This window comes from Desulfosporosinus lacus DSM 15449, from assembly GCF_900129935.1.
GTDB classification, from domain to species: domain Bacteria; phylum Bacillota; class Desulfitobacteriia; order Desulfitobacteriales; family Desulfitobacteriaceae; genus Desulfosporosinus; species Desulfosporosinus lacus.
The window spans coordinates 1-115,343 of sequence record NZ_FQXJ01000008.1; the positions used below are offsets into that span (position 1 = coordinate 1).

A 115,343-nucleotide genomic window follows, 5' to 3' on the forward strand; every position below is an offset into this window, starting at 1 on the left:
AGAAACTGTAACCATAGTTGGACCTAAAGGAAGTTTAGAGAAGGTCCGTGTCTTAGGACCTGTGAGAAAAAACACGCAAGTGGAAATCAGCGTCACGGATTGTTTTAAATTAGGCATCAAGCCAGTCATCCGAGATTCGGGGCAACATGAAGGAACTCCCGGGCTTCAGATCGCAGGTCCAGTCGGTAAGGTCGACCTTAAAGCAGGGGTCATGGTAGCAAGCAGACACATCCACCTGCACAGCAACGATGCTAAAGAGTGGTCCCTAAAGGATGGAGACCGTGTGTGTGTAAAAGTCGAGAGTCAGCGTCCCATGGTCTATGAAGATGTGTTGATTCGGGTAAGTGACCAATACCGTAAAGAAATGCACCTGGATCTGGATGAAGCCAATGCGGCGCTTATCAACGCAACGAGCCAGGGCAAACTCATGGGGGTATGACCATGAATGAAGAATTGATCAACCAAATCGTGCGCCGTATCCTGTCAGAGCCTTCCTTGCAAGGGTTACTCCAAGGAAAGGGTGGCCAGGAAGGGAATCAGACCGTTAGATCCGAAGCCTTAGTCCTCTTGAACTATGTCTCGGATTTTCCGCGGGTCTTAACTGCAGTTCAACGACAGTGGGGAGCCAACTATAAGCTTAGCATCTTTCCAAGTGACCAGGTTTTCACAGCTAAGCCGGTACTGCCTGCAGGCATGACCTGGACCACGGTTCAAGACGCTCTGGGCAAGTCCGACTGGCAAAAACTAATCCTGCCAACCTGTTCCCCAAATACCTTGGCTAAAGCCGCCTTAGGGATACGAGATAACCCTATCTGTGAGATGATTGGGCGAGGGATAAGTAAAGGATGTGCCATCGAGCTTGTGACGGAGTATCTTGGCTTAACGGCAGAAACTCCTCAAGCCTACAGAGACCTTTATGAAGGATATCTCAAAAAAGTACAGACTTACGGTTTCATTCTCAGGGAGACCCTAGAGGAAGATTACACTTTCGCTTCAGATAATAGGACAGTTCCTGCCTCACAAAGCACAAGCGTAGGAAGAACAGTCCAACAACAAATAATTCATCCTGAGCAGACATCATGGAGTTGTGAGCAGAAGCAAACGGCCTCATATGCAGAGAGTATTTCCACGCAGAGAGGGATCTGCTTCGAGAAAAAATTCTTGGGTGATAAACAGGCCTATTCGTTTCCTGAAGACTCAAAGATCTTCGTGAAACAGGGAACCGTCATTTCACCACTGGCCCGAGATACTCTAAAGCTTCGCCGAATTGAGTTGTGTATAGAGAAGGAGGCAGGGCGACAATGATTTTAGCCCGTGTCATAGGGAATGTATGGTCAACCCGTAAAGAAGAATCTTTACGCGGTCTGAAGTTTCTTGTCGTTCAACCCGTTACTCTCACTTACGATGAAGCGGGATTACCCAAGCTTATGGAATTTGGAAATTCCCTCGTAGCCGCGGACCAAATTGGAGCAGGAGAAGATGAGATAGTCATGGTTGCCAGCGGCTCCTCGGCCCGGCAAGGGTTAAGCAATCATAATATCCCTGTTGATGCAACCATCGTAGGAATTATTGACAAAGAAACCTTTGGAGCGTGAGCTAGAGTAGGTGAAAGAAAGAGATATGATAGAAGAAATCAAGAACGTCAGTTTTAATGGCTTAAGTATAAACGAGATAAGCGCAGATCAGCTTAGCCTGCACGTAAGGAATGCTGGCGTAGTCGGAGCTGGGGGGGCTGGCTTTCCGACTCATGTCAAATTATCAGCTAAGGCTGAGATCGTCATTGTAAACGCTGCTGAATGTGAGCCCCTGCTCAAAACTGACCAGCAACTTGCCGCGCGCTATCCAGAGCAAGTCGTTAAAGGTCTAAGTATAGCCATGAAAGCAACCGGAGCCCAACAAGGAATTATCGCTTTAAAAGCAAAATATCATGAAGCGATAGCAGCCTTAGAGCCCCACCTAAGCGCTAACATGCAATTATCGATCATGCCGGATATTTATCCTGCTGGAGATGAAGTCATCACTATCTGGCTAACAACTGGACGTCGAGTGCCTCCTGGGGGCATACCATTAAATATCGGAGTCGTTGTAAATAATGTTCAAACCCTAATTAATGTGGCTTATGCAGTAGAAGGAAAACCTGTCACCACTCGGACCCTCACGCTAACTGGGGCGGTTAAAAAGCCGATCACAGTCACTGTTCCGATAGGGACCTCCTTGCGCGATGTACTCGAACTGGCAGGCGGTGTTGATAAGGAACTTACATATATTAACGGCGGCCCTATGATGGGGACCCTGATTCCTGATCTTTCGGCACCTGTCACAAAAACCACGGGCGGATTGATCGGTCTGCCCAAAGACCATCCGCTCATCAAACGAAAAACCATGAGCGTAGAAGCCGTCTTACGGATCGCCAAGACCGTCTGCGAGCAGTGCAATTTCTGTACCGAGCTTTGCCCCAGACACATGATCGGACACGAACTCTCTCCCCATAAACTCATCCGAGCGGTGAACTACAAAAGCATCGGAGATCCGTTGTTGATAACCAGTGCCTTAACTTGTTCCGAGTGTGGTGTGTGTGAAGCCTATGCTTGTCCCGTGGGAATCTCACCGCTTAGAGTGAATGTCGCTTTAAAAGCAGAGCTTAGAGCCCAGGGTATTAAATATCAGGGAGAACTCGGGAAAGAAGATCCGATGGCCAAACATCGCTTAATCCCATCCTCACGTTTAATGGATCGCTTGAGACTTCGGCCCTGGTATAAAGAAGCCCCTTTATCGTTAGAGGGGTATGAACCTGATGAAGTTAACCTAAAACTTCAACAGCACATTGGCGCACCCGCAGTCTCTGTTGTCAAAGTCGGAGACGTTGTTCGAAGTGGACAACTCATCGGAGAAATTCCAGCAGGTGCCCTAGGAGCAAAAGTCCACGCCAGTATAGACGGGACCGTGACGCAAATCACCCCCCAAGCCATTACGATACGGAAAGGTGGTGCTACCAAATGATCCATGCCATAGGGCTGGTCGAATTAACAAGCATAGCACAAGGCATTGAATGTGCCGATATCATGGTCAAAACAGCCGACGTGACCATTTTGGCAGCTAAAACTATCTGTCCGGGAAAATATATCGTTTTGGTCAGCGGAGATGTATCGGGAGTTCAGCAGTCCGTGAACGCCGGCATTGACTTAGGAGCGGAAACAGTGGTGGATTCCTTCGTCATCCCCAATGTCCATCCCTCCATATTGCCAGCCATTGGGCGCGCCAACACACTTAAGGATATCAAAGCCTTAGGGATTATCGAAACCTATAGTGTGGCATCCTTAATTGAAGCTGCAGATGCAGCCGTAAAAGCAGGGGACGTTGAGCCTTTACTTATCCATCTGGCCTTTGGAATCGGCGGCAAGAGCTATACCCTGCTTACTGGAGAAGTAGCCTCCGTCAAAGCAGCCGTCGAAGAAGGAAGCGCTTTAGCGAGTGAGAAAGGTTTGCTTATCCGCCAGGTTGTCATACCACGCCCCGCGAAGCAATTAATTGAAAGCTTATTATAAGCATAGAGCGAAGCTCGATGTTCAGTGTCCAAAGTCTGATCTCCGGCTTCTGACTTCTGACATCTAATTTTAGGAGGTGTACTATGGGACGATTTATCTCGGCTAACGTTTTACGAGATATGGCCAAATTAGACAAAAATATTGTTTTGGAAGAGGATAGTGTACTGACTCCCTCCGCTAAAGATTTAGCCAAAGAGTTAGGGATTACGATAAGCAAAGGGAGACAAGAAATCATCAGTCATACTGTTGTAGGGCAATCGGTCGGACAACTAGTGAATTTACAATCTAGTGTTAAAGAAGTCCCAGTTTCCTCTGGAACCGTCACAGACGCAGAAAACCAAAGGCATGACCTAAAAAAAGCAGTACAAAAAATCCTGGGTGAGGTTCTCAAACCTGCTTGTGAGAACCCGACAGCGACTCATGTCAAAGGGGAAACCGTGGTAATCCAGCCCTTCCTGGAAGCTCCTCCGGGGCAAAAGGTGGGACTCGTCGACGTGATTGACTCACGGGTAGGAAATCTGGCTTCGGGTTTCATGACCTTTGATCATTCTAAGTTGCCATGGCTTCTAAACTATGATGAGGTTGATTATGTCATAGAGGGAGAGTTCGTTCTAGAAGTTGAGGGGCAAGTCTTCCACGCTAAAGCGGGCGATGTGCTTTATATTCCAAAAGGAAGTCAAGTGGTCTTTTCTTCTCCGACGTTTTGTAAAATATTCTATGCAACCTATCCTGCGAACTGGGCAGATCTTTGCGATTAAGGACATTAAGATAATCTAGGGCTATAATTACTCTTCCTGAAAAGGAAGAGTTTTTTATGCCGACAGACAGTTTTTTTATTTAAAGGCTCATGGTAGCAAGGCGTGTTGAATATATTTAGTTCCATGGTTAGAAAATAATTTTATGTTACAATTAGGTAATAATTAGTTGACCACTTAAATAATAATTAGTATAATATTAAATAACACTAAAAGGTTTAAATACATATATTTTAGGAACATAGATTTAGTGATATTCAAAGCAAGGACAAAAGAGACAAAAGAGACAGAAGGGAGGAGAATGATCAAAATCACAACATAAACGCCAAACCCTAAATGCTGATGAATTGGAGGTGTAACGATGACTGAACTTATTTTATCCAGATTACAATTTGCGGTAATTACGTCATATCATTTCTTGTTCGTGCCGTTGACATTAGGACTAGGGGTCCTCGTTGCTATGATGGAGACTTGGTATGTTAAAACAGGAAATGAAACCTATAAAAAAATGACCAAGTTCTGGGGGAAATTATTCTTAATCAATTTTGCCATGGGTGTCGTTACTGGCATAGTTCAAGAGTTCCAATTTGGTATGAACTGGTCGGAATATTCACGTTTTGTTGGGGATATTTTTGGTGCGCCTTTAGCCATTGAGGCTTTAGTTGCGTTTTTTCTGGAGTCTACCTTTTTAGGATTATGGGTTTTTGGCTGGGATAAATTATCTAAGAAGGTTCATTTAATAACTATCTGGATTGTGGCAATTTCTTCAAACATATCGGCGTTCTTTATTCTAGTTGCTAATTCGTTTATGCAAGAACCGGTTGGCTATATTTTACGTAATGGGCGCGCCGAGATGACCGATTTTCTGGCTGTGATTACAAATCCTCACGTGATATATCAATTTCCTCATACCGTACTTAGCGGATTTGTCACGGCTGGGTTCTTTGTCATGGGCGTTAGTGCATACCACCTTTTGAAAAGGAGTCATCTTGATGTTTTTCGGCGTTCGTTTCATATGGCTGTGATCTTTGCCTTTATCAGTACCTTGGGAGTTGCCGGAGTAGGGCATATACAAGGAATGCACCTTGTTGAATCACAACCTATGAAGATGGCTGCTGCTGAGGCACATTGGGAAACAGAAAATCCTGCAGGTTTATCGTTATATGCCTCAATCGATGAGCAAGGACAGAAGAATAACTTTGAAATCAAGATTCCCGGGATGTTAAGCTTCCTTTCGTATAACAGTTTTACAGGCGAGGTTAAGGGAATTCATGAACTTCAGAACTCCGCAGTTCAAGAATATGGGCCAGGAAATTATGTTCCGCCGGTAGCGTCTTTATTCTGGAGTTTCCGAATTATGTTGACCGCAGGTATGTGGTTAGTGTTGATGGCTTTGCTAGGACTTTATTTCTATAAAACGAAAGTCTATGAACAAAATACTTTGTTCTTGAAACTTTTGCTCTGGACGATCCCAGTTCCCTATATAGCTAATATTGCGGGGTGGTTTTTAGCAGAAGTCGGACGTCAACCTTGGATTGTTTATGGGCTACAAAGAGTTGAACATGGTGTGTCAACCTCAGTTTCAATGTTTTCCATGTTGATTGCCTTTGTGGGCTTTATGCTGGTATATGCAGCCTTGGCGGCAGCGGATCTTTACCTGATGGTTAAGTTTATTAAGAAAGGTCCGGAAGAGGCTAATGTGGATGAACACCTGAATAGTGAAGTTAAGGGGGCGTCATTATGGACTTAAATATCCTCTGGTTCATACTCATTACCGTTCTGTTTGCAGGCTTCTTTTTTCTGGAAGGGTTTGATTTTGGAGTAGGAATTTTACTTCCTTTCCTGGGTAAAAACGATCAAGAGCGTCGAGTCCTCATTAATACCATCGGACCGCACTGGGATGGAAATGAAGTTTGGTTGATTACGGCCGGTGGAGCCATGTTTGCAGCATTTCCAAATTGGTACTCCACCTTGTTTAGTGGCTTCTTTCTCGCCTTGTTTCTAGTGTTAGTTTCCTTAATAGTTCGTGGTGTTGCCTTCGAATTTCGCAGCAGTGATTCCAATCCGCTTTGGCGAAGTACGTGGGACTGGATGATTTTCACAGGAAGCTTCTTGTCAGCTCTTCTTTGGGGCGTTGCAATGACAAATCTGGTTAGAGGAGTACCGATTGATGCGAAAATGCAATATGTTGGAACCTTCTTTGATCTTCTCTCTCCGTATGCTATAGTTGGCGGTTTAACCACGCTGCTCGTTTTCATGTTTCATGGTGCCTTGTTCCTGAGCCTAAAGACCACTGGTGAGATGGCTGAGCGGGCTATGAAAGCGGCCCAAAGTATTGCAATAGCAGCAATTCCGGTAGTTATACTGTTGGCTGGTCTAAGCTATTTCCAGACGGATCTCTTTGCAAGTTTAGGTGCGAGTATTACCTTAATTGGTTCCGGAGCAGCCCTTATCTTAGCCTTAATTTTGATACGTTCTCGTAAAGCAGGCTGGGCGTTTATCCTGAATGGTCTAACCATTCTGTTGTTCACCGTATCCTTATTCTGGGGGCTTTTCCCTCGCGTGATGGTTTCTAGTCTCAACATGCAGTGGAGTCTAACCATTTATAATGCATCGTCAAGCCCATACACACTGAAAATAATGACGATCATAGCTTTGGTTATGGTACCCATTGTGCTTCTGTATCAAGGATGGACTTATTGGGTCTTCCGCAATCGCGTCACAGAAAAAAACCTTCACTATTAAGAAGGTTTTCATATAGAATAAGGGGCAAGATATATCTTGCCCCTTATTTTTAAAGACCTCAAAATAGCTCAAGAACCGTCTTCATATCCTACCCATACTAAGCCCAGCTGACCAGGATTTAAGGGGCAATTGCAAATTGAACACTTTCAATAACTTCAGCATCCAACAAGAGAGTGAATGGGAACGGTGTGAACGTGCAATGCCCCCTTGCCTTCAAAGCCCCAACTTGTGCTAGGAGATGACAATATGTTTAATAAACGGTTAATCCGGGAGGGGAAGTCTGTTTGGGGATTTCTGTCGCTCACGGTTGGCCTCAATATAGGGATTGCATTACTCGCAGTCCTTCAGGCTTGGTTTTTCTCCAGCATTGTTGCAAGGGTCTTCTTGGAGGGGGCGTCTCTTAAAGCAGTCTGGAATTCTCTGATAATGATTCTCGGAATCTTTGGTATAAGAGCAGTTTTTCAATGGTGCAGCGAGATATGTGCTTTTGAAGCATCCTCCCGTATCAGGATAAGTTTACGGGAACGTTTGCTGAACCATATCATGTCCTTAGGACCAATGTATGCTCGAGGAGAACGATCAGGAGAGTTAATCACAACTGTGGTGGATGGAATAGAAGCACTTGAGGATTATTTCTCCAAATCCCTGCCTCAAATGGTTCTGGCGGCAGGGATACCGCTCTTAATTCTAATATTTGTGTTCCCCCTGGATTGGAAGTCCGGCTTAATTCTACTTTTGACGGGTCCGCTCATTCCAATCTTTATGATGTTGATTGGAAAAATGGCAGAAAAAAAGTCACTTCAGCAGTGGCAAAGCTTAAGTTGGATGAGTGCTCATTTTTTAGATGTATTACAGGGTTTAACGACACTTAAAGCTTTTGGCCGCGCAAAAGATCAGATACATGTAATCGAAAGAGTTAGTGATTCTTTTCGAAAAACAACACTCAGTGTCTTGAGAGTAGCTTTCTTATCTGCGCTGGTCCTAGAGTTTCTAGCCACAATTAGCACAGCCTTGGTTGCAGTTACTATAGGATTGAGGTTGGTCAATGGAACCCTCTCTTACTCATCGGGGTTGTTTCTCTTACTGCTTGCTCCTGAATTCTATACCCCGCTAAGAAACCTCGGCTTAAATTTTCATGCTGGCTTATCTGGGATAAACGCTGCTGTTCGTATCTTTGAAATATTAGATCTCCCTTTAATGAATGAGATCAAACAGCAAACAGTCAATGATGATTTCGTTGCAAAGCGTCAAGATCAGGTGTTACTATCGAATTTTAATATTTCTTTTAAACAAGTTGGCTTAACTTATCAAGCCGGAGAGACTCCCACTCTAAAAGGGATCAATTTTTCCATAAATTCTGGAGAAAAGATAGCTCTCGTCGGTCCAAGCGGAGCAGGTAAAACATCCATTGCTCAACTGCTGCTTCGTTTTATTCCCCCTGCTTCAGGACAAGTTTTCGTCAATGAAACTTTGCTCGATACAATTTCCGTGGAAAAATGGCGGGATCAGATCGCTTATGTTCCCCAAAATCCACATTTATTTGCGGGCAGCATAGCGGAAAATATTCGCTTTGGCAGGTCTTCTGCAACCTTGGAAGAGGTTGTCAGAGCAGCTCAGGAGGCCTCAGCCAATGAATTTATTATGAATCTTCCGGATGGATACCAAACTCACCTGGGAGAAGGAGGCACTCGCTTAAGCGGAGGACAGGCCCAAAGGATTGCACTTGCCAGGGCATTTTTAAAAGATGCCCCGCTTCTTATTTTGGATGAAGCAACTTCAAACTTGGACTTAGAGAGTGAGTACTTTGTTCAGGAGGCCTTGCAACGCTTATTAAGAGGAAGGACTGCCTTAATCATTGCCCACCGGCTGGATACGGTTTTCCAAGCAAGTCGCATCCTGGTAATGGATCAGGGGCAGATCATAGAAGAGGGTACTCATGAGGAATTGATGGAAGTGCAGGGGCTTTATTTTCGCATGGTGAAAGAATATCGAGGTGAATTACCATGAAGAGCACAACCTGGCTAATTCATTTGATATTACCTTATTGGCGGCGAATCCTGCTTGCTTTAATATTGAGTGCCCTGACAATTACGAGTCATATTGGCTTAATGGCAACGTCTGCCTATCTTTTAGCCCGTGCTGCTCTTCATCCGCCAGTTCTTGATTTAATGGTAACCATTGTCGGTGTTCGTTTCTTTGGGCTCTCCCGCGCGGTCTTTCGCTATTTAGAACGTTATGTTTCTCATGATGTGACATTCCGAGTGTTAAGCCGAATACGAGTGAAGTTTTATCAAGGACTAGAACCATTGGCTCCGGCCCTATTGTTAAATTTTCGCAGTGCAGACCTTCTTAGACGGATTGTTGCAGATGTTGAAACTCAACAAAATCTATTTCTAAAGGTTTTGTCACCGCCTATTGTAGCCGTACTGGTTCTCTGTGGATATGGTTTTTTTCTCGCTCGTTATGATATGAGGTTTACCGTTATTTTGGCGGCTAGTTTTCTTATGGCAGGGCTTGTGATTCCATGGCTAATTAAAAGTCTGAGTAAAAAGGCAGGGCATCACTTAGTTACGTTAAGAGCAGAGTTGAATTCGCAGGTTGGCGACAGCCTTTTAGGAATTACTGAATTAGCAGCTTACGGTCAAGTCCAATCGCACTTAGAGAAAATTCGAAATACTAACCAGAAATTGACCAATCATCAACGACGAGTCGCTTGGCTGTCAGCCTTTTCCTTAGCTTTAACAGGGATGCTCGCTAATCTTAGCATGTGGATGATCCTCGTTCTGGGAATAATCCTCGTAGAAAAAGGAAAATTGAGTGGGGTTAACCTAGGAATGTTAGCCCTTGGAACTTTGAGCAGCTTTGAAGCGCTCTTTCCCTTAGCGCTTGTTCCCCATCATTTGGAACAAAACCGTGCTGCGGCGGACCGCTTGCTTGAGTTGATTGAGGCTGAACCTGCCATTAAAGATCATGAAGCAGTGTTTGCTAAACCTCAAGAAATGAGTCTCACCTTCCATGAGGTAAGTTTTAAGTATGGGGAAAGAGAACCTTGGGCTTTGAAGCAATTATCATTGCAAATTGCCGAGAAGGGCAAAGTAGCAATTGTTGGAGCGAGCGGGGCAGGTAAGACTAGTATAGTAAATCTTCTCCTGCGTTTTTGGGAATACAATGAGGGTCGCATCGAATTGGGAGGGCATTCTCTTCAGCAGTATACCCAAGAAGAGGTTCGAGATTTTGTAGGGGTTGTGACGCAACGAACCCACATCTTCAATGCAACAATTCGGGAAAATCTTCTTTTAGCAAAACCTGGGGCAAGTGAAGAGGAACTAATCCTAGCATCACAGAGAGCGAAGCTTCATGATTTTGTCCGATCATTGCCTAAAGGATATGACAGCTTGGTCGGAGAAGGCGGTTTTAAACTTTCTGGGGGACAGAGGCAGCGGTTAGCAATCGCCCGAGTCTTACTAAAAAACGCTCCGATTTTAATCCTGGATGAAGCTATGGAAGGCCTTGATCCGATTACAGAACGCGATGTTTTGGAGGAGGTGTACAAACTTATGGACGGACGTACCACTCTAGTAATAACACATCACATATCTGGGTTAGAGAGAATGGATGAGATCCTGGTTCTTGACCAAGGTCAAGTTGTCGAGCGTGGTAGACACTGTGAGCTTCTTCAAAAGAAAGGCTATTATCGTAAGCTGTGGGATAGAAGAGAAGTAACACCGTCAAATATATAGTATAGTATAGAACAAATGAGACAGAAGTTGCTGTAAATCTCCTTTAGTAAGGGTATCTACAGCAACTTTTTCACTCTAAAGAATAAGTTACTCTTCGTGCTCTGTCCCATTGTCCAGCATTAATTCTGCTTCAGTGGCAGGAAGAGTCTGGACATCCTTAAGCTTGCGAGCAATTGTACGGCTCTTTCTGGTTGCAGTATCAATGGTATTGCTGGCTTCCTGAAGTTTCTTCTGAGTTTTTTCCAGGATCTCAACAAATTTCCCGAATTCAGTTTTAACGGCGCTAAGTAAATTCCAAACTTCACTGGAACGTTTCTCAATAGCCAACGTCTTGAAACCCATTTGCAGGCTATTGAGGAGGGCTGCCAGTGTGGTTGGTCCTGTTATGATAACCCTATACTCTCGTTGGAGAAGTTCACAAAGACCAGGCCGACGCAGTACTTCAGCATATAACCCTTCAACAGGTAAGAAGAGAATGCCAAAATCGGTGGTGTTGGGCGGATCGATGTATTTATCTCTGATCGTTTTCCCCTCTAGCTTAATACGGTTTTCAAGAGATTTGCCGAGCTCTTCGATGCGCGGTAGATTGGCTTGATCTTGTGCTTCGATTAACCGTTCGTAATCCTCAATAGGAAATTTGGCATCGATAGGAAGCCAAATAATATTGTCCTGTCCGTCTCGGGCAGGCAGCTTAATTGCAAATTCTACTCGATCGTTACTCCCAACTTTAGTAGTTATATTGGAGGCATATTGTTCCGGAGTAAGGATCTGCTCCAACAAATTGCCCAGCTGTATTTCCCCCCAAATCCCTCGTGTTTTAACATTGGTCAAGACTTTTTTCAAGTCACCAACGCCAGAAGCCAGGGTCTGCATTTCTCCAAGTCCTTTGTGTACTGCTTCTAATCGCTCACTGACTAATTTGAAGGATTCCCCTAAGCGTTGCTCAAGGGTGGCGCTGAGTTTTTCATCCACGGTTGCGCGCATCTGGTCTAATCTTTGGCCATTATCTTGCTGGAGTAGGAGAAGACGTTCTTCCACGGTTTTGCGCATTTGTTCTAATTTAAGATCATTAGTTTTCGTAAGCGAGCCTAATTGAGTGGCGAAAATATCTAATTGGTTGCGTTGAAGGTTAGCGATTTCCGCCATACGGGCCAGTACGGAATCATTAAACGAACGGACGGATTGATTTAATTCCTCGCGGACCTGTCTTGCGTTATTATTAGATTCTTCACGATTCTTGGATATTTCTCCATTGACAAGTCGTTCGTTACGTTCGAGATTTTTCTCTAGAGAATTAAATTGATTCTCGAGTTTTCCATAGGGATTCCGTGTCGAACGGATAATTAAGATTATAAGTAAAATAATGGTGATGAGGACAAGGATGATTAATCCTATCAGTAACTGTTCTGGCATAGCGGCCTCCTGTTGTTATGTATTGTATTTCGCTTAATACTTTATCATAACTGGGAGACAAACTGGTGTTTTTCAATAGATATTAGCTTGATAAAATAAAGGTTCTTTGAATTAGGATCTATTTCCAATTTTGAGGAAATAGATCGAAGTTTGTATAAATAAACAAGAATATAAATTATATTGTAGACAAAAGTATTTTTTTGCAGGATAATATAAATTATAGCTAGAACTAATTAGTTAAGTTTGAAGAAATAGATTACCTTAATATATTTCTTGCTGGATAATTATGGGGGTAAGAATGAAAAATTTAAAGATAAATGTCACTCGTCTTATTATTGCGGCTTTGATCTTTGGCTTAGGCGGCTTATCCTTTTTAATTTACATCAGAACAAGAGATGTTCTAAATACTAATTTAGAAACCCAAATATCTTCGCTGACTCTATCTTCTAGTGCAGAAGTTGGCCTGTGGTTATTTGCTCACAAAAAGGAATTGGAAGTTATGGCGAATACCCCACTTATTAAAAGTGGGGACAGAGAAGTTATTATTTCCTATATAAACAAAGAAAAAGAGCGTACTAAAGACTATGAACAATTTTTTGTTGCGAACAGTATTGGAGAAGCTTTTTCGGATGAAAATCAGAGTGTAAGTGCTGCTGACCGAGATTATTTTAAGAAGGTCATGTCAACTGGTCAGTCAATAATATCCGATCCCATGATTTCCAGGGGAAGCAACAACCCGATTATTGTAATCGCTGCTCCAATTATCAAAGATAATAAGGTGATTGGTCTGGTAGGTGGAAATATTAGGCTGATGGATCTTAACAGAATTGTTACGTCAAAAATTGTCGGAGAGATAGGCAACGCCCATTTAGTTCAGCAAGACGGATTAATAATTACTCATCCAAATCCTAAATTAATGCTGACCTACAATCCACTTAATGATAACGATGCAGCACCGGACTTAAAAATAGCAGTTCGAAAAATGACTCAAGGGGAAACGGGATTCACCAGATTTTCCGTTAATAATGAAGCTCAATATTTAGCTTATGTCCCTGTGCCCGGTGTCCAATGGTCTATGGGGGTAACGGTTCCGGCAACTTATGTTACCAATCAACTTCGTTACCTGCCGATCAGTTTTATTGCAGTAACTGTATTTTTTGGTTTCATTTTAGCATTTTTCTTAAATCGTTGGTTGGTCAAGCCCCTAACTGAGCTAGAAAAGTATTCTACAGAACTTAATGCCAATTTGTACAAAAAAGCGGATTATTATCAACTTAACAGCCCGGTAATTGAAGTAAAATCTTTAGAAACTAACTTTCGGAAGATGGTTGTTGCTCTTCAAGAAACATTTGAAGAAATAGAAAATTCGAAGTCCAACCTAAAGAACGAAATTAAAGAAAAAACTATGATTCAAGAAGATTTAAAGAAAAGTTATGAAGAACTTTGGGCATCGGAGGAAGAACTGAGGTGCAATTTCGAAAAACTTCAATCAAAGGAAAAATCGTTGATAGAATCGGAACGTCGATTTCGTTCCTTACTTGAAAACGTTAAACTTGTTACCGGTATTTTAGATAAAAGTGGCCGTTTGATTTTTGTTAACGATTTTGCCTTAGGGTTAATGGGGTATGAGAAAGAAGAGGTCATCGGACAAAGTTTTATTAATATTTTTATTCCTGATGCGCTAAGAGGTAATGCGATCAGGTGGTTTAAAGAGTGCTTAAATAACAAACTAATTACTGTCAAAGATTATGAACCGATACAAACTAAAAACGGAGAAATACGATATGTTGCTTGGAATCATACCCTCCTATATGATTCTGAGGGGAATGTCACGGGTGTTGCCAGTATTGGAAAAGATATTACAGAGTTTAAGATATTTCAAGAGAAGCTCGAACATATGAGCTTTCATGACTCTTTAACCGACCTGTATAATCGAACTTATTTTGAAGAAAAAATGCGTCTTCTCGAAAGAGGAGACAGTACCCCGGTTGGGATAATTGTTTGTGATGTTAATGGGCTAAAACTAGTCAATGATTCCCTTGGACATTGTGCTGGCGATAAACTCCTTAGACTCACAGCCAGCCTTATCAAAAAGAGTTTTAGAGAAGAAGACCTTATATTTAGAATTGGCGGAGATGAGTTTGCCATAATCTTACCTAAAAGCGAATTACTTGTGGTCGAACATGCCTGTAATAGAATTCGAAAATCAGTCGAAAGGTATAATTTAGAAAACGAGGAATTTCCTCTAAGCTTGTCTATGGGTTTTGCGGTGAGTGAAAAAACGAATGTCAATCTTGACGAGGTGTTTAAAGAAGCGGACGATGGCATGTACCGCCAAAAACTGCATCGCAGCAAGAGTGCCCGCAGTGCAATAGTATATGCGATGATGAAAGCGCTTGAGGCTAGAGATTTTATCACGGAAGGACATGCAGATCGTTTGCAAAATCTTGTGGTTTCACTGGGAGGAGCAATGTCTTTATCCCAACGAACTCTCGCAGATTTACGCCTCTTGGCAAAATTCCATGACATCGGGAAAGTAGGTATTCCTGATCGCATTCTTTTCAAGCCAGGACGTCTGACTGAGGAGGAGTTCAAGGAAATGCAACGGCATAGTGATATCGGACATCGAATTGCGCAATCGGCTCCCGACCTGTTGCCCATCGCTGACTTCATATTGAGACATCACGAATGGTGGAATGGTCAGGGTTATCCTTTGGGGCTCAAAGAAGAGGAGATTCCCTTAGAGTGTCGTATTTTGGCAATAGCAGATGCTTATGATGCTATGACAAACAATCGCCCTTATCGGAAAGCTATGACCCAAAAGCAAGCTTTTCAAGAATTAAACGACAAAAAGGGAATTCAGTTTGATCCCACTCTTGTACCAATATTTATTCGAGTTATTATGGGAACTAATTATCATCTGTACGGAACATGAACGTTAACTAAAAAATAGGGTCTGACCATTGACTTTATACTTCTTCCATGTTAGTTTTATATCAAATAAATTATGTTATGGGCAGGGGAGCTGGAAAGGCCGGCTGAGATTTAGACCCTAAAAAGTCTAAGACCCTTTTAACCTGATCTGGATAATGCCAGCGTAGGTAAGCAGTTTACTCTTTTGTGAAAATGAAAGAGCACAAATCTTATTCTGGAGATTTGTGCTCTTTTTTTGTACTGCCAGAAAGAATACCCTAATAAGGGGTACCGAACCGTCACCATCGCCTGAATGCTTGGCGTTAGCCAAGTTTTCTATATCAAAGAGATTTATAACGAAATGCAGGAGGTATGATATGAAAAAGGTACTTACCGTAGCCGGTTCAGATTGCAGTGGAGGAGCGGGGATTCAAGCCGATCTTAAAACCTTCTCTGCCCATGGGGTATTTGGAATGAGCGTAATAACGGCAGTTACAGCTCAAAATACCCAAGGAGTGTTTGCTGTACAAGATATCACCAGAGACGTTATCGGGAAACAAATAGAGGCGATTTTTGACGATATTGAAGTCGACGGAGTGAAAATTGGTATGGTTTCCCAAGTTCAGACGATCGAAGTTATCGCAGAACAGTTGAGTAACTATGCACCTCAGATCATTGTTCTAGACCCGGTTATGGTGTCTAAAAGCGGTTACCACTTGTTAAATCCAGAGGCGGAAGCAACTTTGATTAAGGAATTGTTGCCAATGGCGATGATCGTTACCCCTAATATTCCAGAGGCTGAGGTTATGACAAATAGTTCCATCCAAACGCTTAAACAAATGGAAGAGGCTGCCAAGGCTATATATCAGATGGGGGCTAAGAATGTACTGCTCAAAGGGGGGCATTTAGAGGAAGATTCTATCGATATTCTTTTTGACGGTCAGGAGTTTAGTTATTTTTCCTCATCTAGAATTGCAACTAAGAATACGCATGGAACGGGATGTACACTTTCGTCTGCCATCACCGCAAACCTGGCTTTGGGGTACACCCTTAATAAAGCTGTTTCACTGGCTAAGGAGTATATCACAATTGCTATTCAGAATTCTTTATCAATTGGAAAAGGTGTAGGCCCGACGCATCACTTTTATACACTTTACAAAAAGGCAGGATTAATTTAGTGAATTCAACAAAAAATAATTTGAGTATGTTTAATTTTGCCACTCTCTGGTTTGGCGCTTCTATTTCGGTTGCAGAAATATTAACTGGTGGTATGTTAGCCTCCTTGGGATTTAAAATGGGGGTTTTGGCTATTATTCTTGGACACTTGGCTGGAACAACTATTTTAGTACTGGGAGGAATCATCGGGACGGAGGAGAGAATTCCTGCTCTAGTGTCAACTCGTATTTCCTTTGGACAATACGGTTCGTACCTCTTCTCCATTTTGAATGTTTTGCAGCTGCTGGGGTGGACAGCTGTGATGATAATTGTTGGAGCTCGGTCCGTAAACCATATCACTAAAACTTTATGGACTTTTGACAATCTAACAGTTTGGAGCCTATTGATTGGTATCTTAATAATGTTTTGGTTATGGCTTGGTAAGGATAGCGGCTGGAAGAAGGCAAACAACATTGCCGTTGTACTGTTGTTCTTTTTGACTATTATTTTGAGTATTATCATTTTTGGCAATCATGAGCTGTTTACTCGGGAGGGTACAGGAGGTATTTCCTTTGGGAATGCGATAGAATTTGCAGTGGTTATGCCGTTATCATGGTTGCCGCTGATCTCGGACTATACACGATTTGCTAAGACAAAGCGAGGCAGTGCATGGGGCAGCTGGCTTGGATATTTCATTGGCAGCAGCTGGATGTATATTATTGGCCTAGGAGCAGCGATCATTGCATCAGATGCTGATCCGTCCGCTATGCTATTAGCTGCTAATCTTGGAATTGTCGCCTTGGGAATTATCGTCCTGGCAACGGTAACAACTACCTTTCTAGATGCTTATTCGGCGGGGGTCTCATTTTTAAATATATTTCCTAAATTAAAAGAAAAAACGGTTGTCCTAGTTATGACTGGTATAGGAACAGGACTTGCAATCGTTGTGAATATTGAGCAATATGAAGTTTTCCTCTATGCCATTGGATCAGTTTTTGCGCCTTTGTTTGCCATCCTGTTAACGGATTACTTCCTATTAAAAAGAAAGAAAATCCATCCAGAGCTTTTAGTTAATTGGGGTACGCTTCTTCTCTGTGCATTGGGTACAGCATTATACTATCAGTTTATAAAGTTTGATTTTGTGATGGGTTCCACGATTCCTGTGATGCTGATAATTAGCATCTTACATTCTATAACATGGAGGTTAATAGGCAAATGGAAATACGTGAAAAAATCTGTACAGGCTTAAAACTAATTAAAGAAAAGAGTCCGTTGATTCACCATATAACTAATTATGTTACTGTCAATGATTGTGCTAATATAGTACTAGCTATCGGAGGTTCCCCTGTAATGGCGGATGACTCGGCAGAAGTAACAGAAATGGTTGGCTTTGCTTCGGCTTTAGTTCTTAATATTGGCACTCTTAATACCAGAACAATTGAAAGCATGCTGATAGCCGGGTTAAAGGCTAAGGAGTTAGGTGTCCCTGTAATTCTTGACCCTGTAGGTGTAGGAGCCACAAAATTAAGAACGGATACCGCAGATAAACTTATTAGGGAACTAAAACCTGAAGTTATTCGGGGTAATATGTCTGAAATCAAAGTCCTGGCTGGCCTGGAAGCAGCCATAAAGGGAGTGGATTCTCTCGCAGATGAACATGGCAGTTCTGTGGTTGCTAAAAAGCTTGCCATTGAACTAGGTTCAATTATTGCCATTACCGGAAAAACAGATGTTGTTTCCGATGGAAGTCAAGTGTGTCTGATTGATAACGGACATCGAATTTTAGGGGATGTCACGGGCACAGGGTGTATGACGACCTCCCTTGTGGGTACTTTTTGTGGTGCGACTAAAGATTACTATACGGCTGCGGTGGCTGGAATAATAAGCATGGGTCTCGCGGGAGAGATTGCTCACGCTTCGTTGCGTCATGGAGAGGGAATAGGAACGTTTAGAGCCAGGTTATTCGATAGTATCTATAATCTCACTCCTGAAATTCTAGCTAAAGAAGGTAAGCTTAATTATGAGTAAAGTCAAGATTGACTATAGTCTTTATTTAGTAACAGATCGAAAACTTCTCGGAGAGCGGGATTTAGCTCCGAGCATTGAGCTAGCCATACAGGGCGGAGTTTCCTTGGTTCAGCTTCGGGAAAAATCAATTTCTACCAAAGAGTTTCTGAATTTAGCTTTGAGAGTGAAAGAGATAACATCTAAGTATGAAATTCCCCTGATTATTAATGACCGTCTTGACATTGCCCTTGCAGTTGATGCCGAAGGATTACATGTCGGACAGGATGATCTGCCTATGCTAAAAGCGAGGGAACTTTTGGGTCCCGATAAGATTATTGGAGTCTCTGCCAGAACCTTGGAGGAAGCGCTTCTTGCCGAAAAGCAAGGTGCTGACTATTTGGGAGTAGGGGCGGTCTTTAGAACATCGACTAAGTCTGATGCTAAGGAAGTAAGTCTTGAGCAACTGGAATATATAAAGAAATCAGTCTCGATACCCGTTGTAGCAATAGGGGGAATCAATTATGGGAACATACAACAAGTTAAGGCAACAGGTATCGATGGCATCTCAGTTGTATCGGCTATTTTAGTTCAAGAAGATATTTTTATGGCTGCAAAGCAATTAAAAGCAATTATTGGTTAAATTAGCTACGGTAGATCTTCTAAAAAGGTATACCTATTCTAAAAACAGCAATACAATAATTTCTAACTGTTTATTAATAAATAGAACTATTCAGCTTGAGCTGAATAGTTCTATTTAGCTTGGTCTAGAAAAGCGAATAATAATTAGTATATAATGTTAAATTAGTGCAAAACAAACAAATGGAGGAGAAAAGTGTCTCAGACGATCAATCATCTAATAAAGCAAATCGAAGAATTACGATTAAATTTGATTAAGATTAAAGAAGGCAGATCTTATACAGATCCGGAAGTAGTAGCGGCAAGTCAAGCATTAGACGAAGTATTGGATAAATATCAGGAATTATTGCTAAAGAACAGAAGGGAAATGTAAGAATGCTTATCTTATTCTAAGCAGGTGCAATTTTCAAGGATATTGTTCACACTAAATATCCTTGTCCCAGATTGGCCTGTGAGTTATACTAGATAGCATTAGGACTAATTATAATCCTATGTGAGGGAGGAGCAGAAGAATTGAAAAATAAAACTGCACTGATTACTGGGGGCGGCACAGGAATTGGAAGGGCCATCGCCTTGTTATTAGCCAAGTCGGGAGTTAATATAGCTTTGAACTATTCTCGTTCGAAAGAGGATGCCTTAAAGACTTGTCAAGAGATAGAGAGCCTTGGAGTTCGCAGTTTAGCCTATCAAGCAGATGTATCTCGGGATGCTGAGGTTAGGTCAATGGTTAATCAAGTAGTGGCTGATTTTGGAACTTTAGATATTCTTGTTAACAATGCGGGAATAACTCATTTCGTAGATCACTCTGATCTTGAGGGCATGAAAGAAGAGTATTGGGATGATATTTTGGGCGTCAATGTTAAGGGTATGTTCTTCTGCTGTCGGGCAGCAGCCGATGAACTTAAGAAAAGCAAAGGGTGCATAATAAATATTACATCGATAGCAGGATTAACTGGATTAGGCAGTTCTATAGCATATTCAGCTTCTAAAGCTGCAGCCATAAGTGTTACAAAATCGCTGGCTCGAGTTTTGGCTCCCGAGGTAAGAGTTAATTCTGTAGCCCCAGGAATTGTACAAACTCGTTGGGTAGAGGGAAAAGAAGATCATATCGCCCATCTTGCTGCCGGTACACCGCTTGGCCGAATTGCTGGTCCGGAGGATATAGCCGAAGTAGTCTATTCATTGATTGCTCATGCAAGTTTTGTGACTGGGCAAACGATCGTTGTCGACGGGGGGAACTTCATTTAATTTTCCCAACCCCCCACTTTTGCAAGTGGGGGGTCCTCGGGATATTTTTTGTTATATCTAAATTTTACTCTTGACAATATAGCAAATTTAGATATAATTTAATCATAAGAAGTCAATAAAAAATAATTCAGTTCATCAAAAGTTGTTGGTCGCGTGCTAGGCAAAGTTTTCGATTCATCGAAAGTAGGCATTGCAATCAGTTCAAAGTTAGTAATGCTGAATTTCGAGAATTGGAACCACCTAGAGAGGTGGTTTTTGAGTTTCTATTAAAGAAAGATTTCCCGCAAAGTTCCTCCCAGTCAGCCAGTCGGTCAGAGTAAAATTGTTTTCGGTGCTCTATCAAACGAACTAGGAAACTGTGAAAGAATTTGGGTGATTGAAAGCTTAAGTTTGTCTCAGGTGAATAGGTGTTAGAAGATTGACCGCAGTTAGATCAAAGTTAACAGATAGTGGAAGATTTGTCCAGATTAGTTTCCCCTACGTTACCAAAAAATGTATATTGGTTGGTTTGTTTTCAAGTAGACAATGTCGCTACCCCTTACTAGATGAAATTCCGGAAGAATTATGTTGGCTAGTTGTAAAGTGTGTTTGTGTAGGCCTATAGTCTGGTTAATAAATATTGGTAAAGTTTAGTTGAAGATTAATCTTGAGCCGTGTATCCATTAGTTGTGGAGGAACTTTGCGGGATCATTTAGATTTGGGCCACTCATTTGAGTGGCCTTTTTATTGTGAAATTTTAATAATTAGGAATTAAACTATCTATGACCCTGCGTGGTTATAGTAAGGGTTTAGAACACCCTTTATACTGGAGGGGTAACGTGGTATTATGTAAGATAATAGAATAAAAAGTAATTATTTTAGAGATGATGAAGCAGGAGGCAAAAAACTCATAATGAAATTAGAGAAATTCTTTGAAAGCAGTTTGTTTAAGAAGGGACTATCGTTACTGCTGTTATTAGGAATAATAATAGGCATTAGACCTATGATGAACTTACTGCTGCTAACCTTTATGTTTTCTTTTATACTGTATGGTATCCAGAATTACATTTTCTTGAAGATTGTTAAATTAATCCCTATAAACAGGACCGGTGTAACGGTCGTAGTTTTTTCCTTAGTAGCTTCATCAATTGTCTTTATAATCTATAGATATATTCCAATTTTAACAAAGCAGTTAATGTTTATAGGTATACAGCTTAGTAACTTTGATATCAATAATTATGAGGATGCTATTAATCCACAAATAAGGGAAGCTATCAGCACAAGTATCCAGTCTTATGTCGTTGAAGGTGGGACATATTTAATTCATTCAGTAACGAATATTTGGGAATTTAGCTTGAATATTTTCATTGCCTTGATCCTGAGTTTATTTCTTATCTTGGAAAAGGATAAGACCATAAGATTCTTGAATAGGTTTGAGCACAGTAAAGCCAGCTTTGTATATAAGTATTATAAAAAATTAGGTAAGAATTTTGTGAATTCCTTTGCTAAGGTTATGGAAACGCAAATTGTAATATCCTTTATAAATTCTATTTTATCAGCGGTCGCATTGAGTATCATGGGATTTCATCAAGTAATAGGATTAGGATTTATGATCTTCATTCTCGGGCTAATACCCGTTGCCGGTGTTTTGATCTCATTAATTCCATTGTCAATCATTGCTTTTAAGCTGGGTGGAATAATTAAGATACTTTATGTGCTGGGGATGATTGTTGTATTGCATGGTATCGAAGCTTATTTTCTAAATCCCAAACTTATGTCCATCAAAACGAAACTACCTGTTTTTTTTACCTTCGTAGTATTATTACTAGCTGAGCATTTTCTGGGGGTATGGGGACTTTTGTTTGGAATACCACTGTTTCTATTTATGCTGGATATACTTGATGTAGGAGAATCAGATTATAGCTAACGGACGTAAAAGTCACTAGAAGCTTTCTCATGTTATGTGAGACAGCTTCTAGTGACTTTGCTTGTATTTTAAGTATCAATATAAGTAAATATAGTTCTAAAGTTAATATATAAAGGTATATTAAGGTGGGTATCCCTAAGCATAATCAGTTTAAGAGAGTGAGAAGACTTCGAAACATTAGTTAATGACATTAATCTTACGACCTGTTGGAAGATAAATCATCTGTGAAATAGCAGCATTGGGGATAGCGTTGTCTAATGCTTCCAATTTATTGTTATCTGAATCGCAGCCATCGAAAGTATTGGTTCCTTGATCATTGCTAGTAGTTTCTTCAAGTAATTCAACTTCGCTAAGCTCATTTTCTTTTCCAGAGGATCCAATTTGAAGTTTTTCACCATTCTGATAGAACACGATGATTTTCTCAATTGTGCTATCATTTGTCAGTGCTTCATTGAGTGTTTCTAGAAGTTCTTCTTTGTACATGTTTTTGCATCCTTCCTAAAACAAATTTGACCGGAACAGAGTAGGGCAACACTCCTACTTTGCAGAGAGCCTCACGATTGGATGAAAGTCCCTTTAAGCAGGTCAATAAAAGTCTTGTGTATTATATGAAAACTTTTATAAATAGGTACCGCAGGAATGAAGAATCCCTGGAAGTATTTGATGGAGGGCGGAGTGTTTGAAACTAAAGGTTGAAGAAAGAGAAGAATCATGTTCAATTGTAAGTAAAATTGTAAAGTTGAAGATTTACCGCAGGGTAATAGAAAGTACCGTCCTTCAAGAGGGGGAAATCGTTAGTTACGATTGTGGCTCATCAAGTTCAAATTGTGAGACAAGATGTCATTATCGTCTCTTAATGGATGACTATTAATCTTGTAGTCCTTCGAAATTTTGACAGCCAGGAAACCCCAGTAAAACATCTTTTAAGGGTGGATGGACAAAGAAGCTCACTTCTTACATATTTGTAAGTTTACCGGCATTTGTTTTAAGAACTTTACCATTGGCGAGTACGATTTGCCCGTTGATTAATGTATAGTTAATCCCTAAGGGATCCAGGGATGGTTTATTATAGTTTTCTGGGGCATTAATTATTTCGGGGTCAAAAATTACTAAATCCGCTATATACCCAGTTTTTATAAAGCCTCTGTTTCTTAAGTTTAACCTTTGCGCTGGATCCCCTGTAATTCTCTTAACTCCTTCTTCCCAAGTCATTGTATTCTTATCGCGAACGTATTCTCCCAAAAACTTAGGGTATGTGCCGAATAAACGGGGATGCGGTTTACCAGTCGGAATACCATCAGAGCCGATTTGACATAGTGGGTGTTTGAGCAAAGCGATAATATCTTCTTCAGCAAAAAGATTCTGTAACACCATTGAACAACGACAGTCCTCGCTAATTAAGAGATCGGCAATTGAATCAATGATTTCGCTGACAAGCCTGGAATGTTCCAAGCCGGTTTTTGAAACTATTTGAGGTGCGGTTTGACCTTCCGCCCATTTATTTTTGGGGTTACTGACAGAGCTAATCATGATATTTGGCCATCCCACCATGCCCACAAAGTTATCCCATCCCGGATAATCCGGTCCCTGATCGCTGAGGTCTTTTTTTAGTTTAGCACGAAGTTGCGGGTCCTTTAATCTGCGTACGATTTCACTACTGCCGCCTTCTTTGGCCCAAGGGGGAAGAATCTGAGACAAGAGTGTACTGCCAGCTGTATAGGGGTGTTCATCAAAGGTTACATCAACCCCTTCGCTTCTCGAATTTTCGATCATCGTAATTAATTCTTCAGCAGTTATACCATAATCTCGATTTGCGTAAGAACGCATATGGGAAATCTGCAACTTCACTCCAGATTCCTTCGCTACAGTCAGAGCTTCTGCCATTCCTTCACGAACTTGGCGAGAGTGGCTGCGTATATGAATCATCATGATGCCTTGATAGGCTGCGACGACAGAACTAAGGGCAATAAGTTCTTGTTTAGATGCAAACATCCCTGGTAAATATGCTAGTCCATAGGATATCCCTAAAGCTCCATGAGACATAGCATCCTCAACAATTTTGCTCATACCAGAGATTTCATTTTCTGTAGGTAAGACATTGTTCAAACCTAAAACTTGTGCTCGAACTGCTCCATGACCGATCAAAGCTGCTGTGTTGTTAGGTTTTTCTGCTCGATCCAGTTCACGTAAAAACATAGAAAAATCTGGCCAATTCCAAGTCAATGGCCCTGAGCCTAAGATAGGGGTCAGATAACTGCGCCAATCTGACATCCTTTCGAGATGTGGAGCTGAACCCAAACCGCACTGTCCAATAATTTCTGTGGTTACGCCTTGTCTAATCCTGCTTTCTCGTACTGAACCGGACATGAATGGGAGTAAGTCGCAATGGCTATGGACATCGATAAACCCTGGAGTTACCATTTTGTTAGTTGCATCTATAACAATATTGGCTTCTTCGGACAGTTCCGGTGCTATTTCCACAATCCTTGCATCAATAATACCAATATTGCTTAGACGAGGAGGGGCGCCAGTTCCATCAACAACCAAACCGCCTTTGATGACTGTATCAAACATCTTAACAGACCCTTTCGCTATTATTTAAGACAGGGTTTTTAATTTCCATCTCTGCTTCCGGAATCACACCCGCCGTAATCACCTGCAGAATAATCACTTTCAGTATAGTTAAGTCCATCAGATGATACATGAAAATTGGAATGTGAGCTTGATCTATGAAAATTGTCTAGGAAATTACTAAATCCCATTTGTTAAAGCACTGACTAGAAAAACCCCCTTACATAAGACACAGAAAATGAACCAATATGTGGTTCTTTTTTGAGTCTGCTGCAAGGGGATTAACTGTATTGACGGGTTTTTTTAAATAAATGATCAATTACTACTCGGCCTTTTTAAAAATCGACCAAGGTGTATCAACGGCTTTACCATCTTCCAACATTTTTTGAACAGTTCCGGGAGTATAGAAACCAGCTTTTTCTGTTTTGAATAGGCACTCTTCTAAGGATATTTCTTCCCAAGTATCTTCGCCTTTTAATTGAGTTAAAAATTTCATATAACTAATCCTCCGTTTATGAATTTTAAAGACAACCCTAATTATAGCAGGAAATAGCTCTCAAGTGAACTACTCCCCTTACACTTCGTGAGTAAAGATAACACTGCCATCGCGGAAGGATGTGGGTTTCCGGTAAGCCCACAATGTATGTAACATTGCATCTCATTGGAGTTACTGAAAATTAAAATGGTTATCCAATGATTTTAAGCAGGATAAGGGTTGCAGATACGGAATTTGTTATAGAACTTAAAATTAGTTAGATTTTAAAAAAATCATTAACAAAAGGAGGTTTCTGCCAGTGAGAAAGTTACAAGTAACAATCTTGGTAGAAAACACAGTGGGAGTTTCGGTGGGGATCTTAGCCGAGTGGGGGTTGTCTATGCTCTTGGATTTTGGGGATGAGAAGATTTTATTCGATGCCGGGGAGCAAGGCAATCTTATCAATAACGCCCAGATTCTGGGATATGATCTGCGACATATTGAGCGCATAATCCTAAGCCATGGACATTATGATCACACGGGCGGACTTTTTAAACTCCTGCAATATAGAGGGGCAATCCCAGTCTATGCTCATCCGGATTTGTTTGCAGGACACTTTGGCAAGGGAGGGGAAGGGCAAGCAAATAGATATATTGGTGTACCCCACTGTCTTAAACTGCTAGAGAGTGCAGGAGCCGAGTTTCACTGGCACAGAAAACCGTTTGAATTGAGGCCGGGACTTTGGCTAAGTGGGGAAATCCCGCGAGAAACACCCTTCGAACATATAGAGGATCAGTTGATTGAGATAAAGGGAGAGAATGCAGTTCATGATAGAATTAAGGATGATCTAAGTCTTTTTTATGTAACAGACAGAGGGTTAATCATACTGCTCGGTTGTGCTCACTCTGGATTAGTAAATATCGTAGAACATGCGAAGAGGGTAACTAATGAGAACAAAGTAAGAGCAATTATCGGCGGGACTCATCTTGGCCGGGCTTCTCTCGATCAACAGCTAAAAACGATAGACTATCTTCGAGGACTTGATTTAGAGTGTTTAGCGCCTAATCACTGTACAGGATTAGGCGTTTTAAGTAAGCTGGTGACAGAATTTCCTAGCGCTTTCAAATGGGCCATGGCAGGCAGTACGTTGGATTTTAAATAGAGGTAAGTGTCTGTCTTCACTAATAAGGAACTGAGGTGTGTTGTACTTCTAAGTGAGACGCTCTCGTTAATTTGGGGGCTCATGGGATGACGATGATCTGTCTTGGATAAATTAAATTGGGATTAGACATTGAGGATTAGTTGAGAGAAATGACATTAATTTTATCCCTTTTGAAGTTTTGTGCGCTCATTTGGGCATAACTAGACAAATTCGGCTAAGTTGATAAGGAGTTTTTTTACATGCAGTTAGCAATTAAGGCTTCAGGGGAAGGGGCCAAAGCCTTATCGTTTCTCCTGGCAAAGAACCCACAGAATTTATATGATAGGACTGAAAAAGGCTATCGTGTTCGTTTAACCTATACGGTTTTCGCGGCAACAGAAGTGGAAGTGGTCTTGTTTGTTACACCTGATCCGGTTGAACTGGTTAAAAACAGTCCGGACGCTTTCAAGATCACGCAATATATAAACGACCGGGAATTTGTTGTGAGCAGTTTGTTTTGTTCGTATGTCCGTTCGGCTTTAGGGACAGCCCTTAATGGACGGACTTTAGAGGAATATCTCCCTTGGGTAAACCATCCTTTTAAACTTAATTTATGTTTTGGACCGCTTGCTTCAGATATGTCGGATTCCGTCGTAAGAAGGCTTTTCGAGCCGTTAGCTTACGATGTCAATATTGAATATGGACAAACGGGTTATCAATTTAAACTGAAAGATAAAAGTTCTGCGAGATTTCTTAACCTTCAGGGTGAAGTCACTCTTCAAAATGCTTTAAAGCATTTGTATGTACTTATTCCGGCACTGGACAATTATAAGCATTATTTCATGGATGAACGGGAAATAGAGAAACTTCAACGCTATGGAGAAGGGTGGTTGGCGGAACATCCGCTCAACGAAGTGATTATCAAGCGTTCGTTGAGGTTTAGAGAACTCATTGATAAAGTGCCTCCTGAATTAAAGAGCAAAACTTCTGAGTATTTTAACTCAGACACTATATATGAAACCCTAGCACAGGGTTCCAATGAATCTGTAGAATCATTACAAGAACAAGAACAAGAACCACAGAGGGAAGAACAAAATCCGGAAATATCATGGAAACCAGAGGAGCCCCAAATAAATGATGCAAAACCTGTAGTAACTCTGAACGAACAGCGTTACCAAGCTATAGTAAAGATTATTGAAAGATTACCTTCGAAAGAGACAATCGTTGATTTCGGTGCGGGAGAAGGAAAATTATCCGTGCGTTTGGGTAATATTCCGCAGGTTCAGGAAATTCTGGCAGTGGAGCCAACGGAAAAATTACTGCTCAGAGCCATTAAGCGTTTTGCTCAAGCAAGTCTCCAGGATGGTTATGTTTCTCCCATCCCGCTCTGGGGTTCCTTTTATTATTATGATGAGAGAATGCGGAATAAAGATGTCATGATTCTGGGGGAGGTAATCGAACATATAGACGAGTATCGGTTACCCAGGGTCATGGAAACGATTTTTGGAAGTTATCAGCCTAAGACTCTGATTATGACGACTCCTAATGTTGAATATAACCGAATTTACGAAATGCAAGAAGAGGTGCGCCATAAAGATCATCGATTTGAATGGACCCGGGCTGAATTTGCACAGTGGAGTAACAAGTGGGCAAGCCAATACTATTATATGGTTGACATTGATGGAATTGGGCTAGAAGTCGAGGGAGTGGGTCATCCAACTCAGATCGCTATTTTCACTAGACAGGTGGGGTTAGAAAAATGAGTCAACAGATTGCACTTCCCCATGCAGGAATTGTCTTGCTGGTGGGACCGTCAAATAGCGGGAAAACAACATTGCTAAATCAACTCGTAGAACGAGAAGTATTATTGCGGTCGGAAATAGTGAGCTCGGATCAGTTCCGGGTTTTAGTTTCAGACACGGATTATATAGATTTAAAAAAACATTCTAAGGATGAACAGGAAGTACTTTATGCAAAGTATCAACAGATTTCTCAGAGTGCCTTTGAAGCAATGAGTGCGCTTATCAATACTCGCTGTGCCTTAGGTAAACTAACAGTGGTTGATGCTACTCATCTCTGGCCTGAAGATCGAAAAAACTATATTATTTTAGCCTCTAAGAATCACGTATCGGCTATGGCTATTGTCTTAGATTTACCGGAAAAGATACTCTTGGACCGGGATGATCAGCGAGAGCTCCCCAGAGGACGAAATCGGATTAAACAGCAGGTCCGGAATTTTAAAAATAACCTTCGTTCCTTAAAAACGGAGGGCTTCTCAACCGTAAATATTTTAAATGAGCGCCAACTTGAACAAAGTACTTTTATACGCCTCTCAAACCCTTTAGTAAAAGAGGCAGGAGCGGGTCTTGATTTTATTGGAGACATTCACGGTTGTTATGATGAGTTTTTGGAGTTGCTGGATAAGCTCGGCTATAACCAAAATGAAGAGGGTATGTATGTTCATCCCGAAGGTCGTAAACTTGTTTCTGTAGGAGATGTTTTAGGACGAGGACCGAAGAGTATTGATTGTATAAATTTTTTTCGGAATCATGTGGAGCAGGATCTTGCTTACATGGTGGATAGCAATCATGGTTGGAAGATTGCACGTTGGCTTTCGGGTCGTAAGGTCGAACTGACTCATGGGGACGAAAAGGTCGCAGCGGAATTTGAACAGTATGAACATAATCAGGGAAAAGAGGCAACAGATCGTTTCAAAGAACAGGTCAAGAATTTCCTCCTCGCTGCCCCCTCCAATCTCGTGTTTAGCAAAAATGGAGTCGAGGGGATTGTAGCCACCCATGCTGGGATTAGGGATACATATATCGGAAAGCAATCAAATGCAATTAGTGATTTTTGCCGCTATGGAGATACTGATGGGGTGCATGAGGATGGCAAGCCGATTCGTAAGGACTGGTTTGCTGAACATCAATCAGGAGAGATAATTATTTGGGGGCATGATCCAAACCCTCAACCGCTGGTTGTTAATAACACGATCAATATTGATCAAGGTGTCGTTTTTGGCGGCAGATTAACCGCCTATCGCTATCCGAAAAAGGCATTTGTGTGGGTAGATGCACACAAGGATTACGCAGAAGACCCGGAGAGTCTTTTGCAGAAATGGAAAAAAGAACGCTTTAGTCCTCCGAATATCCAGAGTTTTCTCAGCGGATACTCCGTTAACACTGAGGACTATGGAGAAATAAGAATTAAGGAAGAATATGTTAAATCCTCGATTGAAGAAGTATCCCACTATACAGTACCGATAGAAGAACTAGTCTATATTCCCCCGACCATGAGCCCGGCACCAGAACCTTCACCGCTTGAGGATTATCTGGAACATCCTAAAGAAGCTTTTGAGTATTACCGAAATCAAAATGTAACCAAAATGATCGTAGAGAAGAAGCATATGGGAAGTCGGGCAATCCTTCTCCTATTTAAGGATGAAGAATCTGCAGTGAATTATGTGGGAAGTCCTACTCTTGGAACCATCTATACAAGGACTGGCAGACCATTTTTTGATCAGGCTATGACCCGGATGATTGTGAGGCAACTTAACGATGATTTAACAAGCGCTGAGTACTTTGCTAAGCATAAAACAGATTTTATTTTGCTCGATGCGGAAGTTTTGCCTTGGAATTTAAAGGCTAAAGAACTAATCAGTGCTCAGTACGCTCATGTATCTGAAGTTGCGTTAATGGATCGCAGAAAAATCTTGGAAAAACTGGAGCAAGCTCAAGAAAAAGGTTGGGATGTAGGTTCGTGGATAGAAGAATTTAAGCTTAAATTGGGAAATGCTAAAGTTTTTAGAGAAGTGTTTCAAAAGTACTGTTGGGATACTCAGGGGATTGAAGGAATAAAAATTGCGCCGTTTCATATTCTCGCCCAAAGTGAACAAACGTTTTTTGACCAATCTCATATTTGGCATATGGAAGAGACCAGAGAACTCGCCAGGCTGTCTGATTTATTCATAGAAACGGAGTTTAAAGTTGTTACGGATGAGGCCTCTGAGCAAGAGGCTATTCGTTGGTGGCAGGAAATTACAGAAGATGGCCATGAAGGATTTGTGGTTAAGCCTGAGACTTATATTACTAGAAATAACAAAGGTCGAATAATTCAACCTGCCATTAAGGTCAGAGGGAGAAAATACCTCCATATTATTTATGGTATGGATTACTTGGAACCTGAGAATCTGACCCGTTTAAAAAACCGTAATGTTAGCCGCAAGCAACGCCATGCCTTAATGGAATTTGCCTTGGGAATTGAAGGGGTCAAGCGTTTTGTCAGAACAGAGTCGGCAGCCCGAATACATGAATGCGTTTTAGCAACATTAGCCTTAGAGGCTGAACCAGTGGACCCCAGGTTATAGATGCCTGCGATTTTTGGGATATAAAAAAGTTACAACTCATTTTGTTGGTTTTAATTGATTATTTAGAGAGGTTTATGTATAATTTGCATTGTTGTAAAAGTGATTGGAGGGTGCTGAAAAATGGGAAAAGCTTTAATTATCGGTGCTGGAGGAGTTGCCAGTGTTGCTATTCATAAATGTTGCCAGAATCCGGATGTTTTTGAAGAGATTTGCATCGCCAGCAGAACTGTCGAAAAATGTGAAGCGATCAAAAACAAATTGGCAGGAAGCCGCACAATAATACATACAGCTCAGCTCGATGCGGATAGTACGGATATGGTCATAGATTTGATTAAGAGTTTTAAACCTGATATTGTCATGAACCTTGCGCTCCCCTATCAGGATTTGACAATTATGGATGCTTGCTTGGCTACAGGTGTGGATTATCTAGATACGGCGAATTATGAGCCGCCTGATATCGCTAAGTTTGAATACAAATGGCAGTGGGCTTATCGTGAAAAATTTGCTCAAGCAGGGGTAACTGCTTTGCTGGGAAGCGGATTTGACCCTGGGGTTACCGGCATCTTCTGCGCCTATGCCCAAAAGCATTATTTTGATGAAATCCATTCCATTGATATTGTTGATGCCAACGCAGGGGATCATGGATATCCCTTCGCTACAAATTTTAACCCTGAAATTAATATTCGAGAAATAACTGCCAACGGAAGGTACTATGAAAATGGTTCATGGGTTGAAACTGACCCTCTTTCTATGAAGAAGGTTTATGATCTCCCAGAGATTGGGCCAAAGAGCATTTATCTAATGTATCATGAAGAATTAGAGTCCTTAGCTCTTAATATAAAGGGAATTAAGCGGATAAGATTTTGGATGACTTTTTCGGACAATTATCTCAACCATTTACGTGTCCTAGAAAATGTTGGAATGACCTCAATTGAGCCCATCGATTTTGAGGGGCAACAGATTATTCCTTTACAGTTTTTAAAGGCTGTTCTTCCAGATCCAGCATCCCTCGGTCCTAGAACTAAGGGGAAAACTAATATCGGTTGCATTATACAAGGGATTAAAGATGGCAAACCTAGAACTTATTACGTTTATAATGTTTGTGATCATCAAGAGTGTTATGCTGAGGTTGGATCCCAGGCCATTTCGTATACAACAGGGGTTCCGGCCATGATTGGAGCAATGTTAATGCTCAAAGGCATATGGAAGAAACCTGGTGTATTCAATGTCGAAGAATTTGATCCCGATCCATTTATGGAAGCGTTAAATAAGTGCGGTCTGCCGTGGCAGGAAAATTTCTCGCCAACTCTGCTAGATTGAGGTGGATTAATTGGACATTGACATCACTGAGTTACCGACACCGTGTTATCTTGTGGATGAGAGACTTTTTTTAAAGAATCTAGAAATACTGAATTCTATCCAACAACGTACGGGATGCAAGGTTCTTCTTGCCTTAAAAGGATTTTCGATGTATTCGATATTTCCTCTTGTAAGCAAATATCTTAAAGGTGTAACCGCTAGCTCCTTATTTGAGGCTAGACTGGGTTATGAAGAGATGGGGAAAGAAGTTCATATTTATGCGCCAGCCTATATTGAAGAAGAATTCGATAAAATTCTCAACTATTGTGATCATATTACCTTTAATTCTTTTGATCAATGGAATAGATTTAAAGAGAAGGTTAAAAGTATTAAATCTAAGACAATTAGCTGTGGGATTCGCATCAACCCAGAATATTCAGAGATAGCTACCCCTATTTATGACCCTTGCTATCAGTATTCAAGGCTTGGTGTGACTTTAGCAAATTTCCGACCCGAAGAATTGGAAGGGGTCGAAGGACTTCATTTCCATACAATGTGTGAGCAGAACTCAGATACCCTTGAACGCACAATTCGTGTGGTCGATGAAAAGTTCGGAGAATATATTAAAAAAATGAAATGGCTTAATTTTGGTGGAGGGCATCATATCACCAGACCCGATTACGATATTGAAACCTTAGTGCGTTCAATAAAGTATTTTCAGGACAAATATGGGGTGGATATCTACTTGGAACCAGGTGAAGCTGTTGCTTTAAATACCGGATATTTAGTGGCTAAAGTCCTAGATATAGTGGATAATGCTATGAAAATTGCCATTTTGGATACTTCCGCAGCTTGTCATATGCCCGATGTACTTGAAATGCCTTACAGGCCTAATATCATCGAGAGCGGCAAGGCAGGTGAGTATGCTCACACCTATAGGCTTGGGGGGCTTACTTGTCTTGCTGGAGATATTATTGGTGATTATTCCTTCAGAGAGCCTTTAAAACCAGGTGACAGGCTTGTATTTTGTGACATGGCCCACTATACTATGGTGAAGAATAATATGTTCAATGGAGTGAATCTCCCGTCTATTGCACTTTTTAACAAAGAAGAAGGCATTAAAGTCATTAGACAATTTGGCTATGAAGATTTTAAAACCCGTCTTTCCTAAGGAATAGGTTGCTATAATATTCAACCTGCTGGTGAGGTATTGTATGAATGAATTAGCTGATTATAAAAGGACAAGTATTAAAAAGAAATATGGGCAGGATTTTCCAGAAGGGATTTTAGATGTAATTGAGACGGATTATCCAGAAAGATATTCTTTAATGTTAGAAGGCCGAACCAGTATAACAACTTTATTTTCCTCGGAAGAATGGATAAATATATTCGCAAAGTCGAGAAATTCTTTCAGAAGTCATATCCAACGAATTAATTTAACTAGAAAATATTCGTGACAAGGAAATCAAGTTGAAATCGGTTAATCAGATTCTTCATTCATAGTTTAATGCCATCATAGTTTCATCAGCAATTATTAGCTTTAGTTGACTGCGTTCTTTTCTAGGTTCAGGCTGTGTTCAGGCACAGTCTGAATTTTTGTCTAATAGGTTCCGTGGAATCTGCTTATAAAGGAAAATTGCCGGGGCCAAGGCTTTAAAAGTATTGCGAGAAGAGACAAAGAGATTAAGCATACTTCGGACCAGTAAAAAATGGTCCTTTAAAAAGCAAAAATTCCGTTTTTAAAGCAGGAATTTGTCTGTCTGTACAGAATTATATAATGTTGTATACTTGCATATTTAGAGGAGGTTAACCATGAGTTTCCGCGTAGCAATTACAGGTTTTGGTCGAATTGGTCGACTTACACTTCGTGCCGCCCTAAACCAGTCTCTGCCCTTCGAAGTGGTGGCAATTAATGATATGGGAAGTCCCGATATGTTAGCCCATTTGCTCAAGTATGATTCAGTTCACGGAACTCTTCCGAATAAAGTGGAAGTTGATGGAAGTGCACTGGTTATTGATGGAAAGCGAATTGAGATTGTTGCTGACAGAAATCCTCTGAATTTACCTTGGAGTAAACTCGGAGTAGACATCGTGATTGAGTGTACCGGTAAATTCAAGAAACGTGATGACGCAGCCCAACATATTACCGCTGGAGCTAAAAAGGTTCTTATCTCCTCTCCGGCCAAAGACGAAGATATTACGATTGTCATGGGGGTTAATGATAATAAATATGATCCCTTAAAGCACCATGTAATTTCAAATGGGTCCTGTACAACCAACTGTCTGGCACCTGTTGCTAAAGTCCTAGTTGATTCGTTTGGGATTGAACTAGGAATGATGACTACAATCCATTCAGTTACCAATGATCAACGGACTGTGGACGTAAAGCATAAAGATTGGCGCCGGTCCAGGGCCGCTTATCAATCTATGATTCCGACAACCACGGGAGCTGCCAAAGCAGTTACTCTTGTTATACCGGAATTAACAGGGAAAATGAATGGACTTTCGGTTCGAGTTCCTACTCCGAATGTGTCCTTAGTCGATTTCGTGGCCACTTTAACAAACCCTGCCACCAAAGAAGAAGTCAATAATGCTTTGCGCGATGCGGCAAACGGTTCGATGAATGGATATCTCGAATACACAGAATTACCCCTTGTTTCACATGACTTTAACGGTAATCAGGCCAGCTCAATCGTAGATGGTTTATCAACTATGATGCTGGGAGATCGCATGGTTAAAGTGTTGGCTTGGTACGACAATGAATGGGGCTACTCCTGTCGTATTGTCGATTTAGTGAAGCTTATTGCTACAGCAGGGGTGTAAGTTAGGAGGAAACGTACCATGAGAAGGACAAAAATTGTCTGTACTATCGGTCCGGCAAGTGAGTCCAGGGAAAAGGTTCAAGCTCTTCTAGCTGCAGGCATGGACGTTGCGCGTCTCAATTTTTCACACGGAACCCACGAAGAACATGGCCACAGAATAGCAATTCTTAAAGAGGAAGCTGTAAAAGCAGGAAAACATTTGGGTATTCTGCTTGATACCAAAGGACCAGAAATACGTACGGGAAAGGTTCCTGAGGACGGTGTAATTCTTGAGAATGGGTCAGAGTTTATTCTGGATACAGATCTAGGCAGACTTGGTAATCAGCAACGAGTTGGAATAACTTATCTTGACTTGTGGCGTAAAGTTAACCCAGGCAGTCGTATTCTCATTGATGATGGTCAAATTGAGTTAGAAGTTACTGCTGTGAATAAGGAAATTATTAATACTATTATTCTCAATGGTGGAATTCTAAAGTCTCAAAAAGGGGTAAATATTCCAAGCGCGCTAATTGATTTACCAGCTGTCACAGAAAGAGATATAGAAGATATTCGCTTTGGTATCTCCCAAGGAATTGATTTTATTGCCGCATCGTTTACACGTAAGGCCTTGAATGTTTTAGATGTGCGCAGAGTTGTGGAAGAAATGGGTGCGGATGTACATATTATAGCCAAGATTGAAAGCCGAGAAGGGCTGGATAACTTGGACTCAATTCTTGAAGTTGCTGATGGTCTCATGGTAGCACGCGGCGACCTTGGGGTGGAAATCCCTGTAGAGGAAGTCCCTATTAGGCAAAAGGAAATGATTCTTAAGTGCAATCTATTGGGGAAGCCTGTCATTGTGGCAACTCAGATGTTAGATTCAATGATACGCCAGCCAAGACCCACACGAGCAGAGGCCAGTGATGTTGCCAATGCCATCCTGGATGGTACGGATGCCATTATGTTATCTGGCGAAACAGCAGCGGGTCTATATCCCATAGAATCAGTTCAAATGATGGACAGAATATCTAAGCGCACTGAACTGACTTGTTTGGACAATCAAGCCTCTCGCCATCCCCAAGTCAACGTAGCTGAGGCTATTAGTTTTGCAAGTTTTACCATAGCAAAAGACTTACAAGCTACTGCCATTCTTACACCGACCCATTCAGGATTAACAGCACGCATGATTTCGAAGTATCGCCCCATTTCCTTGATTGTGGCAGCTACTCCATTTCCTGCAACCGCAAGAAAATTAGCTTTGCAATGGGGTGTCCTGCCTATCGTTGTCCCTCAGAGTTCAGGGACGGATGAGATGGTTTCAGTGGCCGTGAATACATCTTTAAATAAAAGCTACATTAAGTCTGGTGATGTAGTGGTCATTACAGCAGGTGTTCCAATTGGTAAGGTTGGCTCCACGAATATGATCAAAGTTCAAATTATGGGAAATATTTTATCTAAGGGTATCGGAATTGGGCGCAAGTCCTATTCAGGCTTCGCGCGAAGAGTCCAAATGCCGGGCAAGGATTCTTTTAACGATGGTGATATTCTTATCGCAGAGTCAACCGATGCTAGTTTTGTACCCTTAATTGCTCGCGCTGGAGCATTAGTCGTAGAAGAAGGCGGTTTGACATCACATGCAGCGATAGTAGCAGTACAGTTCGGTATTCCAACGATTGTTGGTGCGGTAGATGCTTTCTCCAAGGTATTTGATGGCCAGTCTTTAACGGTTGATGCCCTGACAGGCTTAATGTATGAGGGTTCCGTGAGTATATTATAGAGACATAGAGACATGGGATTGTGAAAATAGAAGGGTAGCAGAGCTATCCTTCTATTTTGTTAATGGGTTATCGTATCAGACATTGAATCAAAACCGATCCTAAATTCTTACAATTGTAGCTGTGATTTAGTAGATATGATATAATTTACGATATGATACGCTCGTAGACAAATTCCAAAAAATTAAATGCCAGAGACTTGATCAAAATGTTAAAGGCTCTGGCATTGTTATACAAGGTTTAAGAGAGGTTAACAATGAAAATTGAATCCATTTATGGATTGACATTAGAACAACTGATTGAATGGCTTAAGGAATATGGTCATAAGAAGTCTCGCGCTTTAAAAGTCTGGGATTGGCTTTATAGGAAGCGGGTAACCAATTTTTCTGCGATGACAGATATCAATCAAGAGTGCCTGCAATTATTAGCTGATCATTTTGTCTTTAGATCATTAAGTGAACATGTAAAACAAGAATCAATGGATGGAACGATTAAGTTTTTGTTTAAATTAGAGGATGATAATCTGATTGAAACAGTTTTAATGAGACATAAATTTGGTTTATCCGTTTGTGTCACAACTCAGGTAGGGTGTAACATTGGATGCAGTTTTTGTGCAAGTGGTTTATTGATGAAACAACGGGATTTATCCAGTGGTGAAATCGTCGAACAAATTATGAAAGTTCAACAATATTTGGATAGTGTTAATAAAGGCGGAACGGTGAGTCACGTTGTGGTGATGGGGATTGGCGAGCCTTTTGATAATTATGTAAATCTAGTTGACGCTATACGTATTATTATAGATCACAAAGGATTAGCTGTTCCGGGCAGACATATCACAGTATCGACCAGCGGCTTGGCAGACAAGATATATGATTTTGCCGATAGCGATTTGAAGGTAAACCTTGCGATTTCGTTACACGCACCAACAAACGAATTGCGGACACAGATCATGAAAATCAATCGTGTCTTTCCCATCGAAAAAGTAATTCAGGCGGTTGAATACTATCTAAAAAAGACGAAGCGCAGAATTACTTTGGAATATATTCTAATTAAGGATTTGAATGACCATCGAGAGCAAGCCCTAGCACTTGCATTCTTAATAGAAAATATGCGACATCTCATTAATATAAATTTAATTCCTTATAATCCAGTGGATGAACACCATCAATATCAAAGAAGCAACCATGAAACGATGTTGGCTTTTTATGATGTTTTGAAAAAACACGGCATCAACTGCAGTATTCGTCTTGAACACGGCAGAGATATCGATGCAGCTTGCGGACAGTTAAGAAGTAAACAAATCTTTGCAAGTCAAGAAAATTAGGAGTTTTCAAGGTGACCCCAAATAGCAGGCAGACTTTTTGAAGAACACAGTATTGAGTCATAGCTGGTACTTAGCAACAAATGATAAAAGGAGAATTTGCAAAATAATGTATAGTTTTAAGGACGATTATAGTGAAGGCGCACACCCAAGGATATTGAATGCTTTAATAGAAACAAACCTCTTGCAGATGAAAGGGTATGGAGAGGATGATTATACTAGACAAGCAATTGATTTGATGAAAAAAAGGATCAAGCATAACGACATTGATATCCATCTTTTCTCCGGAGGAACCCAAACAAACCTAACTGTTATTGCGGCCTTTTTAAGGCCGCATGAGGCGGTTATTGCAGCTAATACTGGTCATATCCTTGTTCATGAGACTGGAGCCATCGAAGCCACGGGGCACAAAATCCTCTCTTGCGAAGTTAGTGACGGGAAGCTTGACCCTGCTTGTATAAAATCCGTCTTGAATACCCACACTGACGAACATATGGTGAAACCAAAATTGGTTTATATCTCCAATCCCACTGAAATCGGTTCAATTTACACGAAAGCTGAACTAGAACAGTTAAGCCAGTTTTGTACGAGCAATAACCTGTTTTTATATCTGGATGGTGCGCGCTTAGGCTCAGCGTTATGTTCAGAAGAGAATGATCTAAATCTTTATGATTTGGGCACATTGGTCGATGCTTTTTACATTGGTGGAACCAAAAATGGTGCCCTGATGGGCGAGGCACTCGTGATCTGCCGAGAGTCACTAAAAGAAGATTTTCGGTTTTATATTAAGCAAAGAGGGGGACTGCTTGCCAAAGGCAGAGTTCTTGGTATACAGTTTTTAGAGCTTTTCAGAGATGACCTTTATTTCGATCTGGCGAAACACGCTAATGAAATGGCCCGGTTGCTAAAAAATGAGTTTAGTCGAGCAGGTTGCAAGTTTTTGACTCACTCAACGTCCAATCAGATTTTCCCGATCTTGCCTAATTGGTTGATCTCAAAGCTTCAGGAAAATTATTCATTTTATGTTTGGGCAGGAATTGATGACGATCACTCAGCGATCCGCCTCGTAACCTCTTGGGCCACAAGTGAAGATGCGGTTTTAACTTTTATCGGAGATATGAAGAATGCCATTAGATCATGAATATGAAATTTTATCTAGACGATAACGAACTAATATAATCGCTAATTGTGACAAATTGTAACATATAAAGATAACGGGTATATCGCAAACAAGATACATTTAGAAATCCATCTAAATGTATCTTGTTTTTTTTGTGTTAATAGAGTAAAATTACATTTAGATAGACATCTAAATGAAGGGGGGATCGACATGGGGTTTCAAGAATCCTTAAAGGCAATGTCAGATAAGACTCGACGAGAAATATTAAATTTGCTTAAGGATGGGGATATGACTGCAGGGGATATTGCTGCTCATTTTTCTATGACCCAGGCAACCGTGTCGCACCATCTTTCGGTCTTAAAGGGCGGGGGACTAGTAACGGATCGCCGGGACGGTAAATACATTTTCTACGAGTTAAACACTTCAGTCATTGAAGAGATTATGGCGTGGTTGATAGAGCTGAAAGGAGTCGATAAAAATGAAAAATGAAAAAGTCCTTATGAAATTAATGTGGGCGATTGCCTTGTTGCCTGTGCTTATTACGTTATTCGTTTTTAGTGGGTTGCCACCCGAGATTCCTATGCATTGGAACATTCATGGCGAGATTGATGCATGGTATCCAAAATTCCCCTGGGCCTTTATGCCCCCGGTTATTGGCATAGTGATCACAATTCTGGCCACTGTGTTGCCTAAAATTGATCCTAAGAAAGAAAACTACGATAGATTCAAGCGGCAATACTTTATTATTCGATTAATTCTAGTTGCGTTTTTTGCAGTCTTACAAATGGTTATCATATCCATCAGTATGGGTGCTGCTTTTATTAAAGTAGATACAATCATCAAACTCATGATAGGTATTCTTTTCATAGTCCTCGGTAATTTAATGCCAAAGTTTAAGCAGAATTATTTTGTGGGCATAAAAACGCCTTGGACGCTTAACAATGAGGCCGTATGGGCAAAAACACACCGTCATGGGGGTTTTGTGTGGTTTGTTGCAGGGTTCATTATGAGTGTCCTGGCATTTCTGCCGGGTATTGGAAGTGCTGTTGTTTATTTTACTGTGATACTAATTGCGTCAATTGAGCCAATCCTATTTTCGTGGCTTCAGTATCGAAAACAAAGGTAATCTGTCTATAAACAAAACCAAGTGGAAACAAGGGAGGCCGGTGTACGTTTCAGAGGCGTTAACACTGGCCCCCCTTGTTTGTTTCCTTTATACTCATGCTGATAAGTCTTTGTGAAGAATATGCTATAATAGGATATAGTTGAGAAATATCCTTAGGTAGAAGCAAGGGGTTTGGTTATGAAGGGTCTGTTTAATCGTATTCGCAGCGTACTCACTCTGGGCATAGCGATTATTTTTCTGGTTAATCTTTTTATTAAATCGAATTTGATTAATGATTGTAATCTCATTCTGATGCTTATTGTGGTTGGGCTGAGTTTTATAGTAGTTTCGGGTACTACTTTGATTATTGGCGGTTTGTTGTTTGGATTGAGCATAATTCTTTTTCTCTTCTATCATGCTCCTTTAAGCGTATGGCAACAAGCATTGCAAGAAAATATATACTTGGTTGTGATGTTCACTTTAGTGCCGCTATTAGGCATTCCTATTAGGCATGGAGGGTATTTTGAGGCATTACAAGGGGTATTTCGACGTTATGTTTATAGTAGCAGTCGTTTTTATTTGCTAGTAAGCTTTGTTTCTGCTTTTGTAGGTGTTTTAGTTAATTTGGCGGTGGTTCCACTCGTGCTTCAGATAAGTGAGGCCAGCAGTATAAGTTCTAATAAAAAGCTGTTAAGCTCAGCTATCCTGCGTGGATTTGCGACGTGCACTATATGGGCGCCTACGACAGCGGCGATTGCTCTGATTGTACAATTAAGCGGAGCAAGTTGGATTTTGTTTTTTCCTTACGCCATTTTATTTGGTGTTATGTCCGGTTTAGTTGGTTATTTTATGACGATGTATGAAGAAAAAAGAGCCGGTAAACCGTTTGCTTCCATTGTCGAGGAGCCTGATCTGGAATTTGACGTGGGAAAGATTGTTGAATTAAGTATTTTTAGCATAATTTTGATTTCTGCTATTGCCGTTGTATCACTGCTAACTGGGATGCATACAGTCATTGTTGTTTCTTTGGCGGCCTTAATATACCCTGTTATTTGGCTGGGAATAATAGGGCGTTTGAGGATTCTAATGAGGGACTTCAAATGCTATTTTAATGAAAGTCTGCCAAAACTGCAAAATGAAATTATTCTCTTTGTAGGTGCCGGACTATTTGCTACTAGCATTAATTACTCCCACTTAGGAAATTATATTTCAGTTATTTTATCCAAATTCGTCGGTCAAAACGCTTTATTGCTGGCTATTGTAATTATTATTGCTATTCTTATGCTGTCTGCTTTAGGTATTCACCCTATCATACCGGTGACTATTATTGGAGGGACGGTCAAAGCCGCTGCCTATGGTGTGACTCCGACTTATCTAGCCCTAATTTTGGCCATTAGTTGGGCGATGGGAATTTCGATTTCGCCTTCTTCTGCTACTGTTATTGCATTGTCAGGACTGACAGGTCAGTCGCCTATTTATGTAGGACCCCGTTGGAACGGATTATATGTCTTAATTGCCTCTGGGGTAATGCTAACCACCTTGACTATTATTCGATTAATGGGGTGGGTATAATGAACTCCTCGTATTTTAAATATTTTATAGGCTCACACCCCCTTAAAAAAGAACTTGAGTTCGTATTAATATATTAAAATGGGACTGTGAAATGAGCCCAAATACATACGCATTGGTAGCATAGTGCGGGGGGAGAAAATTGTGAAAGGTTTATTATCGGGTAATGCAAATGTAGCCATGATGAGTGACTTTGAAGAAACGAGAGAATTTTGCCTAGTTCCGTACCAGGTGACGTTCGCGTCTTTAAATAAGGTGAAATTTTATCGCGACTTTAACCTAGGCCAAAACAGTAATATTATCTCTTATTTAGAGAAGGAAGCTCAACTGACGATTTCGAAGCTTAAAGAATCTTTGCTTTTTCGCAAGGGCATTATTGAGAAGGTAACATCTGATATTAATAAATCGGACCAAATTATCTATTTTGATATCCTACTTGCTCCAGAGACGACTCGAACTTCTTTCATCGAACTCTTAGGATACTTAAATGATAATTTGTAAAACGTGGTTCTGCCATGATAACAAAAGACGGACGTTATTTAGCGTCCGTTAATCTTTGTTCTTCATAAGGCCAAAGCCAAGTACCAAAGAAAACCAAGAATCCCCAAAAAAACCTTACTGCACGCATATTTAATCCTCCTTACAACCGAATGTAGTGTGATAATTCTGATATTTATAACACTATATTCAGAATATCCCGATAAAGAGCGTTTGTCAATTTATAAAAGAAATAATGTTTACAATAGCTAAATGTAATTGCCAAGATGCAGGCAATTACATCAATTTTTAGATGATATTGTGCAATATCGAAATCTCTAGAGAGGCAGATAAAAAGGGTCAGAGTGTTGAAGTATATCACACCAAAACAATCTTACGAATCACGGTACGACATAAAAAATTGCTTTAAAAAACTAACCTTAGTCAACACGAGTTACACAAACATTTAAATAAAAATTAGGGGGAACAAAAATGAGTATGTTTTGTTATCAATGTAAAGCATATGTTTACTCATGTAAAAAATGGTAAACAGTAAACCAATAAACCCTATAATAATGCGGCTTCCCGCCGTTTATATATCAACATAAAAAAGACCCCACTATACAAGTCGCGGGGTCTTCGTCTATTGTTAGTTTTAATTTTGTTAATTTCCTCTTTTTTAGGATGTAAACAAACTAGCAATCCTAAAATCCTATCGGTATGAAAATACCAATAACGGTACTCCCGATGTAGCGTCAACTACTACATTATATTCACCTTTTTGATATCCTGCGGGTACAGAACTATCTTGTGTTTCAGATGACTTTGTACCAATGGGACTATGAACAGGGATTAGCATATTTTCGTAAGAAATAATGTAAACGGGTAAATGGTCAATCAATTTTTTTGCATTTAAAACCGGATTCTTCTCCAGAGCTTCCTGAGAAAATGCGTTAAACTTAGGGACTGTTAACACTTGATATTCTACAGTGTAATCAGTTTTGCCTTTTAACCCTGGATAAGTTACGCTTGCGTTTCTTATAGCCACATCGGGCGATATTACCGCCGGTAGGGCAGGCACATTAAATTCATAACCTATTTTACTTAAAGAAGCTAGATTTTGGCTTGTTACTGGTTTAACGCCAAGTAAATAAGTGGTATTGGCACTGCTATTTCTTGGTTTAATTAAACTAATAGTACCCACTAGGGATAGGGTAATCACGATAACAATACTAACTTTAATGAATTTTATCACATTTAAAACCTCCTTAAATTAGTTTCGGGTATCCCAATAATTAAACGATGCATTTGGATTGCCAACAATATAACTACCTTTATATAGAACACCAAATGAGGATTGTTCTGCCCAATTTAGGACTGGGCTAAGAGTCCAAACTTTTGTATCACCATTTTTATATGCAGAATAAATATTCCACATATATAATCCATTGCTGGTAGAACCGGCAAATCGTGCCAAGTCAACATTCGATACTTCACCTGAGTATTCGGTAATTGAACCCCAAAAACCTGCAGGATAACTGGCAATCGTAGTATTGTCTACAGTTCCATAGTAGGTGTTTGTTTCATCTAAGAGCTTATTATATGTGTGAGATGAACCAACTGCAGGGCCAACAGCACTGAAAACGGTGTAAGGTTGAGCGAGAGATGGGTCATTATATTGGAAAAAGTAATAAGTTCCATTTAGGGTTTGACCATAGAAAGGCCAATAGGTAATCGGATAAAAGGGAGTATTAATAGTAGCTTGTGCGTTCCAGGCTGTCGCCCCTACATTACTTGTAGCACCAGTGTGTGGGCCAGCATAGACATTACTACCTAATATGCCTATTAGCATAATAAATGATAACATTAAGATCTGTATAGTTTTTTTCATTTAATCATCTCCAGATTTAAAATTTCCAAGGATACTCCTTCTAAGTTACTCATTTACACAGCAAAGTCCACTATTTTTTCTATATGAAGTTTTTTAGCCACATTTCTCAGCCACTGTTACTAAGAAATGTATCCTTTTATACTTTAGATGTTAAGTTATTCCAAGATTGTTCGGGGCATAGGAGCGAAGGTAGAAGTTTGGACGTTCAACGAGGCAAGTCGAAAGTTATTAGTATGAACACAACAAATCAAACGAACCAAGGCGCAGGGAAATATCCAAGGCGTCAAATATAAATGAAGGAGTTGTTATATATTGTTTTCAAAAACAAGCAAACGATTAATAATACATAAAATGGTAATCGCTTACCGACAAGCCTTTCAATAATGCGGGTTTCCGCCGTTTACAATATAGACGAACAAAAGACCCCTCAACTGACGTTGGGGTCTTCGTTTATAATTGGATTACTCTCTTGTTGCTAAGATGCTTTGTAGTCGCTTGTTTAGGCGTCGAGAAATACTTAGCCGCAATTTCGTTAATACGTTTATTGAACGCCGCACAAGCCGCCGTGCTTGGTTGATTAATTTCGATAACTTTTATCGTCAAAACCTTCTTCGTCGTTGCCTTTGCCTTCTTCGCCATTACCGTCCCAAAGAACCAACGAAGAATAACCAACTAAGAAGAAGGTAAGTCATTAATCATATTGATAGAAAACTCTATTGACGAAAAGGAACGAAGGAATTCCGGCAACCCGTAGGACTTCACAAGGGGCGCTATGACGCCGCCTAAGACGTCAGAACAATTAGGCGACGAAAGTCGTCTTTTTTCTTTGCCAATTTATCACGTTGGAAATGTGACCCAAATCACACATAGGCGCAGCTTATGATGATAGGATACAAACATAACAAAGAACGAACGAACCGCAGACGTCGGCGGTATGTTGGTAAAGATTATATTTTATGGGAAAGAAAGGATGAGTAAATGATGTTTTGTTATCAATGTCAGGAAACAGCAAAAGGAACCGGTTGCACCATAAAAGGGGTATGCGGAAAAACCGAAGATGTCTCTAATTTGCAAGACCTTTTAATCTACACTTTAAAAGGAATTGCCATCTATGCGGTTCAAGCTCGGGAACGTTATCTTGTTCGCAAAGATGTTGAAAAATTCATTATGGAAAGCCTTTTTAGCACAATTACCAACGCTAACTTTGATAGAAGCCGTTTTGTAGAGCGGATTCAAGCAGGGCTGAAGCTTCGCGAAGATCTTAAGCAAGCTGTTGTCAGAGTGGGCGGGACAATTCCAGCTGACTTACACGATGCAGCCACTTGGATGGCTCCTGCTGAGGAGTTCGAAAAGAAGGCATCGTTCGTGGGAATCTTAAGCACGGAAAATGAAGATGTCCGTTCTCTCAGAGAGTTGCTCATCTATGGTCTAAAAGGGATGGCAGCCTATGCTGAGCATGCTTATACTCTTGAGCATCAAGAAAGCGGTATTTTTGCCTTCATCGAAAAGGCTTTGGTCGCGACCCTGGATGATACACTGGAAGCCGGTGATCTGGTAGCGCTTGTCTTAGAAGCAGGGAAGTACGGTGTGGATGTCATGGCCCTTTTAGATAAAGCCAACACTAGGACTTACGGAAACCCAGAACTCACCAAAGTCAACATCGGAGTCAGAAACAATCCGGCTATTCTGATCAGCGGCCATGACCTGAAAGACCTGGAGGAATTGCTCGCTCAAACCCAAGGAACAGGCGTAGATGTCTATACTCATGGAGAAATGCTCCCAGCCCATTACTACCCGGCCTTCAAGAAGTATGACAATTTTGTCGGTAACTACGGCAATGCCTGGTATAAACAAGACAAAGAATTCGACTCCTTTAACGGCCCGGTTTTCCTAACCACCAACTGCCTCGTTCCTCCGAAAGAATCCTACAAAGATCGCATCTACACAACTGGGGTAGTTGGCTTTGAAGGGGTAAAGCATATCCCTGACCGCGCAGACGGAAAGGCCAAAGATTTCTCTGCCTTGATTGCCCATGCCAAGAGCTGTCCAGCCCCAACGGAAATTGAAACTGGCGAAATCGTTGGAGGATTTGCCCACAATCAAGTCATGGCACTGGCTGATAAAGTTGTAGATGCAGTCAAATCAGGAGCGATTAAGCGTTTCTTCGTTATGGCAGGCTGTGACGGCCGCATGAAGAGCCGGGACTATTATACCGATTTTGCCAAAGCTCTGCCTCAGGACACTGTGATCCTAACGGCAGGATGTGCTAAATATAAATACAATAAACTAAACCTAGGGGACATCGGCGGTATTCCAAGAGTGCTCGATGCAGGACAATGTAATGATTCCTATTCCTTAGCCGTAATTGCCTTAAAACTAAAAGAAGTCTTCGGGCTCGATGATATTAACCAACTGCCTATCTCCTATAACATTGCCTGGTACGAGCAAAAGGCAGTTATCGTGTTACTGGCCTTGCTCCACTTAGGTGTAAAGAATATTCACTTAGGACCAACCCTTCCGGGTTTCTTGTCCCCAAATGTGGTCAAAGTCTTAATTGAGAATTTCGGCATTGCAGGCATCTCCACTGTTGAAGATGATGTCAAAATGTTCATGGCATAAAGAAAACTTGGCTAGCGCCAAGAGGACACATTTTAGGTAAAGCAAGTATACGGGACTGCCTTCCACCGTGAAGGCAGTCATTTTACTAACATGTAGGTTTCTTATACTGCTTCTGGAGAAAAGTTTCACATAACAAATTCCTGGATTTTCTATTAGAGCAAATGATGAATAGTTAAGAAGGGAAATATCAAGTGGAGGTGCCCTTAATGGAAAAAAAGAATCTAAAGCTTTCTCGCAGGCAATTTCTTAAAGTAACAGCGGCTACAGGAATCTTGGCAGGGACAGTCAGTACAGCATCATTTATTCGACAAACTGTTGCCGCGCCTAAACAAGTTGACACTAATATAAACTATGTACGTACGACATGTTCTCCAAACTGCACTGGGGCATGCGGGATGAAGGCCCTGGTAGAGGATGGCCAAATCAAGTCAATCATCCAAGCTGCAGATTATCCGGAAGCTGAGTATAATCCTCGCGGTTGTCTGAAAGGGCTTTCCATGACTAACCTGATCTACGGTCCTGATCGTTTGCAGAAACCCCTCATTTTAAACGGAAAGCCAGGCTCAGGCGATTTTAAAGAGGCTTCTTGGAATGAGACGTTGGATTATACTGCCGGACGATTAAAAGAAATAGCTGATAAATACGGACCGGAATCTATTGGAGTACTCTTCCAAGTAGGGGGAACCGGATACGTTCAAAAAGGTGCAGTGAGCCGCTTAGCTACTTTAGCAGGCTGGACTATGCATCACGCTTATGATCAAAACGGAGACTTACCGATGTTTTGGCCCATGACCTTCGGGGTTCAAAGTGAAGAACTCGAGCCACGGGAATGGAATAATTCACGTTATATTATGATTTTTGGTTCTAATATTTTGGCAACTCGGATTCCCGATGCTCACTTTCTTCTTGAAGCAAGAAATCGTGGTGCTAAGATCTTGGCATTTGACCCTAATTTCAGCCCTACTGCAGCTAAAGCAGATGAATGGATCCCGATAAAAGCAAGCAGTGATGCAGCAGTTGCATTAGGCTTAGCCCGAGTGTTGATCGAAGAAACGCTGTATGACTCTGACTTCATCAAAACCTTTACAGACCTCCCGCTCCTCGTTCGCGTCGATAATGGCAAACGACTAAAAGCGGAGGATGTCAATGGGCTGGAAAAATTGTCTGATGTTCCAGCCTATCGAGAAGCCTATGTGGCCTATAATGGCCAGTTTATCGCTGTACACCCTGAAAAACTCGATCTTCCTTTAGATGTAATGATCGAAGGTGAAGTGGATGTAACTTTAAAAACAGGCCAAATCGTCAAAGTTAAACCCGCCTTTCAACTCCTCAAAGAAAGCCTTAATCAATACACACCGGAAGAGATTGAGAAACTCACAGAAATGCCTAAGGACGATCTGGTGAGGATCGCCCGGGAAATGGCAGGTAACAAACCGCTTCACGTCATCTATGGAGCCGGTAATTATCAGTGGTATCATGGAGACCTCAAGGGTCGAGCCTTAGCCTTATTGCCGGTTCTCACCGGGAATATTGGTAAATCCGGTGCGGGAATTTCTACTTATGCAGGTCAGTATCGAATTCGTTTTAAAGTCGCAGAATGGTGGGTTCCGGAAGGTAAGAAGCAAAACTGGCTGCCTTTTCTTTATGTCTTGCATGGTCCGACCAAAACAATGAAAGCTAAATGGCCCAAAAATGGGATTAAAGCACTTGTAGTGGGTTGGGGAAATCCCTTTGACCAGCATAACATGTCAAATAAACTTCGTGAAATGGTGGAAAAAGAGAAATTGGAATTTGTCGTAACCACAGATTTTCAAATGACAACCACATGCCAGTACAGCCATGCTGTTCTTCCTGCGGTGTCCTGGTACGAAAAAACGGATCTTGTGGCTACGCCGGTGCATCCCTATCTTCAACTGCAACAGCCGGCTGTTGATCCGCTATATGAAGGGAAGCCAGAGTTTTGGATTGTGCGAGAACTGGCTAAACGGCTGAATCCGGATTTTGAAAAGTATTTTTATCCTGACCTCGAACCGAATCAGGCAGCGGAAAAGGTCATCGAGCTTTTACTCAAAACCGGAGGGCCTGAGGTCGCTGATATCACTCTGGAACAACTTAAAAAAGGCCCAGTGCGCTTAAAGTCAGAAGTTCCCGGAGGGCGTCAAATACCGTTTTATGAACAAGTCCAACATAAAAAGCCGTTTCCGCCGGTCAGCCTGCCTGCTAAACTTGAGCAAACTGCTCAGTTTGTGAAGAGTGGACGGATAGAATTTTACAAAGATGAAGATCTCATGCTTCAGGCGGGGGAGGCGCTCCCAATACATAAGCCTCCTTTTGAGGAAAGCGAGTACGCCTTAAATCCGCTTGCTAAAGAAAAGTATCAGTTTTGCTACGTTACCCGTAATGCCATTTACAGAGTACACTCTACCCATTCGAACAATGTTTGGATGAATGAACTTCAAGATGGAAAGCCGAGAGTTTGGCTTAGTCCTGAGGATGGCAAAGCAAAGGGGATCAAAGAAGGGGACGAAGTCGAGATCTTTAATGATCGGGGGACGCTTAAGGCATATGCGATTATCGATCCGGGAGTTGGTCGAAAACAGGCAGTTTTTGAGCAAGGGTGGTGGAGCAGATATTTAAAAGGAGCATCCTATAATTCCTTAACTTATCCCTTTATAAAACCAACCCATGAATTATACTTTGTTCCGGGAATGTGGTCTCCAAATACTGCTTGGAATGAATGCCTTTGTGATGTAAGAAAGGTTGGTGAGGGTTTATGAGACTTGGGATGGTGATTGACCTGGATCGTTGTATTGGTTGCCGTTCTTGTGCGGTAGCCTGTAAATCTCACAATGCGCAGCCGCCTGGAACGTGGTGGAATAGAGTATTTACCCCTGGAGCTTCCTTTCATCAAGCTGCTGTGGGTAAAGATGGGGACTTGCAAATGGAATATCTGCCCGTATCCTGTCAAATGTGCGATAATCCGGCTTGCCAGAAAGTATGTCCTTCCGGGGCCACTTATACGGATGAGCGGGGCGTGGTTTTGATAGATTATGAACGCTGTATTGGTTGTCGGTACTGTATTGCTGCCTGTCCTTATGGAGTTCGTCAATATAACTGGGAAGATTCGAAAAAAGCTAAGGAGCGGGCAGGGTATGAAAAAGGGTATGAGTATGGATATCCTGCCGATTGTCGAGATAAGGATGGCAGGTTAGTTTACACGCCTAATCGACCAGTTGGTGTCGTAGAAAAATGTACATTCTGTGCGCAATACACCTCTAGTGGAGAACAACCTGCGTGCGTTAAGGGTTGTCCTGGAAAGGTCCGAATTTTTGGAGACCTCGATGATCCAAGCTCAGAGGTTAGTAAACTGGTTCGGAAACGGCAGACGGTTCGTCTAAAAGAAGAATTGGGTACTTCACCCAAAGTTTTCTATCTGGCAGCCACGAAGCCGATACGCTAAGGAGGTGGATTAACGTGAAAAAAAGTAATATTCTCTTAGGCTTGGCAGGTAGTTTAATCCTGATTAGTTTAGTCGCTTGGGGGTACCAAATATATAATGGGTTAATCGTGACAAATATGCGAAATTCGTTTAGCTGGGGCTTATATATTGCAACCTTCGCATTTTTTGTAGGGGTTGCAGCCGGAGGATTGATTGTTTCCTCTACCGTCTACCTTTTTAATATTGAAAAACTAAAACCATTTACTCGCATTGCATCTCTTTCAGCATTTGCCAGTATTTTAGGTGCTGGGGCCATGATTTTGCCGGATATGGGCCGGGTGGATCGGATCTGGAACATCTTTGTTTATCCAAATTTCAGATCTCCCTTGGTTTGGGATGTTATCGTCATCTCGGCCTACCTGCTGATCACGTTCTTAAGCGTCTATGTTCAACTTTTACCAGATCGGAAAAAGGAAGGAAGCAGGTTCCTTAACGGATGGACAAAAGCGCATTCTCAAGAAGAGGTTGAGGCATTCTCGAAAAAATGGTCTAAACGCATTGCGCTGGTTGGCTTACCTGTGGCCATTTTAATTCATACGGTGACAGCCTTGATCTTTGCCACTCAAGCTTCCCGAGGGTGGTGGAACACGGCGGTTTTACCTCCGGACTTTGTCTCTGTGGCAGTTGCCTCTGGAACCGCTCTGGTCCTTGTAATCGCCCTTCTCGCAGTGGGAAAAGAACAGTTTGATCAGCATAAGGGCGCATTTCAAATAATGGCGCTAATTGTTGCAGGTTCTTTGGTTGTGCATTTTTTCTTCGTATCAGTGGACTTGATTATCCACGGCTGGTGGGGGAGCACGGAAGCAAAGGAAATTCTTTCTCTTATTTTCGGTCATTATAGATATCTCTATGCGACAGAGCTTTTGTTCCCTGCCTTCACCATGGTGCTCTTCTTTACAGAAAAGGGTAAAAGGAGTTACAGGGTTCTGATGATCGGAAGTGTGTTGCTCTTTATTGGAGTTTTTGCTCATCGTCTAATGTTGATGTTTCCCGCCTTTAATGCTATTCCGCTCTCTTTGTCTATTCCAGGGGCGGGAATTGAAAGTTGGGCCTATCCTGTGGCCCTTGGTCAGCTGCAAGAAGGTATGCCGGTGTTTGTAAGTTCTTGGGCCTACACGCCAACCTTAGTCGAGTATGGTGTTACACTTTTACCATTTGGCTTGGTGCTCTTTGTTGTAACGGCAGCACTAAAAATGTATAACTTTCTGCCTCAAAAGCGCTCGATGTAGGTATTTCTTTACGAACTCGAACATAATGAAAAATATAAATATTTTGTTTAAAGGAACTTGGATTTTAAGGGACTTGGAGAGGAAGGGATTGGAGAGATGGAGTACTTAACGGTACCCCTTGGGCAGCACAGGTTACCAAAATTACCTTATTCATATAATGCGCTTGAACCCGTGATTAGCACTAGAGTACTAGAAATTCATCATAGTCAACATCATAAAGCTTATGTTGAAGGTTTGAATAAAGCTGAATTAAAGCTTGCCGAAGCGCGCCAAAAGAGAGATTACAGCCTAGTTAAACACTGGGAACGAGAAATCGCATTTCATGGATCAGGTCATATTTTGCATAGCATTTATTGGACATCAATGGCTCCTGCTGGGAGAAGATGGGAAACTCCGGGAGCCCAAACCCATAAATTAATCATTGATTATTTCGGAAGCCTCATTGCTTTTCAGGAGCAGTTCAGTGAAGGCGCCATAAGTGTGGAAGGGTCTGGTTGGACATCGTTAGTATGGCAACCTGGTTGGGGACGTTTAGAAATCCTAACAATCGAGAAACATCAGGACTTCTATCAGGCAGGGAGTATCCCCTTGCTTGTAATAGATGTATGGGAGCATGCGTATTATCTGGATTACCTATCGAAACGCAAGGACTATGTCAGGTCTTGGTGGCAAATTGTTAACTGGGCTGCAGTAGAAAAAAGATTGACCCTCGCTATGTCAGGACAAATGCCGCTAGTTATCAATTAGGAGTTATCAATATACAGTCCCGGACCATGAATCCATTAAAAAAACCTGGGAATCCAAGTTTAGAAATCCTAGGTTTTTTTGATTAGCCTTTGTACAAGATAGAAAAGTATTAATTTGAGTACTTACTTATACATAGAAAAATAGTTTAACTCAAAAGCTATGGACTAAACAGATAACTGTTTTTAAAGTATATGGAGGTGTTTGCTTGTGCGCAAATGGGAAGAACTGACAAGAGATGAGAAAGAGATTATTACAACGATGAAAACCCAGGGGATAGGACCTGATGAACTGCTAGAAAGGATGCGCAACTCTGGGAGAATGAGTGAGGAAGCTATTGAAGGTTTAAGGAAAGCTCTCGATGATGTAAGGCCGTTTCTAGTTCACTAGACATCGGATGTATAAAGAAACGGGTGTCCTCTCTGGGCACCCGTTTCTTTATTATGATATGGTTTAGATTTTTTCGGCAAGTAACTCTGAACATTTCTCGGCATACCGATTAATCATTCTTTCAACAATAGATGATTCCAAGAGACCATTCATGCTTGGAGTTTTAAAGAATCTTTGAGGTAATTTAACTTGCCGTGGATCGAACCCTAATTTTTCTTTGAGGCGCAACTTCATTGAGTAAATCCGTTTGGCAATCGTTGTCAGTTCGTCATCTGTAAGAAGATAGCCTGTAGCATTGAGAGCTTTCAGTACGGTTTCCCGGGTATACAATTTTCTAGCGAAAAGGCAGATAACGAGTGAATTTAATAGACATCGTTCAAGCTCTTCGTCAAAAAGGGTGTTGACGGCTTTGTTTTCGTCGAAAGTTTTCAGGGATTGGTCAACTGCGTAACCCGCATTGCATAAATGTGAGTGCCGAGCCCCTACGGTAAGACCGACTAAGTTGGCATATCCGGTGTGGTACCCAGGGATTTCATTCCCTGCAACCTGGAGGGCAAACCCTTCGCCGCCTAACTTTGCCCCGGCAAATCGGGTTCCTTCCCCCAGAGCTTGGTAAAAGGCATTTTTTCGAGCCGATAAATATAGGATGGCCTGATAATAGTTTTCCGTATTTCCATAAGTGAGAGGAAGTAGGGTTTCTGCTTCGGTTACGATCCCCTGAATTAAGCTCTCAGTTGCCCATGCCAAAGCCACACCTGCGGAAATGGCATCCATGCCTGTTTTTTCGACCGCTTCGATAAGCTGTAATACCTCATCAGTTTTGCTTATCCCAAGTAAGGCGCCCAGAGAATAAATCAGTTCATAGTCGTAGGCAACGCTCACGGATTCATAATCATAGCCGTCGTCGAATTTTCTCCGGAATTGACCAATGTGGATACATCCAACCGGGCAACCGGTACAAGCCAACTTCCGGACGAGGTTTTCTTCCGCAAAGGCTTCCCCGCTTATCTGCTCAGCATCATCAAAATGATTATCTGTCAAATTCTTTGTGGGCAAAGCACCTAAGGCGCTGATTGACTCTACATTGATCGATGTGCCCAAGTCATGATATTTTGCCATCAAGTCAGTTTCAGTAACTGATTTGAAAATTGTTTGGTAGGCACGAAAATATTCTTTAAAGTCTTTGATTTTTGTTGTCTTATCCCCAGTAACAGTAATTGCTTTGACGAGCTTGCTTCCCATTAAGGCACCAAGGCCAAGTCGTCCAAAATGTCGATAGGTATCAACACAAACGCTTGCGAATTTGACCATCTTTTCACCGGCTGGTCCGATCCGCAAAATGCTGCGCTTGCCGCTTCCTTCTTCGGAATCTCGAAGGAACTGGCCAACAACATCCGAATCCATTCCCCAGATTGGACGGGCATCTTTAATTTCAACGTTCCCTCCGTCAATGGCGATGTAAGAAGGGCGGGACGCTTTACCGCGAATCACAACTGCATCATATCCGGCCATTGATAAAGCTAAGGCCAGTCTGCCCCCCGCGTAGCTTTCCCCTAATTCCCCTGTCAGAGGGGAAATGAACATGGCCACTGTCTTAGTTATAAGTGGGTAGATGCCAGAGATTGCGCCAATTGCAAGAACCATAGGTTGTTCAGGGGCCAGGGGAGGGAGTTCCGGGCGCATAGTTTCAGCGAGCAATTTAGATGCTAGTCCGACTCCACCTAGATAAATGGCCAAATCTGTACGCTGCTTGATCTCGATTTTACCTGTAGCTAGGTCTATGTATAAAACCTTAGTGGCTTTTTCGTATAACATTACTGACCCTCCTCTAATAACCGTAAACATCCATGCGGGCAAAAGCGTGCACAAACACCGCAATGTTTACAGACAATGGGCCGCTTTGTGTCGAGGTCAAAATAAATTGCATCAACCGTGCAGGCAGCAACGCAACGTTCGCATCCAACACATTTTTCTTTATCTAACAAAACTCCTCCTGCTTGACGTTTTACAAGTGCTCCGGTCGGACATGCTTCTGCGCAGGGCACATCATCTTTGCACGCTTGACAGACTATCGCAATAAACTTTCCCGTAAGTCCTCCGCTTGTTTTAATTCGAATGGCACTTTTCATGATGGAATGGTCTTGCTGATTGACCGCGGCACAGGTTATCATGCATGAAAAACAGCCGATACAGCGGTTCATTTCAATTGCCCTTAATACTTTCATTGTCAGCCTCCAGTATAGTTCAGGTTTAAAGTAAAGGATAACCTCCATTTATAGAAGTGGAAGTCACATGATGGGATAAAGCTCTTATAATTCAAGTATACTACAATATTCTAGGTGCTTTATAGTTAATTGTACTTATTTCAATAATTTTTCGGATTAATAGATAATCCAATAAATTGTTAATACATGGATTATCGTCTATAATTATAATGTATTAGAAAACATAAGGGGGTTCAGTACATGATTCTAACAACCACACCGTCAATTGAAGGCCATAAAATTACTGCCTATTTCGGAGTGATTACCGGGGAAGCTATTATGGGTGCTAACATCATGCGCGATATTTTTGCCAGCATTACGGATATCATCGGAGGGCGCTCCGGGGCTTATGAAGAAAAACTGCAAGAAGCGAGACATATTGCTCTTAAGGAGTTAGAGGAACGTGCTGTAAGGTTAGGTGCCAACGCAGTAGTCGGTATAGACTTAGATTATGAAGTGATTGGTCAAAGCGGCAGTATGCTAATGGTCAGTGCCTCAGGGACAGCAGTAAACATAGACTAGTTATGTGAATTGGATATTTCGAAAATCATTATACCGGTTAAGGAATGTATTTACATCTTAACCGGTATGTTACGTTATAGCAGACTTTATTATAATCACTTTCGTTAAAGGATGGATACAGTATGAAGAAAATACTGCTTATACTATGTTTTATAATTTTATCTGGACTAACGCTATTTAATAATAAACAATTCATACCGCCAGACAAAGTTGCTAATTCACAGCAATACGAAGATGATCTGACGTTTGCTGTTTTAGGAGATGTTCATGGCAATAATGACAGCCTTCATAGAGCGATTAGAGATCTTTACAGTATAAATCCTGGGTTGGACGTTCTCATACTTAATGGAGATACGGTAGATCAAGGGATTAAAAAGCAATATGATGAGATAAAGCGAACTTTGTTTAAAACTAATTCTATGTTGCCTAAAACTATTATTAAAAATATAGGAAACCATGAATTTTTCAACTATGACATAGAAGTAAACAGTCCACAAGATGTAAAGACCTTTATAAATCGATACCTCGAATTCTCTGGTGAAGAAAAAGTATATCATGACACTTGGGTTGAAGGTTATCATTTTATATCCTTGGGGTCAGAAGACGGCAATTCTGAAACCCTCGACTCTATAAGAGCTTACATTTCTAATGAACAACGAAAGTGGCTGACCGATAAACTGGCTGAAAACTATGAAAAGGGTAGGCCAATGTTTGTTTTTCTTCATCAACCTTTAAACAGTAATCCTAACAGCGGATGGGTTGGATCTGATCAAAGTGATGAACTTAAGAAAATATTATCCCAGTATCCTGAGGTCATACTATTTTCATCACATACCCATGCTGATTTAACGGAGAAGGGTATTGTACTTAATCAACCATTTACTAAAGTACATACAGGTGCAGTACACTATACCATTGTAAGAAACGTTCAAGACCAAACCAGAACGAGAGAACCATTTATTAATGGCCTATATGTTGTTGTCAATGGTAATCGTGTCGTTATTAAAGGAAGAAATCTGAAAGAGGGGACTTGGATCTTTACTCAAGAACTCTATAGTCAGAATGCGCAATAGGATAAATGGGTCTTTTAGATAATAAGATCCGGTAACAGGTTTGATTGATACCGCTGCCGACTTAAGTAGTGATTTACTAAATTAATTAATTGTATCAACGATATCCATATTAGTTAGAAAAGATGAAGGAGCATTAGAACAAGCTATGAAAATTATTGCCATAGGGGATTCAATCACGGAAGGTTTTCCTTATACCCGAGAAGAGTCTTGGGTGACCTTCTTAGGCCAAGAACTTCATTGTGAGATAATCAATAAAGGCATAAATGGAGATTTGACCCAGAACATTCATGATCGTTTCGGACGAGACGTTCTTGCGTTTAACCCGACCCACGTTATTATCCTCGGAGGGACAAATGATGCCTATGCCAAATACCCTTTAGAAATTGTAAGTCCACATTTTACAGCAATGATAAAAATGAGCCGGGAACATGGAATTATCCCCATCATAGGCTTACCAATTCCTTCCTTAGCGGCAGACGACGAGTTTTTTCTCCAACAGTATCGAAATTGGTTGATAGACTGCGCAAAAATGAATAATCTCCCACTGATTAACTTTTATGCTCCTTTTCTCAAGCGCTTAGAGGCAGGCGAGGAATCGAAGCTTTTTGTAGATGAAGTCCATCCGAGTCTTGAAGGTTATAAGTTCATGGCTGAAATAGTTGAAAATGATTTATTTGTTGCGGAAGAAGTACCTGAAGAGTGGAAGGCGCTTGGGGCAGAACGTCTTTTACTAAACACGGCGCAGAATGCATTAATCCAGGCGACCGGTGGAATTATAAGAGCAGGAAAGGTGAAAGGGGATTGAGGACTTTATGCCTGAAGTTCCTGAAATGGAGATATATAAGAACTACTTGAACCAGTGGGTTAAAGACAAGAAAATCAATTGCGCTAATGTTTATCGAGCTAAAAGCGTTAACCTGGAAAGTAAGGAATTTTGCACGACAGTTATAGGGAAACAAATTAAGGGCATTTTACGTCAAGGTAAGTATCTTATATTTCAGCTTGATGATGGTCATTTTCTTCTCACTCACATGATGCTGGATGGAAGACTCTTTCTCATGACAATTGAATCTGAAACTCCGCAAGAAAATGGGGTAAGCAAAGCCATTGCTTTACAATCTGAAATATTGCAAAGCGATGCCGAGGATTTAAAACAAAGATTCAAGGATTTGCCGGGAAAAGCAAGTGTGGTATTCGGTTTATCAGATGGGTCGGTGCTCTTTTTTTGCAATCTTACTTTGGGCTACTTGCACTACCTTGGACAGGAGCAACTTGAGACAAAATTACGCGAATTAGGTAAGGATCCGTTAGATCCAAACTTCAGTGCCCAAAATTTCGCTCAATTACTAGAGGGGAAGAGGGGGATGATCAAGCCGTGGTTAATGAATCCTAAAAATATATCTGGAGTAGGCAATGCCTATTCTAATGAAGCATTGTTTAGCGCTGGCATTTTGCCCACACGGTTGATTTCAACAATAAGTCATCTTGAAAAAGTAAATCTGTTTAATTCCTTAGTTAACTGTATCAGAGAGTCTATCCGCCTTGGTGGGGACATGGAGGAACCATTTGCTTCCTGGGACGATTTTATTGGAGGGTATAATGCATATTTCAAAGCCTATGATCGGGCGGGAAAATCATGTTTAGTATGTGGAGAAACTATCCGGAAATCTGAAGTCGGGGGAAGAAATGCATTTTTTTGTCCTCACTGTCAAAGGTAGGATTTCTTAAGTTCCTGTAAAGTGAACTCGTTCAGCTAAAACTGAACAATGAGACAATCCATCAGCCGCCTTTTCAATAGAAGTTTGAGTAACCGACAACGACAACAAACGAGACAGAAACCTTTAGGGTATCTGTCTCGTTTGAATGTCATGACCTCCCGGATAATTCGACAGCCATTGATGGCTTAGTGCCACACTTGCCATCCATTTTCCGCCCCTTTTTTTCGACATCGAGATTAGACTTCGTTTTTATCCTTAGCATCAGTTGATTTCAAGGTTGAATTCTCTTGCAGGACAGGAAGGTCGTTATTCAGACTCTGATCCTTCGGGTGGTGTTTCGGCTTAAGCTTTAGTCTCAGTTCGCGCCAGATAGCTAAGAGGAGCATTATTAAAGCTCCCGCAAATGCCGAACCCAAGATTACCAGGACTAAAGGAACATCTTTAGTAACCCATAATAGCTGAATCGTTACTAAGTTAGCATTTTGGACAGCAAAAACCGCAATAAGTAATGAACAAATAAGGGACAAGATGAGTACAAACATCTGTTAACCTCCTCTTGTTATGATTTATTCGACTGCTATCATCCAGATTCCTGCAGTTATTTTACAGAATTCAACTTTATCCACTCTATCGTTCATCCTTGCTTCTGAAGTGTTACTTTTAGGATAGCTTCGTGCTATACTTACATCAAATAACCAAGGAGGCATAACAATGAAAAAGATAATTCTCGTCATGAGCTTATTATTTACGCTTGTTGTTTTAAACGGTTGCGCAAATAAGAACGATACTAAGCCAATTACTGAGGATGTTAAACCGCAAGAGAATAGTCAACCACTTACTGTCCAGGATTATTATCCCATTAAAGAAAATACGAATTATGTGTATGAGGGCAAAGGAATTGAATATGCCTCTTACAATGTTATGGTTGATTATATCGAAGGAAACCGTGTCCAGATAAGGTCTAACAATGGTGGAACAGAGACGGTTAAAGTACTTGAGATAAATGATGGCAAACTGACGGTTTTGTTTGCGAGAGGGGAAAGTTATTACCGAGAAAATCTAATCAAAAGTCCTGGCAATACAGAAGACGTTCTGTTGAAAGAACCATTAGTTGTGGGAACCTCTTGGATTTTGGCGGATGGCAGAAAACGGTCAATAACAAATTTGGAGGCAGAGATAACCACACCTTTAGGTACGTATAAAACGTTGGAAGTTACGACTGAAGGCAAGGATGATAAAACTCAAGACTATTATGCCCCAAATATTGGTCTCGTAAAATCTCTATTTACATCATCCGATGGATTCGAAGTCTCTTCTTCATTAAGCAAACTGGAAAGTAATGTACCACTGACTCAAAACGTTAAATTCTTTTATCCAAATGTAAATGAAGATAAGATCTATTCTGTAAATAAGAAACTTTCTTTTAAGACGAATGATCTAACAAAAAGTGTTTTGGAAAAGGCGTTTAAAGAATTACCTAATGGGGATATATCTAAGGTTTTAGGTCCCAATGCTAAGATTAAAAGTTTATACCTAAATAAGGACAACGTTGCCTATATTGATTTCACAAAGGAATTTACAAGTGAAATGAACGCCGGTTCCAGTTATGAAAGCATGATTTTACAAAGTGTCACAAATACAATCGGAAACTATTACGGGGTTGACAAAGTTTATTTAACTGTCGAAGGCAGTCCATATGCATCTGGACATTATATCATGGACAAAGGTGAGTTCTTTTCTGTAGATTTAAATAATACAGTAGAACTTCGTTGAACGATTCCTTTTGCTGGGTGAGGTGAAGAAGTTATGACTTCATGTCTGCGTTTCTTACAGTGTGCGGGTTTTCGTTTTGACAGTCCTTTCTGGGATGGGCCTGAGAGTTGGACGACATTTCGAAATCAAGATTTATGGCAGTCCTTTCAAGCGGTTCTTGAACTTTGCCAATCAGAAAAAATAGAGTTTCTCTTTCTGACCGGCGATTTATTTGAACAGGAATATGTTCGTAAGGAAACTGTCGAGCGGGTAGCCAGATCGCTGGCTAAATTAGAGGGGACGAGAGTTTTCATAACCCCAGGCAGAAGGGACCCACTGATTATTTCGTCTGCCTATCGACTAACGGTCTGGCCCAGCAATGTCCATATATTTTCAAGCGGAGTTACAAGTGTCAGAATCCCCTCTCATAATGTTACTGTTTACGGAGCGGGATGGACGGCTTATCATCAGGAAAGACCTTTCCTTGATAGTTTTCAACCGGTTAATGACGGCACGCTTCAGCTTATGCTTCTTCATGCAATGGTAGATTCAAATCGGAATAATGAAGGCTTTATTCCGATTCGACATGAACAGGTTTCTTCCAGTGGTTTGGATTACTTAGCCTTAGGTTCCCTTGAAGTTTGGAGTGGAGTTCAACAAGCTGGAAAAACAAACTGGGCAGATTGTGGATCACTTGAAGCCAGAAGTTTTCAGGATAACGGTCCGCATGGCGTGCTTCTTGGGGAGATTCAGAAAGATTCTTCTCGATTTGAATTTCGAGAACTGGGCCAACGTTGGTATATTGAAAAGAATTTCACAATCCAGTCTCAATCTTCTATTGAAGGAATTGCGGAGAAAATAATAGCAGAGACGAGCTTAGAAGAACGGCAAAAGAATCTCTACAGGATCAAGTTATCAGGAAACTTATTAGACGTTGAAGAGTTGGTTCAACCTTTGCAAAATCTTCTCATGACTCAGTTTCGCTTTGTTACAGTTCTCCCTTTAGAAGAGAGAACTCAGTCTCAATTAGAATTTTCGGTGCTTTCTAGAGAGAAGAGTATGGAGGGCTTCCCTACTCTTGAGAAAGTATTCGCTAATAAACTACAAGCACGCTTGATTAATACCGATGAATCGAAAATCAGTAATTACTGGGAGATAGTACAAAAAATCGGAATAACAGCGTTGGGGCAGGGACGGACAGTTGATGAGGATTGAAAGAATTCGGATTAAGAATTATGCTAGTCTGCGGGATGGTGACTGGATATTTCCGCTAGGTCCAGTATTAATTACATTTCAAGATCTAAGCCATCAGAAGTTATTTCGTGATCTTCTGCTGACCTTATTTTATGATCAGAAGGAATCACAATTATTAGGTCAAGGACCTGACTCATTGATCGAAGTGTGGATGTCTGGAGAAAGTGCTCGCTATAATATTCGGGTTGAATATCTCAAACAGGAAAATGAATTGAAGAGATATTCGAAAGTATTTGATGAAACCGGACAGACAGTTTGCCTGCCGGAAAATATGACCCTGGGGGAATATTTATTTAATGCGCAATTACAGGCTTTTTTACAAGGCGGAATTGTGCAATGGCCAGAAAGGGACCACCAGGATGAGCTTATTTCACTCATTAGCAACTTGAGCCAGGGTGGAGATGAGAGGCTTTCGTTGAGGAAAATGAGGGCTTCTCTTGCCGGAGCTCAAAAAAGAGTGAAAGAGCAAAGAGAAAGTATGGAACTTATAAAGGCTGAATATGATGACCTCAGGCTTGAATGGGAGACCATACATCGACAGCAAGAGGATGAACGGTTACTCCAAATAGAAATTAAAAATCTTCAAGAAAAGGAAGCAATTTTAATCGAGAGTATCGCCGCGACTACAAAAATTCAAATGCGCATAGAGTTGCTTAGGCAAAACCCTGATTATCGTGAATTACGTCAACTTCGAGATGAGATAAAGCAGTTAGAAGATCGCCGGCAATGTTTAGAGGCTGAATTGAAGTCTATTTCTGGTGAGTCATCAACGGATCAGATAATCGAAACCTTTCGTGAAGAATGCATGAAGTGGGCTTGTATTCAAAAAGAAGCAGAAAGCTTAGCTGATGAGGTACAGTTGCGCTCAAAACTAATTGATGAGACCCAAAATCTTCTGCTTACATCCGGCTATCAGCGATTTAAGGAAGACGAGGATTTGCAACTAAAGCTGGTAAGAGAGGAACGGAATGTTGCACAAGATAAGCTGAATAAGCTTATTCCCATAAAACAAGAGCTCGAAAAACTTGAAATTACAGCCTTGGAGGAAAACACTCTTTTTGCTGATTTGGCCATAATGTCTGACGTCACAGAGGCTGATATTAGCAGAATCGCGAAAAAAGAAAAGAAACTAGAACAGTGGCGGGGGTCTAAGGTTTTGGGCACTTTAGATCGGCTTTTACGGAAGCGTTTAGGGATGAAAAGGTATGATGAAATCTTATCATCTTATCTTCTTAATTATTACCAAAGGTATCTTGTGTCAGACTATCAGGAATTCACGAATAAACTCAAAAAATTTCATAATCAACAAAAACGGTTTCAAATAGTCCAAAGACAGATGGAAAAATTGCAAGAAAAAGTTGATCAAGAAAGTAAATTACTCAAAATTGTAAATTCCCGTAATGAAAGCTTAAAACAAGCTTTTACTGCGGTTAATGTTGCTGATTTTTCAGAATGGTTGCTAGGTTGGGCAGACTATCAGCAGAAGAAAAAGCAACTGTCGTTAGAACTTAACCAGATGAATCTAGCAGCAGAACAGAAGTTAATTCTAGAAAAAAATTTAGAGGAATACTCGGAACGTATGATTGAAAATTTAAAGAATTGGGGAATTCCGACGACTGATCGAGAGGAAGTGCTTGAAGCAGTATTCAAAGTGGCTAGACAGCTTCAAGAGAGAGATGAAGTTAAGCTGGAAATTGCTTTTTTATCGGAGCGTTTTGAAAGAAGGCTAGGTGATCGAGATATGGAGAAGATTTCAGATATCTTGGAACCTTTAGCGGAATTGGAACGTGAAAATCTCCTTTCTAATGAAGAAAGGCAGATGGAACTGACTTCTTGGGACAAAAGGCGAGTGGAAATGCGCCAAGAAATAGAAGATCTCAATCAACGGCTTCAGGGCATGCGCCGGAAAATAACTTCTTTGTCTGTTCTTGAGAAGAACATAGAACTCAGGAAAAGTCAGTGGACAGGGTATGAAGACTTACGCCATGCTTTAGACGATGCGCAGACCTTGTTGGAATTATCTTGGCAAGAATGGCAAACTAAATACGAAAAGACACTGAGTGAAGAAAAACAGTGGATTTTTGATCACAGTTTCCCTTCAGTCCCCTTTAAAATAGAAGGGGAGAGTGCAGCGAAAAGGAACTATTTTTCTTACCGTATGGCGGTTGCACAATTAGCGCTTACGCCTAATACCGAAATACCCTTATTATTCTCAGTTGAAAAAATAACTAATGAGGATCCGATTTTTTGGGAAGATGTAATACGATATCTTTATAATTTGTCATTTTCCAGACAAGTGGTAATTAGTACCACGGATCCTAATCAGGTTGAAAAACTTTCAAGTAAAGGTTGGCACCCTCTGTGCTTTGGAGCTTGAACCAATATATTGAAGCAAAACACTGAGATTACAATGAGGGTGGGTGGGTTAGAATAGAGAACTCAGCCCTCTTTTTTTTGTAAGAGGAAATTAATAATTAATATTTTGTTCTTGGTTCAAATATAAATAGTTTAGTATTTTCCAGATTAAGTTGACAATCAAGGCAGAATAATAGAAAATAATAGGGGATTAAGTCAATTAAGAATGATTGATATTCTAAATCAAATTTACCCAAATATAATTTAAGGGGGTTCTATGAAAAAAGTTGGCGATTTACCTGTAAAGCAATACTTAGAAAATCTAAAAGCTAAGATTTTCACAATAAAGAATATACCTTGGAAATCTCCAAGAGTTATAGGCGGATCTCTTGCTCTTTTGCTCCTTATGGGGAGTGGAATAGTTTATCTGAATTCAACCACTTCAGCTGTCTTTATTGTTGTAAATGAAGAAAAGATTGGCCTTGTCGCTGATCAAGATCAAGCTGGAGAAATGATCAATCAGATTCTCACTGAAAAAGGAGAACCATTCGGCATTGCAGCTAAAACTCATGATAGTATTACTTACTCTTCAGTTCGAATAAAGAATGCAGAGTTTAGATCTCTATCTAAGTCAGACTTAGCAGAAGACATTTCTTATTATGTTGATGGAGTTATGTTAAAGGTCAATAAAGAACCAATCTTTGTTCTGGCCAATGCTGAAGACGGAGAGAAATTGCTTAAAGATTTTCAAGAGTACTACACAAAGCCGAGTGATAAAAATCAAGTATCATCTGTCTCTTTTGAAGATGAAGTAGAAACACAACCGGTAGAGGCTCCCTTGGAACAAATTGTCTCCTACGAGCAAGCCCTAGAAAAGCTTAAACAAGGCAATTTGCAAAAAGTGGAATATACTGTTCAGGAAAAGGATTCTTGGTGGCTCATAGCACGGAAAAACGATATGAAGACAAAAGAAGTTTTAGCCAGTAATCCAGGGACAAATGAAGATACCATTCTTAAACCTGGGGAAAAGATCATGTTGGACAAGATTTCGCCTTACATAACAGTCGTAAGTGAAGGAGTCCGCACGGATACTGAAACGATACCTTTTGATGTAGTCACTGAAACTGACACAAGTTTGCCGAGCGGAGAAACGAAAGTTAAGCAAGCCGGAAGTGATGGACAAAAGGAAGTTCAATATGCTTACGTCCAAAAAAATGGTCAGGTGGTTACCCAAACCGTTAAAGATGAAAAAGTACTCAAAGAAGCTGTTTCCCAAATAATTGAGAAAGGGCCGCAACGTGTTACTGTTGCCTCTTCTCGAGGTAGTGGGAGCATTGTTTCCGGGCTGTCATGGCCGCTAAGAGGACCGATAACTTCTTACTTCGGATATCGTCATTCTGAATACCATACAGGCATTGATATTGATGGTGATCAAGGCGATCCGTATACATCTGCAGGTGCTGGTAAGGTTGTAAGTGCTGGATACAGTGGCAATTATGGTTACACCATTACCATTGATCATGGCAATGGTGTTATGACACGCTATGCCCATTCTACCAAACTTTTAGTTTCCTCAGGACAGAGCGTATCTAAAGGGCAGACGATTGGTTTAGTGGGATCAACTGGCCGCTCAACTGGCTCACATCTCCATTTTGAAGTAATTGTCAATGGAGACACAGTTAATCCACTTAATTCTTTGCGTTAGCATTTTAACAAGGAATATAAGAGTCTTAGGCACATTTTAAAGTAGTGCCTAAGACTTTTTTTGTGTTATCGCCCAACTTGAAATCATGTCACCCTCTATTCTTAGCAAGCACTAATTTTGAATGTCCTGTTCGAGTCTGGACAATGCATTGTGGAAGTTTAACCTTGACACTCCGACAACTTATCTGTTATCATTGGGTTGTCAGTAAAATAATGTTTGCCTTTAAGGCTGAATTTCCCAAAAGGAAAACGAGGGAACCGCTTTTAGGGTTAGGCGCCCAAAAGTTGGGTATTTAATGCTTAGACCCCTGAGCCAATCAACTTCGTAAGCGGTTTGTATCATTTTAATGCGTTTTTTTCCTTTGGGAACCGAAAAGGGTTCTCTTTAATTTTGCCTTTGCTTGCCATACTTTGTTTATGGCAAAGAGCGGGGAATCTGAAACTTTAATTTAGTATAATTTGGAAGGAGATTGAAAAATGAAACAATTTAAAAGACTTCTCGCTGTTACGTTAGCTTTGTCCCTTTTTGGATTAGCAGGTTGTGGAGCATCGGGGACTGAGAGTAATGCTAAATCTGCCTTAGAAACCGCAAAGGAAAGAGGATATGTGGTTGTTGGATTTGCCAATGAAAAGCCTTATGCATATCAAACACCAGACGGAAAGCTTACTGGAGAAGCTGTTGAAGTTGCCAGGACAGCTCTCAAAAATATGGGTATTAATGAAATGAGAGGAGAATTAACTGAATTTGCTTCTCTGATCCCCGGACTTAATGCCAAGCGCTTTGACATGATTACTGCTGGTATGTTCATTAATCCGGAAAGAGCAAAAGAAGTAGATTTTGCTAATCCTGAGTACAGTATTGGAGAGGGGATTGCCGTTAAAAAAGGAAATCCGCTTAATATTCACAGTTACGAAGATATCGCAGCTAATCCCAAAGCAAAAATAGCCGTTCCTGGAGGAGCGATTGAGTATGATTATCTCCTAAAATCTGGAGTTCCACTGAAGCAAATTATGACTGTTCCGGATATGCCAGCTGCCTTATCCGCTCTCCAATCCGGACGTGCCGATGCCCTTACTGCCACTGGACCATCTGTCCAAGCAACGCTTGAAACTGCAAACAATCCAGATTTAGAAAGAGTCATGGACTTTAAGCAACCGATTATTGACGGCAAAGAAGTCCTAGGTTATGGTGCTACAGCCTTCCGCAAAGAAGATAAGGATTTCCGTGAGGCTTTTAACAGTGAACTTGAAAAGCTCAATAAATCCGGTGAATTACTGAAGATCATTTCTCCCTTCGGATTTACCGAACAAGAGTTGCCTGGTGATAAAACGGCTGAAGAGTTAAGCAAAGCCGCAAGCTAGTTAATTCCTAGTCAATTGCGCCAGTGAATAAACTTCTAAGAATACTGAAAAGTGCTTGCTAAAACCTTTCCGAAAGGGGTCGGTGTAAACCTATGTGGTTTGATATTCTCCCTTCTTTCTGGGAGGGAACAAAAATAACAATTGAACTAACGCTATTCTCCGCTGTCATTGCCTTTTTTCTCGCTTTTGCGGCAGGATTTGGCCGGCTTTCAAAATTCAGAGCAGTCCGCTTGCTAGCTGCAACCTATGTCGAGATTTTTAGAGGAACATCCTTGTTTGTTCAACTCTTCTGGATATACTTTGCTTTGCCGTTGTTCGGAATTATGTTACCAAAAATGGTCGCCGGTGTATTGGCGCTCTCCCTTAATGCAGGCGCCTATGGGTCTGAGATTGTGCGCAGTACTATTATTTCTGTGCCTAAAGGACAAACGGAAGCAGCTATTGCCCTTAATATGACCCCTTGGCAAAGAACCCGGTTGGTTATATTGCCACAAGCTTTAGTAATGATGCTTCCAGCCTTCGGCAATCTAATAATCGAATTGCTTAAAGGCACTGCACTTGTGTCCCTGATAACCCTTTCAGACTTAACATTTGTTGCTACAGTTCTCAATTCCTCAATTATGCGACCAACCGAAATATTTTCAGTCTTGTTAATCATCTATTTTGTCATCTCCCTGCCCTTCACTAAAGGGATTCAGTGGATTGAACACAGGTTATCTGCGGGGAGGTATTAAGTATGTGGAACTGGGAATATGCTTTCAAGATCTTACCAGAGATTTTAACGGCATTGAAAATAACTGTTTCTGCCACTTTTGTCGCTTTTGCTGTTGCTTTAGTTGTGGGTCTGATGCTGACTCTTGCCCGCAGATCCAATTTTAAACCGCTCTCCTTATTTGCGGGTGGGTTTGTGGGGTTTGTCAGAAGTACTCCTCTTTTAGTGCAACTATATTTTATCTTCTATGTCCTGCCTGAGTATGGACTGTCCCTTACTCCATTTGTTGCTGGGGTTATTGGTTTAGGACTTCACTACAGCACCTATCTTGCCGAGGTATATAGAGGAGGAATTGAGTCAATTCCTCCTGGACAATGGGAAGCGGCTAAAGCACTTAATTTTTCCACCCTTAATACATGGAAGAAAATTATTTTGCCCCAATCCATTCCGCCTGTAATACCGGTAATGGGGAACTATCTAATAACTATGTTTAAAGAAACTCCCATACTCTCAGCGATTACCCTAGTAGAGATAATGCAAACGGCTAAGATGCTTGGTTCTCACTCATTCCGCTATCTGGAAGCTTTTACAATAGTGGGAGTGTTGTTCCTGGTATTGAGTTATTCATCCTCGCTTATGGTGAGGCGCTTGGAAGTTCGACTAAATCTCAGATAGCCCTAAGTGAGAAAATTTTCGAAGGAGGTTGATCGTATGAGTGTACCATTGAAATTAATCTATAATGAGGACCCAACCAAAAATATTGACTGCGAAGTTCGTAAAAATATAGTACGTCCGATTGTCACTTATAACAATATCAGTAAGTCATATGGTGATCTTCAAGTTCTCAAGAATATCGACCTTGAGATTGCGCCAGGTGAAAAGGTAGCTTTAATTGGACCCAGTGGATCGGGTAAAACGACTTTAGCCCGTCTGCTTATGACCTTGGAAGAACCAACTTCCGGTACAATTGAAGTTGAAGGGGAAATGCTCTGGCATCAGAGAGTAAACGACAAACTGATTAAGGCCAACGAAAAACACCTTCATCAAGTACGGGGTAACATCGGTATGGTCTTTCAGCACTTTAACCTCTTTCCACATATGACAATTTTACGAAACGTCATGGAAGCCCCCCGAAATGTGCTGGGACTAAGTAAGGAGGAAGCTAAAGAACGGGCTGTGAAGATGCTTGAACAAGTAGGGCTTTCGAGCAAAATTGATGCCTACCCTGCACAGCTTTCCGGAGGACAGAAACAACGTGTAGCAATTGCTCGTGCTCTAGTTATGCGCCCGAAAGTGATGCTTTTTGATGAGCCCACTTCGGCACTCGATCCGGAGTTAGTCGGTGAAGTATTGGAAGTGATAAAAGCGATCGCTTCAGAAGGAGAAATGGCTATGCTTTTGATCACCCATGAAATGGACTTTGCAAAAGACGTAGCAGATCGAATTTTGTTCTTTGACCAAGGGAGGATTATTGAACAAGGGCCGCCGAAGAAGATATTTAATAATCCTGAAAGCGAACGATTACAAACATTTTTAAGTCGATTTAATCGGCATTAAAATAAATTGCTTAAAAGCGGGCCATTTGGCTCGCTTTTTAATTTTTAAGTCCTGAAAAAATGTACGCGTTTTTACTAATTTCGACAGTTATTAACTATTGAAGTATATAACCCCCTATTGGTATGTTGAAAATTCCTATTGTCAATTGCCCCGATTTATGATACATATATAGTATAATACGCATGGGGGGTATGGGGGATGAAGAAGGATGATTTTATTTCTCGCAGAACATTTTTTAAGAGAACTACTGCGGCCGGTTTACTTGGAGCATTAGCAGCAACGGGTCTTAACAAGCCTGTTCAGGCCGCAGGTTTGAGTAATGGAAAGTTGGGTACTCTGATTGATCTATCAAAGTGTGACGGGTGTAAAAGTTATGGCACACCACTTTGTGTCGAAGCATGTGGTAAGCATAACCAGGAACGATTCCCAGAACCTCAAAAGCCTTTAAAGAAATACTGGCCACAAGATAAAGTTGAAGACTGGTCTAATAAGCGAGATCTCAAAAGCCGTTTGACTCCTTATAATTGGACGTTTGTCGATCATGTTAAAGTTAAGCATAACGGGGCCGAGCAAGAAATTTATGTTCCAAGACGATGTATGCATTGTGATAATCCGACCTGCTCAAAGTTATGTCCTTTTAGCGCGATCACTAAAGATACCACCGGGGCTGTATCCATTGATGATGAAATATGCTTTGGAGGGGCAAAATGTCGTGACGTATGTCCATGGGGTATTCCACAACGTCAAGCTGGAGTTGGAATTTATTTAGATATTGCACCGGACTTAGCTGGTGGTGGAGTCATGTATAAGTGCGATATGTGCGTTGATCTTTTGGCAGAAGGTAAAAAACCCGCTTGCGTAAGTGCCTGCCCCACAGGGGCCATCTCCATTGGTCCGAGAGATGACATGAGAAACCTTGCTTACGAAAAGGCTAAAGAAATTAATGGTTATGTCTATGGGGATAAAGAAAATGGGGGAACCGCAACTCTTTATGTTTCTGCAGTTCCGTTTGAGATGATTGATGATGCGATTAAAGCGGACAAAGCGACCAAAAAGGACACTGCCCCAGGCCGCCCTGGTATGCCTGTTAATGTTGAAAATTATCTTTCTACAGGAAAAGGAATGTTTATAAGTGCGGTAATGGCTCCATTCGCAGGGGCGGCGGTTGCCGGTTTAACTGCTTATCGAACCATAAAAGGGGATAAAGCAAAACGAATACAGCATAACTCGACCAAACAAGGAGGGGAGAATAACGATGGCGAAGAAAATATCTAATACAAAGCAAAGTAAAATATTACGACAAAGCCTTGCCAATCGGTTTGTCCATTGGACAACTGCTCTCTCAGTCCTGTTGCTTATTATCACGGGCTTAGGGCAACTTCCCTTGTATACTCGGTACAATGTCACTAAATTGCCGGGAGCGGAATGGCTTGGAGATTATTTTATTACCATTAACTTGCATTATCTAGGGGCGCTTGGGCTATTGTTTGCGGTATTTTTCCATCTTGTATATGCATTTGCCCGCCGAGAGTTTGATATTTTCCCGCGTAAGGGTGATATGAAAGAATCTTATCTGATTATCAAAGCAATGCTGACCAAAGGTAAAGAGCCCGCTTCGGATAAATACCTAGCCGAACAACGTGTAGCTTATTTGTTTATCGGGGTAAGTCTTCTCTTATTGATTGTTACGGGTTTGATTAAGACTTTTAAGAATGTTCCAGGTATAGAACTTTCACATTCTTTCTTGTATTGGAATACTGCTTTGCATAACCTGGGTACGGGCTTAATTATCTTTGGCATAATTGGGCACTTAGCAGCATTTTTGCTTAGAGAAAACCGCCCGCTTCTTCCGGGGATGTTCACGGGGTCAATTAACCGGGAGTATGTCAAACATCGTCATAGTCTTTGGTATGAAAGACTCCTTCGCGATGGAGAAATCAATGAATCTCATCTCGATGTATCAGAAACTCATATTCGCGCGGTCGATTCGAGACATGATAATTATAAGAATCAGTCCTTGTAGCCGGATTAACACAAAGGAAGAACTCCTCACAAATAGTCGTGAGGAGTTCTTTTGATATTGTGGAGATGTTTCAGAGATTATCTGCCCGTGAAGACAGGTTTTCTTTTTTCGAGAAAGGCTGTAACCGCTTCGCGTAAATCTTCCGTACCGCAACAAAATGTAGATTGAGACTGTTCGAAGAGTAATCCAGTCTGGACGCTGCTTTCATTAGCTAAATTAATCCCTTTCTTAGCAAAACGAATCCCTGCTGGAGGGAAGTCCGCCATTTTATGGGCAAGCTTCATCGCTCGTTCATTAAGTGCTTCTTTTTTAACTAAAATTTCAACCAAGCCAATTCGCAATGCTTCTTCTGCATCAATTTCTTCACAGCCCATAATCAGTCGCTTTGCCTGTCCTATACCCACCAGATGGGTTAAGCGGGTAGTTCCTCCCATATCGGGAGATAAACCAAATCGTACTTCAGGAAGAGAAAACTTAGCATTCTCAGCGGCTATTCTAATATCGCAACCGAGAATTAGTTCAGTAGCAGAACCATAGCACAGGCCGTTTATCGCTGCAATAACCGGGATAGGAAGCTCCTGCCAAAAAGAGTACAAATTTTGCAGCCATACAAGGTTATCCATTATAAACTGGGAACTGACACTCTGTAAGAATTTAAGGTCAATTCCAGCAGAGAAGTTTTCACCATTCGCGTTTATTATGATTCCTGCCAGGTTATGGTCATTTAGGATTTCCTTTTGGATTTCCTCTAATTCATAAAGAAAATCCGAACCAACTAAATTGAATCCTTTGGCATTATCAAGAGTTATTATTCCGATTTTGCCATCCCTATTAAAAGCAAGATGTTTTCCATAGCTCATTTTTTTTATTCCCCCATTTCTATTGCATTCTTGTCTACTTGTACTGTAATATATTTTAACTGGAAAATCTATGCTATTTGGGCTGATGAAGCAAATAAATGAATTTAAATTCATTTATAGCGAATACAATTGCACTGAGGATAGACTTATGCCGAAGGGGCATATCCACAGACTACATTCGCGCCGTAGGATGGAGTCTACCTCCTTCGCGCCAAGTGTTCCTATTGGGAAAGGTGCTCGGCGATACGCTATCCTACGCCGGTAGGCATTCCTAGTGGGACCACGGCTTCGGCGATATTCTCCACCGGAGACTATCGTACTGGAGACTATTGTCACCGAAGTAGAATAAGGAACACCCATTTGAAGAAGTGGGTGTCTCGGAATTGATTAAGTAAAACTAGGTATATTTGCTTAGTAAAGAGTAGAGTCTAGTTAAAATGGGATTGAAAAATGAAGTGAGTAGTATTTAGTTAGCTCGAGCTGAGATGAGCTACGAGAAGTAAAATGATAAGAAACTGGTTATAGAAAGAATGGGTGGAATATGAGAGTCATTATTGTTGAAGGGAAAACCGATAAACAGCGTTTGCTCCAGATATTGGATGAACCAGTCGAGATAGTTTGCACATATGGAACCTTAGGTTTGGATAAATTGGAAGAGTTGATAGCGAATTACAGTGATGATGAAGTTTGCGTGCTCCTGGATGCAGATGATGCAGGTGATAAAGCCAGGCGGTTATTTAAACAAGAATTTCCTAACGTTCGGCACTTATACACCCACCGAATGTATAGAGAGGTGGCGACCACTCCGCTTAGTGTCTTGGCCAGGATTCTCGAGGGCGCTTATTTCGCTGTGAAGATTCCAGACGCTGAAGAACTATTTTGAGAAACATGAAATAAACTCCACCTCTAAGGAATATTATTATTCAGAATAGTAGGAATCTGGTCGTTGATGTAGAATAACTAGATTATAATTACTTAAGAGGGTGGAGATTTAATGAATGACTTAGCATTGGAAGCTCGTTCGCGTGCAGGTAATAAATTCAGAAATGGTCTAAACTGTTCTGAGTCAATCGTGCATACTTTTAATGAGATGCTCAACAATCCAGTAAGTTCAGAGGCTTTAAAAATGGCTACTGGTTTTGGAGGAGGATTAGGGCATGCCGGGTGTATGTGTGGTGCCTTAACAGGCTCCGTCATGGTACTAGGACTTTTTAAGGGTCGCTTTGAACCCGAAGAAGCTAGAGAGCCTGCTTATAACTTAGCTCACGACTTTCACGATCGATTCCTTAAAGAATACGGAGCTACTTGTTGCAGGGCCTTAAATCTCCATGAGTTTGACTCACAAGAGCATTTGCGCGGATGTTTAAAACTTACTGGAGGAACGGCTAAGTTGCTGATGGAGTTCATTCAAGAAAAGGGATTAGTTGATGCTGATTTTTCTTGGCCTACTATAGCTTAAGAGATCTTACATTGTAACAGTACCAGCAATAATAAGAGCAAGCAATTATCTTTATTGAAAGATAATTGCTTGCTCTTATTATGTAGTCATTTTCTCTAGTTTTCTTGAAGTTGTGATTCAGGTTCTGCAGAAACGACCTCCACTTTAGGGTGGTGCAGTTCATCGCTTTGACTGACTATGATGTCCGCTTTTTTAGTCTTTAGAGATTCTTGAATAAAGGATTGAAGATCATCTGCTAACTTTTTTCCTTTTGTCGCGAGATCAGTTCCCTGATGTTTTAAGGTGCCAGCATGATGAAGAGTGATGTCCCCGACGCGTTCTAAAACAGTATCGGTTTTTTCTTGAATACCTTGACGTAAAGCTTTGCCGCTTTTAGGGGCAAACATTAGGCCGACAACGGAGCCTACTAAGCCTCCAACAAGTGCTGCAACCGCGATCGTGCTTAGAGAAGGGCTTTTATCAGTTCTTAGAATCTTTTTCATATTCTCATCCTCTCCTTACGTTAATTACATATTATGGTATGGGTGTTGTTATAATTATATCATGAGTTAACCTAGATCGTTACTTTTTTAACTAATTGACGTTTATAAAGCATAGAAAGTTTTGAGAATCTACTCAGTTTTGATGATTTGTAAGAAATTAAAATTAAACTTGACGGACAACAACACGTGTACCTTCAACAGCTATTACTTTGACCCTTGATCCACTGGTTACAAACACTCCCTCTGTAACAACGTCAAGTCGTTCACCACTGAAATCAGCTGTCCCTGCTGGGCGTAATTGACAGAGTGCAATTCCGTGTTTGCCCAAGAAGATTTCGTAGCTTCGCAGGGGCGCTGTGTAGCCTTCTTCTTGGGTTTGGCAAGTTTTCAGAGAAAATCTATCCCAAATAAAACGAGTTTGAGGCAGGCGGAAACTCAAGGCGAATAGTCCTGCGAAAGAAAGCAGTAATAAACATATAAGAAAGAAGCCTAGAGCAAAAGAATCAACCGATTGCATAATCGCTATACTCAGAGTAATGATACCAAATAGACCGAGAATGCCTCCGGGAACAAAAATCTCCAAGATGAGGAGTACGATACCGATAACAAATAAAGTAGCAACTAATCCAGTCCCCAACGTTTCCACCTCTTTCCTTATAGACCTTTACTAGATTATATAACATGTTCCTGCTTAATTGGCAATTCTAGTCACGTCTCCCAAGATAATTGTGTATATTCTAAAATTCTCTTTTAATTAATAGGGTATGGGTGGAAAGTAATGAGACAGGCTTGCATATAAAAAATAGTAAGCTTTATTTGGGAGGAATCTACTTTGGAATTAATGTATACTTTCCCAGCGGTTATTGGCTTAGGGGCCCTGCATTCTTTAGAACCGGGGCATGGAAAAGGAGTGATTACTGCTTATTTAATTTCTTCCGGTGCTAAAATGAAAGAAGCTATTATGATTGGGTTAATTTCGGCATTGGCCCATACACTCTCAATTGTCCTTTTAGCTGTTTCGGCTTCGACTGCGGTAAAAGTATTTGTGCCAGAAAATTTAATCCATTGGCTCCAACTTGTCTCTGGAATTGTCGTTATTTATATAGGGCTTAATATAATTACTCAACGACTCTTTAATAATTATGAGAAAAAGCAAAAATTTCACAACACCCTGCACAGTCATAATTGCGATAGTCATTGTAATCATAATCATGTTAAGTTGAAGACTAATCCTTCCAGCCGATTGGATTTATTCCTGACTGGTTTTTTTACTGGAATTGTTCCCTGTCCAAGTGCCCTGGCGATTCTTCTTGCCGCAGTTTCAGCGGATAAAATCCCTTTAGGCTTAGGATTGGTTGGAGCTTTCTCAATCGGAGGTGCTATTACGATGGTAGCCATTGCACTATTTGTTGTTCGAGCCAGTCATACAATGAAGAAACTGGAAAAATGGCAGGTGGTTAATCGTTTAGCATTGGTTTCTTCTTGTTTGATTATATTTCTAGGTGGGGCAGTAATTTTCCAATCCATTAATCATATAGGGGTATCTTCTGCATTCTAGATTAATTACGCTGAGGTTTAGCGCCCTTTAGGTCAGGGGTCAAGTAAATATCCAGTGCATGTGCAGTGTCTCGATGACACTCTAAACAAGATTGCGATTTCTTGATAGTTTCGTAGTGGTTTACCTTAGCTGTATTTTTTAGGTGTATCGTATCCGGATAGCTCTCGCTGTCCCCTAAATGACAGGTGAGACAATTTAGATCAGAGAGAACAGCGCGAGTAGGAACGGTAAAGTCACCGCTATAGTGTTGAAATACATAGTTTAATCCTCGGGCCTTAGCGTGGAATTTCCCCAATTCACCTCTAGGTTGATGGCATTCTAAACAGTTAAGGTTGTAATGAGGGGATTGCTGCCAAGATGTAACGTATTCTTTAACCTCATGGCACTTGGCACAAAAAGAAGGCCCGGAGGTCGCAACATAAGCTATTTGAAATAGGAAATATGAACCTATGATTGCTATAAGACTTCCCAAAATAGCCTTCTTCCACATAAGAGTTCCTCCTTTAATACATGAAAAATAGTATGTACAAATAAATTTTTTTTATCATAATTGACATGTATTAATCAATTCCGAGGACACCCACTTCTTCAAGTGGGTGTTCCTTATTTTACTTCCGTGACGATAGTCTCCAGTACGATAGTCTCCGGTGGAGAGTATCGCTGAAGCCGTGGTCCCAATAGGAATGCCTACCGGCGTAGGATAGAGTATCGCTGAGCGCCTTTCCCAATAGGAACACTTGGCGCGAAGGAGGTAGACTCCATCCTACGTCGCGAATGTATTAAGTTGGTTTTAACTTTAATGAGTCATTTATAACTTGAAATAAAATTGATGGTTTTAGAAATATTCAGAATGAATGAGTTTAGGCAATAAATAAATAGATATAAATCTTGTGGCGTGAAAATTGCATAACATAACACTGGTATATATGAAAAAATGTAGAGAGGTGTATGTCGTTGAATTTAGGTATTAGACAAAATTGGACTCCATTGATTTTTGCAGTAATAATGGTATTGATCGGTCTCGTATTTAAAGATACTGGTTATTTATTCACCATATTAATCGTAAGTATTGTTGGTTTAATTGCTATTATCCACTTTCAAACCCATCAGACATCGAAACTGCTAGCTTTATCTATTGAAACATTGAAATGTGGATCATTGGGAGATTATCTGATTTTGGAAAAAGGTGTCCGTGCAATTAGAATGCTCTCAGATGAGTTGATCCGAATTAAACAAAGTGGGAATACCGACAGGATGGCAGTTATTAAAATACAAAAAGAACTTTTAAGCCAGAATAAACAGATTTTAGCTTTAAGTTCATTTTGGGAACCGGATGCTTTTGATGGAAAAGATGATCAATTTCGAAATGATGAGTACTATGACAAAGGTCGTTTTACCTCCTACATATATTGGGAAAATGGGGGTATTGAGGTAACCCCTCTCAAAAATGTATATGATGAAAAATGGTATTCCCTGCCTAAACAGACTCGTAAGATTGCAATCCTAGACCCTTATGAATATGAGTTAAACGGGAAGTCAATTTTAATGACCAGTATTATGCTTCCGATTATTATTAAGGGGAAATTCCTAGGTGCTATCGGTACGGATATTCAATTAAAAGAGGTTAAAGAAATTAAAAAAGATGTAGTATTTTATGATAATCCCTATAGAACGCTTAATTTTCACAGTATCATGGAAGATGTTCAGCAACGAAAAGATGAGTTTGGAATTCTTGCCCAAGTTATCTGTGCTGCTAATATTAACCAAAGAGAGATTTTAAAGCACTTATCTGTAACATCACATCAAGTCGCTACTACTGCTCAAGAACTAACGACTATTTCTCAACAGTCAGCTATTGCAGTTGAAGAGGTGGCCAAAACAATTGAACAAATTGCTGGGAGTGCAACGGATCAAGTTAGAGATACAGAAAATGGTGTTCAGCAAATGACACAATTAGGAGAAATTATTTTTAAGAACCAGCAGAATTTGCAGGATGTAAACGATTCTATCGAGTTTGTTGAGACTATGAAGACTGAAGGCAGTATAGCCATTAAGGATTTAACTGTGAGGACGGAAGAGAGAGAGCGCTATACTGAACGAATCAGAGAAAGAATTAACGAAACTAATCAAAGTGCCGAAAAAATTCATACAGCTAGTCAAATGATCCAAGCGATTGCTGACCAAACCAATTTATTAGCCTTGAACGCCGCGATTGAGGCAGCGCGAGCAGGCGAAGCGGGAAGAGGTTTTGCGGTTGTATCCGAAGAAATTAGAAAGTTGGCAGAACAATCAACCCAATCGACAAGAGATATTGAGCTAATCGTTCAAGAATTACAATCAAATTCCCAAAATGCTGTAGATGTAATTGCTAAAAGTTCAGCAATTGCTCAAAAACAAGAAGATAGCATTTTGATCACTATTGAAAGATTTAAGGGAATAGCTGTTGCAATTGAAAAGACAAAAGCAATAATGAATACTCTAAATCTTTCAGGTCAGGAGATGGAGAAGAAAAAGGTTCAAATTATTGAGATTCTAAAAAATCTTGCCAGTATTGCTGAAACCAATGCAGCCAGCACTGAACAGGTATCGGCTACTTCTGAAGAGCAAGCTGCATCTATGACAGAAATAGCGAATGCTAGCCAAGGAATGTCCGAACTTGCAAAGGAATTGCAACAGTCCTTCGATAAATTTGACATAAATTGATTTCTCAAAATACCTTGGCAGAAATTGAACTTAGTTCGCAAGTTGATGATACAAGGAAAGAATCTTAGAAATGATGATTAGGATACTCCTTATTATGGTAAAATGGAAATGTATTGTTTTATGATTAGAAATAGTAAGGAGAGATTTTGTGAGAAAACAATTAACCCTTCTTAGTTGCTTTTTGTTTATGCTAGCTCTTATACTTAACGGCTGTGGCAGTGAGATCTCACCTACAGCCGTGGAACAACCTGCAGAGGTGGAGAGCACTGCCGCTAAGGAAGTACTGGCGGCTGCGCCAGTCTACAAACGAACAGAAATTATTTCGTCGCCAAATGAAGCAAAACAACTTCTGCTTGATGGAAATGAGCGCTTTACTGCAGGTAAGCCTTTGAGTAAGGATCTAAGTTTTGCAAGACGAAGTGAATTGATGAAGAACGGTCAGCATCCATTTGCGGTTATTTTAAGTTGTTCAGATTCGAGGGTTCCTCCCGAACTTCTTTTTGACCAAGCCTTGGGTGATTTATTCGTTATCCGAATCGCTGGAAATGTGGTTACCCCAGTTGAATTAGGAAGTGTAGAGTATGCTGTTGAGCATCTGAATACTCCTTTAGTCGTAGTTCTCGGTCATGAAGAATGTGGTGCGGTAACTGCTGCTGTGCAGAATGGGGAAACACATGGCAGTATCACAGCCATTCTAGATAAAATAAAGCCTGCAGTGGACAGAGCTACGGCTATGGGCGCCAGTAAGAGCGAACTGATTGCAAAGAGTGCAGAGTTAAATGTTCAGAATGCTAAAATAGATATCTTAAAGAGTCCGATTATTGAAGAACGTTTGAAAGCAAACCAAGTAAGTGTTTTAGGGATTATGTATGATCTTGATGAGGGTGTACTGAAGTTGATTGATTAGTAAGTGAAGCAATTAAGTAAGTAGTCATTCTTTTATGTTAGTTAGGTCAAACAACTAATTTTAAGCCCTGAGAGAAATCTAAAATATTAAAACATAATAATCTGAAGAGGTCTAAATGTATTAAATGGCTCCCCCATAACTAATGCCAGGGGAGCCTTTGGCAGGTTGTAACCTAAGTCAAACAGGGTGTGGAAAAATAAGGTATATACTTAAGAAGGACTTTAATGGAGTTCTGTCGAATAACAAATAGTTGTGACCATCTAAAAAATAGGATTTTAAAGGAGCTTTTATGGAATTTATAGCCTTACTAATTGATTTTATTCTCCATATCGATAAACACTTAGTTGAAATAATTCAGAACTACGGGACTTGGACTTATTTAATTCTTTTCCTTATTATTTTCAGTGAGACCGGATTTGTGGTTACACCCTTCCTTCCAGGAGACTCATTACTTTTTGCGATTGGGGCCTTAGGGGCAAAAGGTGCGTTAGACTTTAAGTCAGCACTTGTACTTCTCATCCTTGCTGCGGTTGGTGGTAACACATTAAATTACTTTATTGGTAAAACAATTGGACATAAAATACTAGCCATGAGAAACTCTCGCATTATTAAGAAGGAGTATCTAAACAAGACTCATGCCTTTTATCAGAAACATGGCGGCAAAGCCATAATACTGTCTCGATTTGTACCGATAATCCGTACTTTTGCTCCCTTTGTTGCAGGATTAGGGAAAATGAGCTTTACAAGATATAGTGTATATAACGTTATCGGCGGTGTTTCTTGGGTCTGTCTGTTTATGTTTGCCGGGTATTTCATTGGCAACATAGATGAGGTTAAGAACAATTTTACCTATGTAATTTTTGCGATAATCTTTGTTTCTTTGTTGCCAACAATTGTTCCGTATCTTCAAAGTAAAAGACGAAGATAGGCGTAATATAAATATTAGCTCTTTAAAAGAATTTGTTTTTTAAAGCCCAGCATATTCACAGTTTGTGATTAAGTTGGGCTTTTTGCTTTAACCAATATGTGGTAGTTATTTTATTATTTTTTCTTTCTCATCTAGATTTGGATTTCAAAACACGATAAAATAGTGTAAAATTACACTGAAAGGGTGTATTTTCAATGACGAGAATAGAATTTATTAATAAAGTCTCAGTGAAACTAAAGTTAATCCGCCTTGAAAGGGATTATACCCAGGATAAGATGGCCGATATAATAGGTATATCCAAAAAGACCTTAGTTCAGATTGAGAAAGGTCGGTCCCTCCTGGGGTGGTCTGGTGCAGTGGCCTTATGTACAATTTTTAGAGACAGTGAAGTCCTGGAGATGACCTTTGGAGGAGATCCTCAAGATATTATCCTTTCGTTAGCCTTTACTGATTATGAAAGTAACGAAAAAACCATGGGCGGGAAAATATGGTGGACTGATATAGAGGGGGAGGATCAATTTAGAATCCAACAGAATATTATCTCCAGACATTACAGGATTCTCGATGGTCTAGACCGAAGGATTTGCTCTTCCTTTGATGATGCCTATATTCGAAAAAGATTTCGAGAGCTCTTGAAGAAAGCGGAGGTTTAATATAAAGTGTTGAATTTTATTAGGGCTTATATTAAATCAATGAGGCTATACTACGCATTTGTAACAGGGATTGCAGGTTGGATAGGCATGGCCTTTTATGAATACATCGCCAAATCTTCATTTCAGACCGTAGAGATAGTTCCAGTGACTGAAAAGAAAGCCCTTGTGTTGGTCGTGCTTTTTCTCAGCTGGGGCATAAACCAGATTATTAACGACTACTTAGGTTTGAAAGAAGATCGTGTGAATGCACCCCATCGCCCCATGGTTAATGGTCAACTGAATCCGCAAAAAGCGCTGATCTTAACAGGGATACTGCTGATTAGCTCTTTACTGACTACATATATCTATCTGGAACCAATTGCCCTTTTTCCTGCAATCATAGGAATTTTATTAAATATTGTCTACGAATACGCTAAAGCCCATGGGATTTTTGGGAACATTGTCTTTGGTCTGATGATTTCTACCTGCACCGCCTATGGGTTTCTGGCAGCCGGTCCGACAAACTCTCCTTATTTTACAGATAGTCGTGTTTCAGTACTAATTCTAGTGGCTGTCATGAACGGATTAATGACCTTTTATACTTATTTTAAAGATTACGAAGGGGATAAGGCTGCAGGCAAACGGACAATAATCGTGCGCTTAGGGGTTGACAAGTCCAGATATCTGGCTGCTATTTCTGCTCTGCTTCCTGCAGGAATCTTTTTACTCCTCTATATGAATAATTTTATCGAAGCTAGGGTTAACAATATGTTTCTGATTCTAGCTGGATTAACATTTTTTCTGGAATTGTGGACGGGATATCTATATTTTAAGAATCCTCAAGGAGAGAGAACCTATTACTCACTGGTGGCTAATTTCCGGGCTTGCATCTGCGGTCAGGCAACTCTTATTGCGTTATTCAATACCGAACTGGCTATGCTCCTATTTTTAGTATCCTATATGTTTGTAGGCTTCTTATTTGACCTGCACACAGATCCTAAATCCTAGGATGCTCAAGCCGATGTTTCGCCGAAGCCCACTTCTTTAAGAGTGTTTCGAAGCTAAGAGTACTTATACTCCCACTGAAGTAGCGCATAGAAATGCAGCTCATTGAAGTAGCAATCCTGAAATGATAAAAGGTTGCGAAGCAAATGGAGGTTTTAAATGAAACTGTTCGAACCAGCGAGAATTGGGCCCTGCAGTTTAAAAAACAGGATCATACGGTCGGCAACTTTCGAAGGAATGTGTGATTTCCATGGCTATCCCCTACAAGCATATGAACATCTATATAAACAGTTGGCTTCAGGCGGCGTGGGCGGGATCATTACAGGGTTTGCTTATATTTCTCCTGAAGGAAAAGCAATGCAACCAGGCCAGGCCGGAATTGACTGTGAGGGAATGATTAAGTACTTTTGGCCTGTTACAAAGGGAGTTCATGAATACGGTTGTAAGATTTTTATGCAACTGGCTCACACCGGCAGGCAGACCAGGAAAAAAGAAACTAGTCAAGATGTCTGGGGGGTATCCAATAAAAGGTCTTTATACTTTGGAGAAACTCCTCGGGAATTAAGCACAGAACAAGTATATTTACTGGTTAAGCAATTTGGAGAAGCAGCTGGCTACGCCAAAGCTGCTGGATTCGACGGAGTACAAATCCACGCGGCCCATGGCTACCTGATCCACCAGTTTATATTGCCCTCGATTAATAATAGAGCTGATGAGTTTGGAATTTGTAATAATAGTAAGATAGGCACAAGATTCCTAGGGCTGGTTCTTGAAGAAATCAGAAATAAGTGCGGTGAAGATTTTGCTCTATTGATTAAGGTAAGCGGCAGCGATGATTATTTTACTAAGTTTACGACCGAGCAGTTTGCCAGCCTCATAGGCTTCCTAGATGAACAAAAAGTGGATGGTATAGAGATTAGTTATGGGACAATGGATAATGCGCTAAATATCTTTCGCGGAGATATCCCTCTTAAAGTGATCCTAAAGCACAACCCTGTCTTTAAAAGCAGTGACAATAATAATAGTATCCGTAGATTACTTTATAATGGCCTTATTTACTGCCTGATGAGGGTAAAACTTAAGCCCTTTACGTCGGCTTATAATCTTGAGTATGCTAAAATTGCCAAAGCATTGACAGACATTCCTATTATTAGTGTTGGCGGTTTTCGAAAGGGAGCAGATATGCGGCACTGCCTGGAGAATGGCTTTGCAGATTTCATCAGTTTGTGCAGGCCGTTAATTTGTGAACCGGATTTGGTTGATAAACTCCAGCGAGATGAGAGTTATACTTCCAAATGCGTCAATTGCAATATTTGTGCTGTCATGTGTGATTCAGATCAGCCAACAAGGTGTTATAAGAGATAATTTTATACTGTAACTATCAGATTTAGGTTTTAGTTTAGGGAAGGAAGGGAGATTTGAGATGAAAATGGAAGACAGGATTATTATGACTATCCAAAGCGTTTTAGATAAACGTCCCGTAATCACTTTAGACAGTCATTTGCTAGAAGATCTAAGGGTAGATTCTTTAGACAAACTGATGATTCTTTCGGCTTTGGAGGATGAATTTGCCATAACTATTTCCGAAGACGATTTTGCTGATGTGGTTACCATTAAGGATATTGTAATGAAACTTAAAGGTAGAGGGTTTTTCGCCGGGGGTACCGCTCCCATTTGAAGTGGAAGTTTCACGATTTGGATCAAGAATTCGTTCATAAGGAGGAAACATGGATCTGAGAGATTTTTACAGCAGGTTAAGTGTGGATGAGAGCCTTGCCGAAGTCATGGGGTATAACCCTTATTACCAGAAGATAGACTCGGGTCTGAATGCTAGAATTTTGGTAAACGGACATGAAATGATTGACCTGGCTTCGAATAACTATTTGGGCCTGGCTGCTGACAATAGGGTGAAGCAGGCTGCGATGGAAGCCATTAAAAAATATGGAGTTTCCCTTTGCGGTACTCCCATCGCGACTGGATATATCGATTTATTCCAACGACTGGAGAAAAAGTTGTCGCACTTTGTTGGGCTGGAAGAGACCATTATTTTACCTTCGTGTTACCAAGCTAACAATGGGCTATTTAACTGTATTGCCGGTCCCAAGGACCTGATTATCGTCGATCGGTTAGTTCATTCGTCTTTGATTGAAGGAATTAAATCCACAGGAAGTAAAATCAGACCCTTTCTGCATAATAATTTAGAGCACTTAGAAGGGATCTTGCAGCGATCAATTGGTTATAGGCAGGTCTTCGTTGTGACAGAGTCTGTTTTTTCCACAGAGGGCAGTATTGCCCCCTTTAAAGAGATCGTTCAGCTGTGTGAAAAATACGAGGCCATGCCAATAATCGATGATTCACATGGTATAGGGGTGTTGGGGAAATCAGGTCGAGGTATACTTGAAGAACAGAGGATAGCAGGGTACAGAGGGATTTATACCGCCTCCTTGGGAAAAGCAATTGCAAATTCCGGTGGAATGATCAGTGGGGAAAAAAAGCTGATAAACTATCTCAAATACTATTGCTCCCACCTGGTTTACTCTACAGCCCTTACCCCGGCAGTCCTGGCAGGTATTAGTGAAGTTCTGGATATTATTCATTCTGAGTTCAGCGAAATTAAGGAAAAGCTGATTAACAAGCAACGACAAATTTATAAAGCTCTTCTTGAAGGCGGATTTAAGGTAGTATCCAGTGAGGCACCCATCAATTCTATTCAAACCGGGAGTAAAGAAGCGACATTTATTCTTAACCGAAAGCTGTATGAAAAGGGGATTCTCTCCACACCCTTCATTGAACCTGCTGTTCCTATCAATGAAGGACGAGTTAGGTTGATTGCCAGTGTAAGCCTTTCCCAAGATACTGTAGATGAAGCCGTCGCGATCATCAAAAGAATAGGCCATTCATGAGATATTTGTTCATATTAAACCCGGGTTCCAAGGGTGGGAAAAGTAAAGTAAAGTTTGAAGAGATTTTTGATTTTCTACATAATAATCAGGTGAAGTTTGACTATAAGTTGACCAAGACCCTTGAAGATGCATACACCTTTTCTATAGAAGGAAATAAAAATGGCTATGATGTCATTGTCGCCGTGGGAGGAGACGGAACGATTAACAGGGTAATCAATGGGTTTTATGATTCTATGGGCAAAAGAATTTCTAATTCTAAGTTGGCAGTTATTCATACTGGCACCAGTCCGGATTTTTGCAAGAGTTACGATTTGCCGCAGGAAATCGATCAAGCTCTTAGCGCGGTTCTTAAGGGGAAGAGTATTAAGATACCGATAGGTAAGATTTCTTATGTTGGTGAGTATGACAAGAGGTTGGATGATTGTCCCCTTGGCATGACTCATGGAAATCTGCAAACCGGTTATTTTGCCTGCTGTGCTAATATCGGAATCGGAGCCTCGGTGGCTAGGGGAGCAAATAGTGGGATCAGAGACTCAATCGGGGATTTTGCAGGGACGTTGGTAACCCTGATCAAGACTTTGTTTAGTTATCGGCCTGTCAACTATGCGCTCTGTATTGACGGGAAAAACCTAGTCTATAAGAAGGTTTACAATATATTTGTGGGAAAAACCACCTATATAGCTTCGGGGATTAAGGTGAAAAACAAGCTAACTTTAAGAGAGCATCAATTTTATGCCCTAACCATTAAAAACATTGGTTATGTTAATTGGCTCAGCGTATTGAGAAAGTTGTACCGTGCAAAGGAGTTTGCAAATAACAACACAATGTTCTTGCAATATGCTCGGAAAATCGAAGTATACGGAAGCAACAGAAATAATGAATTGGAGTTTGACGGTGATCCAAGAGGATTTTTGCCTTGCGTGATTGAGCCAGCTCAGGACCCTTTAGACGTAATAAGATAAAATATGTAAGAAGGTTGATGATGAATAGAGAACAAGAAATAATCGAAGTAATTAATAGACATATGCCCAGGAGTACCAGCCAAGTTAATAATCTCTTTGAATCAGACTCGGAAATCCTTGCTTTTCATGGTAAGAGTCTTCTTTATAATATCGACGAATTTTCTGAAGAGGATTTGTTGAGAGAAGATGACCCTTATATGCTGGGTTGGAATATGGCAACAGGCAGTATTAGTGACATTCTGGCTTCAGGGGGCAGCCCAAAGTTCTATGCCCATAGCATGGTTATCCGAGACTCTTGGACGAAGGACTATGTTGAAAAACTATCTCTTGGAGTTGCCCAGGTCCTGAAGAAAGTGGGGGCAACCTTTATCGGTGGAGATTTTGGAATCTCTAATACCTGGAGATATACCGGTTCGGTCATAGGGGATCTGGAGGGACAGGCCATGTTAAGGAGTGGGGCCAAGGTTGGGGACGGGATTTTTCTTACCGGGCCAATTGGCAGAGGGAATGTGGAAGCTGCGCTCAAACTGTATGAGCAAAACTTATTAGTCAAACATTTAGCGGGGCGATGGAAAAATTCCTTCCGCTTGAGAAGCAAAGAGGCCGAGGTCATTAAGCGCTACAGCCGTTGTTGTATTGATACTAGCGATGGGGTTTTTAATGCTTTAGGCTCAATTTCTGAGATGAGTGGAACAGGTTTTGTCGTTGGCAGCCTGCCCTATGTAAAGAGCGGATTATTATTGGCAAAAACTCTTAACCTTCCTAAAGAAATGCTCTTTTTGGGAGAATGCGGAGAGTATGAATTACTCTTTACCCTTGGTAAAGAAGTTGAAGAGGATTTTTTAGAAGAAGTACGGAAGAAGAAGCTGACCTTTTATAAAATCGGAGAAGTAAAAGACCAGGGTATTAAATCACTCTGGAAAAAGGAACGAGAGATCAATTTAAGGACTTACGCTTTGCGAGCGAGGGACTATAAGGATACTAAAGACTATTTGCGGAACGTTGTAAAGTTCCTTACTAGACCCTAATTTTCGCTTTAGGGCATACCTGAGGATGAAAATAAGCTTACAATGCCTTTGATTCGGTAAATAAAACTTGCACTCGAACCAAGTACATCGAACCACGTACTTCGATTTTTGGGAGGCGGCTTAAGTGAAACGAAGAGTTGTTGTTACAGGGATTGGTCCGGCCACAGCCATAGGGATTGGCAAAAAGGATTTCTCAGCAGGCATATTCGGTCTGAAAACATGCCTGGCAGAGATCCCCAATAGCTATGAACAAAACTATACGTTTAAATCTCGTTACTTCGTACCTAAACCAAAATTCTCTCTCACCGATTTAGGATTCCATAAATCGGTGGAAGGGATGATGGAAGAGGTCTCCAGACTTTCGGTATTATGTACTATGCTTGCTTTGCAGGATGCTGGGTTTAAGATAAGCAACGGAGATAAATATATGCAAGTTGAGGGTCTGCAAAACTGTGGCACCATTATGGGTATTGGAATGAGCAGCCTGCAGACAGCCTTCGATTCTTATACTGCTCATATCGCCGATTCGAGGGTGTCGGCATCTGAGCCTCGCTCAACTTTAGAGTCTACTCTTAACTCTGAACCTAACCCAAGTCTGAATACGAACTCAAACCCGAATAAACCCAGATTCAATAGAATGGTTATTCCCATGTTGATGACAAATTCCCCTGCAGCCTGGATATCCATCCTCTTCGGACTTAAAGGGTTCAGTTATACTCTCAATGCCTCCTGCGCTTCAGGAAGTTATGCTCTTGGTGAGGCTTACAGAACTATTTCTGATGGCAGATGTGATATGAGTCTAACGGGCGGTGTTGAGGCCTTGGCTGAAAGGAACGGGGCAATAATGAGGGGCTTTGATATGCTTTCCACGCTCACGAAGGCAGAGGATGGGAGGCCCCAACCTTTCTCTCACCAAAGAAGTGGATTTTTATTTAACGAAGGGGCAGGCTGTGTTCTCGTCTTAGAGGAGCTAGAACGAGCTCTAAGCAGGGGGGCGGAAATTTATGCTGAGGTTGTTGGATATGAAGCGGGTAGTGACAACTATAACATTGTCCAAATGGATCCAAGTGGGGATAATATCGCCAGTCTTTTTGAAAAGATTTGCCGAGGGATCAAAGTTGACTATCTGAATGCTCATGGAACAGCGACTCCAACAAATGACGACATAGAAAGCAGAGTGATTCAAAGAATCTTTGGGGATAAAAGCACCCAGCCATTTATTAATTCTACCAAAGGAATCTTAGGGCACAGCATCGGGGCCAGTGGAGCTTTGGAGGCGGCGGTAACAGCTCTATCTATTAAAGAATCCAGAATCCATGGTAATTTGACCTTTGAACCTATGGGGAATTTAAATCTCCCCATGGAGACACTTAAGACTCCCATTGAATATGCACTGTCCGCTTCCTACGGCTTTGGAGGACATAATGCCTTAATTCTTTTCAAGAGGTACCTGGAAGATGAATAAGAATGGAGTCATAATCACGGGAGCGACAGGATTTATTGGCAGTCACCTTACTAGGGAGTTTTGTAATAATCAGGTCAGAGTTGGTTGTCTGATCCGAAATGACAGCAACCTGACTAACCTTGAGGGGCTGTCCGTAGAGTTGAAGACTGGGGATATCAGGAATGTTGAGGAATTGACACGAGCTTTCAGCGGCTATGATTGGGTTATTCATAATGCAGCTAAAGTAGCTGACTGGGGGGATTATGAGGAATTTTATCAGACAAATGCAGTAGGTACAGTCAATGTCTTAACCGCCTGTGTTCGCGCAGGGATAAAAAACGTCCTCATGACAGGGTCCAATTCCGTTTATGGAGAAGAAAACTGCTTTATCATCAAGGATGAACAATCTCCATATAATGCCCATTACCAGTACTTTGGAGATAGTCTTTTTCCTTGCAAGTTAAATTACTATCGTGATACCAAAACCCTGGCTAAGAAAGAGGCCTTAGCCTTTGCCGCAAGTCATGATCTGAACCTGACTATTCTAGAGCCTGTTTGGGTTTATGGAGAGAGGGAATTCAACACAGGTTTTTACGAATACCTAAAAACAGCCAAAGAAGGAATTCCCTTTGTCCCAGGAGCAAAGCAGAACAAATTTCATGTCATCTATGCCGGAGACTTAGCTAGAGCTTATTACTTGGCTTATACAAAAGAGCTGACTGGCATACACTGTATTCTAGTCGGCAATGAACATCCTGAAAACATGGACAAGATTTATGAGTTGTTCTGTTCTGAGGCGGGGCTCAAAAAGCCTAGAAATCTTCCCAAGGGGTTGATCTACCCTCTTGCTTTCCTCATGGAACTTCTATTCAGTCTATTCAAATCTTCCAGGCCTCCGCTCTTAACCAGAGGAAGAGTGAATATGTTCTACGACAATATTGAGTTTTCCGTGGAAAAGGCCAGACAAATCCTAGGTTTTAGAAACTCTATAAGTCTAGAGGAAGGGGTCAAAAGAACGGTTTCATGGTATAAACAGCAAGAGCTGATTTAATAAGTCAGTCTTGAGATGGGGGGATAACCTGTGATAACAGTTAGCAATGTTACAGGTCTGGAAAAAATAATCTTTAATCTGAAATTAAAAATGAGCATTTTTTTTTACTTTCTCCCAGCGCTCTGGAAAGGGGAACTTTCCCTTAAAAGGTTTTTTGCTTTAATGAAAAGGCTTCTGCTTTTTGTATCTAGGATGAGACATAATAAATTTGTAAAAATAGGGGATAAGACTCGCTTAGGCTTGTATATCCCCGGTTTTCCATCTCCAGCTTTTTACACTGCCTGCCAGAAATTCAGTCAATTTAAAGAAAGAATGCCCTGTACCACGGTTTTGTTATCGATTACATCCTCATGTCCTTATCATTGCAAGCACTGTTATCAAAAGCTTGACAGGGGCAAAGATGTTGATATCGAAACTCTGATCGGGATCGTCAGGAGGTTGCAGGAGATGGGGATTGCCTTCTTCAATATCGAAGGAGGAGAACCCTTCTTTGCTTATGGACGGCTAAAGAGGATTTGCTCAGCTATTGATTCCAGATCGGAAATCTGGATAAATTCTACGGGAGCCGGTATGACAGACGAGAGGCTTGGGGAACTTAAAGAACTAAATGTGACCGCAGTCATGTTTTCTCTGCACAGCCCCGATGCAGACTCTTTCAATGGCTTTTTAGGTAAGGAATCTGCTTGGAATACTATGGAGGCAGGGGTTAAGATGTGCCAGGATGCGGATTTGGCGGTTGCCTTTAACACATGCCTGATGCGAGATGATTTTTACAATGGTACTTTTGAACAAATCATGGAGGTCGCCAAGGACTTTAAGGCTTGTCTGATCCAAATTATAAAGCCCAAACCTGCGGGAGGGTGGCTAGAGAAAGAAGACCTCGAATTTACTCCCCAGGACATTGAATTTATCAAAGCTAAGGTAAACCGATACAATTTACAAGAAGAGTTTGCAGAATATCCAGCCATATCGGCTCAGATAATAGAAGAAGATGAGTCTGTTTTTGGCTGTACTGCCGGAGGAACAGACAGATTCTATATCAATGCCAAGGGAGACCTGCAACCCTGTGAATTTCTGAATATTTCCTTTGGTAATATCATGATAGATAGATTTGAAGATATCTATCAAAAAATGCGTAATTGTTTCCCTTGGGGTGGGGAGTGTTATTTGTGCGAAAATTGCTCGCAAGAGATTCATAGGCTTTATCAAGAGAATAGCTTGAATTCCCTTCCCCTGACCCCGGAGCTTTCGGAGCAGATCTATAGTTCTTGGGAGCGGGGGCGGCGAACGGATTTATATGATAGGTTGGAGAGGGTGAAGTAAGGCAGGAAAGAAAAGGGTTGGAAATATTGGTAAAAATGACTTTTAAGGATAGACTTGAAGAAAGGTTTGACGATATCCTGTTTTTTAAGCAATATTTAAATCTAATTTTCTAACACCGAGAGCATGATTTTCCCAAAGTAAGTTCATTACAATCTCTGCCTGTGTTTCTTTACACTCAATGATTAGCACAACCTCTGTAGCCTTTAATTTATTTTCTCTATTAGTGTATTTCTTAGTGGTTATCAACTTGATGATGAGGCCTAAACCAAGGCCAACGAACAAACCGATAATTCCCCATAGAACCGGTCCCCATGTCAGAATAAAGCCGTAGACACTTCCAAAGAGACAAAATAAAGTGGCGAAGACAAATGGTAAATCTAACAAACTAAAACCATCTGAAGAGTGTATAGTATCAAATAGTTTTCTGTCTTCCCCTCTTTTATCCATTGATACTCCTAGAATATTTTCTTTTGCAATTCCTTTCATTTGGATTGCCGTAATCGCCAATTCCAGATAATTTGAATGATCAAATGTTGAGACAACATACATACGTTCACCGCTTTCATTCGCTTTTTTAAAGGGCATATTGAAATTATGATGTTGATAATTCTTTTTCAAAAACTTAGATTGTTCCCAGTCAAACAGGTTATTATGTGCTACCGTGCTAATGTAGGCGCCATAGATTGAAAAAAGGTAGATACTGGGGAGATTTAAAAACCACTGTGGGTTAATAATGGATTTAGCGTAGTCAAACTGTCCCAGTAAAGTATAATGGATACCGGGAAGCAATTTGGCCATCTGGGCAATGAATATAAACATGACTATGACAAAGAAAGCAGCCGGGATCCGATGTATTAAGAGTTGTCCAAGCCCTGGCATCAGTGCCGACCATATGGCTGCATTCCATGGAGTTCTTTTATCTAAATAATTAATTTCTATTGAGTCTATGTTAAATACTCTTATTTCAGCATCTTCTCTGGCTGCTAAGATATATTGATGATTGAGGTCGACTGTAGATCGATAGGAATCCCAAATGGAGAAAATAAGGGTCGGTAAATATAGCAGTACCCAATTTATATTGAGAACGTCCTTCGCCATTTGGAATTCGCCGGTAAAGGAATATAGAATTGCAAGGTTAATATGTGCATTAAAGTTTACATATAGTTCCCAAACAAACAAAAGATATCCTCTTAGGTATTTGTCTAACATAAAATGGCCTATGCCTGGGAAAGCAAGAGACGCAAAAGCGACCATGAAAGGATTTCTTAAATATAATTGCGTTGTACCAAGTATACCGACATATGCCTTGTAACGTCTGACCGGCGAATTTAATTTTGGTCTATCCATTCTAACCTCCAAAAAGACATACAATAATATTAGTATGTCCTGATTTTTAATGAATGACCCAGTCAGTGAAGGTTAACTGATCCGTTCTGTTTAAGTAGACTTTCAAGAGGATGTTCAGGCATAAGGAAGGATTTTAATGTTAGGTTTTTAAAAGTGTAGGAAAAAACAACTAGAACGTCAAGTTATTGAAGCTTGACCTTCTAGTTGTTTTTGAAGTTAATTTCTTAACGATAATGAACTGGACAAACTGAATAGAATTGTCAGAGAGACTGACATGAAAATAGAACCCATAGTCGAGGTGATGTTTAAGTTAAGACAGGTGTTGGAGTTAGAGAGATATTAGTATAATATTATGGGTGTCAAAGAGTCGCTAGAAGTTCTAGTTTACTGAGTAAGATGAAACCGTCAGGTTGGAGAAAGGATGGTGGGGTAGTGGAAAGAACGTTGGTTATATTGATTATACTAACCTCTATTATTCACCTGGTGGATACCCTGGCCTATTCGGTAAGGTTGAACTCTGTTAAGAGTGGGCAAGTTGCGTTATCCTTTTCTCTATTTAATCTCATCGCACTTGTGTCGCGTACTGCAAATACCTTTCTGGCCCCATTAATTGCAGGTATCATTGCCTTAAGTATTAAACTAGGATTAGATCCAATAATGGATATGCGTAAAGTAATTCTTGCTGCAACATTCGGAACTCTTGCGGGGGTGATTTTAATTCCATCATTCCTAAGGATTTTTGAGAAAGCTGTAAACCGCCTGGAAGTAACGGGGTCTGTCCCTTCCCTTGTAGTTGAAGCCTTACAGATAAACAATATTAAACGGATCGTAAAAAATGTCACTAAACCCTCCAAGACAATGCTGGAAAAATTAAGGTATCGAGAAATTCCCAAGCGATTGATTATTTTAAATATTTTAGTCACAGGAATATATACAATCGGGGTTCTTTCAGCAAGTTATGCGGCAACATTGGTTTCGGGGGAAGATAGACTTGAGGTTATTGCGTCATCGGGGATGATTAATGGGATTGCGGCACTTTTACTAACGCTTCTCATTGATCCAAAAGCAGCCATGATTACTGATCAAGCCTTAAGAGGGAAGCGACCTTATGGTGATGTCAAGGCCCTAGTAGTGCTGCTTATTTCTTCAAAGGTTGTTGGTACTTTGTTAGGACAGGTACTGTTTTTACCCGCAGCTCGTGTAATTGCTTATTTTTACAGCTAATCTACTTAATCAGGGGGTCTCAAGACAACCTATTCCAGAGTAGCTCGTACTAACGAATACCCAAAAAGGTTTATAAAGTGTTATATTAGCAAAAAAAGTGAAGAAGGTGCTCTATGGATTTTGAACGCAGTGATGTAAAGGAAAAATTTGATGAAAACTCCGGTCAGTACGATGGACAAAGGAAAAAACTCATCCCTTGCTTTGATGATTTCTATTCAATAGCAATTTCTCTTGCCGAAGCTAATAATAACCCTAATATATTAGACATTGGTGCCGGAACCGGTTTATTATCTTTTCTAATCTTGGAGAAGTTTCCAAACGCTAATCTAACCTTGATAGATATATCTGAGAAAATGTTAGGAGTAGCTAAAGTTAGGTTTAAGGGTAACCATAATGTTACTTACATAAATGATGATTATACCAACTATAAATTCAATGAAAAATATGATGTTATAATTTCCTCACTTTCAATTCACCATTTAACAGGGGACGAGAAGAAACAGTTATATCGCAATATTTATTCGTGCTTAAATGAAAAAGGTGTTTTTATCAATGCAGACCAGGTGTTAGGGGAAACTCCCTTTATTGAATCCTTGTACAAAAAAGATTGGAAATAAAGTTGAGAACAGCGGATTATCAAAAGAAGAAATCCTTTCGGCTTATGAGCGGGTAAAATTAGATAAAATGTCTACATTAGATGACCAGATAAACTGGTTGAAGGGTATTGGTTTCACAGATGTGGATTGTGTTTACAAATATTTTAATTTCGTAGTTCTATATGGAAGAAAATAGTCTTTATTAAGATCGGAGAGGCACATGGTTGTCTTTGAGACTTAAGTAGAACAGATAATTTATTGAAGAGATTTTTATAGAAGGAGGTAGCAGAGTATGAAAGTGATAGCTTTTAACGGAAGTCCAAGAAAAGGTTGGAATACAGAGATTTTATTAAGTAAGGCCCTTGAAGGTGCGGCGACTCAGGGGGCTGAGACTGAACTCATTCATCTTTATACCCTTAATTACAAAGGCTGCATCAGTTGTTTTTCCTGTAAGAGGAAAGACAGTAAAAGTTATGGTAAGTGCGCTATGAAGGACGATCTGATGCCAATACTAAAGAAAGTAGAAGAAGCTGATGCGATCATCTTGGGTTCCCCTATATATTTGGGAACGACTACAGGTGAGATGAGATCATTCCTGGAAAGGTTGATATTCCCGTACCTGGTGTATGATGAGAGTCATTCCACTCTTTTCAAAAAGAAGATTCCAACGGGTTTCATTTATACAATGGGTTTAAATATGGACGGATTGAAAGAACGGGGATATGATCAGCATTTTAAGCTTACAGACATGTTTCTGGAGAGGATTTTTGGAATGTCAGAATACCTGTCTGTGACCGATACTTATCAGTTTGATGATTATTCCAAATATGTTGCCACAGCGTTTGATCCCAAAGCAAAAGCAAAGAGAAGAGAAGAAGAGTTTCCAAATGATTGTAAGAAAGCCTTTGATATGGGCGTTAGATTAACACAACGAACTCTAAAATAAAATATTACACACAAAAAGCCACTGCTGACCAGTGGCTTAACATTTCTATTGTATAAGAGCACGTAATGATCTACCTAACACCAGTATAGATCGCTGATTACCTAACTAGGATCTTCCGACCATAATCAAGCAAGTTACCACCCATAATAATGATTCGTTCGACCTTACAAGATATCTACCCAGCTATATACAACCTCACGGCTGCATATAACCGAACTTCTTACACATGCATATATCATGAGACATATGGTTGCGTAAGAAACTCAACACCCGGCAAAATCTTAGCTCGACCCTTTAGGATAAGTTAGAACCCTAAAACAATCTAAGAGACTGCCCTAAAGCTTTTCCCCACCACTAAAAGATCTTCCCTCCGACTATATACAAGCGTTTTACCACCTGAAGATAATCTTTGGCCGACCCATATACACCCGGTAAAGAGCATATATAAATCTTGGCTCAACCATTACGTACCCTTATGATCATATTATGGCTTTTGGGGTCTTATTTTATACTTGGTAAATTTAACCAATCTACCCACGCTAACTGAAGTAAGGCGGATTCATATTTATATGTATCACAGACTACGGATTGCAGAATCTAATCAGGCACAGACGTCTAAGACCTAGCCAAAATGGTGTGTATTCGTGTATAGTAGTAATGGTAGGAGGGATGCCATTGATATAAGTATTGTGTTAAAATTGCACTTATTTATTGAAGGTTACAGAAACATAATTTTTAAAAAAATGGGTTCTTTAATGACTATATGTATTAGTGAAGGGAAGGATAGTAAAGATGAAAAGAAGATGGTTAACACTATTTGTGGCTATCTGTACAGTTGCTCTTTTAGTAGCAGGCTGCGGTCAGAAGTCTACAGACAAGAACCAAACGGGTGATCAATCCTGGAATAAAATTAAGGAAAAAGGGGAATTCGTCGTTGGTCTGGATGACAATTACCCGCCAGCAGGCTTTCGTGATAAAGCAGGAGAGCTGGTTGGCGTTGATATTGATTTAGCTAAAGAAGCTGCCAAGCGTTTAGGAGTTAAAGCTGTATTCAAACCAGTCCAATGGGATGGGGTTCTCTTGAATTTAAAAAGTGGGGAAATAGATCTCATCTGGAACGCTCTGGGCATTACTCCTGAAAGACAGCTGGAAATCGGGTTTACGGATAGTTATATGGAGGATCGGAATATTATCGTAGTAAAGTCCGGTTCACCAATCAAGTCCAAGGCGAATTTAGATGGAAAAACTATTGGACTTCAATTAGGCAGCACTGCGGAAGAAGCTGTTGCTAAAGATCCGATTTCTTCTAAACTTAAGGAAATCAGAAAGTTCGAAAGTCCGACTGTTGCCTTAATGGATTTAGAGGCTGGTCGCATTGACGCTGTAGTAACGAATGAAATGAACGCCCGTTATCTGATTACTACAGAAAAAACTGCAGACAAATATTATATTCTCACAGCAGAAGAAGGCGATTTTGACAAAGAGCCTTATGGTGTAGGTGTACGCATGGAAGATAAAGCCTTCCTTGCTGAACTAAATCGAGTTCTCAACGAAATGAAGGCTGACGGGACTGCTGCCAAAATCAGTAATCAATGGTTTGGTTCAAATATCATTAAGTAAGATTGAACTCACCAATCAACTAAACTTACTTCGAAACTCGGTGAGGGAGTCTGGGATTGGATTAAAAGGAATAGGAAGTTAACAAATCTCTTCCTATTCCTTGTTTTACGCAGAATGCCTTAGCACTGGACAAGTTTTTTAAAAGAGTATTTCCCTAAGCCTTCGTTTAAGGGGTATTAAAGACATTCATAAGGGGATTAGAGAAAACGATGGATTATGTTCTAACAATATTACCCGTTCTTTTAAAGGGTTTAAAGCTATCCCTAACGATTTATGGAATTGTAATTATTTTGATCTTTCCTCTAGCTATTTTGGCTGCGATCGGTAAAGTATCAGGCCCCCCAATTCTTAAAAAGATCTTATACTTATATACCTGGATATGGCGAGGCACCCCCTTGTTGCTCCAATTATTTTTTATTTATTTTGGCTTACCTTACTTTGGTATTAATTTACCGCCACTTGTTGCAGTAATCATTGCATTTGTTTTAAATGTAGCCGCTTATGAAACAGAAATTATCCGGGCAGGTATTGAATCTATTGACAAGGGGCAGTATGAAGCAGCTAAGGCTTTAGGACTGACCTATTTTCAGACGATGCGGCGGATTATTATTCCCCAGACGATTAGACGAGTGCTACCTGCTACCTGTAATGAGGCAATCCTTACCTTTAAAGATACTGCGCTTGTTGCCGCGATTGGTATGGGCGATTTATTGCGCTCAGCCAAGGAAGTGGTGACATCCGATTTTAAAATTACCGCTTTTTTTGTTGCTTTTGGTTTTTACCTGATTATCTCTTCTATTTTACTCCAAGTCTTTAGCAAATTAGAAAAGAAATATTCTATTTACGAATAATAAGCCATTACTGTATGGGGCTATAATATAAATTATTAAACGGTCTTATTTAAGGCAACGAAGGGATAAGAGACGATAATGGATCATATGGAATATGTTCTAAGTATACTTCCGTTTATTGCATCAGGATTGAAGTTAACTGCTAAGATTTATGTTGCTACCTTAATATTCGCATTGCCTGTAGGACTTTTAGCAGCTATTGGCAAAGTGAGAGGTCCAAAGATAATCACTAAGATTCTATACTTATATACATGGATCTGGAGAGGCACGCCTTTGCTTTTGCAATTATTCTTCATGTTTTATGGATTGCCAATCATCGGGATTAGACTGTCACCTTTTGCTGCGGCAACTATTACCTATACCCTGAATTCTGGGGCTTATCTAACGGAAATTTTCAGAGGAGGTATAGAATCCATAGACAAAGGTCAATATGAAGCCGCTAAAGCTTTAGGAATGACTTATTCCCAAACGATGCGCCGGATCATTATTCCCCAAACTGTAAGAAGAGTTTTACCCCCTACCTGCAGTGAGGCTGTTAACTTGGTAAAGGAAACGGCACTGCTTGCAGTTATAGGAATGCCTGATCTATTACGGATTGCTACCCAGATCTTCACCAGGGATTTTAATATCACGCCATTTATCGTGGCTTTTGTTCTGTACCTAATTATCTCTTCTGTTCTTGTTAGATTATTTAGCACATTAGAGAAGAAATATTCGATTTATGAATAGGAGAGTAGAGAGAATGACGATGATACGGATGAGTAATATTCATAAATATTTTGGGAAGCTGCAGGTTCTTAAAGGCGTATCCTTAGAAGTCAATAAAGGGGAAATTATTTCAATTATTGGCCCCAGTGGCTCAGGAAAAAGCACCTTGCTCCGCTGTATGAATCAATTAGAAAAGATAGACCAGGGTATTGTCGAGATAGAAGGGATTGTCGTCGAGGCTGCAGGAGATAAAGAAGCAAAGATTGTTGCTACTCCTCAGGAAGTTAAGAAGGCCTACCGGAAAATGGGTATGGTGTTTCAAAGCTTTAACCTTTTCCCCCATATGACAGCACTGGGTAATGTGATAGAAGCGCCTATGCTTGTCAACAAGGCATCTAAAGACGATGCTTTAAAAATTGCCGAGAAGCAGTTGGCGAAGGTGGGTTTACTGGAAAAAAAAGATGCCTTTCCCTCTAAGTTATCCGGGGGACAAAAACAGCGGGTAGCAATCGCAAGAGCATTAGCTATGAACCCTGATATTATGCTTTTTGATGAACCGACATCAGCCTTAGACCCTGAACTGATAGGAGAAGTCTTAAGTGTAATTAAAAATTTGGCCCAGGAGCATATGACCATGTTGATCGTTACTCATGAAATGGGATTTGCCAAAGAAATCTCCGACCGAGTGATTTTTATGGATGATGGTAAAATTCTGGAGGATAGTAACCCAATCGACTTTTTTGATAGTCCTCGCCATCCCCGGATTAAAACGTTTTTAGAAAAGATGCTGTAAAAGATTGGATCAATAACAGGCAAAACTAAACAATAGATATAATATTCTTTTATTAAACGAGCAAAAAAAACCTCGCCTTTTAGTATTAAAGGCAGAATTTTATAAATAATTAGCGGCGATTGGTTTAACCAATCGCCTTTTTATTTTTGACTTTATAAACCTACCCCGGTGGACTCCTGGAATAGATTAAATCTCACGGATTTTTAGAACCAAACTGTAATGAATACATCTTCATATGATTAATTGATTATTAAGATAACGATATACTATAGACCCCTCGCGTAATAAGATGATAATCTTGACTTAAGTAATCAAAGCATAAAGGCGGTGAATAGATTACTGGTGAAAAGAAGTACAAACCAATCAACTGGCTAGATGCCCTTTAATAAAGGAGGTAAGCCATGAAAAAGTGTGACGAGTATATTCAAAGATTTACCTTAACGGGTCAGGATAGTGGTATAAAGAAACTCAGTGAAACAGAAGTTGAGGAGTATAAATTAGTCTATGATACACTTATCACAAAACTCATAGAGACTGGTGGAGAAGTCCCCGGGAGTTCTGATATTCAAGTAATAAATAAGATATATACCTGTAACGATGAGTGTGTAACCCCGTTAGGTCTTGTTAATGTCAGTCTGGAATACTTGGCTAAGCTGCTGACCTTTTGCAAGAAGGAAGGAATCCATTGGTTAGTGGACATTAAGGAGTGCACAGATACCCACTTTAGAGAGTTATCTTACTTTAAGATCATAGTCGATTGCTCAAAAGATAAATTTATGGCGATAGCAAAAGAAGGAGGCTTTAGGTATAAAGCGATAAAATAAAGCTCCATTCACTAGGAAAAACTCCAAATGCAGCTAATAATTTAACCAGTGAATACTAAAGAGAGTTATAGAGATATACTCTCTTTTTTTTGCGTTTAAGGAGCTCAAAAAAGCAAATTCGATATTTATCTAAAATAACAAAAATATGTTAAGATTGTATAATATTAATCAATTCCGAGACTCCCACTTCAAGAGGGTGTTCCTTATTCTACTATCGTACTTGAGACTTATGCCACCGAAGTCTAGATGTTAAGCTTTAGCTGAAGGAGTTCAATAAAATCGTAGAGTTGCTTAAACGTATAAACGTATAAAGAAACGAGAGGTGCTTGTTGATTGATATTCTGATTATCGTCATAGGTTACCTTCTTGGCGGAATCTCAACTGGGTACTACCTTGTTCTGTTGCTTTGCCGTCATGATGTTAGAAATTATGGTTCTGGTGCTACCGGTGCTACTAATGTTGGCAGGATTTTAGGCACCAAAGGTTTTTTGTTAACGTTTCTTGGAGATGTTTTCAAAGGCTTTCTAATTCCTGCTATAGCTATTTACCTAAAACTCTCAGACTTAACTGTTGTCCTGAGCGTGATTGCCGTTGTAGCGGGGCACATATGGCCGCTGCAACTTGGTTTTAGAGGAGGAAAGGGAGTAGTTACTGCCTTTGGGGGAATAGTTGTGATTAATCCCTCACTAGCCCTGGTGTTGTTTGCAATCACAATAGGGCTATTTGCACTGACCAGGAAATTTACCTTAAGCGGTCTTTTAATTATTCTGGCATCGCCAATCATAGCATTCTTAATGTCACCGTCGGCAAATCAGGTTATTGGGATTTTGATCCTAGCGATTATCTTACTTATTGCTCATAGAGGAAATATTGCGATGATACTGAAAGAGGTTTCAAGGAGGTAATAGCATGAGTTGTGGTTTATCTTTTAAAATTGCTACTGAGGACTGGGAGTTTGAGCAAATTCACGCTCTTAACTACAAAACATTTGTGCAAGAAATCCCCCAGCATGGTGTTAATAAAGAGAAAAAGTTAGTAGATAAGTTTCATGAGGAAAATTCATATTGCATTTGCCTTCGCGATAGGAGGCTCTTAGGAATGCTGGCGTGTCGAAGTAAACGTCCGTTTTCATTAGACTTAAAACTGGCCGATTTAGCTGCATACTTACCTCCACACAACGCATTGTGCGAGATTCGTCTCCTTTCCGTAGAAAAAGAGGTTAGGGGCGGTCGAATCCTTGTCGGATTGATGAACATGCTTATGGAATATTGTAACGAGCAGGGATACGACTTAGCTGTAATATCGGGAACGGTAAGACAGTTGAAGTTGTATCAGCATCTTGGCTTCGTACCTTTCGGGCCACTTGTCGGCAAACCCGAAGCTATGTTCCAACCCATGTACCTTGCACGAGAAACTATCGTCCGGAATCTGAATAGTTTTCTAGAACAGCAACCCAGGCTAAAGCCTGCTGTGAAAGATAGTGTCAACTTCCTTCCCGGACCTGTAAGGATTTGTGAAGCCGTTAAGGAGGCTTTTATTAAAACTCCGGTTTCTCATCGCTCGGATAGATTTCTGAAAGATATTGCCCAAATCCAACATAAGCTCTCTCAATTGGTTAATTCGAAAAGCGTTCAGATCTTACTGGGGTCAGGCACCCTCGCTAACGATGTCGTAGCTGCCAATCTTTCAAATAAAGGGAAGGGCATAGTTGTCAGTAATGGCGAATTTTGTGAACGGTTAGTTGACCATGCCCAAAGGGCTAGGCTTGATTTCAAAGAGTTTAAGAATACTTGGGGGAAGGCTATTTACTATGATGAGCTAGAAATTATTCTTGATCAAGAACCCTCCATTAGGTGGGTATGGGCAGTACATCTAGAGACATCAACAGGGGTTCTTAATGATTTGTCAAAGTTGAAAAACATCTGTAAGAAGCGAAATATTATACTCTGCCTAGATTGTGTCAGCTCTATCGGGGCTTTGCCCATTGATCTAAAAGGAGTTTTTCTCGCGTCGGGCGTAAGTGGCAAAGCTCTATGTTCATATCCGGGGTTAAGTTTTGTTTTCTATAATCATGCTTTAAGTGGACAAGGTCTGCCTCGTTATATGGATCTAGAATTATATAGTAAGTCAGAAGGAGTACCCTTTACCCATTCATCAAATTTTATTTATGCTTTGCAAAATGCGTTAAATTTAACGTTATCTAGGGACTTTTCTATTAATGCAAAGTTCGCCGAGGGATTAAGAAGACAGTTAAGAGCACTTGGTATAAAAGTTGTAGCAGCGGAGGAATACGCGTCTCCCAATGTTATAAGCTTTGAACTTCCCGGGGATCTCAGTTCAGAAACGATAGGGGCGAGGCTGGAAAATGAGGGCTATTATCTTAGTTATCGAAGCTCCTATTTACTTGAGCGAAATTGGCTTCAAGTTTGCTTAATGGGAGAGTATGATCAGCGGGATATTGAAGCCTTTCCTTCGATCTTAGCTTCATGCTTGGCTATGAAAGAGGATGGAATTTTAAAGGTAAAGTAAAAAGGAGCTTTGGACGAAGTGTAAGGAGTATGTTTTCATGAGCAAACCAAAGGTGTTCGAAGTTAGGATGCACTCAATAGCGGACATAGGCAGAAAAGTAGGTTTTAGAAGAAAGCTTTTTGTTTTAACACTTATTTTTATGACTCTTTTAACTTCTGGCTGTTCAGTTCAACCTGTTGCCGACTCCAGCGGCATTGTAACTCTAGACAGGTTTGCTCGGGCGGAGCAATACGAACAGTTTATAACAGTGGGCAAGTCGGTGGATTGTAAGGGAACCAAGGTTACGATCGAGAAAGTGCTAATGGATAAGAACCATACCTTTATGATTGTCACTGTTGACGGAGATATCAAGGGACGGATGGATTATCTTACGGTGGACCTTTTCGATGGACAGGACCAGGAACTGGGTAGGAGTTCATTCTTACAAAAACTCTCCGATGGTAAAACGTTGCTAACCTTCGAGGCTGTCCAGCAAGTTCCTAAAGAATTACGAATGGAATTCTTCGGTGGACCAGTTGGATATGGAGATCCTGTAATTTTGACTCTGAAAGATATTAAGTTTAAGACAGTAGGCGAGAAATATACCAAAGAATACAAGATGACTGAGACTATGGAGAAAAAGGGTTACAGGCTGGTAGTTAAGTCCCTCGAAAGAGGCATAAGCGAAACCAGCTTACATTATAAGTTGGCTGCATTAGAGGACTATGATGGAATAAAACACGGGTGGCTATATGATTGGAATAACAATTATTCCCCAGAGGGAGAAATTCTGTCTATGTATGACAGTGGACGGAAGTTAGGAACTCATCTCTCTAAGTTCAACTGCCTGGGTCCCTATTACAGATTATCTCAAGATAAAAAGACAATTGTGGGCATGGCTAATTTTGACGGAGCTGAAACAGATAATCTACAAGTTGAACTAACCAATATTTACGGCTATTACAATATGAACGAGACAATTCCTATTGAAGGGGTCAAAGATAGACTCGACATCAACAAAAATTTTCCTGTTAATAACTACATCGTTCAGATGAAGTCTTTCGCCAGAGAAAATGACAAGGAAACATGGATTCTGGACTATAGTGTCCTAGATTCTGAAGGAAACAATGTAGACGCTGCCATTCAAGCAAACTTATATTCTAAAATCGACAATTATAAGTTTCTCCTAGGTTTCGAAAAGTTCCAAGACCCGGAAAGCGAGGAACCGAGACTGATATTCCCTAACTGGCAGTATCCCAAAAATGATGACAGTCTCACAGAAGGTATAGTCATTAAAATAACTCAATTGGGGATAAGACAGGAGGATGCGGTGGTCGATATAGACCTTAATAATCTCAGGAATTCTGTAGAACATCAGGATGAAACGGAAATTATGGCTGTTGTCAGTGATTACTTCGATACCTTTAGTTGGGCGGTTAAAAACAATGATGTCATTGTTTTTAAGCAAAAATTCGGCTACCTCAAGCCAACGGAAAAAGAAGGGGATGGGGTAAATGATTGGCAGAATCATTTGGAAAGTCGTCTGGGAGTGGGAGACTATAAAGTTTCTTTTGAGGAACCTCTTATTTCAATATCTAAAGGTAAGGCAATAGTAGACTTAATTGGTTTAGAAAAAGTATTGAGAAGCAATGACTATTCAGGTGCGGAGTTTAACTCTGTATTCTATTTAGATAAAGTTAAAGGGAAATGGAAATTGACTAAGGTTGACGAATTTACCGAGGCGGAAATATATGGAGTTTGATGGTATTCCGAAGGCCGCTCTATACCTTAAACAACAAACGTTAAAAATGGTAGTCAAATCACGATTCTTTCATAGCTACTCTTTAATTTTGATCAAAATCATGGTATTATGCAAACTAAGAGAATTCTGCGTCTACTATTTTGCGCGACAAGGCCATAGACAAAGTGCTATGGCCTTAAACATATTTTAAGGATCATAGATAAGGGTTAATTTACTTAACGTATCTAAAAACTAACTAATGGAAGTAACAACAGTTTCCGAATAACTATATAAATATCAATATTACTGTACAATGCTATTGTTCATTATCACACTAAATCTGTTACAATGTGGTAGAGGTGAAGTTGATATAATTGTGGTTGAGTATGAGGATCGGCTGGCCCGGTTTGGCTACTCTTATCTTAAGGAATTTGCGGTGTCCTTCAACGTCGCGATAGAAGCAGTTGAAAACGTTGGAAAGCTGAACCCAATGAAGAAATGGTCAACGACTTGGTCAGTATCGTTACTTGTTTTAGCGCAAGGCTGTATGGTGCAAGAGGGGGCAGAAAGATTAAGCAGACGCTTGTGCAAACCTTAGAAGTCTTAGAACAGGAACGAGGTGAGTCTGATGAAAACAACCATGAAAGCGATTCTGGTAAATCTATCGGATGAACAAAAGGCAATCTTAAATAACCTGATGCTCGTCTTTTGTACGGCCATTCGCTACTCGTTTAAGAGACTGCTCGAAGGGCAATTTATCGGAGACATAGAAAAGGTTGTGGCGCATAAATACAACTTGAATATCCGGCAAGCGAAAGACGCTGCGGAATCGGCAAGGCAGACGATTGCCTCATAGCATGAACTCGTTAAGCTCTATCACGAAAACTATCGTAAGAAGGTTGAGGCGCTTGTTAAGAAGCTTAAAAACCCTAGGTTGTCTGAACGCACGGTAAAATCATTAACCGCAAAACTGGAGAAACGTCAGCGTAGGCTAGACTATTGGACAGCGTTTTTGACGAGTAAGACCTTCCCGCCAGTGATCTTTGGCACGAAGGAAATGTTTCTAAGACGGTGTAAAGGATTAATTACGAAGCAGGAATGGAACGATTGCCGGAATAACCGAATTTATAGTCGTGGCGATAAGTCAAAGGGTGGTAATCCAAATCTAAGAGTTGTCTTTAAGGATGGAGTAAGTTTTTTAGAAATCTCGACGCTTGAGAAAACGGTGAAGAACAGAGCCGTTAAGGTCTTAATACCGATTTACTTGCCAGAAAAAATCTCAAAAAAGACAGGAAACGTCAATGGTATTCCATACAGGAAGATGTTTATGGATTCGCTAGAACGAGGTGAGGCCTACCAAGTGGAGTTAATCAAACGAGACGATGAGTATTATGCGCATATTACGTTTGAAGAGCTTGAAGCGAAGGTTAGTTACACGGGGCACGTCAACATGATCGGTATAGATACAAATCCGGATGGGTTTGCGTTAACCAAAATCGATACGTTCGGTAACTACAGAGGTCACACCTATTTGAAACAACATGAATTAACCTTCTGTCGGAGCAATCGGCGGACGAATTTATGTGGTGAGCTTGTGGCTCAGGCAGTAGACTATGCCTTGGTCAGACAATGTGGAGTTGCTGCGGAGGATTTGAAGTTTAAGGACGACCGCGATGTGTCAAGCAAGTTAGCTAGGGTGAGTAGCCCGTTTGTATACAGGGCGCTATTGATGATGTTGGAACGTAGTTGTCTGCGTAACGGGGTTGAATTCGTCAAGGTAAAGCCCCAATATACCAGCAAAATCGGACTCTATAAATATTGTCACCAATATGGACTGGATGTTCATAACGGCGCAGCTTTAGTCATTGCGAGAAGAAGTTATGAGTTCAAAGAAACGGTACCGAAATTGCTTGAAGAGATATTAGTGCCTAAGAAAAAACTGATCGCCTTTAAGAAAATGAACGAATGGAGTAAATGGAGCGAAATCACTCGTCAAATTACTAAATTATTCAAGAAACGGAAGGAAGTGAATACGCCTGGTTTATGGTTAGTCCGTAGGAAAGAACTGCTAGGGATCGCTTAAAGATTAACGTTAGAATAAACCACTGCACTTGTACACTTAGTTGAAAGGCTTGTGCGGAGTTGTTTTAGGGGCTGACTAACCGTCGCACATCTGTTGTACTTAATTGATGCGCTTAATTAAGGCGATATGGATGTTTAATACGAGAGTATTGACCTAAGTAGCTGAATCCTGTGATGCTACCGCTTTGTTTAGTCGACAAAGTGAAAATGCTGAATTATATAGGTTTGTGTAGTAATGTTCAGTATTTAGAAACCAGGATGATATGGGATTTCAAGCTGTAAAACGTATTTATGTGGAAAAAAGGCCTGGCTATGATATTGAAGCCCAGGGTCTGCACAATGATCTTCTGGAAAATTTAGGGATACTAGGTTTGCAAGGGTTAAGAGTGATTAACCGTTATGATATTTCTGGAATTACGGACGAGGAGTATGCAAAGGCCCGTCCGATTATCTTTGCTGAGCCTCCATTGGATTTGGTGTACGACGAAAATATTGAAATTTCCCCACAGGACCAAGTTTTTGCTATGGAATATCTGCCCGGTCAGTATGACCAGCGGGCGGATTCTGCTGCTCAATGTGTACAGATTCTGACCCAAAAAGAGCGGCCAACGATTGCTTCAGCTAAAGTTATAGTATTAAAGGGTCAGCTTTCCGAGATGGATTTCCAGAAAATTAAAGATTACTGCATTAATCCAGTCGAATCTCGAGAAGCTGCTTTAGAGAAGCCTGAAAGCTTAGAATTTGAAGCTGTAACTCCGCCAAATGTCGAAATTCTTGATGGTTTTATTGAGAAGTCGTCTGAAGAACTGAAAGCGTTCTTTAATAAAACGGGCTTAGCCATGAGCTATCAAGATTTAGCATTTTGTCAAGCATACTTCCGAGATACTGAAAAAAGAAATCCAACGATTACTGAGATTCGAGTGATAGACACTTACTGGTCGGATCATTGTCGGCATACGACCTTTAATACAAAGATCGAAGAGGTTGCTTTTCCGAAAGGGGATTTTGCTCACCCATTAACCAAAGCTTATCATGAGTATCTCACGTCAAGGGATTATGTCTATGGGAAAAATCCTGCTGATCGAGATGTTTGTCTCATGGACATCGCTGTTTTGGGTATGAAAGAGTTGAAGAAAAAAGGGCTCTTACCTGATCTTGACCTATCAGATGAAATCAATGCCTGCAGTATAGTGGCAAATGTCGATATCAACGGTCAAAATGAAGAGTGGCTGGTGATGTTTAAAAACGAGACCCATAACCATCCGACGGAAATCGAACCATTCGGCGGGGCGGCTACCTGTCTGGGAGGGGCAATTCGAGATCCCCTGTCTGGCCGTACCTATGTGTACCAAGCCATGCGTGTGACAGGAAGCGCAGATCCAAGGGCAAAGCTTGAAGATACTCTGCCCGGCAAACTGCCCCAGAGAAAGATAACAAGGGGTGCGGCTGCAGGTTATAGTTCTTATGGAAATCAAATCGGACTGGCGACTGGTCAAGTAACGGAAGTCTATGATGAAGGCTTTGTGGCCAAACGGATGGAAATTGGGGCAGTCATTGCGGCCGCTCCCCGGGAAAATGTAGTGCGTGAAGCCCCTGAAGCTGGGGATGTTGTCGTACTTGTCGGCGGAAGAACTGGCAGAGACGGGTGTGGCGGTGCAACTGGATCTTCTAAAGAGCACACCACGGAGTCTCTACTGACTTGCGGGGCGGAAGTACAAAAAGGTAATCCTCCCACAGAACGAAAAATTCAGAGACTTTTCCGTAATGCCAAGGTTAGTAAACTAATCAAGCGCTGCAACGATTTTGGAGCAGGCGGGGTATCGGTTGCTATCGGAGAATTAACTGATGGCTTAGAGATTAACTTAGATGCAGTTCCGAAAAAATATGAAGGTCTTGATGGGACAGAACTTGCGATCTCTGAATCTCAAGAACGAATGGCAGTCGTTATTCGCGCTCAAGATTTTGAAGCCTTTGCCAACTACGCTCATGAGGAAAACTTAGAAGCAACCTTAGTTGCTAAGGTTAGTGCTGACCCCAGACTTATAATGGTTTGGCGCGGGCAGGCGATTGTCGATCTCAGCCGAGAATTTCTCAATACCAATGGAGTTAAGCAAACGACGAAGGTTCAGGTCACTCTTCCGGAAGGGAATCACAACTACTTTAACAAGTTGTCAGAAGCAATCGAAGAAAAATTAGCTGCTCATAATGTTCCGAACCCGGGCGCAATCTTAAAAGAGGCCTGGCTTGCTAATTTGAGTGATTTAAACGTCTGCAGCCAAAAGGGGTTGGTGGAGAGGTTTGACAGTACCATCGGAATGTCGTCGGTCTTGATGCCTTTGGGTGGCAAGTATCAGGCTACTCCGGCTGAAGGTATGGTGGCTAAGATTCCCGTCTTAGCGGGGGAAACAAATACGGCTACCATAATGACCTATGGCTATAATCCGCAATTGGCAAAGTGGAGTCCTTTTCACGGTGCCTTATATGCCGTGGTAGATGCGGTAACTAAGACTGTGGCCCTGGGCGGGGATTATCACAAAGTTCGACTTACCCTGCAGGAGTATTTCGAACGATTAGGAACAGATCCCGAAAAATGGGGGAAACCTTTCAGCGCTTTGTTAGGAGCTTTTTATGCTCAGAAAAAACTTGGAATTCCGGCGATCGGTGGAAAAGACAGCATGTCCGGAACCTTCATGGATTTGCACGTTCCTCCCACATTGGTTGCTTTTGCAGTCAATGTGGTCGAGGCTGATAAAGTTGTCTCCCAAGAGTTCAAAAAGTCTGGCAGTAAGGTTGTTTTAGTGAAAGCTACTCGGGATGAGCATGAAGTCCCTGATTTTGAACAACTAAGCAAAAACTACTCCAAAATTAACGAGTTGATTCATTCCGGAAGCGTCTTGGCATCTCATACTGTCAGGATGGGAGGACTGGCGGCGGCACTCAGCAAAATGTCCTTCGGTAATCAGGTTGGGATGACCTTAGACAGTTCAATAGATATTAATAGTCTGTTTACTGCTGATTATGGTTCAATAATCTTAGAAATTGAAAAAACAATTGATCTGGCAAAAGCCTTCAGCGGGGTAGACTTCCAATTGCTCGGTGTAACTCAGGAAAACCCGATCATCACGATTAATGACGTGAATATTGAGCTAAAAACCGCTTTACAAGCCTGGGAAAAGCCACTGGAAAAAATCTTTCCAACTCAAACGGAAAAAGTCGCCGAGCCACAAAAAGTGAGCTTCAACCTGAGAAATAATCAAACACCATCAACTAAAGTGGCTAAACCAAGAATCTTTATTCCGGTTTTCCCGGGTACCAATTGTGAGTACGATTCAGCCAAAGCTTTTGAGAAAGCCGGAGGGATCGTTGAAACCTTAGTGATTAGAAATCTGACGGCAACTGATGTGGAGCAATCTATCCAAGAGATGGTTAAAAAGATACAGAAGGCTCAAATCGTCATGCTCCCAGGGGGCTTTAGTGCGGGAGACGAACCAGACGGTTCGGGTAAATTCATTGCTACTATGTTCAGAAACCCTTGGATTAGTGAGGCGATTGAGGAACTTATGGATCAAAGGGATGGTTTGATGCTTGGTATTTGTAATGGGTTTCAAGCATTGATCAAACTGGGTCTTGTTCCCTATGGAGAAATAATCGATTTGATGGAAGAATCGCCTACCCTAACGTATAACAAAATCGGGCGTCACGTTTCCGGCATGGTCCAAACCAAAGTCGTTTCCGTTTTATCCCCATGGTTTAGCGGGGTGAATTTGGGAGACATTCACTCCGTGCCTATCTCCCATGGAGAAGGTCGGTTTGTCGCAGATCACGAAATAATTCAAACGTTAATAGATAATGGACAGGTTGCTACTCAATATGTGGATCTTGACGGGAACCCTAGCAATGATGTTATCTATACTCCCAATGGTTCTTTTGAAGCGATTGAAGGAATCACCAGCCCAGATGGACGTATTCTGGGTAAGATGGCCCATTCCGAAAGGACCGGTCTGGAAATAGCGAAGAACGTTCCGGGTAATAAATATCAACCGATTTTTGCCGGCGGCGTTAACTATTTTAGAGGATAGACCTTTAACGCACGTCACTTGCCAACAGAGGTCAACTTAAGTTGCAGGGTTTTTAATATGTTTGTCGAATTCACTAATAACAGTTAATCATTACAACAATAGGAGATGAAATTTTTGAACACTCAATTTGAAAGTGCTGTTGTGACAGAACAAGGAAAAACCATTGCTGTTGTTTCCGTCCAACCGACTGTATTCCAAAATTCCTTTAACGCATCGATGGTAATCAAAGGGTTGCTCCCTGTTTTTAAAGGGATGCCTATTGTTCTTATGACTATAGATCCCCAAGGAAATCCTGCCTATTTCGGCAGATCAGACCTTATTCTTCTTCTGGAGAATGTAAACATTAAAGAAGCACCTTGGAAAGAAGTATCTGCAGAAATTGACTTAACAAATTCTTGTCCGATGAAAGAAGAAGCAGAAGAATCATAAGATTTTATTGAGGAAGACATGGACGTTTGGGCGAACTATCGAAAAATACTACATGTAGATATGGATGCTTTCTATGCCTCTGTCGAGCAGCGCGACGATCCGTCCTTAATGGGCAAACCGGTAGTGGTTGGAGGCAGACCCAATAGCAGGGGTGTAGTTTCTGCGGCGTCTTATGAAGCGCGTAAATATGGAATACGCTCAGCTATGCCTGTTGCAGAAGCTGCTCGGCGCTGTCCTTCTGCTGTTTTTTTGCCCGTAAATGGGCAGAAATATCGTGAAGTATCCTGGCAAATTAGACAAATATTTTTGACTTATACTCCTATGGTAGAGCCACTATCTTTGGATGAGGCTTTTTTAGATGTTACAGGTTCTACGAGTTTATTTGGGCCTGCAGATTTAATAGCTTTAACAATAAAACAGCGCATCCAGCAGGAATTAAACTTAACGGCGTCTGTTGGCTTAGCATGCAATAAGTTTTTAGCCAAGCTTGCCTCAGATCTGAAAAAACCTGATGGATTCGTAGTTGTGCATCCCAATAGAATTCAAGAGTTTCTTGACCCATTGACTGTGGAAAGGATTTGGGGAGTAGGAGAAAAAACAGCGAAACAATTGCACAATCATAATGTTAAAACAGTTAGGGACTTACGCAGCCTGGAATTAAAGTTCTTGACGAAGCTCTTTGGATCTTTGGGTAGCCAGCTTTATCAGTTGGCCCAAGGAATTGACGATCGACCCGTGGAAAGCGACCGGGTGGTTAAATCCATCGGTCGCGAGACTACCTTTGAAACTGATATTGCTGATCCTGATGTACTGGAGACAACTTTACTAAAGCTTGCCGTTCATGTGGGTCGGAGTCTGCGCAAAGAAGCACTCAGAGGTAAAACGGTGACCTTGAAAGTCAGGTACGCTGATTTCCGTACCCTAACCCGTTCTCGAACACTATTGCGGGCTACGGATCTTGACGACGTGATTTATCAGGAAGCCTGTAGCTTATTAAGAGAGTTATCCCTTAAACAACCACTTCGATTAATTGGGGTTACCTTATCTAATCTGACCGATCAGATTCAAAATCAGCTGTCTTTGTTCGAAGAACCCCAGCTGGAAAAAGAAAATCTCACGAAGGTTCTTGATTCTGTAAAAGAGAAATATGGCGAGAAAAGCATTACAAGGGCTAGACTTTTGTAATTATAACGGTATAGGTCATTTGCCTTTTTCCTAAGCAGATGGCCTATTTCATTATATCGGTCAACCTGCTTGCCGCAACACAACATCACCGACAATAGAAACCTATTTTTCTGGCAGAAGGTATAACTTATCGTTATATACCCTTCTGGAAGGCCCATCTCGCCATCTTTGCTTACTGTGACAGTTGGCCATCCCATGGCCAGCGGTCCATTCTCGCCCTCGACATCAGCGCATTTTGGCCATTCATAGATGCTTAAATCTCAGCCTTCCATGTTCGTGTCAGACTGGGGTCAGTGGTTTAGAGCTAGCCAAGTTTTCGAACGGAGATCGCTTTACAGGTGATTTACCTCCATGTCTGCGTAATTTATTAGATAATGTCGAAAATTTCTTTGTCAGAAACACGGCTAAACTACGTCTATAACTAATAGGTAACAGACTTGAAAGCGCAGCAATTGGGTCTAAGTGCTAGGAAACAAAAATAATCGCAGTTGAAGGAGGGAAACTGGAGAGAGAGAACATCAGTCACGATGTTCAGCCTTGGCTGAACGAGTTCACTCTTATTTAAAAAAAGAGTTCAAACTACGAATATCGAACCCCGAGTAAGAAAGGAAGGTAGATAATACAATGAAGAATAATTGGCGTTCTTTCCTGAGCGTGATTGTAGTAGCCATATTACTAGTTCCAACGATTTTTGCGCCTATAGCTTTAGCAGGAGAAAGCAGTGTATCATCTCCAACTGTTGAGTCTCTGGCTATGCCAGAAGTGAGCCTGGAAAAAGCTATTCAGATTGTAAAAACCAACTTCGACGTCCCAACTCAATATACGGATTTCAGTTCTTCTTACAACACCTATGATGGACGTCAAGTATGGGCTTTGCGTTGGAATGGTACAGCAGAACGACCAGGAGAGTTCGCTGCAGAGGTTAATGCCATAAACGGAGATATTGTAAGTATGAACTATTGGAAGAATGAAGATCAATTGGCCAATAGTCCGTCAGTCCCTACCATTACTAAGGCTGAAGCTCAAGAAATCAGCAGCAAATTACTTAGCCGTTTATTAGGCAAGCGAACCGAGGAATTAAGCTTAATTCCAAGTGAATTAGAGATAGTACCACTAAACTACGGTCCCTTCAATTATTCTCTCCAATATCAACGACTAATTAACGGTGTCCCCTTTCTTAGCAATGAAGCCAATGTGCAAGTATCAAGTACAGATGGGCACATCACTTCTTATAATCTCAACTGGAACGATGTAAAAGCGCCTGAAGTAAAAGGTGTGATCAGTGTTGATCAAGCGCAACAGGCGTTTGTTGCGGCACCATTCTTTAAACTCCAGTACTGGATTCCGGCATCCTACAGACCTCTGCTTGCAGGGAAAAAGCAGGAAGCTAAACTTGTGTATCAATTAAGAGGGGATAACAATGGAGGCGCAATTGATGCTTTAACAGGCTTACCACTTCAATTAAAACCAGGGGAGTGGCTGGCAACAGATCAGAGCGGTGTTGGGGGAATGGGAAGCGCTAAGTCGAAAGGAGCCAATTCAGTTTCTGATGGAGCTCAAGTTCTGACCCCTCAGGAACAACAAGAAGTGGAACGTACTGCAAAGCTTCTCAAACAAGATGAGGCGATTGCTGCTGTGAAGCGCTGGGTTGAGATTCCGGATAACCTGACGTTACGCAGTGCAAATTTAAGTAAAGACTGGCGCAACGATGACAAACGTATCTGGAGCTTCGAGTGGAGCATTATTGAGACCGATACAAAGGAAGGAAACTCAAAATATATTAACGCGAGGGTTAGCGCCACAACTGGTGAGTTGCTTGGTTTTGCTATCTCTACACAACAAAACGACAAGACTGAAGTTAAACTAGACCGGGCAGCAGCCCAAAAACTGGCTGAAGAGTTCCTGAAAAAGGTTCAGCCTGAGCGATTTAATCAAGTTGTGTTAGACTCTGAAACGGATCTAATATCTAAAATGAGTCTGGAACCATGGAATAATCAAGCTTTCTCATATGGAAGAGTGGTCAACGGGGTTGATTTTCCTGAAAACGGAATGAGTATCAATGTCGATCCTGTGGCCGGCATAGTTACAAATTTTGAACTTAACTGGTCGGAATATGATTTGCCTGGACTCTCAGGAATTCTCAGCAAAGATAAAGCTGTGGAATCCTTTCTCAAGGCACGACCTTTAACCCTCACCTATGTTCGTATCTATTCCAATGGTATACCGGGGGATTTACGCCTAGTTTATCTTCCAATTGCCAAGGACCGCAGTATTCCAATCTCTAACATCTTGGATGCAAAAAGTGGGGAATTACTTGATTACCAGGGTCAGCCAGTAGAAAAGGGGCCAAAGCCATACAGTTTTACGGATCTAGCCGAAGTTACAGGAGCAGCAGAGATAACAGTACTTGGCCAAGCAGGGTTATTTGGCGATTATGAAAATAGCTTTAAACCTCAAGAGAAGATGAGTGTTGCCTCAATGTTGCGTGCGATGTACCTTAGCCGATTTGGGTTATGGGGAAATATGGGCCTTTCAGAGAAAGAAGTTATGAATAAAGCGAAAGAGCTAGGATGGTTAACGGAAGATCTTAAGCCTAGTGATCCAGTGAATCGTGAACTTCTTGCCAAAGTTTTAATGCGCTACATTCAGCTGAATAAACTGGCAGAACTCAAGGATATTTATCAAGTTAGTTTCCAAGATTCTGATCAAATCAGCTCAGATGCTCTAGGCTATGTCGCCATAGCCAGCAGTACGGGGATTATCAAAGTAGAGGGTCAAGTGTTGGCCCCACGTGAAACGGTAAGCCGTGCCGAAGCTGCCACTGCTCTCTTCAGGGCTTTAGGTTGGCATAATTAGTATTTGCAATTGCAACTTGTGAATTGCGAATAGCGAATAGCGAATAATTTACTTGTATACTGTGTCTGATCACTAATATATAAATAACCGTTAAGAAATAGTCTAGCCCCCCCAACAAGGGGGCTAGACTATTTGTATTGGAGATATTTAATTAAAGATATCTTAGAAAATTTAAAACCATGAAGTTTTTGGATAACTAATCGATGTTTGGGGTCTAACTGAGTAAGATTATTAAAACCTCATAATTCTGGCATTAGTCACGGTAACACACTCAAGTGAACGCCTATTATGGAAAAGGAATGGTTCTCTTTAAAAATTGCCTATATGGATTAAAGAAACATTATAAGGATAATTAAGTCATTGTTTACAGCGCAGGAAGGGAATGCAAAATATATGTAGAAATCATAATATATCAGCTCCGCGAGAGAAGGGGGCGAGCTATTTGCCCACATTTGTTAAAAATTCGTATATTACGTACTTAAATGATACGGAGGCTCAGGGGACCGCCGTCCTTGGCGGCCTCTGAACTCTGATGCTTCTACCGTATCACCTAAAAACACAGTGATCTCTTCTGTTCCGTAGGGAGGATTAGTACCAAGTGGCCGCTGAATTTAACCCCTCTCGGAATGGGTCGTATTAATTGATAGATTCGTCTTGATAACGGGGGGCCATACTTTGAGCCTCTTCGCCATGTTTTCAACAATCATACTCGCAGTCTCTCTGTATTTTTCCTTCATCTCCGGATCCGTTCTGTTTAATGCTGTGAGCATTTTCAGCAGCTCATTGTAGGCATTAAGCATGTTATCGCGGTGAATGTTAAATTGTGTGTCGGCCGTCATGACTGAGGATTTGGTTTCCGCGATTTTGAGTTTATTTTCCAGCTCTGCAATTTTCCTGGCGGATGGGATCTCTTCTTTGGCCGCCTCCAGCTCCCTTTGCTTTAACGTAACTTTTTCTTGCTCGGCCGAGTATTTTGACTTGTATTCCTTCACCTGTATCTCCAGGTCTTTGGCCTGAGTAGATAATTGGGTGATTTCGCTGCTTTTCAAGTCCACGTCTTTTTGGAGGTCTTTTTTCTCTTGAATGGCCTGGTCTCTGTCCTTGACAGCTTGCTGCAATTCCAATTTGGTCATGTTCTCGACATCATGCTCCGCGATAAACTCATCCCGCTCCTCTTCCGGGATTCCAAGAAGGATGAGCGCCTGGGTGTAGGTCAAATTCGTCACTAGTGACGAATTTGGGTTGCCATCACTGTCGGAGGAGTCAAGCAGTTTCGTTCCATACTCTTCAAAGATCTGCATTAGTCTTTCGGCCGTTCGCTGGGAGTAACTGACCGATTCCTTCAACCACTTGCCCCATTCCCCATGCTTGAGGAGATCCTTGGCTTCCTTCAGTCGACGGCCGATCTCGACGGCATTGGTAAGCAGGATTTTACAAGTCTGTTGTTTAATTGTATTGATTTCAGCCGCGATATCGAGCGGCGTGCGTTCAGTGATCAGAGTATTCATGCTGTTTACCCGTCCTTTTTTGTAACTTTATTTATACAATATGTGGCCGG

General features: G+C 40.9%; 104 protein-coding genes and 1 riboswitch. Of the genes, 87 read left to right on the top strand and 17 right to left on the bottom strand.

Translation table 11 applies throughout. The features are described 5' to 3' along the window. The 10 genes from BUB11_RS12155 to cydC form a co-directional block, all read left to right on the top strand. Positions 1-439: PduL/EutD family phosphate acyltransferase (locus tag BUB11_RS12155; RefSeq protein WP_248284162.1), on the top strand; the 439-nt coding region annotated here is incomplete at its 5' end. A gap of 2 nt (positions 440-441) precedes the next feature. Continuing rightward, entirely contained in the window at positions 442-1,305 is an 864-nt protein-coding gene (locus tag BUB11_RS12160) for a flavoprotein (RefSeq protein ID WP_073030034.1), read from the top strand. Then, positions 1,302-1,595, top strand: coding sequence for a EutN/CcmL family microcompartment protein (locus BUB11_RS12165; RefSeq protein WP_073030035.1), 294 nt, complete (start codon positions 1,302-1,304; stop codon positions 1,593-1,595). Before BUB11_RS12160 ends, BUB11_RS12165 begins: the two co-directional genes overlap by 4 nt. A gap of 10 nt (positions 1,596-1,605) precedes the next feature. After that, a complete protein-coding gene (locus BUB11_RS12170; protein WP_427846309.1) occupies positions 1,606-3,000 on the top strand; it encodes a 4Fe-4S dicluster domain-containing protein in 1,395 nt (464 codons plus the stop codon). After that, on the top strand, positions 2,997-3,545 hold the full coding sequence (locus BUB11_RS12175; RefSeq protein ID WP_073030036.1) for a BMC domain-containing protein: 549 nt from the start codon (positions 2,997-2,999) through the stop codon (positions 3,543-3,545). Before BUB11_RS12170 ends, BUB11_RS12175 begins: the two co-directional genes overlap by 4 nt. Positions 3,546-3,628: 83 nt before the next feature. Further along, complete coding sequence (locus tag BUB11_RS12180; protein ID WP_073030037.1) at positions 3,629-4,303, top strand: cupin domain-containing protein; 675 nt, start codon at positions 3,629-3,631, stop codon at positions 4,301-4,303. Between the two features lie 358 nt (positions 4,304-4,661). Then, entirely contained in the window at positions 4,662-6,050 is a 1,389-nt protein-coding gene (locus BUB11_RS12185) for a cytochrome ubiquinol oxidase subunit I (protein ID WP_073030038.1), read from the top strand. Beyond that, positions 6,041-7,045: a cytochrome d ubiquinol oxidase subunit II gene (gene cydB / locus BUB11_RS12190; RefSeq protein WP_073030039.1), complete on the top strand. Its 1,005-nt coding sequence runs from the start codon at positions 6,041-6,043 to the stop codon at positions 7,043-7,045. Before BUB11_RS12185 ends, cydB begins: the two co-directional genes overlap by 10 nt. Positions 7,046-7,291: 246 nt before the next feature. Beyond that, positions 7,292-9,052: a thiol reductant ABC exporter subunit CydD gene (cydD, locus tag BUB11_RS12195; RefSeq protein WP_073030040.1), complete on the top strand. Its 1,761-nt coding sequence runs from the start codon at positions 7,292-7,294 to the stop codon at positions 9,050-9,052. Then, on the top strand, positions 9,049-10,785 hold the full coding sequence (gene cydC / locus BUB11_RS12200; protein WP_073030041.1) for a thiol reductant ABC exporter subunit CydC: 1,737 nt from the start codon (positions 9,049-9,051) through the stop codon (positions 10,783-10,785). Before cydD ends, cydC begins: the two co-directional genes overlap by 4 nt. Before the next feature lie 87 nt (positions 10,786-10,872). On the opposite strand, the gene BUB11_RS12205 is transcribed toward cydC, so the two are convergent. Beyond that, on the bottom strand, positions 10,873-12,198 hold the full coding sequence (locus BUB11_RS12205) for a DNA recombination protein RmuC (protein ID WP_073030042.1): 1,326 nt from the start codon (positions 12,196-12,198) through the stop codon (positions 10,873-10,875). A gap of 298 nt (positions 12,199-12,496) precedes the next feature. On the opposite strand from BUB11_RS12205, the gene BUB11_RS12210 reads away from it, so the two are divergent. From BUB11_RS12210 to BUB11_RS12245, 8 genes are all read left to right on the top strand, one after another. Beyond that, positions 12,497-15,133 (top strand): HD domain-containing phosphohydrolase, encoded by a 2,637-nt coding sequence (locus BUB11_RS12210; RefSeq protein WP_073030043.1) that lies wholly within the window; start codon positions 12,497-12,499, stop codon positions 15,131-15,133. 73 nt (positions 15,134-15,206) lie between these two features. Beyond that, positions 15,207-15,319, top strand: a riboswitch (TPP riboswitch). 169 nt (positions 15,320-15,488) lie between these two features. Further along, positions 15,489-16,289 carry a bifunctional hydroxymethylpyrimidine kinase/phosphomethylpyrimidine kinase gene (gene thiD / locus BUB11_RS12215; RefSeq protein WP_073030044.1) on the top strand — a complete coding sequence of 267 codons (801 nt, stop codon included), beginning with the start codon at positions 15,489-15,491 and terminating at the stop codon, positions 16,287-16,289. Then, the gene (gene cytX, locus BUB11_RS12220) at positions 16,289-17,515 is read left to right on the top strand and encodes a putative hydroxymethylpyrimidine transporter CytX (RefSeq protein ID WP_073030045.1); all 1,227 of its coding nucleotides are present in this window, start codon (positions 16,289-16,291) and stop codon (positions 17,513-17,515) included. Before thiD ends, cytX begins: the two co-directional genes overlap by 1 nt. Further along, a complete protein-coding gene (gene thiM / locus BUB11_RS12225) occupies positions 17,482-18,294 on the top strand; it encodes a hydroxyethylthiazole kinase (RefSeq protein WP_073030046.1) in 813 nt (270 codons plus the stop codon). Before cytX ends, thiM begins: the two co-directional genes overlap by 34 nt. Beyond that, entirely contained in the window at positions 18,287-18,913 is a 627-nt protein-coding gene (gene thiE / locus BUB11_RS12230; protein ID WP_073030047.1) for a thiamine phosphate synthase, read from the top strand. The genes thiM and thiE overlap by 8 nt, the downstream gene beginning before the upstream one ends. 192 nt (positions 18,914-19,105) lie before the next feature. Further along, positions 19,106-19,282 (top strand): aspartyl-phosphate phosphatase Spo0E family protein, encoded by a 177-nt coding sequence (locus BUB11_RS12235; RefSeq protein WP_073030048.1) that lies wholly within the window; start codon positions 19,106-19,108, stop codon positions 19,280-19,282. 140 nt (positions 19,283-19,422) lie between these two features. Next, positions 19,423-20,157 (top strand): SDR family NAD(P)-dependent oxidoreductase, encoded by a 735-nt coding sequence (locus BUB11_RS12240; protein ID WP_073030049.1) that lies wholly within the window; start codon positions 19,423-19,425, stop codon positions 20,155-20,157. An 892-nt stretch (positions 20,158-21,049) separates the two neighbouring features. Further along, positions 21,050-22,063, top strand: coding sequence for an AI-2E family transporter (locus BUB11_RS12245; RefSeq protein ID WP_073030050.1), 1,014 nt, complete (start codon positions 21,050-21,052; stop codon positions 22,061-22,063). Between the two features lie 177 nt (positions 22,064-22,240). On the opposite strand, the gene BUB11_RS12250 is transcribed toward BUB11_RS12245, so the two are convergent. Beyond that, positions 22,241-22,546 (bottom strand): hypothetical protein, encoded by a 306-nt coding sequence (locus tag BUB11_RS12250; protein WP_073030051.1) that lies wholly within the window; start codon positions 22,544-22,546, stop codon positions 22,241-22,243. Between the two features lie 196 nt (positions 22,547-22,742). Here BUB11_RS12250 and BUB11_RS12255 point away from each other — a divergent pair, with 196 nt between their 5' ends. After that, entirely contained in the window at positions 22,743-22,934 is a 192-nt protein-coding gene (locus tag BUB11_RS12255; protein ID WP_073030052.1) for a hypothetical protein, read from the top strand. An 83-nt stretch (positions 22,935-23,017) separates the two neighbouring features. Here BUB11_RS12255 and BUB11_RS12260 read toward each other — a convergent pair whose 3' ends face one another. From BUB11_RS12260 to BUB11_RS27805, 3 genes are all read right to left on the bottom strand, one after another. Continuing rightward, the gene (locus BUB11_RS12260) at positions 23,018-24,637 is read right to left on the bottom strand and encodes an N-acyl-D-amino-acid deacylase family protein (RefSeq protein WP_073030053.1); all 1,620 of its coding nucleotides are present in this window, start codon (positions 24,635-24,637) and stop codon (positions 23,018-23,020) included. Position 24,638: 1 nt separating this feature from the next. Continuing rightward, complete coding sequence (locus tag BUB11_RS28790; RefSeq protein ID WP_282434001.1) at positions 24,639-24,767, bottom strand: hypothetical protein; 129 nt, start codon at positions 24,765-24,767, stop codon at positions 24,639-24,641. A 189-nt stretch (positions 24,768-24,956) separates the two neighbouring features. After that, a complete protein-coding gene (locus BUB11_RS27805) occupies positions 24,957-25,130 on the bottom strand; it encodes a hypothetical protein (RefSeq protein WP_200797911.1) in 174 nt (57 codons plus the stop codon). 298 nt (positions 25,131-25,428) lie between these two features. Between BUB11_RS27805 and BUB11_RS12265 the strand changes: the two genes are divergently transcribed. The 14 genes from BUB11_RS12265 (at position 25,429) to BUB11_RS12330 (ending at position 42,107) form a co-directional block, all read left to right on the top strand. Next, on the top strand, positions 25,429-26,271 hold the full coding sequence (locus tag BUB11_RS12265) for an MBL fold metallo-hydrolase (protein WP_073030054.1): 843 nt from the start codon (positions 25,429-25,431) through the stop codon (positions 26,269-26,271). 239 nt (positions 26,272-26,510) lie between these two features. Beyond that, entirely contained in the window at positions 26,511-28,013 is a 1,503-nt protein-coding gene (locus BUB11_RS12270) for a 3' terminal RNA ribose 2'-O-methyltransferase Hen1 (protein ID WP_073030055.1), read from the top strand. Continuing rightward, entirely contained in the window at positions 28,010-30,616 is a 2,607-nt protein-coding gene (locus BUB11_RS12275) for a polynucleotide kinase-phosphatase (RefSeq protein WP_073030056.1), read from the top strand. The genes BUB11_RS12270 and BUB11_RS12275 overlap by 4 nt, the downstream gene beginning before the upstream one ends. Before the next feature lie 120 nt (positions 30,617-30,736). Then, positions 30,737-31,936, top strand: a complete 1,200-nt coding sequence (locus BUB11_RS12280; protein ID WP_073030057.1) for a saccharopine dehydrogenase family protein — start codon at positions 30,737-30,739, stop codon at positions 31,934-31,936. Between the two features lie 16 nt (positions 31,937-31,952). Then, a complete protein-coding gene (nspC, locus tag BUB11_RS12285) occupies positions 31,953-33,086 on the top strand; it encodes a carboxynorspermidine decarboxylase (RefSeq protein WP_200797912.1) in 1,134 nt (377 codons plus the stop codon). 43 nt (positions 33,087-33,129) lie between these two features. Then, entirely contained in the window at positions 33,130-33,372 is a 243-nt protein-coding gene (locus BUB11_RS12290) for a hypothetical protein (RefSeq protein WP_073030059.1), read from the top strand. Positions 33,373-33,727: 355 nt separating this feature from the next. Further along, positions 33,728-34,738 carry a type I glyceraldehyde-3-phosphate dehydrogenase gene (gene gap, locus BUB11_RS12295; protein WP_073030060.1) on the top strand — a complete coding sequence of 337 codons (1,011 nt, stop codon included), beginning with the start codon at positions 33,728-33,730 and terminating at the stop codon, positions 34,736-34,738. 18 nt (positions 34,739-34,756) lie between these two features. After that, positions 34,757-36,493 carry a pyruvate kinase gene (gene pyk / locus BUB11_RS12300; RefSeq protein WP_073030061.1) on the top strand — a complete coding sequence of 579 codons (1,737 nt, stop codon included), beginning with the start codon at positions 34,757-34,759 and terminating at the stop codon, positions 36,491-36,493. A 254-nt stretch (positions 36,494-36,747) separates the two neighbouring features. Next, complete coding sequence (rlmN, locus tag BUB11_RS12305; RefSeq protein WP_073030062.1) at positions 36,748-37,815, top strand: dual-specificity RNA methyltransferase RlmN; 1,068 nt, start codon at positions 36,748-36,750, stop codon at positions 37,813-37,815. A gap of 106 nt (positions 37,816-37,921) precedes the next feature. Next, positions 37,922-38,953, top strand: coding sequence for a threonine aldolase family protein (locus tag BUB11_RS12310; protein WP_073030063.1), 1,032 nt, complete (start codon positions 37,922-37,924; stop codon positions 38,951-38,953). A 189-nt stretch (positions 38,954-39,142) separates the two neighbouring features. Beyond that, on the top strand, positions 39,143-39,421 hold the full coding sequence (locus BUB11_RS12315; protein ID WP_073030064.1) for an autorepressor SdpR family transcription factor: 279 nt from the start codon (positions 39,143-39,145) through the stop codon (positions 39,419-39,421). Next, positions 39,411-40,058: an SdpI family protein gene (locus BUB11_RS12320; RefSeq protein ID WP_073030065.1), complete on the top strand. Its 648-nt coding sequence runs from the start codon at positions 39,411-39,413 to the stop codon at positions 40,056-40,058. The genes BUB11_RS12315 and BUB11_RS12320 overlap by 11 nt, the downstream gene beginning before the upstream one ends. A gap of 177 nt (positions 40,059-40,235) precedes the next feature. Beyond that, complete coding sequence (locus tag BUB11_RS12325; RefSeq protein WP_073030066.1) at positions 40,236-41,609, top strand: C4-dicarboxylate ABC transporter; 1,374 nt, start codon at positions 40,236-40,238, stop codon at positions 41,607-41,609. Between the two features lie 141 nt (positions 41,610-41,750). Next, the gene (locus BUB11_RS12330; RefSeq protein ID WP_073030067.1) at positions 41,751-42,107 is read left to right on the top strand and encodes a hypothetical protein; all 357 of its coding nucleotides are present in this window, start codon (positions 41,751-41,753) and stop codon (positions 42,105-42,107) included. A gap of 688 nt (positions 42,108-42,795) precedes the next feature. Here the strand turns inward: BUB11_RS12330 and BUB11_RS12335 are convergent. The 3 genes from BUB11_RS12335 to BUB11_RS12345 form a co-directional block, all read right to left on the bottom strand. Continuing rightward, the gene (locus BUB11_RS12335; RefSeq protein ID WP_073030068.1) at positions 42,796-43,338 is read right to left on the bottom strand and encodes a hypothetical protein; all 543 of its coding nucleotides are present in this window, start codon (positions 43,336-43,338) and stop codon (positions 42,796-42,798) included. Positions 43,339-43,356: 18 nt separating this feature from the next. Next, the gene (locus BUB11_RS12340; RefSeq protein ID WP_073030069.1) at positions 43,357-43,974 is read right to left on the bottom strand and encodes a hypothetical protein; all 618 of its coding nucleotides are present in this window, start codon (positions 43,972-43,974) and stop codon (positions 43,357-43,359) included. A gap of 450 nt (positions 43,975-44,424) precedes the next feature. Next, positions 44,425-44,613 carry a hypothetical protein gene (locus tag BUB11_RS12345; protein ID WP_073030070.1) on the bottom strand — a complete coding sequence of 63 codons (189 nt, stop codon included), beginning with the start codon at positions 44,611-44,613 and terminating at the stop codon, positions 44,425-44,427. A 339-nt stretch (positions 44,614-44,952) separates the two neighbouring features. Here BUB11_RS12345 and hcp point away from each other — a divergent pair, with 339 nt between their 5' ends. The 6 genes from hcp to BUB11_RS12375 all read left to right on the top strand — a co-directional run bounded on the left by hcp (position 44,953) and on the right by BUB11_RS12375 (position 52,455). After that, a complete protein-coding gene (hcp, locus tag BUB11_RS12350; RefSeq protein ID WP_073030071.1) occupies positions 44,953-46,593 on the top strand; it encodes a hydroxylamine reductase in 1,641 nt (546 codons plus the stop codon). A gap of 206 nt (positions 46,594-46,799) precedes the next feature. Continuing rightward, a complete protein-coding gene (locus BUB11_RS12355; protein WP_073030072.1) occupies positions 46,800-49,370 on the top strand; it encodes a molybdopterin-dependent oxidoreductase in 2,571 nt (856 codons plus the stop codon). Further along, positions 49,367-50,053, top strand: coding sequence for a 4Fe-4S dicluster domain-containing protein (locus BUB11_RS12360; protein WP_073030073.1), 687 nt, complete (start codon positions 49,367-49,369; stop codon positions 50,051-50,053). Before BUB11_RS12355 ends, BUB11_RS12360 begins: the two co-directional genes overlap by 4 nt. A 14-nt stretch (positions 50,054-50,067) precedes the next feature. Continuing rightward, entirely contained in the window at positions 50,068-51,321 is a 1,254-nt protein-coding gene (gene nrfD, locus BUB11_RS12365) for an NrfD/PsrC family molybdoenzyme membrane anchor subunit (protein ID WP_073030074.1), read from the top strand. 96 nt (positions 51,322-51,417) lie between these two features. Next, positions 51,418-52,068, top strand: a complete 651-nt coding sequence (locus BUB11_RS12370) for a superoxide dismutase (RefSeq protein WP_073030229.1) — start codon at positions 51,418-51,420, stop codon at positions 52,066-52,068. A 207-nt stretch (positions 52,069-52,275) separates the two neighbouring features. Then, entirely contained in the window at positions 52,276-52,455 is a 180-nt protein-coding gene (locus BUB11_RS12375; protein WP_073030075.1) for a hypothetical protein, read from the top strand. 63 nt (positions 52,456-52,518) lie between these two features. Here BUB11_RS12375 and BUB11_RS12380 read toward each other — a convergent pair whose 3' ends face one another. Continuing rightward, entirely contained in the window at positions 52,519-54,270 is a 1,752-nt protein-coding gene (locus tag BUB11_RS12380; protein WP_073030076.1) for an aldehyde ferredoxin oxidoreductase N-terminal domain-containing protein, read from the bottom strand. Next, positions 54,270-54,680, bottom strand: a complete 411-nt coding sequence (locus BUB11_RS12385) for a 4Fe-4S binding protein (RefSeq protein WP_073030077.1) — start codon at positions 54,678-54,680, stop codon at positions 54,270-54,272. The genes BUB11_RS12380 and BUB11_RS12385 overlap by 1 nt, the downstream gene beginning before the upstream one ends. A 240-nt stretch (positions 54,681-54,920) precedes the next feature. Between BUB11_RS12385 and BUB11_RS12390 the strand changes: the two genes are divergently transcribed. The 4 genes from BUB11_RS12390 to BUB11_RS12405 all read left to right on the top strand — a co-directional run bounded on the left by BUB11_RS12390 (position 54,921) and on the right by BUB11_RS12405 (position 58,032). Continuing rightward, entirely contained in the window at positions 54,921-55,241 is a 321-nt protein-coding gene (locus tag BUB11_RS12390) for a heavy metal-binding domain-containing protein (RefSeq protein ID WP_073030078.1), read from the top strand. A 122-nt stretch (positions 55,242-55,363) separates the two neighbouring features. Continuing rightward, on the top strand, positions 55,364-56,314 hold the full coding sequence (locus BUB11_RS12395) for a metallophosphoesterase family protein (protein ID WP_073030079.1): 951 nt from the start codon (positions 55,364-55,366) through the stop codon (positions 56,312-56,314). Between the two features lie 145 nt (positions 56,315-56,459). Next, positions 56,460-57,119: a GDSL-type esterase/lipase family protein gene (locus tag BUB11_RS12400; protein WP_084110270.1), complete on the top strand. Its 660-nt coding sequence runs from the start codon at positions 56,460-56,462 to the stop codon at positions 57,117-57,119. Positions 57,120-57,126: 7 nt separating this feature from the next. After that, positions 57,127-58,032, top strand: coding sequence for an Fpg/Nei family DNA glycosylase (locus BUB11_RS12405; protein ID WP_073030080.1), 906 nt, complete (start codon positions 57,127-57,129; stop codon positions 58,030-58,032). Between the two features lie 236 nt (positions 58,033-58,268). Here the strand turns inward: BUB11_RS12405 and BUB11_RS12410 are convergent, their stop codons facing one another. After that, the gene (locus tag BUB11_RS12410) at positions 58,269-58,574 is read right to left on the bottom strand and encodes a LapA family protein (RefSeq protein WP_073030081.1); all 306 of its coding nucleotides are present in this window, start codon (positions 58,572-58,574) and stop codon (positions 58,269-58,271) included. A gap of 169 nt (positions 58,575-58,743) precedes the next feature. On the opposite strand from BUB11_RS12410, the gene BUB11_RS12415 reads away from it, so the two are divergent. The 10 genes from BUB11_RS12415 (at position 58,744) to BUB11_RS12460 (ending at position 70,751) form a co-directional block, all read left to right on the top strand. Beyond that, positions 58,744-59,805 (top strand): GerMN domain-containing protein, encoded by a 1,062-nt coding sequence (locus BUB11_RS12415; protein ID WP_073030082.1) that lies wholly within the window; start codon positions 58,744-58,746, stop codon positions 59,803-59,805. A 33-nt stretch (positions 59,806-59,838) separates the two neighbouring features. Next, entirely contained in the window at positions 59,839-60,999 is a 1,161-nt protein-coding gene (locus BUB11_RS12420; RefSeq protein WP_073030083.1) for a metallophosphoesterase family protein, read from the top strand. Next, positions 60,989-63,415, top strand: coding sequence for a coiled-coil domain-containing protein (locus BUB11_RS12425; RefSeq protein WP_073030084.1), 2,427 nt, complete (start codon positions 60,989-60,991; stop codon positions 63,413-63,415). The genes BUB11_RS12420 and BUB11_RS12425 overlap by 11 nt, the downstream gene beginning before the upstream one ends. Positions 63,416-63,670: 255 nt before the next feature. Further along, positions 63,671-65,098: a LysM peptidoglycan-binding domain-containing M23 family metallopeptidase gene (locus BUB11_RS12430; RefSeq protein ID WP_073030085.1), complete on the top strand. Its 1,428-nt coding sequence runs from the start codon at positions 63,671-63,673 to the stop codon at positions 65,096-65,098. Positions 65,099-65,574: 476 nt separating this feature from the next. Continuing rightward, positions 65,575-66,459 carry an ectoine/hydroxyectoine ABC transporter substrate-binding protein EhuB gene (gene ehuB, locus BUB11_RS12435; RefSeq protein ID WP_073030086.1) on the top strand — a complete coding sequence of 295 codons (885 nt, stop codon included), beginning with the start codon at positions 65,575-65,577 and terminating at the stop codon, positions 66,457-66,459. A 92-nt stretch (positions 66,460-66,551) separates the two neighbouring features. After that, positions 66,552-67,193: an ectoine/hydroxyectoine ABC transporter permease subunit EhuC gene (ehuC, locus tag BUB11_RS12440; protein ID WP_073030087.1), complete on the top strand. Its 642-nt coding sequence runs from the start codon at positions 66,552-66,554 to the stop codon at positions 67,191-67,193. Between the two features lie 2 nt (positions 67,194-67,195). Beyond that, positions 67,196-67,846 carry an ectoine/hydroxyectoine ABC transporter permease subunit EhuD gene (gene ehuD, locus BUB11_RS12445; protein WP_073030088.1) on the top strand — a complete coding sequence of 217 codons (651 nt, stop codon included), beginning with the start codon at positions 67,196-67,198 and terminating at the stop codon, positions 67,844-67,846. Positions 67,847-67,882: 36 nt separating this feature from the next. Beyond that, positions 67,883-68,728 (top strand): ectoine/hydroxyectoine ABC transporter ATP-binding protein EhuA, encoded by an 846-nt coding sequence (gene ehuA, locus BUB11_RS12450; protein ID WP_073030089.1) that lies wholly within the window; start codon positions 67,883-67,885, stop codon positions 68,726-68,728. 198 nt (positions 68,729-68,926) lie between these two features. Beyond that, complete coding sequence (locus BUB11_RS12455) at positions 68,927-70,003, top strand: 4Fe-4S dicluster domain-containing protein (protein ID WP_073030090.1); 1,077 nt, start codon at positions 68,927-68,929, stop codon at positions 70,001-70,003. Next, a complete protein-coding gene (locus tag BUB11_RS12460) occupies positions 69,984-70,751 on the top strand; it encodes a formate dehydrogenase subunit gamma (protein WP_073030091.1) in 768 nt (255 codons plus the stop codon). Before BUB11_RS12455 ends, BUB11_RS12460 begins: the two co-directional genes overlap by 20 nt. 77 nt (positions 70,752-70,828) lie before the next feature. Here the strand turns inward: BUB11_RS12460 and BUB11_RS12465 are convergent, their stop codons facing one another. Continuing rightward, positions 70,829-71,611 carry an enoyl-CoA hydratase/isomerase family protein gene (locus BUB11_RS12465; protein WP_073030092.1) on the bottom strand — a complete coding sequence of 261 codons (783 nt, stop codon included), beginning with the start codon at positions 71,609-71,611 and terminating at the stop codon, positions 70,829-70,831. Between the two features lie 541 nt (positions 71,612-72,152). Between BUB11_RS12465 and BUB11_RS12470 the strand changes: the two genes are divergently transcribed. Then, positions 72,153-72,494: a toprim domain-containing protein gene (locus tag BUB11_RS12470; RefSeq protein WP_073030093.1), complete on the top strand. Its 342-nt coding sequence runs from the start codon at positions 72,153-72,155 to the stop codon at positions 72,492-72,494. Positions 72,495-72,605: 111 nt separating this feature from the next. Further along, the gene (locus BUB11_RS12475) at positions 72,606-73,070 is read left to right on the top strand and encodes a C-GCAxxG-C-C family (seleno)protein (RefSeq protein WP_073030094.1); all 465 of its coding nucleotides are present in this window, start codon (positions 72,606-72,608) and stop codon (positions 73,068-73,070) included. A 95-nt stretch (positions 73,071-73,165) separates the two neighbouring features. Here BUB11_RS12475 and BUB11_RS12480 read toward each other — a convergent pair whose 3' ends face one another. Both BUB11_RS12480 and BUB11_RS12485 read right to left on the bottom strand, forming a co-directional pair. After that, positions 73,166-73,552, bottom strand: a complete 387-nt coding sequence (locus BUB11_RS12480; RefSeq protein ID WP_073030095.1) for a YtxH domain-containing protein — start codon at positions 73,550-73,552, stop codon at positions 73,166-73,168. 163 nt (positions 73,553-73,715) lie between these two features. Next, positions 73,716-74,189, bottom strand: a complete 474-nt coding sequence (locus tag BUB11_RS12485) for an NfeD family protein (RefSeq protein WP_073030096.1) — start codon at positions 74,187-74,189, stop codon at positions 73,716-73,718. A gap of 204 nt (positions 74,190-74,393) precedes the next feature. Here BUB11_RS12485 and BUB11_RS12490 point away from each other — a divergent pair, with 204 nt between their 5' ends. After that, complete coding sequence (locus BUB11_RS12490) at positions 74,394-75,110, top strand: nickel/cobalt transporter (RefSeq protein ID WP_242947545.1); 717 nt, start codon at positions 74,394-74,396, stop codon at positions 75,108-75,110. Between the two features lies 1 nt (position 75,111). On the opposite strand, the gene BUB11_RS12495 is transcribed toward BUB11_RS12490, so the two are convergent. Continuing rightward, a complete protein-coding gene (locus BUB11_RS12495) occupies positions 75,112-75,600 on the bottom strand; it encodes a cytochrome c3 family protein (protein WP_073030098.1) in 489 nt (162 codons plus the stop codon). A 464-nt stretch (positions 75,601-76,064) separates the two neighbouring features. Between BUB11_RS12495 and BUB11_RS12500 the strand changes: the two genes are divergently transcribed. From BUB11_RS12500 to BUB11_RS12560, 13 genes are all read left to right on the top strand, one after another. After that, complete coding sequence (locus tag BUB11_RS12500; RefSeq protein WP_242947536.1) at positions 76,065-77,813, top strand: methyl-accepting chemotaxis protein; 1,749 nt, start codon at positions 76,065-76,067, stop codon at positions 77,811-77,813. Positions 77,814-77,961: 148 nt separating this feature from the next. Beyond that, entirely contained in the window at positions 77,962-78,720 is a 759-nt protein-coding gene (locus BUB11_RS12505) for a carbonic anhydrase (RefSeq protein ID WP_073030100.1), read from the top strand. Between the two features lie 289 nt (positions 78,721-79,009). After that, complete coding sequence (locus BUB11_RS12510; RefSeq protein WP_073030101.1) at positions 79,010-79,648, top strand: DedA family protein; 639 nt, start codon at positions 79,010-79,012, stop codon at positions 79,646-79,648. A gap of 194 nt (positions 79,649-79,842) precedes the next feature. After that, complete coding sequence (locus tag BUB11_RS12515) at positions 79,843-80,301, top strand: helix-turn-helix transcriptional regulator (protein ID WP_073030102.1); 459 nt, start codon at positions 79,843-79,845, stop codon at positions 80,299-80,301. A gap of 6 nt (positions 80,302-80,307) precedes the next feature. Next, on the top strand, positions 80,308-81,288 hold the full coding sequence (locus tag BUB11_RS12520; protein WP_073030103.1) for a UbiA family prenyltransferase: 981 nt from the start codon (positions 80,308-80,310) through the stop codon (positions 81,286-81,288). A 156-nt stretch (positions 81,289-81,444) separates the two neighbouring features. Beyond that, positions 81,445-82,650, top strand: coding sequence for an NADH:flavin oxidoreductase (locus BUB11_RS12525; RefSeq protein WP_073030104.1), 1,206 nt, complete (start codon positions 81,445-81,447; stop codon positions 82,648-82,650). A gap of 58 nt (positions 82,651-82,708) precedes the next feature. After that, on the top strand, positions 82,709-82,963 hold the full coding sequence (locus BUB11_RS12530; protein ID WP_073030105.1) for an acyl carrier protein: 255 nt from the start codon (positions 82,709-82,711) through the stop codon (positions 82,961-82,963). A gap of 49 nt (positions 82,964-83,012) precedes the next feature. Further along, positions 83,013-84,188: an aminotransferase class I/II-fold pyridoxal phosphate-dependent enzyme gene (locus BUB11_RS12535; RefSeq protein ID WP_073030106.1), complete on the top strand. Its 1,176-nt coding sequence runs from the start codon at positions 83,013-83,015 to the stop codon at positions 84,186-84,188. After that, positions 84,185-85,150 (top strand): diacylglycerol/lipid kinase family protein, encoded by a 966-nt coding sequence (locus BUB11_RS12540; RefSeq protein ID WP_073030107.1) that lies wholly within the window; start codon positions 84,185-84,187, stop codon positions 85,148-85,150. The genes BUB11_RS12535 and BUB11_RS12540 overlap by 4 nt, the downstream gene beginning before the upstream one ends. Positions 85,151-85,170: 20 nt before the next feature. Next, the gene (locus BUB11_RS12545) at positions 85,171-86,178 is read left to right on the top strand and encodes a thiamine-phosphate kinase (protein ID WP_073030108.1); all 1,008 of its coding nucleotides are present in this window, start codon (positions 85,171-85,173) and stop codon (positions 86,176-86,178) included. Between the two features lie 124 nt (positions 86,179-86,302). After that, positions 86,303-87,643, top strand: a complete 1,341-nt coding sequence (locus tag BUB11_RS12550) for a beta-ketoacyl-[acyl-carrier-protein] synthase family protein (RefSeq protein WP_073030109.1) — start codon at positions 86,303-86,305, stop codon at positions 87,641-87,643. Then, positions 87,636-88,673, top strand: coding sequence for an NAD-dependent epimerase/dehydratase family protein (locus tag BUB11_RS12555; RefSeq protein WP_073030110.1), 1,038 nt, complete (start codon positions 87,636-87,638; stop codon positions 88,671-88,673). Before BUB11_RS12550 ends, BUB11_RS12555 begins: the two co-directional genes overlap by 8 nt. A gap of 30 nt (positions 88,674-88,703) precedes the next feature. After that, complete coding sequence (locus BUB11_RS12560) at positions 88,704-89,996, top strand: radical SAM/SPASM domain-containing protein (protein ID WP_073030111.1); 1,293 nt, start codon at positions 88,704-88,706, stop codon at positions 89,994-89,996. Between the two features lie 84 nt (positions 89,997-90,080). Here BUB11_RS12560 and BUB11_RS12565 read toward each other — a convergent pair whose 3' ends face one another. Further along, positions 90,081-91,343 (bottom strand): hypothetical protein, encoded by a 1,263-nt coding sequence (locus BUB11_RS12565; RefSeq protein ID WP_073030112.1) that lies wholly within the window; start codon positions 91,341-91,343, stop codon positions 90,081-90,083. A 396-nt stretch (positions 91,344-91,739) separates the two neighbouring features. On the opposite strand from BUB11_RS12565, the gene BUB11_RS12570 reads away from it, so the two are divergent. The 18 genes from BUB11_RS12570 to BUB11_RS12650 all read left to right on the top strand — a co-directional run bounded on the left by BUB11_RS12570 (position 91,740) and on the right by BUB11_RS12650 (position 113,785). Beyond that, positions 91,740-92,567: a lipid II flippase Amj family protein gene (locus tag BUB11_RS12570; RefSeq protein WP_427846310.1), complete on the top strand. Its 828-nt coding sequence runs from the start codon at positions 91,740-91,742 to the stop codon at positions 92,565-92,567. A gap of 113 nt (positions 92,568-92,680) precedes the next feature. Then, on the top strand, positions 92,681-93,184 hold the full coding sequence (locus BUB11_RS12575) for a class I SAM-dependent methyltransferase (RefSeq protein ID WP_242947537.1): 504 nt from the start codon (positions 92,681-92,683) through the stop codon (positions 93,182-93,184). 271 nt (positions 93,185-93,455) lie between these two features. Next, on the top strand, positions 93,456-94,109 hold the full coding sequence (locus BUB11_RS12580; protein WP_073030113.1) for a flavodoxin family protein: 654 nt from the start codon (positions 93,456-93,458) through the stop codon (positions 94,107-94,109). A 792-nt stretch (positions 94,110-94,901) separates the two neighbouring features. Further along, positions 94,902-95,729 (top strand): amino acid ABC transporter substrate-binding protein, encoded by an 828-nt coding sequence (locus BUB11_RS12585; RefSeq protein ID WP_073030114.1) that lies wholly within the window; start codon positions 94,902-94,904, stop codon positions 95,727-95,729. Positions 95,730-95,938: 209 nt separating this feature from the next. Further along, positions 95,939-96,580, top strand: a complete 642-nt coding sequence (locus BUB11_RS12590) for an amino acid ABC transporter permease (protein ID WP_073030115.1) — start codon at positions 95,939-95,941, stop codon at positions 96,578-96,580. A 78-nt stretch (positions 96,581-96,658) separates the two neighbouring features. Further along, the gene (locus BUB11_RS12595; protein ID WP_073030116.1) at positions 96,659-97,309 is read left to right on the top strand and encodes an amino acid ABC transporter permease; all 651 of its coding nucleotides are present in this window, start codon (positions 96,659-96,661) and stop codon (positions 97,307-97,309) included. Between the two features lie 13 nt (positions 97,310-97,322). Further along, positions 97,323-98,081 carry an amino acid ABC transporter ATP-binding protein gene (locus BUB11_RS12600; protein ID WP_073030117.1) on the top strand — a complete coding sequence of 253 codons (759 nt, stop codon included), beginning with the start codon at positions 97,323-97,325 and terminating at the stop codon, positions 98,079-98,081. Positions 98,082-98,482: 401 nt separating this feature from the next. Further along, positions 98,483-98,905, top strand: coding sequence for a hypothetical protein (locus BUB11_RS12605; protein WP_073030118.1), 423 nt, complete (start codon positions 98,483-98,485; stop codon positions 98,903-98,905). A gap of 329 nt (positions 98,906-99,234) precedes the next feature. After that, positions 99,235-99,810 (top strand): glycerol-3-phosphate acyltransferase, encoded by a 576-nt coding sequence (locus tag BUB11_RS12610; RefSeq protein ID WP_073030119.1) that lies wholly within the window; start codon positions 99,235-99,237, stop codon positions 99,808-99,810. 4 nt (positions 99,811-99,814) lie between these two features. Then, entirely contained in the window at positions 99,815-101,434 is a 1,620-nt protein-coding gene (locus BUB11_RS12615; RefSeq protein ID WP_073030120.1) for an aminotransferase class V-fold PLP-dependent enzyme, read from the top strand. A gap of 37 nt (positions 101,435-101,471) precedes the next feature. After that, the gene (locus tag BUB11_RS12620) at positions 101,472-103,175 is read left to right on the top strand and encodes a DUF4179 domain-containing protein (protein WP_084110271.1); all 1,704 of its coding nucleotides are present in this window, start codon (positions 101,472-101,474) and stop codon (positions 103,173-103,175) included. 355 nt (positions 103,176-103,530) lie between these two features. After that, complete coding sequence (locus BUB11_RS27555; RefSeq protein WP_207650038.1) at positions 103,531-103,752, top strand: hypothetical protein; 222 nt, start codon at positions 103,531-103,533, stop codon at positions 103,750-103,752. Between the two features lie 30 nt (positions 103,753-103,782). Next, complete coding sequence (locus BUB11_RS28280; protein WP_242947538.1) at positions 103,783-104,010, top strand: hypothetical protein; 228 nt, start codon at positions 103,783-103,785, stop codon at positions 104,008-104,010. Positions 104,011-104,166: 156 nt separating this feature from the next. Continuing rightward, positions 104,167-105,237, top strand: a complete 1,071-nt coding sequence (locus tag BUB11_RS12630) for a transposase (protein WP_242947539.1) — start codon at positions 104,167-104,169, stop codon at positions 105,235-105,237. Positions 105,238-105,499: 262 nt separating this feature from the next. Beyond that, a complete protein-coding gene (locus tag BUB11_RS12635) occupies positions 105,500-109,315 on the top strand; it encodes a phosphoribosylformylglycinamidine synthase (protein WP_073030122.1) in 3,816 nt (1,271 codons plus the stop codon). Between the two features lie 114 nt (positions 109,316-109,429). Continuing rightward, complete coding sequence (locus tag BUB11_RS12640) at positions 109,430-109,744, top strand: hypothetical protein (protein WP_073030123.1); 315 nt, start codon at positions 109,430-109,432, stop codon at positions 109,742-109,744. Between the two features lie 18 nt (positions 109,745-109,762). Further along, the gene (gene dinB / locus BUB11_RS12645; protein ID WP_073030124.1) at positions 109,763-110,929 is read left to right on the top strand and encodes a DNA polymerase IV; all 1,167 of its coding nucleotides are present in this window, start codon (positions 109,763-109,765) and stop codon (positions 110,927-110,929) included. 624 nt (positions 110,930-111,553) lie between these two features. Then, positions 111,554-113,785, top strand: a complete 2,232-nt coding sequence (locus BUB11_RS12650; protein ID WP_073030125.1) for a YcdB/YcdC domain-containing protein — start codon at positions 111,554-111,556, stop codon at positions 113,783-113,785. A gap of 611 nt (positions 113,786-114,396) precedes the next feature. Here BUB11_RS12650 and BUB11_RS12655 read toward each other — a convergent pair. Then, positions 114,397-115,293 carry a DUF3102 domain-containing protein gene (locus tag BUB11_RS12655; RefSeq protein WP_073030126.1) on the bottom strand — a complete coding sequence of 299 codons (897 nt, stop codon included), beginning with the start codon at positions 115,291-115,293 and terminating at the stop codon, positions 114,397-114,399. Positions 115,294-115,343 lie beyond the last annotated feature (50 nt).

What these genes read in the sequence shown, in the direction of transcription:
- BUB11_RS12340 (WP_073030069.1), bottom strand. Translation starts at nt 43,974, where the DNA reads ATGAAAAAAACTATACAGATCTTAATGTTATCATTTATTATGCTAATA.
- BUB11_RS12395 (WP_073030079.1), top strand. Translation starts at nt 55,364, where the DNA reads ATGAAGAAAATACTGCTTATACTATGTTTTATAATTTTATCTGGACTA.
- ehuA (WP_073030089.1), top strand. Translation starts at nt 67,883, where the DNA reads ATGAGTGTACCATTGAAATTAATCTATAATGAGGACCCAACCAAAAAT.
- BUB11_RS12405 (WP_073030080.1), top strand. Translation starts at nt 57,127, where the DNA reads ATGCCTGAAGTTCCTGAAATGGAGATATATAAGAACTACTTGAACCAG.
- BUB11_RS12420 (WP_073030083.1), top strand. Translation starts at nt 59,839, where the DNA reads ATGACTTCATGTCTGCGTTTCTTACAGTGTGCGGGTTTTCGTTTTGAC.
- BUB11_RS12425 (WP_073030084.1), top strand. Translation starts at nt 60,989, where the DNA reads ATGAGGATTGAAAGAATTCGGATTAAGAATTATGCTAGTCTGCGGGAT.
- BUB11_RS12355 (WP_073030072.1), top strand. Translation starts at nt 46,800, where the DNA reads ATGGAAAAAAAGAATCTAAAGCTTTCTCGCAGGCAATTTCTTAAAGTA.
- BUB11_RS12555 (WP_073030110.1), top strand. Translation starts at nt 87,636, where the DNA reads ATGAATAAGAATGGAGTCATAATCACGGGAGCGACAGGATTTATTGGC.
- BUB11_RS12530 (WP_073030105.1), top strand. Translation starts at nt 82,709, where the DNA reads ATGAAAATGGAAGACAGGATTATTATGACTATCCAAAGCGTTTTAGAT.
- hcp (WP_073030071.1), top strand. Translation starts at nt 44,953, where the DNA reads ATGATGTTTTGTTATCAATGTCAGGAAACAGCAAAAGGAACCGGTTGC.
- BUB11_RS12390 (WP_073030078.1), top strand. Translation starts at nt 54,921, where the DNA reads ATGATTCTAACAACCACACCGTCAATTGAAGGCCATAAAATTACTGCC.
- cydC (WP_073030041.1), top strand. Translation starts at nt 9,049, where the DNA reads ATGAAGAGCACAACCTGGCTAATTCATTTGATATTACCTTATTGGCGG.
- BUB11_RS12245 (WP_073030050.1), top strand. Translation starts at nt 21,050, where the DNA reads ATGAAATTAGAGAAATTCTTTGAAAGCAGTTTGTTTAAGAAGGGACTA.
- BUB11_RS12175 (WP_073030036.1), top strand. Translation starts at nt 2,997, where the DNA reads ATGATCCATGCCATAGGGCTGGTCGAATTAACAAGCATAGCACAAGGC.
- BUB11_RS12600 (WP_073030117.1), top strand. Translation starts at nt 97,323, where the DNA reads ATGACGATGATACGGATGAGTAATATTCATAAATATTTTGGGAAGCTG.
- BUB11_RS12415 (WP_073030082.1), top strand. Translation starts at nt 58,744, where the DNA reads ATGAAAAAGATAATTCTCGTCATGAGCTTATTATTTACGCTTGTTGTT.
- BUB11_RS12615 (WP_073030120.1), top strand. Translation starts at nt 99,815, where the DNA reads ATGAGTTGTGGTTTATCTTTTAAAATTGCTACTGAGGACTGGGAGTTT.
- BUB11_RS12515 (WP_073030102.1), top strand. Translation starts at nt 79,843, where the DNA reads ATGACGAGAATAGAATTTATTAATAAAGTCTCAGTGAAACTAAAGTTA.
- BUB11_RS12325 (WP_073030066.1), top strand. Translation starts at nt 40,236, where the DNA reads ATGAAGGGTCTGTTTAATCGTATTCGCAGCGTACTCACTCTGGGCATA.
- ehuD (WP_073030088.1), top strand. Translation starts at nt 67,196, where the DNA reads ATGTGGAACTGGGAATATGCTTTCAAGATCTTACCAGAGATTTTAACG.
- cydB (WP_073030039.1), top strand. Translation starts at nt 6,041, where the DNA reads ATGGACTTAAATATCCTCTGGTTCATACTCATTACCGTTCTGTTTGCA.
- BUB11_RS12410 (WP_073030081.1), bottom strand. Translation starts at nt 58,574, where the DNA reads ATGTTTGTACTCATCTTGTCCCTTATTTGTTCATTACTTATTGCGGTT.
- BUB11_RS12535 (WP_073030106.1), top strand. Translation starts at nt 83,013, where the DNA reads ATGGATCTGAGAGATTTTTACAGCAGGTTAAGTGTGGATGAGAGCCTT.
- BUB11_RS12580 (WP_073030113.1), top strand. Translation starts at nt 93,456, where the DNA reads ATGAAAGTGATAGCTTTTAACGGAAGTCCAAGAAAAGGTTGGAATACA.
- BUB11_RS12655 (WP_073030126.1), bottom strand. Translation starts at nt 115,293, where the DNA reads ATGAATACTCTGATCACTGAACGCACGCCGCTCGATATCGCGGCTGAA.
- BUB11_RS28280 (WP_242947538.1), top strand. Translation starts at nt 103,783, where the DNA reads ATGAAAACAACCATGAAAGCGATTCTGGTAAATCTATCGGATGAACAA.
- thiM (WP_073030046.1), top strand. Translation starts at nt 17,482, where the DNA reads ATGGAAATACGTGAAAAAATCTGTACAGGCTTAAAACTAATTAAAGAA.
- thiE (WP_073030047.1), top strand. Translation starts at nt 18,287, where the DNA reads ATGAGTAAAGTCAAGATTGACTATAGTCTTTATTTAGTAACAGATCGA.
- BUB11_RS12275 (WP_073030056.1), top strand. Translation starts at nt 28,010, where the DNA reads ATGAGTCAACAGATTGCACTTCCCCATGCAGGAATTGTCTTGCTGGTG.
- BUB11_RS12315 (WP_073030064.1), top strand. Translation starts at nt 39,143, where the DNA reads ATGGGGTTTCAAGAATCCTTAAAGGCAATGTCAGATAAGACTCGACGA.
- BUB11_RS12455 (WP_073030090.1), top strand. Translation starts at nt 68,927, where the DNA reads ATGAAGAAGGATGATTTTATTTCTCGCAGAACATTTTTTAAGAGAACT.
- BUB11_RS12430 (WP_073030085.1), top strand. Translation starts at nt 63,671, where the DNA reads ATGAAAAAAGTTGGCGATTTACCTGTAAAGCAATACTTAGAAAATCTA.
- BUB11_RS12180 (WP_073030037.1), top strand. Translation starts at nt 3,629, where the DNA reads ATGGGACGATTTATCTCGGCTAACGTTTTACGAGATATGGCCAAATTA.
- cydD (WP_073030040.1), top strand. Translation starts at nt 7,292, where the DNA reads ATGTTTAATAAACGGTTAATCCGGGAGGGGAAGTCTGTTTGGGGATTT.
- pyk (WP_073030061.1), top strand. Translation starts at nt 34,757, where the DNA reads ATGAGAAGGACAAAAATTGTCTGTACTATCGGTCCGGCAAGTGAGTCC.
- BUB11_RS12320 (WP_073030065.1), top strand. Translation starts at nt 39,411, where the DNA reads ATGAAAAATGAAAAAGTCCTTATGAAATTAATGTGGGCGATTGCCTTG.
- BUB11_RS12595 (WP_073030116.1), top strand. Translation starts at nt 96,659, where the DNA reads ATGGATCATATGGAATATGTTCTAAGTATACTTCCGTTTATTGCATCA.
- ehuB (WP_073030086.1), top strand. Translation starts at nt 65,575, where the DNA reads ATGAAACAATTTAAAAGACTTCTCGCTGTTACGTTAGCTTTGTCCCTT.
- BUB11_RS12490 (WP_242947545.1), top strand. Translation starts at nt 74,394, where the DNA reads ATGTATACTTTCCCAGCGGTTATTGGCTTAGGGGCCCTGCATTCTTTA.
- BUB11_RS12475 (WP_073030094.1), top strand. Translation starts at nt 72,606, where the DNA reads ATGAATGACTTAGCATTGGAAGCTCGTTCGCGTGCAGGTAATAAATTC.
- BUB11_RS12470 (WP_073030093.1), top strand. Translation starts at nt 72,153, where the DNA reads ATGAGAGTCATTATTGTTGAAGGGAAAACCGATAAACAGCGTTTGCTC.
- ehuC (WP_073030087.1), top strand. Translation starts at nt 66,552, where the DNA reads ATGTGGTTTGATATTCTCCCTTCTTTCTGGGAGGGAACAAAAATAACA.
- BUB11_RS12260 (WP_073030053.1), bottom strand. Translation starts at nt 24,637, where the DNA reads ATGTTTGATACAGTCATCAAAGGCGGTTTGGTTGTTGATGGAACTGGC.
- gap (WP_073030060.1), top strand. Translation starts at nt 33,728, where the DNA reads ATGAGTTTCCGCGTAGCAATTACAGGTTTTGGTCGAATTGGTCGACTT.
- BUB11_RS12510 (WP_073030101.1), top strand. Translation starts at nt 79,010, where the DNA reads ATGGAATTTATAGCCTTACTAATTGATTTTATTCTCCATATCGATAAA.
- BUB11_RS12620 (WP_084110271.1), top strand. Translation starts at nt 101,472, where the DNA reads ATGAGCAAACCAAAGGTGTTCGAAGTTAGGATGCACTCAATAGCGGAC.
- BUB11_RS12280 (WP_073030057.1), top strand. Translation starts at nt 30,737, where the DNA reads ATGGGAAAAGCTTTAATTATCGGTGCTGGAGGAGTTGCCAGTGTTGCT.
- BUB11_RS12250 (WP_073030051.1), bottom strand. Translation starts at nt 22,546, where the DNA reads ATGTACAAAGAAGAACTTCTAGAAACACTCAATGAAGCACTGACAAAT.
- BUB11_RS12565 (WP_073030112.1), bottom strand. Translation starts at nt 91,343, where the DNA reads ATGGATAGACCAAAATTAAATTCGCCGGTCAGACGTTACAAGGCATAT.
- BUB11_RS12650 (WP_073030125.1), top strand. Translation starts at nt 111,554, where the DNA reads ATGAAGAATAATTGGCGTTCTTTCCTGAGCGTGATTGTAGTAGCCATA.
- BUB11_RS12540 (WP_073030107.1), top strand. Translation starts at nt 84,185, where the DNA reads ATGAGATATTTGTTCATATTAAACCCGGGTTCCAAGGGTGGGAAAAGT.
- BUB11_RS12460 (WP_073030091.1), top strand. Translation starts at nt 69,984, where the DNA reads ATGGCGAAGAAAATATCTAATACAAAGCAAAGTAAAATATTACGACAA.
- BUB11_RS12465 (WP_073030092.1), bottom strand. Translation starts at nt 71,611, where the DNA reads ATGAGCTATGGAAAACATCTTGCTTTTAATAGGGATGGCAAAATCGGA.
- BUB11_RS12370 (WP_073030229.1), top strand. Translation starts at nt 51,418, where the DNA reads ATGGAGTACTTAACGGTACCCCTTGGGCAGCACAGGTTACCAAAATTA.
- BUB11_RS12495 (WP_073030098.1), bottom strand. Translation starts at nt 75,600, where the DNA reads ATGTGGAAGAAGGCTATTTTGGGAAGTCTTATAGCAATCATAGGTTCA.
- BUB11_RS12205 (WP_073030042.1), bottom strand. Translation starts at nt 12,198, where the DNA reads ATGCCAGAACAGTTACTGATAGGATTAATCATCCTTGTCCTCATCACC.
- BUB11_RS12160 (WP_073030034.1), top strand. Translation starts at nt 442, where the DNA reads ATGAATGAAGAATTGATCAACCAAATCGTGCGCCGTATCCTGTCAGAG.
- BUB11_RS12210 (WP_073030043.1), top strand. Translation starts at nt 12,497, where the DNA reads ATGAAAAATTTAAAGATAAATGTCACTCGTCTTATTATTGCGGCTTTG.
- BUB11_RS12270 (WP_073030055.1), top strand. Translation starts at nt 26,511, where the DNA reads ATGCAGTTAGCAATTAAGGCTTCAGGGGAAGGGGCCAAAGCCTTATCG.
- BUB11_RS12310 (WP_073030063.1), top strand. Translation starts at nt 37,922, where the DNA reads ATGTATAGTTTTAAGGACGATTATAGTGAAGGCGCACACCCAAGGATA.
- BUB11_RS12385 (WP_073030077.1), bottom strand. Translation starts at nt 54,680, where the DNA reads ATGAAAGTATTAAGGGCAATTGAAATGAACCGCTGTATCGGCTGTTTT.
- BUB11_RS12185 (WP_073030038.1), top strand. Translation starts at nt 4,662, where the DNA reads ATGACTGAACTTATTTTATCCAGATTACAATTTGCGGTAATTACGTCA.
- BUB11_RS12545 (WP_073030108.1), top strand. Translation starts at nt 85,171, where the DNA reads ATGAATAGAGAACAAGAAATAATCGAAGTAATTAATAGACATATGCCC.
- BUB11_RS12480 (WP_073030095.1), bottom strand. Translation starts at nt 73,552, where the DNA reads ATGAAAAAGATTCTAAGAACTGATAAAAGCCCTTCTCTAAGCACGATC.
- BUB11_RS12380 (WP_073030076.1), bottom strand. Translation starts at nt 54,270, where the DNA reads ATGTTATACGAAAAAGCCACTAAGGTTTTATACATAGACCTAGCTACA.
- BUB11_RS12360 (WP_073030073.1), top strand. Translation starts at nt 49,367, where the DNA reads ATGAGACTTGGGATGGTGATTGACCTGGATCGTTGTATTGGTTGCCGT.
- rlmN (WP_073030062.1), top strand. Translation starts at nt 36,748, where the DNA reads ATGAAAATTGAATCCATTTATGGATTGACATTAGAACAACTGATTGAA.
- BUB11_RS28790 (WP_282434001.1), bottom strand. Translation starts at nt 24,767, where the DNA reads ATGTATCATCTGATGGACTTAACTATACTGAAAGTGATTATTCTGCAG.
- BUB11_RS12575 (WP_242947537.1), top strand. Translation starts at nt 92,681, where the DNA reads ATGGATTTTGAACGCAGTGATGTAAAGGAAAAATTTGATGAAAACTCC.
- BUB11_RS12345 (WP_073030070.1), bottom strand. Translation starts at nt 44,613, where the DNA reads ATGGCGAAGAAGGCAAAGGCAACGACGAAGAAGGTTTTGACGATAAAA.
- BUB11_RS12590 (WP_073030115.1), top strand. Translation starts at nt 95,939, where the DNA reads ATGGATTATGTTCTAACAATATTACCCGTTCTTTTAAAGGGTTTAAAG.
- BUB11_RS27805 (WP_200797911.1), bottom strand. Translation starts at nt 25,130, where the DNA reads ATGAAATTTTTAACTCAATTAAAAGGCGAAGATACTTGGGAAGAAATA.
- BUB11_RS12525 (WP_073030104.1), top strand. Translation starts at nt 81,445, where the DNA reads ATGAAACTGTTCGAACCAGCGAGAATTGGGCCCTGCAGTTTAAAAAAC.
- BUB11_RS12290 (WP_073030059.1), top strand. Translation starts at nt 33,130, where the DNA reads ATGAATGAATTAGCTGATTATAAAAGGACAAGTATTAAAAAGAAATAT.
- thiD (WP_073030044.1), top strand. Translation starts at nt 15,489, where the DNA reads ATGAAAAAGGTACTTACCGTAGCCGGTTCAGATTGCAGTGGAGGAGCG.
- BUB11_RS12605 (WP_073030118.1), top strand. Translation starts at nt 98,483, where the DNA reads ATGAAAAAGTGTGACGAGTATATTCAAAGATTTACCTTAACGGGTCAG.
- BUB11_RS12570 (WP_427846310.1), top strand. Translation starts at nt 91,740, where the DNA reads ATGAAACCGTCAGGTTGGAGAAAGGATGGTGGGGTAGTGGAAAGAACG.
- BUB11_RS12585 (WP_073030114.1), top strand. Translation starts at nt 94,902, where the DNA reads ATGAAAAGAAGATGGTTAACACTATTTGTGGCTATCTGTACAGTTGCT.
- dinB (WP_073030124.1), top strand. Translation starts at nt 109,763, where the DNA reads ATGGACGTTTGGGCGAACTATCGAAAAATACTACATGTAGATATGGAT.
- BUB11_RS12635 (WP_073030122.1), top strand. Translation starts at nt 105,500, where the DNA reads ATGGGATTTCAAGCTGTAAAACGTATTTATGTGGAAAAAAGGCCTGGC.
- BUB11_RS12165 (WP_073030035.1), top strand. Translation starts at nt 1,302, where the DNA reads ATGATTTTAGCCCGTGTCATAGGGAATGTATGGTCAACCCGTAAAGAA.
- BUB11_RS12400 (WP_084110270.1), top strand. Translation starts at nt 56,460, where the DNA reads ATGAAAATTATTGCCATAGGGGATTCAATCACGGAAGGTTTTCCTTAT.